Source organism: Gloeothece verrucosa PCC 7822, assembly GCF_000147335.1.
GTDB lineage: Bacteria > Cyanobacteriota > Cyanobacteriia > Cyanobacteriales > Microcystaceae > Gloeothece > Gloeothece verrucosa.
In genome coordinates this window covers 807,402-922,206 of the sequence record NC_014501.1, presented here as the reverse complement: position 1 = coordinate 922,206, position 114,805 = coordinate 807,402, and the positions used below count along the sequence as shown (strand labels likewise).

111 protein-coding genes, 3 pseudogenes and 1 riboswitch (2 of these 115 only partly in view) are annotated in these 114,805 nt (G+C 40.0%); of the genes and pseudogenes, 46 read left to right on the top strand and 68 right to left on the bottom strand.

The genetic code is table 11. The features are described from left to right. The 5 genes in view from CYAN7822_RS04145 to CYAN7822_RS04125 are tightly spaced (at most 5 nt apart) and all read left to right on the top strand, a layout consistent with a single transcriptional unit that may run on beyond the window. Nucleotides 1-739: the 3' portion of a hypothetical protein gene (locus CYAN7822_RS04145; RefSeq protein WP_013320989.1), read on the top strand. It extends 23 nt beyond the left edge of the window; 739 of the gene's 762 nt are visible here — the last part of the coding sequence; the start codon falls outside the window, past its left edge; the stop codon is at nt 737-739. Nucleotides 740-744: 5 nt separating this feature from the next. Next, on the top strand, nt 745-966 hold the full coding sequence (locus CYAN7822_RS04140; RefSeq protein ID WP_013320988.1) for a hypothetical protein: 222 nt from the start codon (nt 745-747) through the stop codon (nt 964-966). Then, on the top strand, nt 948-3,566 hold the full coding sequence (locus CYAN7822_RS04135) for a virulence-associated E family protein (RefSeq protein WP_013320987.1): 2,619 nt from the start codon (nt 948-950) through the stop codon (nt 3,564-3,566). Before CYAN7822_RS04140 ends, CYAN7822_RS04135 begins: the two co-directional genes overlap by 19 nt. Beyond that, nucleotides 3,566-3,814: a hypothetical protein gene (locus CYAN7822_RS04130; RefSeq protein ID WP_013320986.1), complete on the top strand. Its 249-nt coding sequence runs from the start codon at nt 3,566-3,568 to the stop codon at nt 3,812-3,814. The genes CYAN7822_RS04135 and CYAN7822_RS04130 overlap by 1 nt, the downstream gene beginning before the upstream one ends. After that, nucleotides 3,801-4,001, top strand: a complete 201-nt coding sequence (locus tag CYAN7822_RS04125) for a hypothetical protein (protein ID WP_013320985.1) — start codon at nt 3,801-3,803, stop codon at nt 3,999-4,001. The genes CYAN7822_RS04130 and CYAN7822_RS04125 overlap by 14 nt, the downstream gene beginning before the upstream one ends. Before the next feature lie 95 nt (nt 4,002-4,096). Here CYAN7822_RS04125 and CYAN7822_RS04120 read toward each other — a convergent pair whose 3' ends face one another. From CYAN7822_RS04120 to CYAN7822_RS04095, 6 genes are all read right to left on the bottom strand, one after another. Beyond that, nucleotides 4,097-4,711: a glycoside hydrolase family 24 protein gene (locus CYAN7822_RS04120; protein ID WP_013320984.1), complete on the bottom strand. Its 615-nt coding sequence runs from the start codon at nt 4,709-4,711 to the stop codon at nt 4,097-4,099. A gap of 34 nt (nt 4,712-4,745) precedes the next feature. Further along, nucleotides 4,746-5,066 carry a hypothetical protein gene (locus CYAN7822_RS04115; RefSeq protein ID WP_013320983.1) on the bottom strand — a complete coding sequence of 107 codons (321 nt, stop codon included), beginning with the start codon at nt 5,064-5,066 and terminating at the stop codon, nt 4,746-4,748. A gap of 19 nt (nt 5,067-5,085) precedes the next feature. Beyond that, entirely contained in the window at nt 5,086-5,589 is a 504-nt protein-coding gene (locus CYAN7822_RS04110) for a hypothetical protein (RefSeq protein WP_013320982.1), read from the bottom strand. Further along, nucleotides 5,586-5,882 (bottom strand): hypothetical protein, encoded by a 297-nt coding sequence (locus CYAN7822_RS04105; protein WP_013320981.1) that lies wholly within the window; start codon nt 5,880-5,882, stop codon nt 5,586-5,588. The genes CYAN7822_RS04110 and CYAN7822_RS04105 overlap by 4 nt, the downstream gene beginning before the upstream one ends. A gap of 15 nt (nt 5,883-5,897) precedes the next feature. Beyond that, a complete protein-coding gene (locus CYAN7822_RS04100) occupies nt 5,898-6,542 on the bottom strand; it encodes a hypothetical protein (protein ID WP_013320980.1) in 645 nt (214 codons plus the stop codon). A 71-nt stretch (nt 6,543-6,613) separates the two neighbouring features. Beyond that, the gene (locus tag CYAN7822_RS04095) at nt 6,614-7,381 is read right to left on the bottom strand and encodes a hypothetical protein (RefSeq protein WP_013320979.1); all 768 of its coding nucleotides are present in this window, start codon (nt 7,379-7,381) and stop codon (nt 6,614-6,616) included. 214 nt (nt 7,382-7,595) lie between these two features. On the opposite strand from CYAN7822_RS04095, the gene CYAN7822_RS04090 reads away from it, so the two are divergent. Next, complete coding sequence (locus CYAN7822_RS04090; protein ID WP_013320978.1) at nt 7,596-7,817, top strand: hypothetical protein; 222 nt, start codon at nt 7,596-7,598, stop codon at nt 7,815-7,817. Nucleotides 7,818-7,887: 70 nt separating this feature from the next. On the opposite strand, the gene CYAN7822_RS04085 is transcribed toward CYAN7822_RS04090, so the two are convergent. From CYAN7822_RS04085 to CYAN7822_RS04060, 6 genes are all read right to left on the bottom strand, one after another. Then, complete coding sequence (locus CYAN7822_RS04085; RefSeq protein ID WP_245602680.1) at nt 7,888-9,432, bottom strand: hypothetical protein; 1,545 nt, start codon at nt 9,430-9,432, stop codon at nt 7,888-7,890. A gap of 65 nt (nt 9,433-9,497) precedes the next feature. Beyond that, complete coding sequence (locus tag CYAN7822_RS04080) at nt 9,498-12,044, bottom strand: hypothetical protein (protein WP_013320976.1); 2,547 nt, start codon at nt 12,042-12,044, stop codon at nt 9,498-9,500. 3 nt (nt 12,045-12,047) lie between these two features. Next, nucleotides 12,048-12,470 carry a hypothetical protein gene (locus tag CYAN7822_RS04075; RefSeq protein ID WP_013320975.1) on the bottom strand — a complete coding sequence of 141 codons (423 nt, stop codon included), beginning with the start codon at nt 12,468-12,470 and terminating at the stop codon, nt 12,048-12,050. A 9-nt stretch (nt 12,471-12,479) separates the two neighbouring features. After that, nucleotides 12,480-13,319: a hypothetical protein gene (locus CYAN7822_RS04070; protein ID WP_013320974.1), complete on the bottom strand. Its 840-nt coding sequence runs from the start codon at nt 13,317-13,319 to the stop codon at nt 12,480-12,482. Beyond that, nucleotides 13,312-13,548 (bottom strand): hypothetical protein, encoded by a 237-nt coding sequence (locus CYAN7822_RS04065; RefSeq protein ID WP_013320973.1) that lies wholly within the window; start codon nt 13,546-13,548, stop codon nt 13,312-13,314. The genes CYAN7822_RS04070 and CYAN7822_RS04065 overlap by 8 nt, the downstream gene beginning before the upstream one ends. After that, complete coding sequence (locus CYAN7822_RS04060) at nt 13,548-13,889, bottom strand: hypothetical protein (RefSeq protein WP_013320972.1); 342 nt, start codon at nt 13,887-13,889, stop codon at nt 13,548-13,550. The genes CYAN7822_RS04065 and CYAN7822_RS04060 overlap by 1 nt, the downstream gene beginning before the upstream one ends. Nucleotides 13,890-13,966: 77 nt before the next feature. Here CYAN7822_RS04060 and CYAN7822_RS04055 point away from each other — a divergent pair, with 77 nt between their 5' ends. Further along, on the top strand, nt 13,967-14,326 hold the full coding sequence (locus CYAN7822_RS04055; RefSeq protein ID WP_013320971.1) for a hypothetical protein: 360 nt from the start codon (nt 13,967-13,969) through the stop codon (nt 14,324-14,326). 222 nt (nt 14,327-14,548) lie between these two features. Here CYAN7822_RS04055 and CYAN7822_RS40130 read toward each other — a convergent pair. From CYAN7822_RS40130 to CYAN7822_RS04030, 5 genes and pseudogenes are all read right to left on the bottom strand, one after another. Then, a pseudogene (locus CYAN7822_RS40130) lies at nt 14,549-15,241 on the bottom strand (HsdM family class I SAM-dependent methyltransferase); the annotation flags it as partial. Nucleotides 15,242-15,420: 179 nt separating this feature from the next. Next, on the bottom strand, nt 15,421-18,714 hold the full coding sequence (locus tag CYAN7822_RS04045) for an efflux RND transporter permease subunit (RefSeq protein ID WP_013320970.1): 3,294 nt from the start codon (nt 18,712-18,714) through the stop codon (nt 15,421-15,423). A 134-nt stretch (nt 18,715-18,848) separates the two neighbouring features. Then, complete coding sequence (locus tag CYAN7822_RS04040) at nt 18,849-20,060, bottom strand: hypothetical protein (RefSeq protein WP_013320969.1); 1,212 nt, start codon at nt 20,058-20,060, stop codon at nt 18,849-18,851. A 33-nt stretch (nt 20,061-20,093) separates the two neighbouring features. Beyond that, nucleotides 20,094-21,518, bottom strand: coding sequence for an efflux RND transporter periplasmic adaptor subunit (locus CYAN7822_RS04035; RefSeq protein WP_013320968.1), 1,425 nt, complete (start codon nt 21,516-21,518; stop codon nt 20,094-20,096). A 143-nt stretch (nt 21,519-21,661) separates the two neighbouring features. Beyond that, complete coding sequence (locus CYAN7822_RS04030) at nt 21,662-22,312, bottom strand: GUN4 domain-containing protein (protein ID WP_013320967.1); 651 nt, start codon at nt 22,310-22,312, stop codon at nt 21,662-21,664. A gap of 110 nt (nt 22,313-22,422) precedes the next feature. Here CYAN7822_RS04030 and CYAN7822_RS04025 point away from each other — a divergent pair, with 110 nt between their 5' ends. After that, nucleotides 22,423-23,412, top strand: a complete 990-nt coding sequence (locus CYAN7822_RS04025) for an aspartate carbamoyltransferase catalytic subunit (protein ID WP_013320966.1) — start codon at nt 22,423-22,425, stop codon at nt 23,410-23,412. On the opposite strand, the gene CYAN7822_RS04020 is transcribed toward CYAN7822_RS04025, so the two are convergent. Beyond that, entirely contained in the window at nt 23,413-24,240 is an 828-nt protein-coding gene (locus CYAN7822_RS04020) for a DUF4344 domain-containing metallopeptidase (protein WP_245602678.1), read from the bottom strand. 292 nt (nt 24,241-24,532) lie between these two features. Here CYAN7822_RS04020 and CYAN7822_RS04015 point away from each other — a divergent pair, with 292 nt between their 5' ends. The 9 genes and pseudogenes from CYAN7822_RS04015 to CYAN7822_RS03970 all read left to right on the top strand — a co-directional run bounded on the left by CYAN7822_RS04015 (nt 24,533) and on the right by CYAN7822_RS03970 (nt 31,033). Beyond that, complete coding sequence (locus CYAN7822_RS04015; RefSeq protein ID WP_013320964.1) at nt 24,533-25,033, top strand: molybdenum cofactor biosynthesis protein MoaE; 501 nt, start codon at nt 24,533-24,535, stop codon at nt 25,031-25,033. 6 nt (nt 25,034-25,039) lie between these two features. After that, nucleotides 25,040-25,339, top strand: a complete 300-nt coding sequence (locus CYAN7822_RS04010) for a (2Fe-2S) ferredoxin domain-containing protein (RefSeq protein ID WP_013320963.1) — start codon at nt 25,040-25,042, stop codon at nt 25,337-25,339. Nucleotides 25,340-25,510: 171 nt separating this feature from the next. Further along, nucleotides 25,511-25,840 (top strand): DUF6883 domain-containing protein, encoded by a 330-nt coding sequence (locus tag CYAN7822_RS04005; protein ID WP_013320962.1) that lies wholly within the window; start codon nt 25,511-25,513, stop codon nt 25,838-25,840. A gap of 5 nt (nt 25,841-25,845) precedes the next feature. Next, nucleotides 25,846-26,106: a DUF4926 domain-containing protein gene (locus CYAN7822_RS04000; protein WP_013320961.1), complete on the top strand. Its 261-nt coding sequence runs from the start codon at nt 25,846-25,848 to the stop codon at nt 26,104-26,106. Between the two features lie 495 nt (nt 26,107-26,601). Further along, a pseudogene (locus CYAN7822_RS03990) lies at nt 26,602-27,018 on the top strand (putative toxin-antitoxin system toxin component, PIN family). Between the two features lie 387 nt (nt 27,019-27,405). After that, on the top strand, nt 27,406-27,870 hold the full coding sequence (locus CYAN7822_RS37455; RefSeq protein ID WP_013320960.1) for a hypothetical protein: 465 nt from the start codon (nt 27,406-27,408) through the stop codon (nt 27,868-27,870). Nucleotides 27,871-27,993: 123 nt separating this feature from the next. After that, nucleotides 27,994-28,860 (top strand): hypothetical protein, encoded by an 867-nt coding sequence (locus tag CYAN7822_RS03980; protein WP_013320959.1) that lies wholly within the window; start codon nt 27,994-27,996, stop codon nt 28,858-28,860. Between the two features lie 397 nt (nt 28,861-29,257). Then, complete coding sequence (locus CYAN7822_RS38890; RefSeq protein WP_216701563.1) at nt 29,258-29,611, top strand: hypothetical protein; 354 nt, start codon at nt 29,258-29,260, stop codon at nt 29,609-29,611. Between the two features lie 33 nt (nt 29,612-29,644). Next, nucleotides 29,645-31,033 carry an alpha/beta fold hydrolase gene (locus CYAN7822_RS03970; RefSeq protein ID WP_013320957.1) on the top strand — a complete coding sequence of 463 codons (1,389 nt, stop codon included), beginning with the start codon at nt 29,645-29,647 and terminating at the stop codon, nt 31,031-31,033. Between the two features lie 196 nt (nt 31,034-31,229). Here the strand turns inward: CYAN7822_RS03970 and glmS are convergent. The 5 genes and pseudogenes from glmS to CYAN7822_RS03945 all read right to left on the bottom strand — a co-directional run bounded on the left by glmS (nt 31,230) and on the right by CYAN7822_RS03945 (nt 35,926). Beyond that, nucleotides 31,230-33,126 (bottom strand): annotated as a pseudogene (glmS, locus tag CYAN7822_RS03965) (glutamine--fructose-6-phosphate transaminase (isomerizing)). 229 nt (nt 33,127-33,355) lie between these two features. Then, nucleotides 33,356-33,910 (bottom strand): DUF3172 domain-containing protein, encoded by a 555-nt coding sequence (locus tag CYAN7822_RS03960; RefSeq protein WP_013320955.1) that lies wholly within the window; start codon nt 33,908-33,910, stop codon nt 33,356-33,358. A gap of 118 nt (nt 33,911-34,028) precedes the next feature. Then, the gene (locus CYAN7822_RS03955) at nt 34,029-34,700 is read right to left on the bottom strand and encodes a PEP-CTERM sorting domain-containing protein (protein WP_013320954.1); all 672 of its coding nucleotides are present in this window, start codon (nt 34,698-34,700) and stop codon (nt 34,029-34,031) included. Between the two features lie 150 nt (nt 34,701-34,850). Beyond that, nucleotides 34,851-35,546: a heterocyst differentiation pentapeptide repeat protein HetL gene (gene hetL / locus CYAN7822_RS03950; protein WP_013320953.1), complete on the bottom strand. Its 696-nt coding sequence runs from the start codon at nt 35,544-35,546 to the stop codon at nt 34,851-34,853. 152 nt (nt 35,547-35,698) lie between these two features. Next, entirely contained in the window at nt 35,699-35,926 is a 228-nt protein-coding gene (locus tag CYAN7822_RS03945) for a KGG domain-containing protein (RefSeq protein ID WP_013320952.1), read from the bottom strand. 756 nt (nt 35,927-36,682) lie between these two features. Between CYAN7822_RS03945 and CYAN7822_RS03940 the strand changes: the two genes are divergently transcribed. Continuing rightward, nucleotides 36,683-38,287, top strand: coding sequence for a Ppx/GppA phosphatase family protein (locus CYAN7822_RS03940; protein WP_041933124.1), 1,605 nt, complete (start codon nt 36,683-36,685; stop codon nt 38,285-38,287). Between the two features lie 175 nt (nt 38,288-38,462). Here CYAN7822_RS03940 and CYAN7822_RS03935 read toward each other — a convergent pair whose 3' ends face one another. The 3 genes from CYAN7822_RS03935 to CYAN7822_RS03925 form a co-directional block, all read right to left on the bottom strand. Continuing rightward, on the bottom strand, nt 38,463-39,527 hold the full coding sequence (locus CYAN7822_RS03935) for an MAE_28990/MAE_18760 family HEPN-like nuclease (protein WP_013320950.1): 1,065 nt from the start codon (nt 39,525-39,527) through the stop codon (nt 38,463-38,465). Then, entirely contained in the window at nt 39,527-40,696 is a 1,170-nt protein-coding gene (locus tag CYAN7822_RS03930; protein ID WP_013320949.1) for a DUF262 domain-containing protein, read from the bottom strand. Before CYAN7822_RS03930 ends, CYAN7822_RS03935 begins: the two co-directional genes overlap by 1 nt. Nucleotides 40,697-40,757: 61 nt before the next feature. Continuing rightward, entirely contained in the window at nt 40,758-41,273 is a 516-nt protein-coding gene (locus CYAN7822_RS03925) for a DUF29 family protein (protein WP_013320948.1), read from the bottom strand. Nucleotides 41,274-41,376: 103 nt separating this feature from the next. Here CYAN7822_RS03925 and CYAN7822_RS03920 point away from each other — a divergent pair, with 103 nt between their 5' ends. The 3 genes from CYAN7822_RS03920 (at nt 41,377) to CYAN7822_RS03910 (ending at nt 43,426) form a co-directional block, all read left to right on the top strand. After that, entirely contained in the window at nt 41,377-41,607 is a 231-nt protein-coding gene (locus CYAN7822_RS03920; protein WP_013320947.1) for a DUF2281 domain-containing protein, read from the top strand. Continuing rightward, nucleotides 41,601-41,960, top strand: coding sequence for a type II toxin-antitoxin system PemK/MazF family toxin (locus CYAN7822_RS03915; RefSeq protein WP_013320946.1), 360 nt, complete (start codon nt 41,601-41,603; stop codon nt 41,958-41,960). The genes CYAN7822_RS03920 and CYAN7822_RS03915 overlap by 7 nt, the downstream gene beginning before the upstream one ends. A 125-nt stretch (nt 41,961-42,085) precedes the next feature. Further along, nucleotides 42,086-43,426: a TldD/PmbA family protein gene (locus CYAN7822_RS03910; protein WP_013320945.1), complete on the top strand. Its 1,341-nt coding sequence runs from the start codon at nt 42,086-42,088 to the stop codon at nt 43,424-43,426. A 76-nt stretch (nt 43,427-43,502) separates the two neighbouring features. Here CYAN7822_RS03910 and CYAN7822_RS03905 read toward each other — a convergent pair whose 3' ends face one another. The 5 genes from CYAN7822_RS03905 to CYAN7822_RS03885 form a co-directional block, all read right to left on the bottom strand. Beyond that, a complete protein-coding gene (locus CYAN7822_RS03905) occupies nt 43,503-45,344 on the bottom strand; it encodes an alpha/beta hydrolase (protein WP_013320944.1) in 1,842 nt (613 codons plus the stop codon). A 153-nt stretch (nt 45,345-45,497) separates the two neighbouring features. After that, nucleotides 45,498-46,013 (bottom strand): hypothetical protein, encoded by a 516-nt coding sequence (locus CYAN7822_RS03900; RefSeq protein WP_013320943.1) that lies wholly within the window; start codon nt 46,011-46,013, stop codon nt 45,498-45,500. Between the two features lie 94 nt (nt 46,014-46,107). Next, complete coding sequence (locus CYAN7822_RS03895; protein WP_013320942.1) at nt 46,108-48,834, bottom strand: valine--tRNA ligase; 2,727 nt, start codon at nt 48,832-48,834, stop codon at nt 46,108-46,110. A gap of 137 nt (nt 48,835-48,971) precedes the next feature. Continuing rightward, nucleotides 48,972-51,017, bottom strand: a complete 2,046-nt coding sequence (locus CYAN7822_RS03890) for a potassium channel family protein (protein ID WP_013320941.1) — start codon at nt 51,015-51,017, stop codon at nt 48,972-48,974. Nucleotides 51,018-51,147: 130 nt separating this feature from the next. Next, nucleotides 51,148-54,912, bottom strand: coding sequence for a HEAT repeat domain-containing protein (locus tag CYAN7822_RS03885; protein WP_013320940.1), 3,765 nt, complete (start codon nt 54,910-54,912; stop codon nt 51,148-51,150). A gap of 467 nt (nt 54,913-55,379) precedes the next feature. On the opposite strand from CYAN7822_RS03885, the gene CYAN7822_RS03880 reads away from it, so the two are divergent. After that, a complete protein-coding gene (locus CYAN7822_RS03880; protein WP_013320939.1) occupies nt 55,380-55,580 on the top strand; it encodes a hypothetical protein in 201 nt (66 codons plus the stop codon). Here the strand turns inward: CYAN7822_RS03880 and CYAN7822_RS03875 are convergent. The 3 genes from CYAN7822_RS03875 to CYAN7822_RS03865 form a co-directional block, all read right to left on the bottom strand. Then, complete coding sequence (locus CYAN7822_RS03875) at nt 55,577-56,464, bottom strand: alpha/beta hydrolase (protein ID WP_013320938.1); 888 nt, start codon at nt 56,462-56,464, stop codon at nt 55,577-55,579. The two genes, CYAN7822_RS03880 and CYAN7822_RS03875, sit on opposite strands and share 4 nt — an antisense overlap. 72 nt (nt 56,465-56,536) lie before the next feature. Beyond that, the gene (gatA, locus tag CYAN7822_RS03870) at nt 56,537-57,985 is read right to left on the bottom strand and encodes an Asp-tRNA(Asn)/Glu-tRNA(Gln) amidotransferase subunit GatA (RefSeq protein ID WP_013320937.1); all 1,449 of its coding nucleotides are present in this window, start codon (nt 57,983-57,985) and stop codon (nt 56,537-56,539) included. 128 nt (nt 57,986-58,113) lie between these two features. Continuing rightward, the gene (locus tag CYAN7822_RS03865; protein ID WP_013320936.1) at nt 58,114-59,580 is read right to left on the bottom strand and encodes a helix-turn-helix domain-containing protein; all 1,467 of its coding nucleotides are present in this window, start codon (nt 59,578-59,580) and stop codon (nt 58,114-58,116) included. A gap of 396 nt (nt 59,581-59,976) precedes the next feature. Between CYAN7822_RS03865 and CYAN7822_RS03860 the strand changes: the two genes are divergently transcribed. Continuing rightward, the gene (locus tag CYAN7822_RS03860; RefSeq protein WP_013320935.1) at nt 59,977-60,939 is read left to right on the top strand and encodes a ribonuclease HI family protein; all 963 of its coding nucleotides are present in this window, start codon (nt 59,977-59,979) and stop codon (nt 60,937-60,939) included. Nucleotides 60,940-61,000: 61 nt separating this feature from the next. Here the strand turns inward: CYAN7822_RS03860 and CYAN7822_RS03855 are convergent, their stop codons facing one another. After that, entirely contained in the window at nt 61,001-61,579 is a 579-nt protein-coding gene (locus CYAN7822_RS03855; RefSeq protein WP_013320934.1) for a Uma2 family endonuclease, read from the bottom strand. A gap of 34 nt (nt 61,580-61,613) precedes the next feature. Here CYAN7822_RS03855 and CYAN7822_RS03850 point away from each other — a divergent pair, with 34 nt between their 5' ends. Further along, complete coding sequence (locus CYAN7822_RS03850) at nt 61,614-61,880, top strand: glutaredoxin family protein (RefSeq protein ID WP_013320933.1); 267 nt, start codon at nt 61,614-61,616, stop codon at nt 61,878-61,880. Between the two features lie 136 nt (nt 61,881-62,016). Further along, a complete protein-coding gene (locus tag CYAN7822_RS03845) occupies nt 62,017-63,510 on the top strand; it encodes a UDP-N-acetylmuramoyl-L-alanyl-D-glutamate--2,6-diaminopimelate ligase (RefSeq protein ID WP_041933122.1) in 1,494 nt (497 codons plus the stop codon). A gap of 171 nt (nt 63,511-63,681) precedes the next feature. On the opposite strand, the gene CYAN7822_RS03840 is transcribed toward CYAN7822_RS03845, so the two are convergent. From CYAN7822_RS03840 to CYAN7822_RS03820, 4 genes are all read right to left on the bottom strand, one after another. Then, the gene (locus CYAN7822_RS03840) at nt 63,682-64,953 is read right to left on the bottom strand and encodes a glycosyltransferase (RefSeq protein WP_013320931.1); all 1,272 of its coding nucleotides are present in this window, start codon (nt 64,951-64,953) and stop codon (nt 63,682-63,684) included. Between the two features lie 391 nt (nt 64,954-65,344). Further along, a complete protein-coding gene (locus CYAN7822_RS03835; protein ID WP_013320930.1) occupies nt 65,345-65,593 on the bottom strand; it encodes a hypothetical protein in 249 nt (82 codons plus the stop codon). A 547-nt stretch (nt 65,594-66,140) separates the two neighbouring features. Further along, a riboswitch (cyclic di-AMP (ydaO/yuaA leader) is annotated at nt 66,141-66,295 on the bottom strand. 140 nt (nt 66,296-66,435) lie between these two features. Further along, nucleotides 66,436-69,066: a COR domain-containing protein gene (locus CYAN7822_RS03825; protein WP_013320928.1), complete on the bottom strand. Its 2,631-nt coding sequence runs from the start codon at nt 69,064-69,066 to the stop codon at nt 66,436-66,438. Nucleotides 69,067-69,214: 148 nt separating this feature from the next. Continuing rightward, nucleotides 69,215-69,817, bottom strand: coding sequence for a Uma2 family endonuclease (locus CYAN7822_RS03820; protein WP_013320927.1), 603 nt, complete (start codon nt 69,815-69,817; stop codon nt 69,215-69,217). A gap of 224 nt (nt 69,818-70,041) precedes the next feature. Here CYAN7822_RS03820 and CYAN7822_RS03815 point away from each other — a divergent pair, with 224 nt between their 5' ends. Next, entirely contained in the window at nt 70,042-71,196 is a 1,155-nt protein-coding gene (locus tag CYAN7822_RS03815) for a tellurite resistance TerB family protein (RefSeq protein ID WP_013320926.1), read from the top strand. Nucleotides 71,197-71,198: 2 nt separating this feature from the next. Next, nucleotides 71,199-72,635 carry a hypothetical protein gene (locus CYAN7822_RS03810; RefSeq protein ID WP_013320925.1) on the top strand — a complete coding sequence of 479 codons (1,437 nt, stop codon included), beginning with the start codon at nt 71,199-71,201 and terminating at the stop codon, nt 72,633-72,635. A gap of 72 nt (nt 72,636-72,707) precedes the next feature. Here CYAN7822_RS03810 and CYAN7822_RS03805 read toward each other — a convergent pair whose 3' ends face one another. From CYAN7822_RS03805 to metH, 3 genes are all read right to left on the bottom strand, one after another. Further along, nucleotides 72,708-72,902 carry a hypothetical protein gene (locus CYAN7822_RS03805; RefSeq protein ID WP_013320924.1) on the bottom strand — a complete coding sequence of 65 codons (195 nt, stop codon included), beginning with the start codon at nt 72,900-72,902 and terminating at the stop codon, nt 72,708-72,710. Between the two features lie 198 nt (nt 72,903-73,100). Then, complete coding sequence (locus tag CYAN7822_RS40125) at nt 73,101-73,223, bottom strand: hypothetical protein (protein WP_013320923.1); 123 nt, start codon at nt 73,221-73,223, stop codon at nt 73,101-73,103. Nucleotides 73,224-73,334: 111 nt separating this feature from the next. Then, nucleotides 73,335-76,895 (bottom strand): methionine synthase, encoded by a 3,561-nt coding sequence (metH, locus tag CYAN7822_RS03800; protein WP_013320922.1) that lies wholly within the window; start codon nt 76,893-76,895, stop codon nt 73,335-73,337. A 295-nt stretch (nt 76,896-77,190) separates the two neighbouring features. Here metH and CYAN7822_RS03795 point away from each other — a divergent pair, with 295 nt between their 5' ends. Both CYAN7822_RS03795 and CYAN7822_RS03790 read left to right on the top strand, forming a co-directional pair. Further along, on the top strand, nt 77,191-79,911 hold the full coding sequence (locus CYAN7822_RS03795) for an MGH1-like glycoside hydrolase domain-containing protein (protein ID WP_013320921.1): 2,721 nt from the start codon (nt 77,191-77,193) through the stop codon (nt 79,909-79,911). Between the two features lie 377 nt (nt 79,912-80,288). Next, complete coding sequence (locus CYAN7822_RS03790; protein ID WP_013320920.1) at nt 80,289-80,480, top strand: DUF2949 domain-containing protein; 192 nt, start codon at nt 80,289-80,291, stop codon at nt 80,478-80,480. 270 nt (nt 80,481-80,750) lie between these two features. Here CYAN7822_RS03790 and CYAN7822_RS03785 read toward each other — a convergent pair whose 3' ends face one another. From CYAN7822_RS03785 to CYAN7822_RS03775, 3 genes are all read right to left on the bottom strand, one after another. Then, entirely contained in the window at nt 80,751-81,848 is a 1,098-nt protein-coding gene (locus CYAN7822_RS03785; protein WP_013320919.1) for an RRXRR domain-containing protein, read from the bottom strand. 197 nt (nt 81,849-82,045) lie between these two features. Then, the gene (gene tgt / locus CYAN7822_RS03780; RefSeq protein ID WP_013320918.1) at nt 82,046-83,164 is read right to left on the bottom strand and encodes a tRNA guanosine(34) transglycosylase Tgt; all 1,119 of its coding nucleotides are present in this window, start codon (nt 83,162-83,164) and stop codon (nt 82,046-82,048) included. 80 nt (nt 83,165-83,244) lie between these two features. Continuing rightward, the gene (locus CYAN7822_RS03775) at nt 83,245-83,700 is read right to left on the bottom strand and encodes a hypothetical protein (RefSeq protein ID WP_013320917.1); all 456 of its coding nucleotides are present in this window, start codon (nt 83,698-83,700) and stop codon (nt 83,245-83,247) included. Between the two features lie 149 nt (nt 83,701-83,849). Here CYAN7822_RS03775 and cobS point away from each other — a divergent pair, with 149 nt between their 5' ends. Next, on the top strand, nt 83,850-84,644 hold the full coding sequence (cobS, locus tag CYAN7822_RS03770; RefSeq protein WP_013320916.1) for an adenosylcobinamide-GDP ribazoletransferase: 795 nt from the start codon (nt 83,850-83,852) through the stop codon (nt 84,642-84,644). Here the strand turns inward: cobS and CYAN7822_RS03765 are convergent. Further along, complete coding sequence (locus tag CYAN7822_RS03765; protein WP_013320915.1) at nt 84,637-85,089, bottom strand: PPC domain-containing protein; 453 nt, start codon at nt 85,087-85,089, stop codon at nt 84,637-84,639. The two genes, cobS and CYAN7822_RS03765, sit on opposite strands and share 8 nt — an antisense overlap. Nucleotides 85,090-85,300: 211 nt before the next feature. Next, a complete protein-coding gene (locus CYAN7822_RS03760; protein ID WP_013320914.1) occupies nt 85,301-86,122 on the bottom strand; it encodes a Cof-type HAD-IIB family hydrolase in 822 nt (273 codons plus the stop codon). 159 nt (nt 86,123-86,281) lie between these two features. Here CYAN7822_RS03760 and CYAN7822_RS03755 point away from each other — a divergent pair, with 159 nt between their 5' ends. Continuing rightward, entirely contained in the window at nt 86,282-87,100 is an 819-nt protein-coding gene (locus CYAN7822_RS03755) for an alpha/beta fold hydrolase (protein WP_013320913.1), read from the top strand. Nucleotides 87,101-87,135: 35 nt separating this feature from the next. Here the strand turns inward: CYAN7822_RS03755 and CYAN7822_RS03750 are convergent, their stop codons facing one another. From CYAN7822_RS03750 to carA, 5 genes are all read right to left on the bottom strand, one after another. Further along, entirely contained in the window at nt 87,136-87,420 is a 285-nt protein-coding gene (locus CYAN7822_RS03750; protein WP_013320912.1) for a DUF1816 domain-containing protein, read from the bottom strand. Nucleotides 87,421-87,514: 94 nt separating this feature from the next. Further along, nucleotides 87,515-88,456, bottom strand: a complete 942-nt coding sequence (gene rlmB, locus CYAN7822_RS03745) for a 23S rRNA (guanosine(2251)-2'-O)-methyltransferase RlmB (protein ID WP_013320911.1) — start codon at nt 88,454-88,456, stop codon at nt 87,515-87,517. 16 nt (nt 88,457-88,472) lie between these two features. Then, a complete protein-coding gene (locus CYAN7822_RS03740; protein WP_013320910.1) occupies nt 88,473-88,868 on the bottom strand; it encodes a Mini-ribonuclease 3 in 396 nt (131 codons plus the stop codon). 210 nt (nt 88,869-89,078) lie between these two features. Further along, entirely contained in the window at nt 89,079-89,435 is a 357-nt protein-coding gene (locus CYAN7822_RS03735) for an STAS domain-containing protein (RefSeq protein WP_216701587.1), read from the bottom strand. A gap of 228 nt (nt 89,436-89,663) precedes the next feature. After that, nucleotides 89,664-90,806: a glutamine-hydrolyzing carbamoyl-phosphate synthase small subunit gene (gene carA / locus CYAN7822_RS03730; RefSeq protein WP_013320908.1), complete on the bottom strand. Its 1,143-nt coding sequence runs from the start codon at nt 90,804-90,806 to the stop codon at nt 89,664-89,666. A gap of 193 nt (nt 90,807-90,999) precedes the next feature. On the opposite strand from carA, the gene CYAN7822_RS03725 reads away from it, so the two are divergent. The 4 genes from CYAN7822_RS03725 (at nt 91,000) to cynS (ending at nt 94,108) form a co-directional block, all read left to right on the top strand. After that, entirely contained in the window at nt 91,000-91,962 is a 963-nt protein-coding gene (locus CYAN7822_RS03725; RefSeq protein WP_013320907.1) for a helix-turn-helix domain-containing protein, read from the top strand. 456 nt (nt 91,963-92,418) lie between these two features. Further along, the gene (locus CYAN7822_RS03720; protein ID WP_013320906.1) at nt 92,419-93,294 is read left to right on the top strand and encodes a pentapeptide repeat-containing protein; all 876 of its coding nucleotides are present in this window, start codon (nt 92,419-92,421) and stop codon (nt 93,292-93,294) included. A 9-nt stretch (nt 93,295-93,303) separates the two neighbouring features. Beyond that, nucleotides 93,304-93,642, top strand: a complete 339-nt coding sequence (cutA, locus tag CYAN7822_RS03715; RefSeq protein ID WP_013320905.1) for a divalent-cation tolerance protein CutA — start codon at nt 93,304-93,306, stop codon at nt 93,640-93,642. 16 nt (nt 93,643-93,658) lie between these two features. Continuing rightward, a complete protein-coding gene (cynS, locus tag CYAN7822_RS03710) occupies nt 93,659-94,108 on the top strand; it encodes a cyanase (RefSeq protein WP_013320904.1) in 450 nt (149 codons plus the stop codon). 239 nt (nt 94,109-94,347) lie between these two features. Here cynS and CYAN7822_RS03705 read toward each other — a convergent pair whose 3' ends face one another. Then, nucleotides 94,348-95,367 (bottom strand): hypothetical protein, encoded by a 1,020-nt coding sequence (locus tag CYAN7822_RS03705; RefSeq protein WP_013320902.1) that lies wholly within the window; start codon nt 95,365-95,367, stop codon nt 94,348-94,350. Nucleotides 95,368-95,726: 359 nt separating this feature from the next. Between CYAN7822_RS03705 and CYAN7822_RS03700 the strand changes: the two genes are divergently transcribed. Continuing rightward, nucleotides 95,727-96,998, top strand: a complete 1,272-nt coding sequence (locus tag CYAN7822_RS03700; RefSeq protein WP_013320901.1) for a hypothetical protein — start codon at nt 95,727-95,729, stop codon at nt 96,996-96,998. Nucleotides 96,999-97,181: 183 nt separating this feature from the next. On the opposite strand, the gene acs is transcribed toward CYAN7822_RS03700, so the two are convergent. Next, nucleotides 97,182-99,149: an acetate--CoA ligase gene (gene acs, locus CYAN7822_RS03695; RefSeq protein WP_013320900.1), complete on the bottom strand. Its 1,968-nt coding sequence runs from the start codon at nt 99,147-99,149 to the stop codon at nt 97,182-97,184. Nucleotides 99,150-99,570: 421 nt separating this feature from the next. Between acs and CYAN7822_RS34385 the strand changes: the two genes are divergently transcribed. The 3 genes from CYAN7822_RS34385 to CYAN7822_RS03675 all read left to right on the top strand — a co-directional run bounded on the left by CYAN7822_RS34385 (nt 99,571) and on the right by CYAN7822_RS03675 (nt 100,375). Then, the gene (locus tag CYAN7822_RS34385; RefSeq protein WP_013320898.1) at nt 99,571-99,789 is read left to right on the top strand and encodes a hypothetical protein; all 219 of its coding nucleotides are present in this window, start codon (nt 99,571-99,573) and stop codon (nt 99,787-99,789) included. Nucleotides 99,790-99,800: 11 nt separating this feature from the next. Continuing rightward, nucleotides 99,801-100,031, top strand: a complete 231-nt coding sequence (locus tag CYAN7822_RS03680; RefSeq protein WP_013320897.1) for a hypothetical protein — start codon at nt 99,801-99,803, stop codon at nt 100,029-100,031. 134 nt (nt 100,032-100,165) lie between these two features. Continuing rightward, nucleotides 100,166-100,375, top strand: coding sequence for a CopG family antitoxin (locus tag CYAN7822_RS03675; RefSeq protein ID WP_013320896.1), 210 nt, complete (start codon nt 100,166-100,168; stop codon nt 100,373-100,375). 67 nt (nt 100,376-100,442) lie between these two features. Here the strand turns inward: CYAN7822_RS03675 and CYAN7822_RS03670 are convergent, their stop codons facing one another. From CYAN7822_RS03670 to acnB, 7 genes are all read right to left on the bottom strand, one after another. Then, complete coding sequence (locus CYAN7822_RS03670; protein WP_013320895.1) at nt 100,443-100,685, bottom strand: YgiT-type zinc finger protein; 243 nt, start codon at nt 100,683-100,685, stop codon at nt 100,443-100,445. Nucleotides 100,686-100,753: 68 nt separating this feature from the next. Beyond that, nucleotides 100,754-101,107, bottom strand: coding sequence for a XisI protein (locus CYAN7822_RS03665; RefSeq protein ID WP_013320894.1), 354 nt, complete (start codon nt 101,105-101,107; stop codon nt 100,754-100,756). Next, nucleotides 101,095-101,511 carry a XisH family protein gene (locus tag CYAN7822_RS03660; RefSeq protein ID WP_013320893.1) on the bottom strand — a complete coding sequence of 139 codons (417 nt, stop codon included), beginning with the start codon at nt 101,509-101,511 and terminating at the stop codon, nt 101,095-101,097. Before CYAN7822_RS03660 ends, CYAN7822_RS03665 begins: the two co-directional genes overlap by 13 nt. 66 nt (nt 101,512-101,577) lie before the next feature. Then, nucleotides 101,578-101,718: a hypothetical protein gene (locus tag CYAN7822_RS38520; RefSeq protein ID WP_013320892.1), complete on the bottom strand. Its 141-nt coding sequence runs from the start codon at nt 101,716-101,718 to the stop codon at nt 101,578-101,580. A 12-nt stretch (nt 101,719-101,730) separates the two neighbouring features. After that, entirely contained in the window at nt 101,731-101,931 is a 201-nt protein-coding gene (locus tag CYAN7822_RS03655; RefSeq protein ID WP_013320891.1) for a hypothetical protein, read from the bottom strand. A 17-nt stretch (nt 101,932-101,948) separates the two neighbouring features. Then, complete coding sequence (locus CYAN7822_RS03650) at nt 101,949-102,197, bottom strand: type II toxin-antitoxin system RelE family toxin (protein ID WP_013320890.1); 249 nt, start codon at nt 102,195-102,197, stop codon at nt 101,949-101,951. A gap of 117 nt (nt 102,198-102,314) precedes the next feature. Further along, the gene (acnB, locus tag CYAN7822_RS03645; protein WP_013320889.1) at nt 102,315-104,921 is read right to left on the bottom strand and encodes a bifunctional aconitate hydratase 2/2-methylisocitrate dehydratase; all 2,607 of its coding nucleotides are present in this window, start codon (nt 104,919-104,921) and stop codon (nt 102,315-102,317) included. A gap of 316 nt (nt 104,922-105,237) precedes the next feature. Here acnB and CYAN7822_RS38885 point away from each other — a divergent pair, with 316 nt between their 5' ends. The 3 genes from CYAN7822_RS38885 (at nt 105,238) to CYAN7822_RS03630 (ending at nt 107,198) form a co-directional block, all read left to right on the top strand. Further along, nucleotides 105,238-105,576, top strand: a complete 339-nt coding sequence (locus CYAN7822_RS38885; RefSeq protein WP_049802495.1) for a hypothetical protein — start codon at nt 105,238-105,240, stop codon at nt 105,574-105,576. A gap of 283 nt (nt 105,577-105,859) precedes the next feature. Further along, complete coding sequence (locus tag CYAN7822_RS03635; RefSeq protein ID WP_013320888.1) at nt 105,860-106,897, top strand: DUF262 domain-containing protein; 1,038 nt, start codon at nt 105,860-105,862, stop codon at nt 106,895-106,897. A 22-nt stretch (nt 106,898-106,919) separates the two neighbouring features. Beyond that, nucleotides 106,920-107,198 carry a type II toxin-antitoxin system HicB family antitoxin gene (locus CYAN7822_RS03630; protein WP_013320887.1) on the top strand — a complete coding sequence of 93 codons (279 nt, stop codon included), beginning with the start codon at nt 106,920-106,922 and terminating at the stop codon, nt 107,196-107,198. Here CYAN7822_RS03630 and CYAN7822_RS03625 read toward each other — a convergent pair. Next, on the bottom strand, nt 107,170-107,397 hold the full coding sequence (locus tag CYAN7822_RS03625) for a YgiT-type zinc finger protein (RefSeq protein WP_013320886.1): 228 nt from the start codon (nt 107,395-107,397) through the stop codon (nt 107,170-107,172). The genes CYAN7822_RS03630 and CYAN7822_RS03625 overlap by 29 nt on opposite strands. Before the next feature lie 52 nt (nt 107,398-107,449). Here CYAN7822_RS03625 and CYAN7822_RS03620 point away from each other — a divergent pair, with 52 nt between their 5' ends. Together CYAN7822_RS03620 and CYAN7822_RS40120 are read left to right on the top strand one after the other, a co-directional pair. Continuing rightward, on the top strand, nt 107,450-107,650 hold the full coding sequence (locus CYAN7822_RS03620) for a DUF6888 family protein (RefSeq protein ID WP_245602676.1): 201 nt from the start codon (nt 107,450-107,452) through the stop codon (nt 107,648-107,650). 30 nt (nt 107,651-107,680) lie between these two features. Continuing rightward, nucleotides 107,681-107,857 (top strand): DUF6887 family protein, encoded by a 177-nt coding sequence (locus CYAN7822_RS40120; RefSeq protein WP_425365333.1) that lies wholly within the window; start codon nt 107,681-107,683, stop codon nt 107,855-107,857. Between the two features lie 24 nt (nt 107,858-107,881). On the opposite strand, the gene CYAN7822_RS03610 is transcribed toward CYAN7822_RS40120, so the two are convergent. Then, entirely contained in the window at nt 107,882-108,382 is a 501-nt protein-coding gene (locus tag CYAN7822_RS03610; protein WP_013320884.1) for a HEAT repeat domain-containing protein, read from the bottom strand. Between the two features lie 27 nt (nt 108,383-108,409). Then, the gene (locus tag CYAN7822_RS03605; RefSeq protein ID WP_041933121.1) at nt 108,410-108,664 is read right to left on the bottom strand and encodes a polymorphic toxin type 30 domain-containing protein; all 255 of its coding nucleotides are present in this window, start codon (nt 108,662-108,664) and stop codon (nt 108,410-108,412) included. Nucleotides 108,665-108,884: 220 nt separating this feature from the next. On the opposite strand from CYAN7822_RS03605, the gene argZ reads away from it, so the two are divergent. Further along, entirely contained in the window at nt 108,885-111,002 is a 2,118-nt protein-coding gene (gene argZ / locus CYAN7822_RS03600) for a bifunctional arginine dihydrolase/ornithine cyclodeaminase (protein WP_013320883.1), read from the top strand. Nucleotides 111,003-111,222: 220 nt separating this feature from the next. Here the strand turns inward: argZ and CYAN7822_RS03595 are convergent, their stop codons facing one another. From CYAN7822_RS03595 to CYAN7822_RS03580, 4 genes are all read right to left on the bottom strand, one after another. After that, nucleotides 111,223-111,816, bottom strand: coding sequence for a COP23 domain-containing protein (locus CYAN7822_RS03595; RefSeq protein ID WP_013320882.1), 594 nt, complete (start codon nt 111,814-111,816; stop codon nt 111,223-111,225). Between the two features lie 630 nt (nt 111,817-112,446). Next, on the bottom strand, nt 112,447-113,406 hold the full coding sequence (locus CYAN7822_RS03590) for an isoaspartyl peptidase/L-asparaginase (protein ID WP_013320880.1): 960 nt from the start codon (nt 113,404-113,406) through the stop codon (nt 112,447-112,449). A gap of 100 nt (nt 113,407-113,506) precedes the next feature. Next, the gene (locus CYAN7822_RS03585) at nt 113,507-114,076 is read right to left on the bottom strand and encodes a Uma2 family endonuclease (RefSeq protein ID WP_013320879.1); all 570 of its coding nucleotides are present in this window, start codon (nt 114,074-114,076) and stop codon (nt 113,507-113,509) included. 75 nt (nt 114,077-114,151) lie between these two features. Further along, entirely contained in the window at nt 114,152-114,313 is a 162-nt protein-coding gene (locus tag CYAN7822_RS03580; RefSeq protein ID WP_013320878.1) for a DUF2256 domain-containing protein, read from the bottom strand. Between the two features lie 172 nt (nt 114,314-114,485). On the opposite strand from CYAN7822_RS03580, the gene CYAN7822_RS03575 reads away from it, so the two are divergent. Further along, nucleotides 114,486-114,805: the start of a hypothetical protein gene (locus CYAN7822_RS03575; RefSeq protein ID WP_013320877.1), read on the top strand. 448 nt of this gene lie beyond the right edge of the window; only the first 320 of its 768 coding nucleotides appear in the window; the start codon lies at nt 114,486-114,488; the stop codon falls past the right edge of the window.

Sequence of the window (114,805 nt, the reverse complement as noted above, 5' to 3'; positions counted from 1 at the left end):
GGCTCAATATTTGTATGAAATTGCACAATTAGGTAAAGATGGTCGTGAATATGTCGAGTTTCACGAGTTAGCTAACGAGTCCCAGCAAATATGGAAGGAAAGAGCCTTGGCCCTTATTAAAAAAATTTGGGGTGGTGATGCTCGTATTGGCTATGGCTGCTTTAATCCTCAAACAGGTCAGGGGATATACAAACTGTTTTGTCCCTCTGAGGAGGCGCTTCCACAAGCTGAATTAATTGCTTTTAATACTGAGTGGGAAGAATTTTCACTTCTCATGTCAGAGCTAGAAGCCTCGTTAAAAGTTCATAAAGCTAACCCTTATATAAACTCTCATCACTCGAAGTTTTACAACCAACGGCAAGTTATCAAAGCCGCTAAAAGAATGGTTGATGAATACTACAGAGAGTTGTATTGCTTGGGGCAAATGATGATCGAGTATCTACGTTCTGTTTGTCTAGTTCTACAGACTCAGTACACTGATGCTGTGACCCACAGACACAAGATGATGATACTAGACAAGGTAGTCTTTCCCTTAATTGAAGGAGGCATCAAAAAAATTAAAAGCATTCAAGAGAAAGGAATTAAGGCGTATGCCTGGGAAGAAAGTCCTAAAGACATCTGGAAAGCTCCTTATCCTATTGAGTATTTGAGACAACAAATCAAAGACTTAAAGGAACAACTAGGGAGACAATCCTTGGAACTAAAGGATGATGAACTTGACAATTATGTCCCCTTCTAGGAAATATGTTTTATAGAAAAATATCTGCTATTGCTATCTTACTTATTTTGTTTGCCGGTGGTTCTGAAGTCGTGGCGGCTTTCAATCATGAACCATCGGCTATTGTTACGGCTGCTTTGGCTGTTCTAACACTCGGATTTGTAACTTTTATTAATATGTTTTCAAGTTCAAAAAGAGAAAACCCCCTGGGAGAGGAGGCTTATAGGTTATGCAAAAAGAACATTTAACAGAGTTGGAAAAATCTTGTATTGACAAAGATATTATAGCATTAAATTTTCGTAGTTTGCAAGGGGGATCTCCTTGGGAGCATCTACTTTATGGATTGGGGAAAGAAGAGAGAAGAAATGATGGTAGGCTTCGTGATAAATGGCTTCAAAAATATCGTCATTTAGATGATGGGGGCTGGTGGTGTTCTGGGGTTGATATTAATTCTTTTGTGCCTCATTCACTGGTTAATAAATGTTATGGGCTAGATTCCGAATGGGGCTGCTTTAAACCGAATACTCCCAGAGTATCAGAAGGGAAAATCATTAAATATGAAAATCCTCCACAGCAGCCCACAGAAATTTTTGCTCTTAAAGTCTCTGAGGAGAACTGGAAAAAAATCGCTCAAAGATTATGGTTAGAAGTTCCTAAAGAGCCGGGTTTATTGGGGTTTAAATGTGCTGAGATTGATTTCTGGCAGTGGATTTTAGATGATCCTGATATTCCTTTGATTATTACAGAAGGAGCTAAGAAAACAGCTTTGTTATTGAGCTTGGGGTATCCTTCGATCGCGCTACCTGGAGTTAATAGTGGCTACCGTAATGAGGACGGGATTAAAAAGTTAATTTCTCAAATAGAATTATTGACTAATGAGCGTGACGAGATAATATTTTGTTTTGACCAAGACAGCAAGTTTAAAACCCGTCAACGGGTTAGGGACGCTATCAAGACTTACCATAAACTCTTAAAGAATAAAAAGTCTCGAGTTAGCATCATTTCTTGGAATCCAGAAGACGGGAAAGGAGTAGATGATTTTGTAGCGGCTAATGGAGAACAGGCTTTTCATTCTGCTTATAAAGATAGACAAAGTTTTGAGGATTGGTGGGCAAAGAATACTCAGAAAGCCTTACGATTAAGCTATGATCAACTGTTTAACTTTGTTGAGACAGAAATGTCTGAGGAGTTGAGGTTTGACGAGTTAAGAAGTCAGATATTATATCAAGACCAAAAATTTCAATGGGAAGATAATGTGAAGGAGTGGTTCTTTGACCAGACGGGTCTTATCGCTTCAAAGGAAGATGTCAAGGCGATCATTAGTTATTTTTCTAAAAAGTCTGGGTTTAACCCGTTAAAGCTTTATCTAGAAAAATCTCATAAAGAGGCTGAAAGGGTTTCCATTGATAACCTCGCTACTCGGTATTTTGGAACTACTGATCCTCTCTATGATTTGATGGTTAAGATGTGGTTAATTAGTGGCGTAGCTAGGGCTGTCAAGCCAGGGGAACAAGTTGACCACGTGCTAATGCTGCAAGGGACCCAAGGACTATACAAATCTCGCTTTTTCCGTACCTTGGGGGACGAATTTTATGACTCGTCTATCGACGAGAGCAAACTAAACGATAAAGACACTAAGCTGATTGTGCATTCTTCATGGATTATCGAATTGGCTGAGTATGATCGGATGAACCGCCGCAGCCAGAGCGAAATTAGGCAATGGCTAACTGTACTGAGAGATAATTTTAGAAAACCCTATGCGGCAGAAACAAAGGTACATCATCGCCCCTGTATTTTTGGCGCGACGGTTAACGAGTATGAATTCCTGAGTGATCGGACGGGTGATAGACGATTTTGGGTAATTCCTATTAACGCGGAAAACCTTCCTAATGGGACAATCGATTATGAGATGTTGGAAAAAGAGAGAGATGGGATATGGGCTTCCGCAGTTGATGCCTATTTAAACAGGGAACCTTGGTGGCCAGCTGACCCTCAGCTTAAGAAACAAATTAATGATCTTAACGAGCAATTCCGCACCTATGACGAGTGGCAAACTAAAATCATCCAATGGCTTAACAATAATTATGTTGACTGGATAACGTCAGGAGAGATTTTAGAGAGGGTGTTCAATCTTTCTCCCGATAAGCATGACCGAGCATCTCAGCAACGAGTAACGGAAGTTTTAACCCGGTTAAAATGGAAACCATCACGACGCGGAAAAGATAGAATAAGAGGATGGTCATGTCCTACGATCGAAAATACCGAAAATACCCCTCAAGAGGTTGGTCGCCCCGAAAGCCTATCTACAGAAGCAATACAAGAAATTGACCAAAATAAAGCGACCAACCCCCCTCAAGAGGTTGGTCTATCTGAAACCCTCTCTACAAGCCAATGTGACCAACGTGACCAACGTGACCAACCCCTTTTGAAAAATGAAGAACAAGATGATTCTGAGGTTTTAAATATGAAGGTCATCCTTGCAGATATCGATGAGGCGATGACCCGACTAAACTGGTCTAGGGAAGATGGGATTAATTATCTCAAACTGGTTTATGGGAAAAAGAGTCGCCACGCTTTGTCGGATGACCAAATCTTAGAGTTTCGGTCTTATCTGCAAAATCTTGATCTTGTTAAAGACGATCATTTGCTGCCAGGGGATCTAATTCTGCACAAGGTTGGGGGATTTGGTATTATTCAAAAAACAAATCCTCGCGGGCTTTTCACTGCTAAGTGGCTTAATCCAGGCGTTAAAAAGCAAGACAGGTATTTAGACTCGCTTTACGTTGATAAGTCTTGGCGGGGAAAGGATGTTCTCACAAATTTATTTAATAAAGCTATGGAGGATTAATGAAATTAAGTAAAGCGCAAAGAGATTTTTTGATACGTGCTGGTGCGTTTACTCGTGGTGCAAAAAACGGGAAAGTTTATTTTTATGGCGGCAAAGGAACCCTTACTCACCGAACAGCAAAAATTTTAGAACAAAACAACATTTTATTTGAATCAGACTTTCAAACATATCAGCTTACAAATAATGGAAAAGAATTAGCCGAAAAACTTTATCAAGAATATTTACAGGAAAAAAATGGCTCAAACTAACTGGGTAAAAACTTCTGAGGCGGCTAATAAACTAGGGGTGACCCCCGTTTTGTTAAGGCGAATGCTCGGAAAGGGTTTGTTTAAAAAAGGCAAGCATTATAGAAATATATCCATTAATCAAGCCCGTCCTACTTATCGCTGGAATATTGACAAGTTAGAGAAGTTTTTTGATGAGGTGGTTTTATAAAATAAATGGTCGCCAGCAACAGCGACCATCCTTGATTAAATTAACTCTGAAAACTATTTCCTGTCACAAAAACCTAGCCTCAATTTTTGGATAAGCTATTTTGGAGTCGGAACCTTTTCCCATTTTTCCAGGCTTTTAGTATAAATGTCCTTGCAAATATCAAAGGGATGAAACCCTTGCCCGTATCTTCCGGGGGGCAAGGATGCCCACTCATAAGATAACCTGTTTAATGCTTCTTCTAGTCCTTTTAATCCTAAATCTACATATTTTAAAGCCTCTCGTTTAGCATCAATGAGCAATAAGCACATCTGATCTTGGTATTCGGGCTGATAAGAAGGAAGCAAAGGAAAATTATTTTTTTGCAAGTAATCCCTTATCCAGGCATCGGTAAAATCCATGATTTGATATCGACCAAAAGCCGTTGATGTAGTATTTCCGAAAGGAACATGAATCTTAGGATGTTTACTTAGGTCAGCAACTTCTCTAAATCCAAAAGTAACGTCATAGCCCGTCTCGGTGTCTTGTATTCGTTCTAAGGTTTTGTAATTTCTAGATGAGTATAAGGTATATCCGAGATTAGCATTCTGTTCAATTTTTTTGTCAGTACCTTCAGACCAGGCGATTAAATCCAGCCAAGCCCACCTCTCAGGGCTAAACTCATAATAAATGCCTTTTTGGGGGTTGGGTTTAGTTAAGTTTACATCGTGCATTTATCTATCTCCTGATAATTAATTAACAAAAAGCTTAATCATTGGTATTTTCCTCTAATTGGTCTTTCTTTCTTTTGTTTACATTCAAAAAGTTTTGAATGTGATAAACCCTGGTTTCTAGATTGTCTAATTTTGTGTCTATTCTAGAAATAGCTTCTCTGATACTACTGTCTTCTTGGGATAAAGAATCATTTTTGTCAGCTATTTCTAGAAATTTCCCTGTTACCTCCTTTAAATAAGTATTTAAATTTTTTAAATATCCTAGTGAAAAAGCCTCAATAATTCTTATAAGCCAAAAAGCTAGAACAGTAGGAACCCCCAAGTTAAATAATAATTTGAGTAATTCTATATCCATGAGCTTAAAATTCAAATATTTAACTAGGTGGAGGTGGTAATCTTCTAATTACTTCTTCTGCTATGGCTCTAATGACTTGCTCTTTAAGTGTTTGTTCTTGGGCTTGAGCCATAAGTTCAGGATAAGGGGAAAATTCCTCTAATTTAACCGAAAAAACTTTATCATTAAATCTGCCTCCATAAGTTCTAATGTATTTATGAGCTTTTAAAACTTCAAAACTTCGCTGTGGATTTAGATAATTGAATTCATCTGACGTATTTAAATAAACAATTTTAGGAGATTCTGAAGGGTAAACTTTAACCCATTTTCCCTCATTATCTATAGAGCCACCGCGATAGATCTCTCTTAGATAGATCCAATGCCATCCCCCCCTATACCAATCTCCCGTAAAGGTAACGCGAAAAGTGGTAAACCCTTGCTCGGCCGGCTGAGGGAATCTCAACCAATTGCCGTAAGTTGGTGTTAATGTACCCAAATTTCGCCATTCACCTAAACCGTCAAGAAGTATAGGAGAGTTGGTCATATAAATATCTCCTCCTCTTTTATGATGGGTTCATCTAGCTCTTTTAGAGGATACCAATCAGCAAAAGGATCAAAGTTAGGATCAATCATTGAATTTTCTATCCATGATTGGGTTTCGGCTTCGCGCTCATAATATTCTTCTGGGCAAGAAACATAGTCTAATGCTCCCGTAATGGGATTAGGGGCCACAAAAACAACGCCTTGCTTATCCACTTGTTTTAGCCAATCAATAGGGGGGGCAGAATGATAGTATTCCCAAAATCCCGGCATCCAAGGTAAAAGTAATTCATTCATGATTAACCTCAATGATTAGGTTATTTCAGGAGAATCAGGAGTCCAACCATTAGCCAAGATTGGTGCATCAGGAGAATAATAGCCGCTTATAGTAGAACCGTCTGCTAAGGTCTTTGTAGCATGGGCTGCTCTAGGTCTAGAAGCACCTCGAACAATTAAATTTCTTTCATTGGCAGTATTGATTGTAGCGGGATCTATTAATGCCAATTCTGTTTTATAGTCGGCATAGTCTCCCGCATTCATAGGACTAGCATAAACTGCGCCGTTACTTATTCCGGCTAATGCAGTTACAGTTCTTGCATTATTTTTAATAGAAGTAACTCTTCCGTGACCTGCAAGTTTCCATCCGTTCACTAAGGCGGTATTTAAAGAGGCTCTAGCACAAAAGGTAGATACAGAACCCTGTTGTTTCGCTGTTGGGTTTCTGTTGATATTTTTTTTGACTGTAGGCGGTTTTGGTGAACTGGCCCCTACAATTACTATGCTAGTGTTTGCAACTGTGGTTAAATGTCCTAAATGACTTGTTAAATCACTTTTAGAAACTCCGGCGAGAGTCGCGATATCTTTAGCACTCCAATTGTAATAAATATTGACCGGCGTGTCATATAATAACACAAAAGTTAAAACATCCCTAAGTTTTCCTCGTGTATAGCTTGACATTTTTTACTCCTTTTAATTGTTTAAGTTGCTTGCTTAATAGGACTAAAAACTTTTAATCTTAATTTTTGATTTTAGGTGGTTGTTGAAACTGTAGTCCTATCCGAGGTAATTTTCATTCTTATTGATACAGAAAAATTAATAGACAACAGAACATTAAAAATATTATTAGTGATGGCATCTACCCCGTCAAAAAATGAAACAACATTATTGAGCAAAGATGAAGGCTCTACCCTTACTACAGGACGGGCATAGGGAAGAATTACCGAAGTAATACCGCCGCTTTGAGAAGGGACATTATTATAAATGCCTCTAAGAAAAGCCTCCAAGAAGGCTAGTCCGTCAACGGTTAATGATAAAGAACTTAATCCACTAGCCAATAGAACTGTTTCGCTAATTACAGCACCGGCATAGCTTACCGAATCTCCAACGTTAAGTAATTGAGCTAAGGGAAATACACCATTTAAATCGAACTTGCCTGTAGGAAATGATTCATCTAATGGATCTCCTATATCAGGGGTAACAATTGATTTAGTTAAGGTGTTCAGTACTTTAATAAATTTAATGTTAATTAGACGATCCTCGGTATCAGAATCAACACGTATAGGAATCTCGCTTATAGTGACTCCTAGTTTATTGGTTTCGTTAGGATTTGATAGAAAGTCGGTCGCAGTAATTAACTCAGAAAATTTATCTAAAACACTGAGAATAAATCTTCCATTTTTATAAGCGGCAGTTTGGGTCGTTAAATAATCTTCTGTAAAGGAGTTAGGTAAATTAGGAATACCTATAAATAAACCCTTGGTTGTCGTCACGTTACCGGGCTGAAGAAATTCGAGCATTATTTTCTCTGTTTCAGTTTGTTCTTTTTTACACTAACGTCTAAAAAGAAATTAAACAAGCCTATAAAACGGCTTAAAACCATACTCAAACTTTCTGCCTAGGTAATATAATATTAAGGGTCGTGACTAGGCTTGAAGGTTGTTTGCATTGATTGTAAATTTTTGTAAACTAATTTAAAAATATAGAATTATATTCAAAGAGTTAAGAGAGGACATGGATACACCACTTTATGACAAGGCAAATCGCAATACTCGCAAAGCAATGGCAAGGTATAAGAAAAAATGGGGTCATATTAATTGGTATCGACCCAGACCTCAAATGCTACAAAGATGGATGGAGGAATTAGGGTGGACGGAAGAACAAGTGCTTGAGCAGTTGTCAAAAGAAAGGCGTTATTTGATAAAAGAGCTTTATGGCATTGACGCTCCTTTCTAAAAACAAAGGAGATTATTTTTAAAAATAATCTCAAAAACGTTTTTTAAAATATTTTAAAAAAGGATATTGTTTAAATTGGGTTAGGTAGTGGTATCAACTTGGTTAGTTCCGCCATAGCGGCATCCCAATTAGCCGGCTCTTGCCCTTGCCATAATTCCAGCGTGTAAGGGTAAGAGTGATCGTAATATCCCTGCTTCGTTGATTTAAGGTTACCTGTGGTATCGTTGAAGGATTTACCGTAATCATCATAAACTTTTGTTTTTCGTATCACCTCCACTTTCCAGGGATAAACCCTATAAATGTCTTTAGATAAACCCTCAATTTTTTTTCTTTGATAGTCTTTAATTTCTTCGGTGATGTTTAGGGTTTGAATAGTCGCTTCGCTTAATTCTGCTATTGCTTCTATCCTTGTCTTTACGTTCTCGCTTGTATCACACCATAGCTCTAGTGTAGAGCCGTCACTCATTTGGGCACGGCCAAAGAACCGGCCATACATATAGCCCAAATTACCATCTTTACCACCACCACCTAAAGCCCTAATGACTTTATCAAAATCAGTAAATTTAAGCTTATTTGCTGAATTTAGTTTTATTTGGTGCTGTTTAGCATCCCTGCCATAAGGGGGTTTTTGTTTCGACTTAAGAAAAAGGGTAATGACATACTCGCTGATTTGTTTGTGGGCGCGTTCAATAAGCGGCATTCCTAAATCAATGCCTATATCTTTACCATCAACAATTTGGTAGTTAGCCAAAGCAGCCGTTATAGATTGTTTTAGTTGTTCAGTAGTGCCATGTAAAATAAGTTTTTGGTTTGGGGCCAATCTATTAGGCGTAATAACTACTGTGTTAGGTTGTTGTTTAATTGCTTGAGCTACGCTTTGGTTAGCTAGAAACTCGTCTATTCCACCGGCAACAACATAGCCGGCCTCTATACAAGAATCACCAAAAGAATCAAGTAATTCTTCAAAAAATTCTTGATATTTTTGCTCAATAGGTAAGCTTTCAATGTACTCTTCTATTTTTTGAGACAATACCCAAGGCTTAGATCCCTTATCGCCCCACGATTTAGCAGATTCTTTAAGCTTGGGAAAAGATTGAAATACCTTAGTGGCAATGCCCCCTAATGCTGTATCTGGTTCTAAACCATTAGCCGCATTCTTAATAAGCCACCTAAACCCAATAAACATCTCAGCCATTAACTGGTTACATTTATTTCTAACCCCCATATTTATGAGTAAAGAAAGCTCGCTTATCATTTCTTCGTAAGCTTCCTCGCCTACGCTTAATAAAATCTGACTACCCATTGCCTCATTAAAAGACATAATTAACAAACTAGGAACAATCCCGCAGGCTAACCAGCCTAAACTTGTTCCTATTGCCGATCCTAGTTGACCATACCAGGCAATCTCAGCTTGTTTAAATCTAGCTTCTAAATCCTCATCGGGAATATTCCAATTAAAGTTAAATGCAAAAATTGCACCAGCAACAAGTATTGACCATATTTTTGTCGCACTCCAAGTAAAAGCACCACCTATCAAATCACTAACAATAAAGTTAAATACACTAGCAACAGCATTAAACAATTCACCTGTTGCTATGACTTTTGAGGATTTCATTGAGCGATTAGATGGAGACTTACTTAAAGCTTTCCAATTAGTAAATCTAGGCAAAGAAAGGGTCATTAAACATTACCTCCTTTTTCCTCTTTTGTGTCTTTAAAGCGTTGAATTTTGGGTCTTTCACTTTTATCTCGTCCATAAGGATCTTTAGTATTACCATCATTATCAATATCGCCTATGGTTTGTCCAAAACCATACTCAACTTGTTTGATAAAGTCATCAAATTCTGTTTTATTGGGTTCTTCTTCAGTTGGAGATTTTTTATCATCCCCTAAAATTTCAGCGCCTAAATCTAATGCTTTTTTAAATTTAAGCTTTAAATCTACTTTAGTAGCTGTTTCATCTGCCACAGTAGTGCTTTTATTTGACGCTATTTGTCGCCAATATTTAGCCTTTATTATCATGGCAGCATTAAGAAGTTCTCTAAGCTTAGATTCAAGTGTTTCATTATGGCCTTTGCCAAAAATGTCTCTTTTATAATTTACTTTAGTTGGTTCGAGCAAACCAATCATTTCAAGTGTCTGATCACTTGTATCATTGGGGGTTGGATTAAAGACAAGATCATACTCGTCAGATTTTTCTCGAAAATCACAACCCAAATAAGCTTGCACGGCTTCTAATTTACTATAAGAAGTCATTAAAATTTGCTTCAATGATGCTGTTTCAATAAGTTGTCTAGTTAACATTTCTTTTGCCAACTTATCGTTGGTCATAGAAGCAATCATTAAACCCATTAGCTCAACAACACCATCACTTAATGAAGATATTTCTATATCAATATCTTTCTCAGCATCTTTAACAGCAAGCACATATCTTATTCCCTTATAGAAGCCTTTATCATCACTAAAAGTTTTAAAGAATCCCGGCGGCACTGCGCTAAATTCAGTCCATTCAACAGAGTTGATATCAAAGTCTTGTATCAAAGGATGATCCTTAGCAATACTAAATCGTAAAGGAATTTTACCTAATGTTTCCATAGTTTGGTTATATGACCATTTCCATTTTTCATCATCATCATCTATTTGAAGCGTGGCAAGTTGTTCTTCTTGTTCTTCGGTTAGTTGATTAAAATCAATTTCAGTTTCTTCGGGTAAGTTTAGGGCTTCTCTTAATTCCTGGACACTCATAGTCATATCAGGTATGAGCTTATAATTTTCATCATACTTATAATGACCTGATCTATAGTGTTCGGTCGCTCCTATAGCCCTTAAATAATCGGGCAGATGCTTAATTAATCTATCTCCTTTAATGGCATCCGTTGTAACTGGATAAAACATATTGTCTATGTCTTTTCTCATATCTTTTTCTAGGTTCAGAATTTTTTCTTGAATGGTTCCGTCTGGGTTAGCTGTAAAAATGCTATCGCCACCGAGTAGCCTCCAAATTTTCTCTACATCAGCTTGCTGTCCTGTACTGGATTCACAAGCCGTTTTGTGAATTTCTCTTAGATAAACAAACATAGTTTTAAGATAATCATTTATGTTTGAGATTTGATAATTATTATTTGTGGGATTAAAAACCTTAATTCCCGTAGCCGCATCTAAAGAACAACCTCCCGTGCTTACAGAATCGTCTTTATTCAAAAGAGAATCAACCTTTTTCAGATAATAAAGAACTTCTTTTAGATCAACACTTTGTTGATTATTTGAGTTGATGTTTATATTAAACCAACTCCTAGCTTCATCTTGATTGACATCCATTTGTGCCCCTAAAACTTGTGAGGACTGTTTTAGTCCCTCATTTACGTTAGAGACTGAATCTCCTACTGTAGAAACAGCATCTCCTACAGAAGAAATATTGTTACAGCATTGATGAACATCTAACTGAATCTCGTTTAATTTATCTATCAAGTCGTTTAAGTCCATAGAACCCCCTCCCCCAATGAATTTAGGAAAATTTTTTGTACTCCCAACCAACGAACCATCGCCATAATAAATAGGTATAGGTATGTCACCACGTTTAATATCTGTATTATCTTGGTTGGTTTTTTCTACTTTATCTTTTAGATTATCAATGTCTTCTTGTTGGGCAGATTGAGAGATTTGTAAATCGCCTATCCTCAAGTTATTCAATCCAATTAGATTTTTTAACTCTTCACACTCTTCTTTAGTACAAAAGTCGTCTGAGTTATCTTTTAGGTTAAGAGTAATTTCCTCCTTGTCTGATCCTTTTTTTCCGCAAACAGAGACAGAGGTATAAATCACTAGTGAGGATGATTGTTTGCTTGCTGCTAAACTAACGTCAACGTCAACATCGCAATCAAACTCATGCGCGCCTGATAAGGGTTGGTCGGAGTGAACCTCTATTAAATCTTTAGCCAACAAAGCTATCGCTTTAGCTTCTTCGGCTTTTCGTTCTATTTGGTTACATTCTTCCTCAGAACAAGCATTGTGAGCTTCTGGTGCTTTTGAGTCTATGTGAGTATTTAGAAGTTTTAAAGTATTATCGAGTTTATAATTAATAGCAAGAACTTGCCCCCAAAGTTGAACACAGTCTTCTTTAGAACAAAATGCCGACGATAAACCCTCTAATATATTCCAGATAGCACGTATTTGTTCCTTTAGATCTGCACACTCCGCTTTAGTACAAAAAGATTCACATCCTACCATAGCTTACTCTCCTTTTTTTAAAACAAAAGCAAAATACTCATACTCATCTGTCCCATATTCCTTAGTTATGCGATAACCCAAAATAGGTATATCAAGGGATTCTAATTTCAATCTCTCTTCAAAAAAATTAATAATATTTTCATGCTTAGGGTTTCTTAAATTTAACCCAGAATCCTTTATTAGCTTTCCAAATGTTCCATGACCAAAGGCTTGATTAATTCGATCATTGTAACCAAGATAAATTCCTGTTTCTCCATCTGACATATTCCATTCAGCGACTAAAAAAATTTTCCCTATTTTTGAATGTCTTGATTCATAAGGATTTTCCTCTAATAGCCCATCTTCACGGGTATTAATAGTCTCTCTAGTGTAATATTTACGTCCATTAGGAAGATAGTTGGTTTTTCTTTTATAGAATTCAATCATTATTTTTTTTTAATAAAGTTGGCTTAATGGAAAGCTTTCTACTAAATTACCTTCTTCTGAATAACAGCACACCATATCCCCACAGATAACCTCACAAGACCCTTCAGGACAACGTTTATATGGCTTGCACTCCACCTTGAAAAGAGGAGGATCTGAGCAATCATCGGGAGACTGGGCAGAAGCTAAATTAGGGTAACCTACTAACCCAATAAAGAGGGGTGAAATTAGTTTTAACTCGTTTTTGTTTCTATTGGGGAATTCTTGGCAATAAGCTCCCCTATCGTAATTTTGATAAGTGCTTAAAAAAAGCCAATTATCAGGGTAAATACAGTATTTTGATTCCTTATTGGCTGTAGGGCTTGTTGTTCTAGTTTGATTGTAAACAAGAATAGAACTATCATAAATTTTAAGGTTATATTGAGTAGTTCCTCCTCCCGACCCAGTTGGGGTGACATTAAGAATTGAATAATTTAAAATACTTCCCCCTTGTGATGGATCTGCCCCAATTATAAAAGCCTCCTCAAAATAATCAACAATATAAAGGTTGATCCACCCGTCCTCGTCACGGATTATCATGCTTACTGGATAATAAAAATAACCAGACCTGTTAATTGTGGTAGTTCTTGATCTATTTTTTATTGTGTAAGTATAAGCGACTAAAACCAAGTCTCCATAGCCTATCCCTCCTGATTGTTGAATTAAATAATCCGTCCCATTAATTTCTTGCCATCCTGTGCCATCATTCCAATTGAACTTGATCTTAGACGGAACTAAAACAGGGACTTTGACATAAATATCCCAGTCCCCAATAATACCCAAAGCTTGACAACAAAGATCAGACTCAGACATTCGTTAATTCTATATCGATTAGCTTGGCTGATTTTTTTAAAAACTTTAACTCAATATCAAATTTAAACTCATTTGCTTCCCCTACCAGGCTGTAAGGAGGAAAATAAATTTGATTTTGAAGAAAATCACCTAGCACTAACTGGCTGTGTGTTGGATTAAGTCCGTCTTCTTGGTCGATTATCAAAGCCTCAACAGACATAGTAATTTTAGCTTTTCTGATTTGAGGCATTATAGATTATCTCCATCAATAACCGGCGATACGGTTTGAGTTGACCAGGTTGTTATAATTCTTCTAGAATTTGCACGATTGTCAACACCATTTCTAGAGGCCGGCTGATTAGAACTGCTTTGCCCAATTAATACATTTATAGCCGTATTTGAGGGGTTAGCTAACTGGTAAGCAGCTACTGTGGCAAGTATGCCTTCAATCCAGGGATCTAAGTTGTCTATAGTCGGAGTTGTCCAGGTTATAGAAGCAGCGATAGAACTGTAAGGAATTCTTAAAACCGGATTAGAGGGGGTCGAATTGTCTATTGAGCATCCTGAAATAGATGACAAAGGTTGAGCCATAATAATTTTTGAAATTTTCAAAAACAAGTACATACATATTTTATGATACAAAAGAAAATAGATTTAAGCAAAGAACCATGAAACAAATAATATATGACCCAACTATAATAAAAATTGGCAAAGGAAATTTTTCTACTTTTCAGAGAGGACAAAAAGATAGTTCTGTTTTACTTGATTTTTCCCCCTTTTTAGAAAACTTTGGTTTAACAAAAGGATCTTTGCTGCATTTACGAGCAAAGCCGGCTAATAACCCCGATTTTTGGCAGTGGGGAATTTACAATGTTGAAGCGGATGAATACCGTCTAGAAAAAACCTTGAATTTCAATGGAGAAATTGACTCACTCACACTCACCTTAACCAACAAAGAAACTAAGCCCACTCATGTTTTATGGATAAGAGAGGCGACGACTTTCGATATCGTAAAATGCCGTCGCTAAAAAGCAAATAATACAGAAAGATTATTTGATGCTACATCATAATTCAGTCTAGATTCAGTCTAGGTTTTATTGTAGTTATCTAAACCATTTGATGTATAATACTTGTATAAAGCTTGTCTGGGGACTCATAAGCCCAAGGTCGCAAGTTCAAATCTCGCCTGAGCCATTCGTCAAACCCTTACTGGTATTAACTTCTAGGAAACACCTACCTATTTTAGATTCTCAAAAACTGACATAAACTGACATAAAAACTGACATAAAAATCAGCCCTTCTTCGATGGCTTGCCAGATGGTGTAGAGACTGAAGGGGGCAAATGTGCCATCGGGTTGTTTAGTACCAAAGAGTTCGAGGGTTTTGGCTTTGGGAGTGGCGGTAAAGGCAAAATAGCTGAGGTTGGGCAGGTTTCCTCTAGTTCTGGCGGCTTCTTCTATTCTGTCTTCGGTGTCGTCTTCGATGCTTTCTTCTTCGGCGGCGGCTGTTTCTAAATGGGAGGTACTCAGGACGGCTTTGAGTTGGCGGCTGGTTTCTCCTGTTTGGGATGAGTGGGCTTCATCAATGATGATAGCAAAGCGTTGTCCATTCGTTAATATCCAGACATAAGTCGCAATTCCAGTATTATAAAATAACTGCTCAGGTAAAGCGATAATTGCTTCTAACCAATCATTCTCTAATATCCAGCGTCTAATCTCACTTTCTCCGCTTCCTGCATCTCCAGTAAACAAGGGAGAACCATTCATAACAATAGCCACCCGACTACCCCCATTTTCTAGCGGCTTCATCCGAGAAAGCTTATGCTGTAAAAATAATAATTGTCCATCACTAATGCGAGGAGTACCTGCACTAAAGCGGCTTCCTGTTATGGTAGCTTCTTGTTTTACTGCCGGTTCATCTCGCTTCCAATCTTTACCATAAGGGGGATTAGCTAAGGCGACAGTTTAGAGCCAAAATAGGGGTAAAATTTAGTACAGACGAAGAGAGGCAAGCCTTCAGGGTGCGGGGCACTATTCTCCCCAAAAAATACAGCCCAGATTAAAAAACCTAGACTGTAATTATATAGAGTAGCCAATGAGAGTAAAGAATCTACAAGAATGGCTTACTCATTTTGCGGAGACGCTTTGAAAGTTGGCACACCCCCATCTTGCTCTTTATACTGAGGCTCAGGTCTAGATTCTACATCCTTAGCACTAATGGGTTTCGGGCCTTTAGGCGGTTTCCCACCACCTTTGATGAAGTTCTCTTCTAGGTTTTTAATAACAATATACAAATTGGGGACAAATAGCAAGCTCAACAAGGTAGAAACTAATAAGCCGCCAAAAATAGCCGTTCCCAAAGACCAACGACTAACCGCCCCCGCCCCTTCGGCGATAAGCAAAGGAGCGAAACCCACCAGAGAAGAAATTACCGTCATGATAATCGGGCGAAATCGTTGTTCTGCGGCATGAATCGCCGCTTGAGTAATACTCATCCCTAAATCTCGGGCTTGGTTAGCAAACTCGACAATCAGAATCGCGTTTTTACTGGCTAACCCAATTAACATCACTAAGGCTACCTGAGCATAAATATTATTGTTAAGAGTGGGGTAAATGCCTCCGGATAGCGGCTGAATAAAGGTCGCTCTTAACCAGATTCCTCCTAACGCTCCTAAGATAGCCAAAGGCACAGTAATCATAATAATGGTGGGGTCAACATAACTCTCATACTGAGCCGCTAACACCAAAAACACCATCACAAAACCTAACCCAAATACAATAGGTGCAGCCCCCCCCGACGATTTTTCCTCAAAGGCGGTATTAGTCCACTCAAAACCAAAGCCCGGTTGTAAGGTAGTGGCGGCTATTTCTTCCATCACCTTAATGGCTACCCCTGAACTATAGCCCTGAGCGGGTGAAATAATCAGCTTGATAGCCGGAAAAACGTTATAGTTGGTTAAAATCGGCGGATAGGTAATGGGTTCTTCCTCGAGTAAGTTACTCAGTTGTATCATGGCTCCATTGCGTGAGCGAATGTACAGACGACCGATATCATTCGGGTTAGAACGAAGTGCCCCTTCAGCTTGCACATAAACCCGATAAAGCCGTCCATCTAGAACATATTGATTAACGTAACTTGCGCCTAAATAGGTTTGTAGCGTGTTCAAAATTTCCTGCACATCTACGTTTTGAGCATTCGCTTTATCTCGGTCAATAGAAGCCTCAATCATCGGGCTGTCAAAGGTGTAGGTCGTAAAAGCCGAAGCAATTTCAGGACGCTGGTTAGCCTCCTGCATCACCCGTTTAGCATTATCAATTAAGGCCGCCATTCCTTTTAACTGACGGTCTTGAATAAACATTTCTAAACCGTCAAAATTTCCTAACCCGTCTACAGCAGGCGCATTAACGGCAAAAACTTTAGCACTTTCAATTTTTTGTCTAAAAGTTCTATTTAAGCTTCTAATAACCCCATATACTGATTTTTCCGCCCCTGCGCGTTCATCCCAAGGTTTCAGCTTCGTGAAAATGATCGCTTTATTGCTATTTTGTCCCTCAAAGGAAAAACCATTAAGGGCTAGTGCGTGTTCAATTTCTTCACGCTGCATGATTTGTGTTAAAGCTTTCTTGCTCACATCAGCAGTATAGGTGAGAGAAACGCCGGGCGGTGCTTCCACAATACCAAACAGATAACCTTGGTCTTCAGCAGGAACAAAGGCCTGGGGCATAGTTTGGTACATCCAACCCGTTAGCACGATGCCTGCGATAAAAATCGTAACAATAACCAGTTTGATATGAGTTAACAGTTCAATCAGTCTGCGATATCCTCCCTGAATGCCGGCAAACATTCGATTAAATTCCCTAAACAACCAAGCAAGGGGGCCATGAGGGGGTGTGGGAGGACGTAACATCACCCCGGACATGGTAGGAGAGAAGCTAAGGGCATTAAAGGTAGAAAAAGCAATGCCAAAGGCGATGGTTAGCGCAAACTGTCGATAAACAATCCCTGTGGTTCCTGGGAAAAAAGACACAGGCACAAACACCGCCATCAATACGACTGATGTGGCAATCGTCGCCCCAAACAATTCTTGCATAGAATCGAGAGCCGCTTGCACAGGGCGCATTCCCTGAGATAACTTAGTGGAAATGGCTTCTACAATAACGATCCCATCATCTACCACCAAACCCGTTGCTAACACACAGGCAAACAGGGTTAACTGATTGAGGGTAAATCCTAACGCTTTTAGGCCAATCATCGCCCCAATTAAGGCGACAGGAATAGCCACTGCTGGAATTAAGGTGGTGCGCCAATCTTGTAAGAAAATGAAAATAATTAAGACTACTAGGGCAATGGCTTGTATAAGGGTAATGGATAAATCTTTTAAAGCGGCATTAATAAATAGGGTACTATCAAGGGTAATAGCGTATTTCAAACCTGGGGGAAAAGATTTTTCTAATTCTGCCAGTTTCGCTTTAATGGCATTGGCGGTATCGAGTGCATTTGAGCCGGGCAGTTGATAAATAACCAGGGCAACGGCGGGATTATCCCCATCTAAATAAGCTAGAGTGGAGTAAGATTGTGAACCGAGTTCTGCTCGTCCGATATCTTTAATGCGAATGAGAGTCCCATTATCTCCCACTTTCACCACAATATTTTCTGCTTCTTCTGGCGTGGTAACTCGTCCTTTTACCCGCACTGGGATTTGAAATTGTTGATTAGGGGGTGCAGGTTGTGCCCCAACTGAACCGGCTCCCACCTCAAAGTTTTGTCGTTGGATCGCTTGAACTACATCCGTCGCGGTTAATCCTCTACCCGCCAGTTGGTCCGGATCAACCCAAATCCGCATCGCATAAATATCGCCGCCAAATAAGGCTAAGTCTCCCACCCCTTCTATTCGTCTGAGATCGTTCCAGATATAGCGATCTACATAGTTATTGACAAAAGAAATGGGATAAAGCGGCTTGCCATCGGCTCCCTTGTCTGAATAGAAGGCATAAACTAGCGTAATACTGGGGGATTGTTTGCGAGTATTAACCCCTGTGGCGATAACGGATTGCGGCAAAAATTGATTAGATTGAGCGACTCGGTTTTGTACGAGAACTTGGGCCGTGTTGGAGTCGATTTCTACAGGGAAAGAGACAGAAATGCTTGAGTTACCGTTATTATCAGTATTTGAAGTCATCCACCTCATGTAGTCTACCCCGTTAATTTGTCTTTCTATGGGGGTAGTCACGTTATCTACGGTGGTTTTGGCATCTGCGCCTACATAGTTGGCTGAGACGACTATCTGTTTAGGGGCAATTTGTGGCAATTTATCTAGCGGCAACAATGCCATACAAATTGTTCCTACTAAGACAATAACAATACTACAAACCGTAGTTAAAACAGGGCGTTTAATAAATCCATCAGATAAAGACATATATTTACAGGGGTAGAGAACTAGGCGGGAAAGTTCTTGATTTCATTCTAAGGGATGATCTTGATTTTGCGTTAATATGATAATATATCTGTACAAAAATTGATTTTATTTTTTTGGGTTGACAAAAACCTTCTTTATTGCTGCATTTTTTCTAAAAGAGCCACCGCAGTAGGAGATTTACGGGTAAAGAAATTAAAAATTAGCAATTTAAAGGTAGAATCTAAAATTACCGGAATAGTTGCAATAAAAAGAAAAATAAAGTTGCGGTTTTCGGGTAAGCCAAAATGTTCAAATGCCGTTGCTAAAATTACTTCCCATCCTTCGGCAGAATGAAAACCAACGAACATATCTGTAAGCAAAATAAACAGAAAAACTTTGGTAATATCGCTCAAGCCTAAAAAGTAGCGGCTTATAAAACTTCGCAGAATGGTAAATTGAGGGCGAAAAATATAAATCATTCCCGTGAAAACCGCCAACGAGGTTAGGTCTGATAACATATTTTTCCAGCCATTTAACGTCTCATAAGCTTTTTCTTTGCCGATTTCTATCGCTTTTTCTCTGAGCAATTCTTGCTTTTTTTCTTGAGAAAGTTCAGGAATTATTCCTAATAAAGATTTTATTTCTATTCCCTCTTTGTATCGACTAAATTCCGACAAAAATTTCTCGGTTAATTCCTGACTTATTTCGATTTTTTCCAGGGTGACATTATCGACAAATTTTTCATTAATAAAGGGACTATAAATAAAATTTTTACTGATGACTTGGGCGAGAATTGGCACAACAATTAATAAGACCAGAAAGCGAAGTGCAATTTTTCGCTCCTGACGAAGATTTCGTAACTGTTGAACTACTTGCTGTTCATATTCTGAGCTAAGTTTTTCAGAAATGTTTAACCAAGGAGAAGGGACAGAAGAATCGGTTTTTAAAGTCAGTTTAGAAGGTTTTAGCGATGAGGTTTTTGAGAGCGAAAAATCGGATTGAGAAATCACTCCAGTTTCTGAACTATGGCGATATTTGCCGATGACAGATTCAATAAAATTAAGCCTTTCCAGAATCTTACTTTCTTGAGCAGAATGTTCTCCTAGATGAATAGGATGATAAAAGTTTCCTAGACGAAAGCGGCTTAAATGCCAGCGAATTTGTAAAAGTTCTCGCTCTAATAAACTTTGAAAATAATCATCAAGGGTTTTCCCTTTTTGGGCATCAGGAGCAATTTTGTTTCCCTCAAAATATTGCTCTTCAAACATTTTAATAGTTTTCGCCCCAGAGTAAGCTTTATCTAAGGCATCTAAAGCTCCTTGATTAACCCACTGATTTAATCGATTCAACCAGCTAGGAGACTTCATCTTCTCATCCTTTTATTTTTAATGCTTATCTTACTATTGAACCTTTTGACTTTCGAGGGTTTCTGTTGAGATAGGTGTATTATCCTTTAAATCTAAAATGCGGCTAACGGCAATTTTATCGCCGACGTTGACTCCTCCTAGCACTTGATAAGCTTGTCCTTGAATGGTTCCTACTGTTATCGGTTTTTGCTTGGCGACTAAGGAGGTTTTTCCGTCTTTAGTGTCTGCATTTTCGGCTACAAAAACAAAACTTTGTCCGCCTAATTTAGTCACCGCCGTTGTGGGCACTAATACCCCTGGTTTTTGGTCCCAAATGACTTTAGCTCTGACATATTGATTATTTCGCAAACTGCCATCATTGCGGAAAGTAACTTTCACTAAAATGGCTTGAGCATTTTCATTAGCCAGAGGAGAAATAAAGCTCACTTCTCCCTTTATTCTCGGTGTACCATCTGCATTAATCAACTGTACGGGGAGTCCGATCCGCAGACGATTATAATGTTCGGTAGGAATATTAATATTGAGTAGAAAAACTTTATTATCTGTAATGGTTGTTAATTCCTCTCCGGTTTTAATGTAGTCTCCATTTTTTTTCTGATTAAAATCCCCCACAAACCCATCAATGGGAGCAAAAACGGTATTATAAATTAAATTTTGATTAATCGAGCCTAATTGACCTTGCGCTTCACCGATGTTAGCTTGGGCTTGCTTAACCACTGATTGAGCGGCTTTGACTCGTTCGTTGGCTGCCTGTAGATTGTTGATAGCGGCTTGTAAGGCTCCTTCGGCGGCTTGTACAGAGGCTAAAGCGGCATCGCGAATTTTACGGGCTGATTCTACATTTGCCTTAGCTGTATTCAGGTTGCGGGTATTATTATCTAAATCTTGTTGAGGTTGAACCCCTTCTTTGACGAGAAATTCTGCCCGTCCATAATTAATTTTAGCTAAATCTTCTTCGGCCGTAGCCCGTTGCAGGTCAGCTTCTTTGCTTCTTGCGTTCGCCTCTGCATTGGCTAGATCGGCTTGAAAGCGGGCAATATCTGCTTTAGCACTATCTCGTTGTGCCTGGGTTTGTCGGAAGTCTGCTTGTGCTTGGGTGAGGGCAGCAATGCGGCTTTGTACGGTTGAAGCCGCCGAGTTAACATCTTCTTCTTGTTTAGTGGGTTCTAATTGAGCAATTTTTTGTCCTTTACTGACTTGATCCCCCTCCTTAACAAAAAGCCTGATGATCCGTCCCTCGGTTTTGGGCGCTAGGGCGACACGAGATTGGGATTCTAAATAGCCTACGTATTGTGTGCTATCAATGAGGGTAGCCGATTCTAAAGTTTGCAATTTGACTGGGATGGCTTTGGGTGCTGTGGCGGTTTCTTGTTCTTTGGCACAGGCAGTAGTGAACAAAGAGAGGACAACCATCGTTCCTACTAGCTGTCGAGAAATTAATATATTGTTTTGGTTCATAATGATTGGTTCAATTCAGGAATTTAATCAAGTCTTCAATTTTTCTTTGATAGCGCGAAGGAATAATTATAATTAAGCTAAATTGTAGTTGATGTTATCTACAAAGTGTTGTCTGTTGATAAAGTTTAACAACTACTTCAATTTTATCTAGGCAAGTTTTTGGGTAATTGATTTCCGGGTTTTGGTGAAGTCGGCAGAGAAGGCAAAGAGACGACATTACACTCGACTATTCTTTGAGCGAGCGTGACATAATCAAGTCTTCCCCCACTAATTTGATATTCTTGTCTAGGGGAAGGTAAATGCCCGACGGGAGCGTCAAGCGAGTAATTTAAGTTCTCTTTAAAGCGAATCCAGTCATCATTTTTGCGCCATCCCACCTGATCGCCAAAAGCTTCATAAGGTTCGATCGCGACTAATCGTCCGGGGCGGTTTCCGGTTGATACAAAAACTCTCAATTGGGGAGTAAAACCGAAATGTCCGTTAGAGTAAGTTGTCCAGAGTCGATCGAGGGTTGCTAAGTCCCAACAAGGCAATTTTTTAATGTCTTCGATGGTGATCCATCCTTGTCTTTCCCGGTTAGAGGCTCTCAGCAATAAATTATAAGTCTCATCATTGGCTTCGCGCCATTCTTGTTTTTCCAGTAAGTTTTGTAACCTTGTGTAGTTAACTTTACTTTCAGGAGAGATCAGCGATATTTGAGACCTTGCTGAGGAGTTAGTCTCGAAAGAGGGTTGGGCAGAGACATTGATGAAGGGGACTAGAGAGAGGGCAAAAGCCAATAAAAGCTTTTTCATTGCTAAAACTTTAAAATAAATACGAAAGATGGGTTCAGGAATTTTAGAATAACACAGGGATGCTTGTGTTCCTAGGCTTGATTGTATTGATAAGTTGGTTGCTTACTGCTATGACCTTTATTTGGACCCGTAATCATATTTTAGCTTTGGCGGATTGGATAGCGCCTGAATACGAAATTTTGTTGCAAACCGCCTCGAGTTTCCGTGAAGTTTTGTCACGCCGCACGAAAAAAGTCCCCGCCCTTCAGGGACAAGTGGTGGCTAATCTTTTTTTTGAAGCTTCTACCCGCACTCGCAGTAGTTTTGAATTAGCGGCTAAACGCTTATCTGCTGATATTCTCAATTTTTCTCCGGGCACTTCTTCTTTAACTAAAGGGGAAACCATTTTGGATACGGCGAAAACTTATTTAGCGATGGGTGCAGATATTATGGTCATCCGTCATCAACAGGCGGGGGTTCCTCTGGCCATCGCTCAAGAAATGGACCGTCTTCGTACAGGGGTAAGTATTCTCAATGCTGGAGATGGACAACATGAACATCCTTCTCAAGGGTTGCTAGATTTATTTACGGTCTGCTGTCTGTTAGATAACGATAATCCGAGCATTGAACTGTTAAAAGGCAAAAAGATCGCTATTGTTGGCGATATTCTGCATTCTCGGGTAGCCCGTTCTAATATTTATAGTTTAACCACTGCCGGGGCCGATGTGCATTTAGCTGGGCCGCCAACTCTTGTTCCCCGATGGTTTGAAGGGATGAGTAATGGCAAAAGTCCAGGTAAATTATTGATTCATTGGGAGATAGAACCGGCTTTATCTGATGCTGATTTTGTCATGACGCTACGCTTACAGCGCGAACGCATGACGGCCCATCTTTTGCCCTCGTTACGAGAATATCATCTGCGTTATGGAATTACGCGGGAGCGGCTTAAACTCTGTCAAAAGGAAGTTCGGGTACTTCATCCGGGTCCAGTTAATCGGGGTGTAGAATTAAGTTCGGATTTAATGGATGACCCACGCTTGAGTTTAATTTCTCAACAAGTGACAAGCGGCGTTGCTGTGCGTATGGCTTTACTATATTTGATTGGCAATCTCGAATCTTAACTAAAATCCGGCCCTTAAATGAGGTTGAAGCAAGCGCGTCCAATTGTTATAAGACTTTTGATATTCAATTGGACATTTTTGCGCTCTTTCTTCTGGTAATCGAGCTAACCGGGCTAAATCTGTATATTTTTCGGGATTGCTACCATAGAATAAACAAATTATTTGATAATATCTTTGTATGTCTAAAGAATGTTCATCCCAATAAGCAACATTGGTGGCTTGTGTTTCATTGCTGTTGAGTAAGTATTGAGTAGCAGGAATAATGGCCATAAGTTCGCCAAAATCTCCGGCTTGACTAGCAATAATGACCGCCAATTGGTCTACTGCGTCTTCTTCTTTGCCGAGTACGGGTAAATCTAACACATGAATTAAGGCGTGTCCTAATTCATGAATAAACACATACATGGTTCCCCCGAGAGTGGCGTTAAATAATTCTTCGTCAGTCCTAGCATATTTAGCCGAAAATACCGCAAAATCTTCCACTAATTCATAACACATGATGATGGCTTGATGCTCAGGAGAATAAAAAGCATTAGCTTGTCCACATTCCGACAAAACAATCGTTATATTAGAAGGTAAAACGAAGATTTGATTTAAAGATTGAGCGAGATTTTCAAAAAATTTTGATTGAACAAAAACTTTTTCTAACAGTTTATAATTTTTCTGTTCAACCGGCACATAAGCCACATGAAATTGACCTTTACTTGAGGAGTATTTTTTATTGACTGCTGGTATTTCTTTTGATCTAGTTGGGTTAGCTTTCTCCAAAATCTGATTCAGACGAGATAAAGTCACTTCTTTCGCCTTTACATCAAATCCCCAAGCCATTCCTAAACTAAACAAAAAGGATAAACTTAGGGATAAACCTATCTTGTTATATGAGATTCCCTTAAACATAGAAGTGCGGGTGTGAGGAAAGAGAAAAATAACACCTCAAGCATAACTTAGGGTTTTGAAAAAAGAAACAGAAATTTAAGAAAAAATTAATAAAATAGTTTGATTTCAGTTTTCAACAAAGCTGAGAACCAAAAAAGAATAGGAAACCCTAACTTTGCTCTGATAAAATTTTAAAAAGAATTTAGAATTATTATATAAATAATGATCTAAGCCGCGAAATGATATGAGTGTAAATGTACTAAGAGAAAGCTTAAGCCAAGAAACGGCAGCCAAAGACAGTTTAAAAATCTCGTTTGCACCTTTGTCGGTGGATGAGGTGTATCGTTTAGCGGATGATGCGGCTAATGGTGCCATTGTGATGATGAGTGGAACTGTTCGCAATCAAACCGATGGCAAAGCGGTAATTTACTTAGAATATCAAGCTTATGAACCGATGGCTCGAGAAATTTTTCGCGCTATTGCGGCCCAGATTCGCCAACGTTGGCCAGAGGTTAATCGCGTGGTTATCCATCATCGCATTGGAAAATTAGAGATAGGAGAAATTAGCGTTTTAGTGGCTGTGGGATGTCCTCATCGGGGGGAAGCGTTTGAAGCTTGTCGTTATGCTATTGATACTCTTAAGCATAATGCGCCTATTTGGAAGAAAGAATTTTGGCGAGATGGTGCTAGTCAGTGGGTGAGTATTGGCGCTTGCGAAGTCGATAATGGGAATACTAACGGTTGAAAAAAAATGATTAATGGTGAACATCAACGATGTGTAATGGTTTGTCAGCACCAATCTTGTCAGGTGCAGGGAGCGGCTAAGGTTCTTTTAGCCTTTCACATGGCCGATTTACCTGATGATACTTTAGTGATGCCGACAGGTTGTCAGGGACAATGTAGCACCAGTCCCACTGTGAGAATTATTCCGGAGGAAATTTGGTATTGTCGAGTACAATCTACTGATGTGCCGCTTATTGTGGAACAACATTTAAAGGGAGGAAAACCCGTAAAAGAAAAGTTACATCCCCGTTTTCATCCTAACTGTTAGCTATTCCTAAAATTGCCCTTCTTTGCTCATTTTCTACTTGATAAGAGGGTTGATATACTTGTCTTAATAGTAGTTTTAGGGATGATAAGTGAGGTGGTTTTTTTTAGTTGATTTTTAGGATTTAGTTGAAGGGTGTAAAATCCCACTTTCAATTATCTTGTCGGCGAAAATATGAAATTGCCTAACGGAGAACAAGCGGAAATTGCAATGGAAAAGTTAATTAACTATTGCTTAAATCCTGACCATTCTAGCGGTAAACATAAAGCTAGGCTTTTCAAGTCTCGTTTAGGCATCACTCAAGAAAATGCTGAATTATTATTATCAATGATTCGTCTAGCGGCTATTGAAGGGGAAGTAATTCAGCAAGCACAGACAGATTTTGGTCAACAGTTTAAGGTAGATTGGACAATACCTAATCAAGAAGGAATGCAACTTCGGACAATTTGGGAAGTCACTTCTACGAATGCAAAGCCTCGTCTTATTTCTGCGTTTATTAGGTAGGTATTATGAAAAATATTTTAATGTTAGATACAGTAGCGATTATTAATCCGATTGCTAAGGAAAGATTAACCTTAGTTGAACCCGAATTGATGTCTATTGAAAGCTTACCCAGTGGACAGGTGGGAACGGTAGTAGAAATTTATGAAAAAGAGGGAGAAAAGCAATATTTAGTGGAGTTTGCTGATAGCAAAGGACGGGAATATGCGATGGCTATTTTAAAGGAAGATGAGTTATTGGTTTTACATTATGAACTTGAAGTAGCTTAATCAGTGTTTTTTGACTTTGTCTATTTACTTTACCTTGTAACGTTCGCGCTCACCAAATGCAAATTACGTTCGCATCTCAGGTGACCAGTTTTCACGATCTGGTGCAGCGCGGTTGTTAAGCTTTACATTTCGTGTAGACTCAAACTGAATGCACTACCTAGCACATACCAAATATTTTGCCATCTTACCTTCACAAGATCAGTACCTACATAGGTTGTCTCGTGATTTCCTCTACGAAGCAATTTGCCATTGCCAATATAGCTTATTTCAAACTCTCCCATCCGAAGCTTACTCATCTCACTTGGCAACACTGTAAGTAATGGAGCAACATAAACAGGATCATCAGCTATTACGAAGAAAAAATCGCCTTTTATCTTCAATCTGCCACTGGATCTAGAAAAGAATCTCTAGACAGATTATATAAAACAATGGATACTATTGGACAAAAAGCACAAGAGAGAGGATTAACCCCTGAAATTTTAGAATCTCTCTTAAATGAAGATGAATAGACGATTTGTTCTTGATACAAATATCATTATTAGTTCCGTTTTATCGCCAAACAGTAAACCGAACATGGCTTTAAAAAAAGCCCAACATTTAGGAATCATTATCGTATCTCCTGCAACTTGGCAAGAATTAGAAACCGTCTTATTTCGACCAAAGTTTGACCCCTATATTACCCTTGAAGAACGTCAACAATTTTTATTAGGTTTATCTCAAACCGTTGAATTTATTCTATAAATGAGCTTTCTAACCGATATTTGTCGAGATCCTAAAGATAATAAATATTTGGAATTAGCCGTTAATGGTCAAGCAGAATCTATTATTACAGGTGATCAAGATTTATTAATTTTACACCCTTTTCAATCAATTAATATTGTTACGGTTAATGATTTTTTACTGAGTGATTAAGTCAAAATAATCCCCTCAACCAACCAATGAATCATCCTATCCACCTCCTGCCAAAAATCATACCCCAACAAACATCCTAAAACATACTCCCCTAAATTTTCCATCATCTCGAAGGATAGGCTCACATAATGCCGCGAAGCGATCAATTAACTTTTGTAACAAACTTTGTTAAGTTGTATTGCTAAAATTTTTTAAACCTTTGCTAATTCAGGTTTTTACTTTGTTAAGTAATATGCGATTAACCCATAGAATTTTAAATTATTCTTAAAAGCCTAAACTTCGATGGTTTTAAAAATGGGCAGGAGATAATATAGTTTAGTTGTTTACTACACAAGCGAAAAAAAAAAATCCTCCTTAAGACATAATTCACGAATTAGGAAAATTGCCATGAATTTACTGAACAAATCGCTAATCTGGGCGAATGTATTCGCTATTGCCATATCATTCGTGACGTTCTTCTTCCCCGCGACTGCCATGGCCGATGTCGGCGTACCGAGCGCGAAGGATATATTTAAATCAATTGCCATTCAAAACGGAACGTTCAAGCTGCAAAGAGAAAGGGTACTTGACATGGCCGAACCAGTTCGTAGTGCCATCGTTGCTTTACCAGACGGTGAAACCGGAATGATCGAGTTAATTCAAATTGTTAACGTATCTCCTAATGGTCAGCAAGAGATTGAGTTCGGCTGTTCTAATCTTAAAGTTAAGAATAAAACCGACTTAATTCAATCCTGTGGCGGCCCTGCTATTTTGAAACCGGGACTTACGATTTACCGAGCGAGCGGAAAAGATTTTGGACCGGCTCTCGATGTTACCTTGGGCGTTGATCTCAAGCCCGATTTTCCCTCGTAAATCTACTAAAATCAATTCTCTAATTAGGATTCCATTTACTGTGAAACCGCTACTGATCAAGAAAAAATCGAGCGATAGGAACTAGACTTGGAATCCGCTAAAAATATCCTCGTCTCTAGCACTATGGAAAAATTTCAAAGAAAAACGGACGGAAAGATTTTTAATGCCAATCTGGCTTTTATTGGGTTTTGTTTTGTGATCGGTTTAACCGGATTCGGCTATATTCTCGCTATACTTCCGGGAATTTCTCCTCCTATACCGGGTGCTTCAGCTACTTGTATTACAGGGCCTTGGAAATGGGGATTAATCACTACCCACGTTTTAACGTTCGTTCTGATTCCTCTGGCGATGAGAATTTTTTACCAGAGTTTGAAAAACCTCGGATTGCCATTGAAGGCGATTTTTGGTTCTCAACTCGGTCTAGCTTTTATCATGGTGGCGATCGCTTCGGAAATCGGTTGGCACGTTACCCAATGTTGGTACTACTACAACGATTTTACGATGCTGAACTTTATGTTCTATTTTTTCTTGATCTCTGCCTTCGCTCTCTGGTCGGATAGCTTAGCCAAGAAAGACACGATGCTCACGAAAGCGGTTAATCTTGTTTTTGCGATTAGCTTGTTAGTGGTTTCTCTTCTGTATCCCCTAGGGTACGCGCACAATAATAGTAGTTTCAAGATTCCTATTTACATCGCGCTCACCATTGTTTTTAGCGTACTCACCTACCGTGGTTATAAATTATTAAAGGATTGGAAAGTAATTTTAGTGCCGTTTTTCTCGGTCGGGGTTAATTTAACTTTTATTTTTCTCCTCGATCAATATGGTGGCAATCCCTATAGCGATCCCCAAATAACTTTTAATGCTTTGTTCCACATTTTACACGATTTGTGTGGAACGGAAGCGGGAGTGGCCATTTTTACTTGGTTGGTCTACCGTCAGGGAATTCTCGGTGAATTTCCCACCGCAACTGTACCGCTCGAACAAAGTTAGGATTGCGTTCTTTTGATGGAGAAGCTTTTTGATGAATTCAATACTGTCGTTTGTTTATCCTTTCGGACATTTCAGCCTCGCGCTAATGGAAGGGATATTGCTCGGTTGGGCGATCCGTCTATGGCTGCGAGCGAATAGTCTGGCGATGATCGTTTTACCGATTGTCTTGGTGAGTCTAGGTTATGATAATCTCGTTCTGGCAATGGGAAGGGTGATCGGCGAGGGAGAACTCTTAATTAAGTTGAGCGCGGTACGTTTTTATTTACACGGTATTGTGATCCCTCTGTTTATTGTTATTGGGATCGAACTATCCCACCGGGCTGGAGCGGTTTGGGCGAATCGTGTTACGCGAGTTCTGTCTTGGTTATTCGCGTTAGGACTGGCCGCGATCCCATTTGTGACGAATTCCGCCGGTTTGGATTTAATTCCTGTTACCTTCGCGGGTGTTTTACGCTATAAGCTTGCGACAGTTAAAGGCCCGCCAATTATTACGATTGTGGTCAATCTGTTTGTTTTCGCTATCAGTATCGGTCTCTGGTTCCGGCTCCGATGGCGGTGGTTATTTGCGGGAACGGCGATCGCTTTAATCGGTAACGCTATTCCTTCCGTTTTAGTCGGCACGTTACCGGGGAGCGCGTCGGAATTTGTTTTGGCTCTGTGTTTGTTACTAACCGAGCGAAGAACCCGAACCGAGCGGAGGACTTCCGGCGATCGCTCCGTCGGTGCTGGCTCTCCGCTACCTGGTATATAAAAGCTCCTTTTTGTATTGATCTTGGAGAATTTAATGATGGCAAACCACACGGATCTAGAAATCAATTTCACTGACGAACGACGAGATGGCTATACGGTCTATCAATCCGGTAGCCATATCCGGGGTAATTATATTCAAGTTTTTGTTCCCCATAAGCCCTGTTTTGATACTGAAGGAAAACGAAAGCTAATTGTTTATTTACACGGTTTCGCTTTATGCCTCCCCCAATTCTACGAGGCTCATTTGGAAGAGTTAGCTAAAAAGGGCTATTATGTATTTTTTCCCGATTTTCAAAAAAGTGACTATCCTGACAGTATAGAGCAAAGGGATTTGAAAGCTAGTCAAAAGAAACGTCACTTATATTTTTGGTATCAAATGGCGATCGATACGATCCGACAAAGAAAAACTCCTTCGGACGATAAATTCGCTCAACAAACAAGAAAAGCCCGTGAATTCTGTCGCATTCGCGTTGCTCCTAACGAACCTAGCCCGATCAAATGTCTGGCGATCGCACTCGCTATTATTACAATTATTTTAATCGTCCGGCTAGTGTATATTTTTGCTCCAGAATATCGTAAGAATCTGGTCAAACTGATCTCCACTGTCGGTTTAAGTCTTCTCTACAGTCCTATCGATTGGATGGAAAGCGCAGTTACATTAACTTCCGAGTCTTGGCGAATATTATGCGAAAAAAATCCCGAACTCGATGGCGATTTTGATTTTTATGTTTTCGGTCATTCTTTAGGTGGGTTATTGGCGTTGAGTTGGCCTTATTTTGTCGCGGATTTTAATCGCACGAAATATAATTTCTTAGCCAAACAAATTTTGACCGCCGATCCCGCGCCGAGTAGTCTGTTGGGCCTTCCTCGAATTGCCCTATTTATTTTACGGCTGTTCCGCTCCCCGTTTACTTCAAAACCGATTGAGATTAAAAAAACCGGAGCGAAATTGGATATTCCTGTTGGTATCTTGCACGGGGTAGACGATACAATCGTCAATCCCAAAACTTGGGTGAAAGGAAGTTTAGGAAGTGCAAAACCCAATTTCGACTATATTGCCAGCACTCAGAAAAAAATTTATTTTTCCCTTTCGGAAAAGCAAGATCATCCTCCTCTAATCGCTTTCCACAATCAGGCGGTAACCGATACGACCTATTTCGACGATGCTTTGTTTAAGAATTTCGGTGGTGTTAAAAAGCAACCCAATGCTTACAACTCGGAATATATTTGGCCGGGATTTGAATATGTGATCAAAAACCAATACGACGCGAATGATTTATTAGGTCATTTACCGCTAAAAACGATCAAAATAACCGATAATTTGCCGCCAAAGTCATCGCCTCTCGCCTGGATTATTCCCCTCCTAAGTTTGCTATTGTTAGGGGGATTTAGTTATTGGCTCTGGTATCGTGGACTCGTTTAACACTCCGTCGCACGTAAGTGTATTGGACTTGTCGTAAGGTATGAGCGATCGCCAGAAGGAAAGTCTTGAATCTTAATCCAAGGAACATAGTTTTTTCCTGTCCCTTGGCCACGACCTTCCTTTTGGTAGCGTTCAAAAAGAGCTAACCATAATTATAGAACTTTATTATCCTCCGGTAATTGCCGCCTAACCCAACCTACTCAACCGTAACGCTTTTTCGCCAAATTACGCGGCTGATCCACATCTAAGCCTCTTCTGGCCGCAATATGATAAGCCAACAATTGCAAAGGAATAACCGCCAACATCGGCGATAAAATCTCATCTACCTTTGGCACCGTTAACAAATCATCAAACGTATGAGAAGCATCGAGATCATCAATAACCGTCACCCCAATTAAACGCGCATCTCTGGCTTTGGCTTCCTGAGCATTGGAGATCACTTTTTCATAAACTAGCCCAGGCATAGCAATAGCAACCACAGGCACTTTAGCATCTAATAAAGCAATAGGACCATGTTTCATCTCTCCAGCCGGATAGCCTTCAGCATGAATATAACTGATCTCTTTTAACTTTAAAGCCCCCTCTAAAGCGATAGGAAAATTAATGCCTCGCCCGAGAAAAATAAAATCTTGAGTATCATTAAACTCATGAGCCAATTCTTCAATCAATGACTCTTGTTTTTCTAATACTAACTCCATCTGTCGGGGCAAATGCCGCAACCCTTCTATGATCGTTGCGAACTGTTCTAAAGATAAAGCTTGACGACGGTAAGCTAACTCTAACGCTAATAGATAAAATCCCATTAACTGAGCGGTAAAACTCTTAGTGGCGGCTACCCCCACCTCAATACCCGCTTGAGTATTAATAATCTCATTTACCATGTGAGCTAGGGTACTTTCAGGGCGGTTAGTAATCCCTAATATTCGCGGTTGATATTTAGATTCTAAAGCGATGCGGCGCTGTTTTTCCGTTTCTAAAGCCGCCAAGGTATCGGCGGTTTCTCCCGACTGAGTTACCCCTATACTGAGAGTATTGGCCGTAATCGGAGATGGCGCATAACGAAATTCTGAGGCATATTGTACCATCGTGGGAATACCCGCCAACTGTTCAATCAAGTATTTCCCCACTAAGCTAGAATGCCAACTGGTTCCACAGGCTAAAATTTGAACGTTTTCTACTTTATTTAATAAAGATTCTGATAAGCCTAAATTAATCGGGCTAACTTGCGAATTATTTTGAGGGTGCCAATCGGGATTTAGATAGGCTTCTAAACAACTGCGGATCACGTTAGGTTGCTCATAAATTTCTTTGAGCATAAAGTGACGGAATCCCTGTTTTTCCACAGTGGTGAGATTCCAATCTAGGGTTCTAGGGGTCTTCTTAAGACGTTTACCCTCAAAATTGTAAATTTCTACGCCCAAGGGGGTTAAACGGGCAATTTCCCCATTCTCTAGCGATAAAACCGCATGGGTATGAGGCATTAATGCCGTCACATCAGAAGCACAGAAAAATTCCCCTTGTCCAAAACCCAAGATTAAGGGCGCTTGTTGACGGGCGACGATTAATTCATCCGGATGATCTACACATAAAACCCCGATGGCAAATGCTCCCTCTAAACGATTAATCGCCGCTTGTACCGCTTTTAAGAAACTATCGGCATCTTCGGGGTCAGTCTGTTGAGATAAAATATCAGCAATTAAGTTAGGAATTACTTCTGTGTCGGTTTCTGAAAGAAATTGATAGCCTTTGCTTTTCAATTCTTCTCGTAATTCTTGATAATTTTCCACAATGCCATTTTGCACTACGGCTACTCGTCCGTTAGAATCTCTATGGGGGTGGGCATTATGTTCTTCAGGTTTTCCGTGAGTGGCCCAGCGAGTATGACCAATACCGATTTGAGCCGGATTGACTTCTCTTTCCAGTTTTTCTCGTAGATTGTAGAGTTTTCCTTTGGCCCGAGTACAGTGTAACTCCCCTTCTAAGATGGTAGCGACTCCTGCTGAGTCATATCCTCTATACTCTAGTCTTTCTAAACCGCCGAGTAGAATCTCAACTGCGGTTTGAGTTCCAATATATCCAACTATTCCACACATTTAATTTATCTGATTATCTTTAATAAGTTACTTGTTATGCATTTGACAAGCCTCAAGCTTTACTGAGAATTTAATATAAATCCTCATTTTTGAGATTGCCCGTGTTTTTAGGCGGAAAATTTTTGTTAAGTCATGTAACGCTCCTCAATGCTTACTAAAAGCTTAGAATATCATAGCAGGTAAGCTTTGTTTCTACCTAGATTTACGATAATGACTTAGTACGACGAAATTAGAAATCTTGTGTTTCACTTGGGGGAGTAACTGCCCCGGGTTGGTTGAGGAATAAGTTACCCGCCGCATCATTTTGATAAATACAATCAATTTTCGGTTTTCCTTCTAGAGGTCCCGTAAATCCAAAAGTATTCATCCTATTTTTGCACTCTCCCACTTGCTGATTACTAATTAATCGTTTTTGTTCTAGAATAGCCCAATTATTACGCCGCAACACACAACCCGGTTGCATGGTGGGTTGAGTCACATAGACATTGAAGGGATTAAGCGTGATAAATACCCTCAGATCACTGACAATGGCACTGGCCCCGAATTGTATACATAATTCCGCATTAGGGGCACTGCGATCAATCACTTCTCTTGAGGCAACATTTTCAGGGCTAAAACTGGCAGTAGAACTAAAACCGATTCCTACTCCTACTCCTAAAACAAATATGCCGCCAAAAAGGGCTATCTGTCCATAATTCAAGTTAAATCCCCCAACAGAAGAACCCGGAGCCGATCTTTGTGGGTTAGAACGAGGAGGAGGCGAATATTTAGGTCTTCTGGCCATAAATAATAATCTTTGTTTAAGGTCTTGGATGTTGGCTAAATTTCTTCCATCCTAACAAACCTCAGCTACCAAGACGTTATTTTATCGGGCGGGGAGTGCCCACCCAAATCTTAAATTTCTATTTTTTCGCGGGTTTTCTTCGGAAAAATAGGCTAAAACCTATAGCTGTAGCTGATCCTAAAATGGTCATGGGTTCTGGAACCGCCTGAAAAATCACTTGGCCTTGACCGTCAAAATTGTAGGGTTCAAAACCTAAATTGTTTACAGCAATTAGCCGGCCTTTTGCATCTGTTGCAATAATCAATTTATCCACATTACCCGCCACTTGTTCTATTAAATAATCGCCGCTAATTGAAAAATTCCCGCTTCCAAAAAACACCGGAAACTCACCGGCATAATTTTTGGGAAAAGCCGAAGGCAGTTGAACCGCATCTGAAAATCCATTAATGTTTATCCCGACTAAGTTGCCAGAATTAAAATAAAAGGTTGGCTCGGATAAATTAAACTTGGACAAATATCCGTTAGCAATATACACATCACTCCTGAATTTAAAGTTAAATTTTGCCTCGGGCAATTGAGATAAAGTAGCTTGTTCAAAACCCACACCTGTTAAATTAGTTTTTTCTTGATCAAAACTTAGACTCCCTTTAAGATCGCCCGAGATTGAAGAATTTTCTGGATCAATATAGAATTTAAAAGCGGCTGCCTGAGCCGGTCCTAAATAAACTATAGAACTGGCGATAATTGTGCCGACGGTACTAAGTGCTAACTGAGTGGACAATTTGTTCATTTTTTCGGTTCAATTTTTGAAAAAAATTGTCAAAATTATTTAAATTTTTAGCCCATGTAGCCTATTAATATTGTTAGCCCATTTTTTTAGACTAGAAATTAAAAAGAATAATTTAATTTAGTCGATTTTATTTGACAAAAATGGGTTGATTTAAGGCAAAATTGCCCCTGTAAGGTCTACATTGGTTAAAATAGTACCTGTAAGGTCTGCACCTGTCAAGTCAGCATAACACAGAATAGCTCCGCTCAAATCTGCATAACTGAGGTCGGCATTTTGCAAATTCGCTTCACTCAGGTCAGTGGGTAAACAATTCTGCCAAATTCCCTTACTTAAATCTGCCCTACAAAGTTGAGCATTCATCAGTTGAGCTTGATACAAATTAGCCCCATTGAGTTTGGCATAACTTAAGTTAGCTGCACTTAAATTGGCTTGTGTAAGATTGGTTCTTTGTTCGGAGGTAGGACGAAAATCTGCTTCGTAGACAATCGCACCCGGTAATTGAGCTAAACTCAGATTGGCTCCTCCTAAAGTAGCTTTAATCAAATTCACTTGGGTTAGATTAGCTTCAGTGAGAATTGCGCCGCTTAGGTCTACCTCCCGTAATATAGCTTTTTCTAAATTAGCTTTGCTAAAATCTGTTCCCCATAAAATTGCTTCACTGAAATCCGCTCCTAAAAAACAGGCAGCCGAAAAATTTGTTTTCCCCAGTCGAGAGGAACGAAAATCTGAATATGAGAAGTCAGCCCTACTGAGATTAACTTTTATTAATTCTACTTCCTGTAAGTTACTTTTTTGAAACTCTCTTTCCCCTTGTGTGTATCGTTTTAAAAGTTCATTGATATCCATGCTAATTGTTGAGATTAGTTGTGTAAGATCTCTATTATCCAACAAATGCCTTCAAAATTATCCTCTGTTCCCTCTCCCCTAAAGAAAAGCCCCACATTCTAGCAGGGCTTTAAGGCTTAGGGTATCAATGTTCAATTCATCTGATGAGTTATTTAGTCATTTTTGTGGCTTTTTTTGCCACCTTCTCGACCGATTTCGGCCATATGTTCACGATCTTGACTTACAGCTTTTCCTCCTTTGCTACCGGCTTCTCTGGCTTCTTCTGAGGTAAACTCATGGGCTGTTCCTTTTTCATGAGCGGCTTTACCGCCTTTACTGGCGATTTCCCGTTGTTTATCCTCATCCATTGAAGCAAATCCGCGCTTACTGGTATCAGACATCTTTATACTCCTTAAATCTTTGTTCTTATCGGGTTATATGGGGTTTTTCAAGTATTCTCTAAAAACAAGAAATCAACTTTAAGAAGTTAACATTTACTGAATATTGTTGAGCAAATGTCTTGTTTTTTAAGTCCATACTTGAACGATGATTACGATTACAATCGTAAAAAGTAATACATGAGAATTCATCTTTCTAAAGTTCTGTATTAATTTATGACTTCTGAGATAAGTAAATTTTCTCTAATTGTGTTCTTAGTCTCAGCATCTTGAAAAAACAAAATAACATCTATCCTGTTCTGATGATGGGTATTAGTCGAAGCGCGACGCTCCCAAATTGATCGGGCTTTCTTTGGCTGTTGGGCTTGCTGTTTGTTTTATGTCATCCTTGGCCTTGCCAAGGAAATAGCGAAGGCAGATCCAATAATCTATCACCCGACTCTCATTCGTTACAGTGCGTAAGTCCTAAAATGAAAAAAAAGATTTCATAAGCCTAAGCCGCATAAATTTAAGAGAAGATAAGATTAACTTTAAAACCTTTTGTCCTTGAGCATCCTAATATAAAAGGAAACAGGGGAAACCAAATAGTAAAAAAACCCTAAAAATATACAGCACTGGGGTGGCGCGTAATGACATTCAAACTCGGTTATTATTTATCGTTACCCGTCTTCTGTGTTAGAAATCTTTAAAAAGTCTTACCTAGGAAACGCTAGAATAAACTCTGATCATGAAAGTATCCCTAACCCTGAACACACTGCTATGACGACTCAGTCAGATCCCTGTATTTTGGCGGCTATTGATATTGGAACCAACTCGATCCACATGGTAGTGGTTCACATCGATCCCACCATACCCGCTTTTACCATTATCGCCCGAGAAAAAGATACTGTTAGACTCGGGGACCGAGACCCAAAAACCGGGGAACTTACCTCAGCCGCTATGGAAAGATCACTCGCTACCTTAAAACGATGTAAAGACTTTGCCATCAGTTTAAATGCAGATCATATCGTGGCAGTGGCCACCAGTGCCACCCGAGAAGCCCCCAATGGCTATGAATTTTTACAACAGATAGAACAGGAAGTCGGGATCGTTGTTAATCTTATTTCGGGTTATGAAGAAGCCAGACGCATCTATTTAGGGGTTTTATCTGGCATGGATTTTCAAAACCAGCCGCATATTATTATTGATATTGGCGGCGGTTCTACAGAGATCATTTTAGCTGACTCAGATGATGCTCGTTTCTTGAGTAGTACAAAAGTTGGGGCCGTGCGTTTAACTCAAGATTTTGTTCATAGCGATCCCATTAGTGATAAAGAATTTGCTATCCTACGGGCTTATGTGCGGGGAATGATAGAACGTCCCATTGATGAATTGCGGACTTATTTAAAGCCAGAAGAAGAACCGCGTTTAGTGGGAACTTCTGGTACTATTGAAACGTTAGCCACTATCCATGCTTTAGAAAAATTGGGGTCTGTTCCGAGTCCTCTCAATGGCTATCAAATTACTCGTAAAGATATTAAAGAAATGCTCAAGCGTTTCGCTTCTATGAGTTTTGAGCAAAGGCTTATGATTCCGGGTATGTCGGACAAACGCGCCGAGATTATTTTAGCCGGATCGGTGGTTTTATTAGAAGCCATGACTATGTTAAAAATAGAGACTATTACCCTCTGTGAACGCGCTTTGCGTGAGGGAATGATTGTAGACTGGATGCTGACTCATGGATATATTGCGGATCGCTTGCGCTATCAAAGTGAAATTCGTCAGCGCAGTGTGTTTAAAATTGGCCATAAATATGATGTCAATTTAGACCATGCCAAACGAGTAGCCGCTTTTGCACTCAGTTTATTTGACCAAATTCAGGGCACTCTTCATACTTGGGGAAGTGAAGAAAAAGAGTTCCTGTGGGCGGCAGCAATTTTACATAATTGCGGCTTGTATATTAGTCATTCTTCCCACCATAAACATTCCTATTATTTAATTCGTAATGGTGAGTTGTTGGGCTATACTGAGGTGGAACTAGAATTAATTGCCAATATCGCCCGCTATCACCGCAAGAGTAAACCGAGAAAAAAACATATTCCTTATAGTAAGTTGCCGGATATTCAGCGCAAAATGATTAAACAACTCAGTAGTATTTTACGGATTGCTGTTGCTTTAGACCGCCGGCAAATCGGAGGAATTGCGCGATTAGACTGTAAGTATGACCCTGAATACAAAACCCTACATTTACATTTATTCCCGAGTCAACCGGATGATGATTGTGCTTTGGAACTGTGGAATTTAGATTACAAAAAGCTGGTTTTTGAGGAAGAATATAATGTTAAAGTGGTGGCGACTTTAGAAGCGGCTCCGGTTAAGGTTTAAAAGGGTGGGATGCGTTCAGAGCGCATCCTCATAGGCTGGGCTGCGGAACGAGTTCCGCACTAGGTTTAAAAGATAGACAAGGGATAAACAAGCCAAATTAAATTAATAGGAGTTAATTAGCGACTTGCAAAAATTGTCAGAAAATCAGAACGGATGATCTCTCTTGTCGCCTAAATTAATTTTTTAAAACATTTATATAAATGCTCACATCTTTTCTAGCATCTTGATCAAATTGTAATCCTACTTCTGTTTCAATAGTAATCAATACCTCTGGCTGAGAAATATCATCTATTTGAATACTTTTAATTTTGACTATTTGACAGTATGATTTATTTTTATCCACTAAAAAAACAGTATTTCCAACAGATAAATTAGCATCTATAATTTTAGCTACTGCTGCTTTAGACGTTTTATACCACTCGATGATTTTCCCAATATCTTTAACTTTATTTATTGATTTTTGCCGTTCAATAATATGATAGGTTACTAAATCAGCCAATGCTTGACATAAAACCTCCACAAAACCGCACAAGTCTAATAATCTTCTATATCCTAAAACATTATCAATAATAGCACCGTGAGCGGCTTCATTGCGATAATCAATCAGTTCTTTTAGTTCTCCTTCAGGAGTATTTTCATCACCTAAAACTTCTTTTATAAAAGACTTTACGCTTCTATGATTTTCTACCCAATTCCACGCTTTTGATATACCGGCTTCAGCGAATAATTTTTGTAAAGCATCTTTTCGTAAGTTCTGATCGTGAAAAAGGAAGGCATCGGGAATTAGATCATATTGGTTTTGATTAGGAGTATTCCCTAAATATAAACCTCGAATAACGTCCTCAATTGAAAGATGTTCATATCTATTTTTTTTCTTTTTGAGTACAATTAATAAATTAGCTACGCCTATCTGATGCGTTCCTCGTATTTCTTCAGGTAAATCTAAATAACAAGAAAATAAATTTGGTAGCCTTGCTATCCAATCTTTAATCAAACTTTCAATAAAATTTTCATAAATAGCATAAAGTCTTGTTACAACAGCACAATGATCATAAACTCTCCAATCATCAACATTTGGAATAGTATTTTTAATAGAAGTTAAATCTAAATAATCATGCTCAGTCTTTTCAAATGTAAACGCCTTACCAAAAAAAATATCACGTAGTTTTTCATTAGTTTGTACCAGAGAACGAACTGTAGAAATGTTCCCTTTCATGGTTTTGATAAGTTCATCAAACATTATTCTTCAATGATCTGCTCTAACATTTTATTAAATAAATCAATCCTTTTTTCAAGATCAGCTTTAGTTTTTCCTTGACCTGTAAATAGTTTTGCTTCTCTTGTTTTAAAAAGCTCTTTGGTTTTTTCAATCACTGTTGATTTTTTTTGAATTAAAATATCACTACTAGATAGATGATTACTTAAACCAACCATTACAGCATCATAATAGGCTTTGTAAGAGGAAGAGTTCCAAGTATTTGAAGAGGGATCAAAAGGTTTAAATAACTTATCTCCATAAATTTGATGAGCCATTTCAATAGTTTTCAAAAAAATATCTCGCAGAATTTCTATATCTTTGTCGGAAAATTTGAGACTGTTCATCATATATGAGTTTAAAAAATTTTCAAAATTTCCTTTAAAACTAGCAATATGTCTCAAAGCAAAAAAACGCAGAATTAATTCAGTATCTTCCATTTTTTTATAGAAGTTGTTTTTATCCAGTTCTTCTGGCTTATCAAGAGTAATTCCCCAGGCTTTGGCAAAAAAAGTATTTTTTGAAAGTTCAATTAATAGTTGATCAAACTGTCCATAATATAAACAGTGTCTTATTTCCTGACGACTTAAAGCTACTCCTCCTGTGTTTAAACGCTCAAATGCAAGTTGTTTTAAAAAAAATGCTTCTTCGGGATCTGCTGTTGACTCTGTAATCAAAACTATAGATGATATAGAACGACGGTCAATACCTGCTTTTATTTTTGCCGGTAGTTTTTTATAAGTTTTTCCATTAAGTTCAGGCCAAATTTCTAGTCCTGTAAGCTTTAATTTATCATCATAAAAATCTTGAATAGCAGTAATTCTTTGCTGACCATCCATGACTTCATAGGAATTATAATCTTTTTCATATAAAATTATAGGAGGAACAGGAATATTAATTAAAAAAGATTCGATGAGTCTTGATTGCCTTTTTTTATCCCAACGAGGTCTTCTTTGATAAAAAGGACGAATTTCTATATAATTTGGATTTTTTAAAGAAGCCGCAAAAGTAGGTAACTTTTCTCGATTCATTTCCGTTAATATTCTTTTTTCTCCTTTATCATATTTTTCATTAATATCATCATCAGACATTTTTGGCGGCTTACCTGAACGAGTAACATCCCACATTGTTTCTTCAGATGGTGCTAGTATCATTGATAGCTCCTTTCGTATATAAATTAAAAAATGAACAGGGCGAGTATTGCCTACTAATATTCTACTCTTCGTCAAGCCATTCCTGACCCCCCGGTAAATGGCTTAAAAACCGATCAACTTGCTCAGGTAACGCTTTACTTTCATAATTATAAGTCAAAGCGAGTAACTCTTGAGCGAGTTGTATCACTTGAACTTGATCAACTCGAGATAAAATTTGTTTAGGTTTTAAATTGCCGCCTAATATTTCAACACTCGCTAACCGAATAGCATCCTCAAAAGCATCCTCTAAAAACTCTTGCCATTCATCAGCATTAATATAATAAGAGCGTTTATTATCTTTTAAATTCAGTTTTTTAATCTGTCGAATAGAATCCACAATAGAAGCCGCCCAAGAATTGGTTAAACGCTCCTCAACCTGATTTTTCAGAAGATGGACAAGTAAACGCACTAAAAAAAAATCAATACTTCTAATAATAGCTTGTTTACTCATTTCCTCTAGATCATCAACAATGGCTAAAGCATCCTCATAGCGGCTTTCTAAAATACTCATTCTCAAATCAATTAATTCTTGTCCCATAAACCCGTAAAAGCCAAGGAAATCACCATCTTATCTTAACATTAAAAAAAAATTAGTTTAAAATTTATGATATACTTAACCTAAAATCAATAAAATACCATAAATGACCATCCGTGACCTAGCAATTGAAAAACTGCGAACGCTTCCCGAACCTCTTTTACAAGAGGTCAATGATTTTATAGATTTTTTGATTCATAAAAATAATCAAGTACCATCTCAATTAGAGGAACAGCTTCAAGAAGATATTGAAATTTTTGAAGCAGATTTTTCTGACTATCTATCTAATTTAGAAGATTATGAAAATCGTCTAGCGAGGAATGAAATTCAATGGTAGAGGTTAAGCGAGGCGATGTTGTCTTATGCGATCTTAACCCTGTCATTGGTACAGAACAAAAAGGAATAAGACCTGTTGTAGTTTTACAAATAGATAGGGCTAATGCGGTTAGTCCTCATACAATTATTGCTCCGTTTACCACAAAAATTCGCCGTGTTATTTTACCATCTCATGTCTTGATTACAGCAGGAATAGGTGGCTTAAATCAAGAGTCTGTAATTCTTTGTGAACAAATTCGAGTTATTGACAATTCTAGAATTATTAGATTATTGGGCCATCTTGATGAAATTTATATAGAACAGATAGCTAAAGCATTAGCTGCTATCTTGGGTTTGCAAGAAACACAGGAATAGTTTTTATTGGCAAGAGTTATTTCCCAATTATGACATGACAGTTCTCCCGATTAATCTTTATACTATTAATGGTAACTGTGTTACCCAATAAACCCATCTTGCACCCTCAATAAATACCTAAAACCATGCCCAAAGTCGAAGAAATTGCCAACTACGCCCAAACCAGCGCCCAAAAAATAGGAATAGAAAAATTTGATATCTATGGTTCCTTAATAGATGAAACCAGTGCAGAAGTTTTTGGCGGCAAACCAAAACAAGTAGAAGCCGCTAACCGTTCTACAGTGATTGTACGGGTTTGGAATAAAGATAACTTAGTCGGAGTCACCACCACTACAGATGTTGACGCATTGGGCCTAGATTTAGCCCTAAAAACCGCTTATGAAGCTAGTCAGTTTGGCGTAAAAGAAAATATACCTGACTTTAGCCCCGAAGCCAAAGCCCCAACCGCAGACATCAAAATCGAAAGATTACCTCAAGCGCCTGCTGCAACCTTAATTGAAAAATTAATTGCCGCCGAAAAAACCTTAATGGATGCACACCCGGCCATTGTTGCAGTCCCTTATAATGGCATCGGACAACAAGATGTGGAGCGCTTCTATCTTAACAGCGAAGGAGCCTTGCGGCAGGAATCTCGTTCTTATGCCTCGATTTATCTATATACCAAAACCGAACAAGAAGGTAAAAAACCCCGCAGTGCTGGCGCTATTAAAATCAGCCGCAGCTTAAATAATTTAGATATTGATGGATGTCTCAAAGAAGCCGCCAAAAAAACCATCAGTCACTTAGATTATAAACCGATTAAAACTGCTCAATATCGGGTGGTTTTCTCTCCTAAAGCCTTTTTAAGCTTACTGGGGGCTTTTTCTAATCTGTACAATGCTCAAAGTATTCTCGATAAACAAAGTCTTTCTACCCCTGACTCTTTAGGAAAACAAATCGCCTCTTCTTGGTTATCGGTGTATGATGATGCACTGTACCCAGACAATATCTCAGTAGAAACCTTTGACGGCGAAGGAACTCCTACTCGTCGAGTTCCCCTGATCGAAAAAGGTATTCTCACCGGTTTTCTCCATAGTGTAGGAACAGCCAAACGGATGAACGCTCAACCCACTGGTAATGCTGACTTAGGAGCAAAAGTGAGCATTAGTCCAAATTATTATCATGTCTTGGCCGGAGAAACCAATGGCGAAAGTTTGAGTTTAGATAAAGCCGAAAATGTGGTTCTCATTGATAGTGTTCAAGCGCTTCATGCCGGAGTGAATGCTTTACAGGGATCATTTTCTTTGCCGTTTGATGGTTGGTTGGTTAATAATGGGGAATTAACCAGTATCGACTCCGCTACCGTAGCCGGTGATTTTCTCAAACTCTTAGAGTCGATCATTTTTGTCGAACCCGAAGCAGAAGTTACCCCTAGAGGCGTTTGTCCGCGAGTTTGGGTGGATAAACTTTCTATTACCGGTGAATAATACAAAAATACTATATCGCTCCCTCTCCTCGTCGGGGAACGGTTGAGGGAGAGGTTAAACCCATTAGTTTAATAAACTACCTTTCTTTCGTTCTGAACGCGGCGAACGCTTTTTCTAACTCAGGTTGAGAAACCGAAGTGATAAAAAAGAGTTTAAACTTTTCTGCTTGAGAGAGATAAGCCGCATAAGCTGAACTAAAATAAGAGCGATATTGAGGATCATTGAGCAGATAAGCCCCAAAGTAAGCCGTGAGCATACCATTACGATAGCTATGAAGTAAATCCGGACTCGGTAAAGTCAACTTTTCCACAGACTCCACCACTTCGGTAATACCCGCATCAAGTTGAGAAAAATCAACGTGCGCCTGTCCTTCTGCCAACGCTAAAAACTTATTCGGTGTCGTCAACCAAACAAAAGAACGCACTTGTTCAAAAACTGCCGGAGTGGCCGGATCGTAATTTCCCGAAGCCAAAAGGATCGGAATTTCAATTTTAGCCAGTCCTTTTTGACCAAAAATACTACTGTTAACCGGATTACTGGCCACCACCATTTTTATGCGAGGGTCACGGAAATTATAAACTTGACGCGGTAACGCTAAAGCGCGACACTGAAGCAATAAAGACGTATTCAGTCCGCCAAAGGGACGCTCACATTCTTCTTGCAAAAAATCAAAATCAATTTCTGCCCCGGCTACCGCTAAAGCCGTATATCCCCCAAAAGAATGCCCCCCTATCCCCACATTATTGGTATCCAAGCGCCCGCCAAATTCTCTAGCGTTGCGGCGTTCGAGTTCATCAATTACATAACTAATATCTTTAGGTCGGTTAATAAATTCATCCCGGTCAAAAACTTCTCTAGAAGTCCCTTCTATTAACGCTTTTGCCTGTTTCAAATCACTCCCAGGATGCTGAGGCATTGCAACCACATAGCCATAAGTGGCCAAATGTTGAGCCAAACTTTCAAAGTCTTCAGGCCTCGAAGCCAGTCCGTGAGAGAAGAGAATTAGGGGTGTTTTCCCCTCGCGCCATCGTTGAGGTTTATAGACAATCACATAAAACTGACGATTTCGCGCCGTATCGTTCAGGTTCATGACGATTTTTTCTGCACCATAAGCACCAGGTTGGCGAAGGTCTGGCAATTTAGAAAAATCAATAGGTGGCTGTTGTTTTTGGGCCTCCTCATTGGACAAGCGAGCCATAACATCCGTAAATAGCACAGTGGCTCGAACGACCTTGTCAATAGTTCTGGCCAAGCCTAAAATCTGTTCTCCTTGCAATTGAACATCTGTCGGTAATTTACGTAAAATATTGAGTAAAGTTAGTCCTTGTTGGGGATCTAAAGCCGCGCTGATAATCGCCGCACGCAGGGCAAATTTTCCATTGCGACCGCCAGGAAGGGTAACATATCTCCCAAACCGGTTTAAGATCGCTTCTCCAATTTCCGTATTGAAAAAGCGAGACAGTACCACCGGATCAAGCTCAATACGCTTAGTTAAAGCTTGGCGGAATTCTTCTTCTTGTTGCCGGTTTGTCCTCCTAAAATAAAAAGCCAGATTGTTATTAACGATGTTGTCCTTGGCAAACAGTTCTAACGACTCCACCCTCAGCGATAACTTAGCCGGACCATAAGTAAACAATATTGTCTGTGCGGCTTTCACTGGCAGCGTATAAATTAACGCACAAAAAACAGCCAAGACTATCCCTTTTTGCTGAAGAAACGACGGCAAAACCAACCGACGAGGAGTGATCAGGTACTTGTTTGCTTCCTCAGTCTGAGTCACACTCAAGAGATGTTTATTCCTGTGCGGGGACTTCTGTAATCTGGCTATTATCGGTAACCGTCTCAGGGAGAAGTTAAAAGACTGAGCCGATTTTTTTTTCGCTAAGGATCTGTCTTCATTGAGGATTTTTTTACTCATTGTTATTATTGAATTTTAACTCGAGTTCCCATAGAGCAATCCTAGAGGATCTGAACAAAATCTTTTTTTAATGACAATTTTTATTCACCTCTGACGGACTGCTATCCTAATATATATTAATTTGAGCAAGCTCTTAAATAATTTTTTTATTACTTATTCCTTATTCGGTTGAGAACATTTTTTTAAATCTTCTTTTTCTTTTTGAATCTCTTCTTGTAATTTTTGCAACTGTTGCCAACGAATTTCTAATTTTTCTTTTTCTTGTTTCAGAGATATTTCTAATTCTTGAAGTTGATCTCTACGGGTTTCTACTTCTAAATGACGACGAGTTAAATCTAAACTTTGTCCGGTAATTTCTTGTCTCCATTGTTCAATCCTTTCTTGTTCTTTTTCCACAAATTCTGGCGTAATTTTATTGTCTTTTAAATGTTTTTCAATCATCTTTAAAATCCAGTCTTTAGCCGGTTTTATTTTTTGAATTTGTTCCGGCTCAGACATCTCCACTAACACTAACAACCCTTCAGCTAGATCACAGTAATGATGAAAAGGAAAACTGAGCGAATTTGAGTGGCTCACTTCCCAAATCTCTTCTGATTTTTCGTGAGCTAATAATTGAAGTTCCATCTCACCGGAAATAGTATTTTTATTGACTTGAGCCAGATATAACATAGCTGCTTAATTGTTAATTGTTAGTTGTTAGCTGTTAGCTGTTAGTTACTGTTATTTAATAAAAATAACCAACAACCAACAACCAATAACAAGATTATTCGAGACGTAGAATGCGTTCTCGTAAAATTTCAGCTTGTTTTTGTGCTTCGGCTAGTGTGGCTCTAGCCTCTTCGACCACTTCTATAGGAGCTTTATTAACGAAGCCAGGGTTATTTAAGCGATTTGTCAGAGAATTTATATCTCCTTCTACTTTACTTAATTTTTTCTGGAGTTTGGCTCTTAATGCCTCAATGTCCACAAGTCCGCTTAAAGGAATTAACGCCTGAACCGTACCCACCACACTAGCAATGACTTTTCCTGTATCTTCTCCTAACTCAGGGGTAATCGTCAATGGCTCAACTTTGGCTAAGTCTTGGATATACACTTGCCCCATTGTTAAAATTTGACGTTCTTGAGGGTTATCACTCTGAAGTATAAGCGGCACCGTCACGCCAGGTTTAATATCAGCTTCAGCGCGTAAATTCCTGACGGTACGGATACAACCAAATAGCAAGACAAAAGATTGCTCTAAATTTGCATCAATTAAAGCCTCATTCACTTGAGGATAAACCTGTAAGGCTAGGGACTGATCAGCGTTTTGAGTCAAAATATGCCAAATCTCCTCGGTAATATGCGGCATAAAGGGATGCAATAATTTTAAGATGCCTTCGAGGACAAAAGCTAGTGTTTTTTGGGCCACTAAGCGAGAAGGAGATGACTTATCAAATAATCTAGACTTGACTAATTCAATATACCAATCACAAAAATCTCCCCAAATAAACTCATAGAGTCCTTTGGCCGCTTCTCCTAACCCATAATTATCGATATAATTGCGGGTTTGTTGCACCGTTAAGGCAAAACGAGAGAGAATCCAGCGATCGCTCGCTTCTAAAGCTTCAGAAGTCGGTTCTCCCAAGGCTTGAGGGGTTTTGCCGTCCAAATTCATCATCACAAAGCGAGCCGCATTCCAAAGTTTATTGGCAAAATTGCGAGACGCTTCCACAGATTCAGATTCATCAGTTTGGCGGTTGTACTGTAAGCTAATATCCTGTCCGGCACCGGCTACTTCCCGAATTAATGTATAACGTAAAGCATCTGAGCCATATTTTCTGATGAGTAGCAGAGGATCTATGCCATTATTCGCAGATTTCGACATTTTTTTGCCGTTTTCATCCCGCACCAACCCATGAATATACACATCTTTAAAGGGCATTTGATCGGTAAAATAACCGGCCATCATGGTCATGCGGGCGACCCAGAAAAAGATAATATCAAAGCCAGTAACTAGGGTACTGGTAGGATAATAGGTCGCTAAGTCTAGGGTTTGTTCGGGCCATCCCATCGTAGAAAAAGGCCACAACCCAGAAGAAAACCAAGTATCTAAGACATCCGGGTCTTGTTCTAATTGAATCTTATCTCCATACTGTTGTTGAGCTTTCTCTAGGGCTTCTTCGGGGCTGTATGCCACAATAAAAGGCGTATGATCAGTAATTTGTCCGCCAGTTTCACTCACCACATACCAAGCCGGAATTTGATGACCCCACCACAATTGACGAGAAATACACCAATCTTTTAACTTAACTAACCAATCTCGATAGACTTTTGTCCAGCGTTCAGGAATAAATCTGGGAGAATTATCTTCATCCAAACAAGTCAACGCTTTTTTAGCCAGAGGATCAATTTTAACAAACCACTGAGTTGAGAGCAGAGGTTCCACCGGCACCTTGCCGCGATCACTATAAGGCACCGTATGGCGATAGTCTTCTATTTTTACCAAAAAACCGTCTTGTTCTAAACGCTTGACCACATTTTTACGGGCGACAAACCGATCCTCACCCACAAATGACCCTGAATTCTCGTTAAGCGTTCCATCTTTATTCATGATATTGATAAAGGGTAGATTATGCCGCTTACCCATTTCAAAATCATTCGGGTCATGAGCGGGCGTAACCTTAACGCAGCCGGTGCCAAAAGTCGGATCGACTAATTCATCGGCAATAATAGGAATTTGCCGTTCCATAATCGGTAAAGTAACCGTTTTTCCGATTAAATCTTGATAACGTTGATCATGAGGATTTACCGCCACGCCTGTATCCCCTAACATCGTTTCTGGTCGAGTGGTGGCCACTTCGAGATAACCACTCCCATCGCTCAAGGGATAACGAAAATGCCACAGGTGTCCATCCACTTCTTTATTTTCCACTTCTAAATCTGACACCGCCGACTGAGACTCAGGACACCAATTAACTAAATAATTACCTCGATAGATCAAACCCGCTTCATATAATTGAACAAAAGCTCGCCGCACTGCCTTTGATAAGCTTTCATCTAGAGTAAACCGTTGTCTTGACCAGTCGGCTGAGAGTCCAAGGCGTTTTAACTGATTAACAATGGTTCCGCCGGATTGTTGTTTCCATTCCCAAGCTTTTTCGAGAAATTTTTCGCGTCCGATATCGTAGCGGGTTTTTCCTTCAGCTTTCAATTGTTTTTCAAGAATCGTTTGAACCGCGATACTCGCATGATCAATTCCCGGTAGACAGAGAGTATTAAAGCCGCACATCCTTTTATAACGCACCAGGGTATCCATTAAAGCGGTATCAAAGGCGTGTCCGAGGTGTAAACTACCCGTCACATTAGGCGGGGGGATAACCAGACTATAAGCCGGTCCTCCTTGGGAAGGGTTAGCTTGAAAAATTTTTTGTTCTTCCCAGAATTTTTGCCATTTCTCTTCGGTAGTTTTAGGGTCGTATAATTTTTCTAAGGCCGGTAAAGTAGTGGTCATGGACAAAGAAGTCAGGCGTGTGTCTTGCTGTACTCTTCAAATTTTGCCACATCCAGTAAAAGGTTAGCTAACTTTCCTTCCCCTGTTGACGTTATCCCACCCTTTTTGTCTCCTTTGTGCTATGCCTCGAAACCCCGTTAATCTTGTTTATTGGTAGAAACCAAACTCGCTATCACTTGAATTTTCTGTAAATTTCGTACCAAGCGCATAGCTTGAGGTTTATACAAAGGAGTAGATAAAATACTTGGTAAATTATTCATCAATTCGCGAGCCATATTTAAAGAACAGCCCGAAATTCTCGTAATAACATTAGCTCCTTCAAAAACCGCATCTGAGGTTAACGCCTTTTCGATCTTTACTCGCCAGCATTTAGGACTAATCCGCAGTTTTCCTTGTTCAATTCGTTTTAAGCCTTCAATGGTCGCTAAAACCACCATACGGTCCCCAACTGACAAACGAATATCATCTGAGGGCATAAATTTAGAAACATCCGGGGGTTTTTGATGAAGGAGCGGCACAACGCCATAACCATAAGCCACTTCAGACAGTAATAAACCATGTAAAGTATCAATATCTTCAATTTGATATTCTGTCACTAAGATGGTTTGACGATTGAGACGAAACACGGTAATAATATTTTCTCCAAAGGCGGCACCGGCAAAGGCTTCGGCTGCCAAAGCATAAGCCCCTAAAATTTGGGCTTTGGGTAATAATTGGGTTAAAGATTTACTTAAACGTTCTCCTAAAGTTCGAACCACTAAATGAGAATTCGGGTTGATTTTTTGCGCCATTAATGCCACTTCCAGATTGAGGATCTCGTCATTAGTCAAGACAACGATGCTTTTAGCGGTGGCTAAATTGGCTTTGGCTAAAGCTTCTTTTTGATTGCCGACAATTAAAGGCATTTCGGGTAAAATACTCCGATCAAAATCCAAATCAAAGCTAATGCCCACGATGGATTGTTTAAACTCTTGCAATAAAGTGGCTACCCCTTGCCCGACTCTGCCTAATCCGATAATAACAATATGGTCTTGTTGAGGAACCGGCGGACGATTTTTCAGGAATTGGAATTTGGCCGAGAGTAACCCCTCTGTCACTAAAGCATAAAGCACTCCCACAAAGGCTGTGCCTGCCAGGGTTAAGCCTAAACTATATAACTGCAACCAAGCGGGGATCTCATCCATTTGTTCAAACCCGCCAAATAAGTCTGAATATCCGCCTAATAATAAAATAGCAATGGCAGAAAAAGCGGATAATAAAGTGGTTCTCGGATCAAATTCTTTCAGGATAACTGTGCCGCTAATCAATAAAAATAAAACAATTAAACTACAGATTAGAGCAACTTTTCTGGTGGGTTGTTGTCTGGTTGAATACCAAAATTGATGGTATTTTTCTTGTAAATATTTGCTGATATTTTTGGCGTGAGTGGGTTTTGGCTGATGGGTTAGGGTTGCCCGTTCTCGGTTAGATAAACTGAGAAAATTTTCGGCGGTTTCGATATAAACTAGGGTATCTCCTGGAAGGATCGCTGCATCACCATCCCATTGATGAAAGCTTTGAGCTAAGGGGCTTAAATGATCACTGTGTGCTAAAATTCGACGGGTACGGGTGTTGAGTTCGTAAACACTACGGGTATGACACCAACGGTCCTCTTTTTCAATTTTATGCTGGATCACCCGCACTTTTTCCCCGTCAAGGTTAAACAGACTGAGAATTTCGCTGCCTAAAGCGGCTAAGGCAAAAGCATCTATGGGAAGTTGGGTAGGTTCATAGGCGATAAAGTTTCCTAGTTGTTCTCTTAATAATTCGTTAAGATTTTCTTTAGCTGAACGTACCACTAGGCGGGTATCAGGGTTCAGTTGACGAATGGTGAGGGCTGTTTCTGCGTTAATTTGTTCATTAGTGGTGACAATCATCGCCGCGCGACATCGCTCGATTTTTGCGGCTTTTAAGATGTCTACATGACGACAGTCTCCAAAAATGAGATCATCTAAGAGATCGGGTAATTCTGGGAGTTCCCAACTTTGGGGTTTAACTTGTTCAATGGCGATCACATTAACGCCGAATTCTTTTAAAGCGAACACACAATATTGTCCTAAGCTTCCCAATCCACAGACGAGGAATTGATCTAATGACGCTTGAGGGTTGTTAGCGGCTGGTGTTGGGGTATGATTCGGCTGCATTTTCCCCCTGACAGTAAAAAATATATGTGTCTTTATGCCTAGAGTATAATTCATTTAGATTAAGATCATGAGAAGTCTAATTAAAATCTCAAATCCTAGTCCATCAAAGAATCAAATGAATTATACTCTCTTATTTTTGCGTTTCTATCCAGGTAATTATATTTTCAATTAACTGAGGATCGGTGGGAGAGAATTGTTGTAAGTTTGAACTCAATTTTTCGGTCACCAAACAAATAGCCCCACCAAATTTACTGAGCATTTTTAAAAACTCAGGAGAAAATCCTTGGCTGTCTGAAGGGGTAACATGGTCGTAAAAAATCAACACAAAATTAGCATTATTTTCATCTCTTTGAATGCTATTCCAATACAATCTCAGTTTAGCCATTGTATCGGGAATGCCATGTTCAAAGGGCGGACAGTTTTGCGCCAACATTAAATCATAAATATCTACCAGAGGATTGATGGGATCAAATAAATTATTGCTATCAATAAAAATCGGACGAATGCTTTGACTTAATTGAGAATGTTCATCGATTTTTGCCTGAAGCAATTGAGAAAGGCTTTGACAAGTCAGCTTGAAATGGTTGTCTTCGGGAGACTCTTCATTGAGATTTAATTCAGCTTTAGTAACTTTTTGAGTTCCATAAAGCGGGCGATTATGCCAAGCTTGATAAAACTCAGGATAAGATAATTTTTGGGCACAATGCCAAATGATTTTTTGACAAGCGAGGTCTTTTCTTTTGTGAGGATCGGATAAATTTTCTTTGAGATTAGCAATCACCTCAGACATTTGTTCAACTTTGAGAAGATTGATGACACTTTCAGCCGCTTGTAAACGACAAGTCTCATCCTGACAAGATTTAACCAGCATCACTAAAGTGGAAATCACTTCTCGATTTTTTAAGCCAATTTTGCCTAAACTCAAGGCGGCGCGATCAAGAATTTTAGGTTCGTTAGTGGTTTTCAGCACTCGAACTAAAAGAGCGATTACTGCCGGGTTTTTTTGCCCAATATCGCCTAAACTTTCGGCGGCTATACTGCGAACATTGGCATCTATACTTCCTTGCACTAAGTCGATTAAAGTTTTTAAGGCTTCTAAATTACCGGGTTCAATTTTGGCTAAACTTTCGGCGGCTTGGTGGCGGGTAAATTCATCGGATGAAGTTCTTAATAGTTTTAATAAAGCCTCCTTTGCACTGAAATTAGGAGAGGGTATTTTGCCCAAATTTTCGGCGGCTTCTCGTCGGATCGATTCATCTTGTTCCGAGTCTATCAATCTGACTAAAGCGGTTATCACTTCTTCATTATGGGGATCAATTTTGCTTAAACTTTCAATCGCATCCTTTCGTAATAGTCGCTCATCTGATTTAATTAAATTGACTAATGCACTAATTGCTTCAGAGTTTCCATTGCCAATTTTTCCGAGACTACTGATGGCCATCCAACGCAGAAAAACATCATAATTGGGCGATAACATTTTCCCCAGAACGCTGATAGCTTGGGGGTTGCCGGGGCTAATTTCTCCGAGACTATAAACGGCTTGTTTTTGGATTTCTTCATTGTTGGCACCCTTAACCAATTGTACTAACACCGTAATGGCTGTAGGATTACCGGGATCAATTTTTTCTAAACTTTCTGCCGAGGAACAGCGAATTCCTTGATCTGAGTTGGTGCGAATCAATTGAACTAAGGCCGCAATGGCGGTTGCATTCTGGTAACCAATGGTTTCAAGGGTTTCAAAGGCTCGTCGTCTACTGATGGCTGAATGAGTGGTAGTAATAACTTGTTTTAGGGTGGTAATGGCTTTAAAATTGCCTTTACCTATTTTTTCTAAACTCTTAAAGGCTATCTGTCTGCTTTCTTCATGGTTCGCCGTTTCTAATATATTGACAATAGTAGCGATGGCCTCACTATTGCCGGGGTCGATTTTTCCTAGGGTTTCGGCTACTTGCCACCGCATCGGGAAGGCTGAATTTGAGGCGAGCATTTCTTTTAAGGCGGCTATACATTCAGCATTTCCCTGTCCGATTTTTTCTAGGGTTTTAAAAATTTCTCGTTTAATGCTTTCGTTTTTTATGGTGGTTAATAATTGAATTAAAGCAGGGATGGCTAATTTCCGATGGGTTTCTCTTAAGGCGGCTTTGGCAGCTTGGGCAATTAAGGGAGATATTTGAGCATCAAAAAAGCACCACTGTAACAACTGCAATAAAATGGCGTTGGTTTGCTCACCATCTGGGAATTCAGCTAAAGCTGAAGCGGCTAAAAAATAAGCGCGTTTTCCATAATAATTATCGGTTTCACAGCCATCGGCAAATTGCACTAATCCTTGTAAAAATGCTTCTTTATCTTCTGGCTTAATTTCTTCTCTTCCTATCCACAGTTTAATGACTGGCTTCCATTGTGGGGCAAAAATTCGATAAGAACTACCGCAGGGGGTTGAGGGTAGAGAACTAATGCTTCCTAGGGGATGATTGAGGAAAAATTGCCAATCCTCGATGAGGGTAGCGGCCAGATACGCTTGCAATTTGTGATCGCTAAAGCTATATACTTTTTCTTTAGTTGCATTAGCGGTTATGCCGATGGGTCTTAGCCATCCCAAACGCAAGGCTAATTGTAATAAAAGTTCTTCGTCTCCTAGGGTTTCAGTGATCTGATGATGATAGAGCCAATGGGGATGGTGAGGGTTGTCTAAAGCGCAGAGGGCTAATTTTCCCAAGGCTTGATTAAGTTCTTGTTGTTGTTGAGCGTTGAGGGGTACGGTTTCCGCTTGCCATTGATAATATTGATGGACGATTTTGTCAAAAATCTGGGCGGTTGTTGCCGGCAATTTGGCTCTATTTTGCAGGGTTTCTCGGCATAATAAGGATAATCTTAATGGCGTTTGGAGCAGGTCTTGAATTCTATAGTATCCAAATTCTTCTAGGGACAAGACCAGTTGCTCGGCTAACTTGGCTAAATTTTGAGAGCGATGTTTTTTGGCTGATGAGGGGGTTTTGCTGACAGTATTTTGAGCAAACCATTGATTAATAAATGGCTTTACTTGTTCGGGATAGGTTAATTCTAGAGGACGAAAAACCTGGTAATGGGAGAGCGTATTTTTATTAATTAAAACATCATCTCGACTGGTCAAGATGACTCGTGTTTCATCTGCCCATCCCTCAAGTTGTTGTAGGGTTTCCGATAAGGGGTCATGAATTAATCCCCGGGTTTGAGAATTGACGGTTACGGGAAGTTTTTCGAGTTGTTCGAGCGGCATTTGTTCTACGCCATCGAGAAGCAGCCAGACTCGACCACTTTTGAGCAATTCATCTAGAGAGTTTTGCCATTGTCGGGTTAGTTCATCTTGGGTTTTAGCGACTCGTTTGAGCCACTTTTGTTGTAAATATTCATATAGGGGAGTTTCTCCCAGTTCTGCCATAGAAATCCAGATGGGCAGGTCTTGTGTATTGTCTAAAATCCAAGCGGTAATTTGATGGAGAAGTACGGTTTTTCCGCTACTAGATTCTCCTATAATGGCGATTCTTTGCCCTGCCTTGGCGCTTTTTTGTTGGCACAGAATTTGCTGACAAAATTCTTTTTCGTTATATATCTGTACGATCTCCGACTGTTCAGGATTCTCGCGCTGCTGGTGGGTTTCTCCTAAGCTGTATCCCTGTCCATAGTTCGGCCCATCTAGGAGATTTCCCCCATTGAATTTGTTTTTTTTGTGTTTAATTAACCCCAATGACAGATGTATTTTTTCCCATTGCGCTTCTGTCTCCTTCGGTTGTGTTGTCAGGGGATTGATGGGTACAGAATTTTTCCAGATCGCTTGGCACACTTGCTGCCAATCAATGTTAAGCTTCTGGGGGGATACCAGCGTTGCTTGTTGTTCCGATCCCTGTTGTGTCATCATTTACGGGGTTCTCTACAAAGTTCTAGAAGCAGATATAGAGGTAATCCCATCAATTGTGATGAGATTTATACCGAGTTGCTGTCATTGACTGATCTCGTTCTGTTTAGAAGCCGTGAGGTGCTATGGTGACTTTCTCGCTACCTATAATCAGATAGCTTGAAAACCCATCTGTTGTTCATATCAACCTCCACAAAATCTCTCTATCAGATGCAACTCGAGTCAATGCGCGCGTATCTCAGCTAGTGAGATTCTTAATTTTTATTTTATCTTAAATCTGCCTATTGGTCTGTAGAACATATACTTAGGCTTGCGGCTTTTATGTTTTGTTGCCACGTAAGTATTTACTCGCTAAACTTTAAGAAAGTTAATTTTTATTGTTAATCGGATAAAAGTTGAACAAAGCTCTCCAATGTGTTAAGTTTTATGATGAGATTTTCATGTTTTCAATAAATGAGTAGGAGAAAATAATGGAAATTACAGTAGATTGTGCCAGAGACTGTATAAATGGATGTATTTTAAAAGAGAAATGTCCTCATCGAGAACATCTGGCCCAAACAGAAAAGTTTATTCAAGAAACCTCTTTAGATAAAATGTTAGAAATGGCAGAGGCAGCCCGTCTGAAAAAGTTGACAGAACCGCCTAAATGGGTTATTCCTGATGATTTTTAACGTTCGGCTAACTGGCGTTGATGAGTGAGTGCTAATTGACGGAAATTTTCCAACCCCTGAATATAGTCTTCGCCACCCACCCGCGACACATCATTATGGCCGGCCAGAGGAATAAATAACAATTGTTTGGGAACCGGTGCCAGATCATAAAGTACCTGACTCATGCTCGGAGGAACCGTGCAGTCTTGGGTTCCATGAATGAGCATCAAGGGCACACGCAGTAATTTTAACTTACTAAGATTATCAAAACGCTGATTTAAGACCAATTTAGCCGGAATAAAACGGTAAAGCGGTAGATGATCAATCATGTCTACCATTGAGGTAAAAGCACTTTCTAGAATCACCCCGGCGGCATTGGGTTTGCGTACTGCTAAATCAATAGCGACTGCTCCCCCTAAAGAATGACCAAAGATAAAGATTGCCTCGGGTGCGATTTTTTGTTTTAGCACTAAGTAGTCCCAGGCGGCTTGTGCATCTCGATAGACTTCTGACTCACTGGGAAATTTACCTTCACTGCGTCCGTAACCCCGATAATCAATCATCAAGACATTGAATCCCATTTGATGGAATTTTTCGATTGGGCCTAAATTAGCCCCCATATTGACTCCATTCCCATGCAGATAGAGCAAAACTTCTGAAGAGGAAGACTCGGAGGGAATCCACCAGGCGTGCATCTTTTCTAGTTTCCCTTCCCAGGTTAAGACCGGAATCCACACCTGTGAGTAAGCTAACCCCAAGTCTGAGGGAGTGGATTTGATCCTCGAGGAGGGAGAGAAGATTAGCCGCTTTTGCCATATCCACAAAGCGATGCAGATGAGCAAGTAGGCAATTACTCCTAAGCCTAAGCCTTTAAGGAGTAACTTAATCCAGAAGTTAATGACCATCTTCGGTTGTTCCTTTTTGTTAAAATCTCAGGATTTGAGAGGTTAAATTTTTGCGTTTATCATAAATGCCTCTTATTTTATAGGAGGTTTTTTCTTATGCCAATCCGTAGAATTTTCATAAGCGAAGGCCACTTGAAAGAGTAAATCTTCGCGCAACACATTGCTAATTAACTGCATTCCGATAGGCAATCCTAAACTATCAAAGCCACAGGGAATACTCATGCCTGGCAACCCGCCTAAATTGACGGGAATGGTCATCAAATCTGACAAATACATACTGAGGGGATCATCGGTTTTTTCGCCGGCTTTAAAGGCGGTGGTGGGGGCCGTAGGGCAAACTAAGACATCCACTTCTTCAAAAGCCTGATCAAAATCTTGTTTAATCAGAGTCCTAACTTTTTGGGCTTTGAGATAATAAGCATCATAGTACCCTGCCGAGAGGGCATAAGTGCCTAACATAATGCGCCGCTTGACTTCTGTCCCAAAACCACTGGCTCTAGTGCCGGTATACATCGACATTAAAGTATCAGCATCTTTGCGAATGCCGTATTTAACCGCATCATAGCGAGCTAAATTAGCAGAGGCTTCTGAAGGAGCGATGATATAGTAAGCCGGTAAACCGTAGCGGAAACGAGGACAAGAAATTTCTTTAATTTTAGCGCCTAATTTTTTCAGTTGTTCTACTGCTTGATGGACGGCTTCGCCTACAACCGGATCTAATCCTTCTCCAAAAGTTTCTTTAATAATGCCTATTTTCAGTTTAGATAATTTCGGTTTGAGGAATTTGGTATAGTCGGGAATTTCAATGTTTAAAGAGGTGGAGTCTTTAGGGTCATAACCGGCGATCGCTCCTAAGAAAATGGCGGCATCTTCTACTGTTCTCGCAAAAGGTCCGATTTGATCCAAAGATGAGGCGTAAGCCACTAAGCCAAAACGAGACACTAACCCATAGGTGGGTTTTAATCCTACTACACCGCAATAAGAAGCGGGTTGACGAATTGATCCGCCTGTATCTGATCCTAGGGCCACGACGGCTTCTTCGGCGGCGACGGCAGCGGCTGAACCACCGGATGATCCTCCCGGCACTCGCGACAAATCCCAAGGGTTAGCGGTCACTTGATAACCCGAGGTTTCTGTGGAACTTCCCATTGCAAATTCATCTAAATTCGTTTTTCCGAGGGCAATGGTTCCTAATTCTTTGAGTTTCTGGGTAACCGTCGACTCATAAGGAGGAACAAAATTTTCCAGAATTTTTGAGCCGCAAGTGGTGGGAATTCCCTGAGTACACATATTATCTTTGATAGCGATGGGAATACCTTCTAGGAGTCCGATTTCTTGTTTGGCCGCAATTTTCGCATCGACTTTCTTGGCCGTTTCTAAAGCTTGATCTGCTGTGATATACAAGAAGCTATGTAGTGAGGGTTCTAGGGCTTCTATACGTTCTAGAGCTTCTGTGGTAATTTCAACAGCAGAACGCTCTTTTTTAACCAATTGTTGATGGAGTTCGCGGATCGATGCCATGAGTTTTCCTTGGAAAATGAATTTATTTTTAGCCAATAAAATCTATCTGCATCTGACACTTTAGCAAAAAACTTAGGTGCTTTGAGCAGTTTTAGAGATTTTGACGAATCAATGTCAACAAAAAGTGATTACGGTGTCGGGGTCGGTTTCAGGTTATCAACCGGAGTCAATTTGATTTCTTTAACTTCTCCAGCTTCTCCTAAACGTTGGGCTGGCTTGGAATTGACTGAATAGGTTACAGCACCAGCATTACCGGCTATGATGGTTACTTTTTCCTGTGCTGTCCAATTTTGTTTGACTCCTGCTTCCAAGGTTCCTTCATATTGGGTTTTTCCATCGACTAAGACTTTTAACCAAGATGTTCCATCTAAAGCTAATGCCACTGATAAGGGCGCGTTGCTGGGTTTCTTGGCTGAGGAGGCAGGCGATGCTACCGGAGAGGGTGAGGTTGCACTCTTTTGCGGCGAGGGGGAAGCCGCTACCGGAGAGGGTGGGGTTGCACTCTTTTGCGGCGAGGGGGAAGCCGCTACCGGAGAGGGTGGGGTGCTACTCTTTTGCGGTGAGGGTGAAACCGCTACCGGAGAGGGTGGGGTGCTACTCTTTTGCGGCGAGGGGGAAGCCGCTACCGGAGAGGGTGGGGTGCTACTCTTTTGCGGCGAGGGGGAAACGGCTAACGGACTCGATTGAATCATTGTTTTTTCAGGGTAGGTTTTGACAGGGGGCGGTGAAGTGGTCACTACTCGACTGGGGTCGGGAACTCGTTCCCGACTAGCTGGTGTAGGTTTAGTGACAGTTGAGGAGGCAGGAGGAGTGGTATGGTGGGGTTGAGTAGAAGGGTTTGGAGAGACGGATTTTCCTACCGTATAGGGTTCACGAGAGCGAGATAGGCCATACAATAACGCTATACTTGTCCCTATACAAGCAATAATGGCAATTAAAACCCCATAACGCTGTAAAGTTGGTTTTATAGACGGTTCTAATTGAAGTAGCGGGCTTTGGGGTTCTCGTTCTGCTTGAGGTTGCGTTTTCAGCACCGGTTCTGCTTGAGGTTGCGCTTTCAGCACCGGTTCTGCTTGAGGTTGCGCTTTCAGCACCGGTTCTGCTTGAGGTTGCGCTTTCAGCACCGGTTCTGCTTGAGGTTGCGCTTTAATCACTCTTTGAGCTTGAGTTTTAACAACTCTTTGAGCTTGGGGAGGCGCTTTAATGACAGGTTCCGGTTGAGGAGGCGCTTTAACCACAGGTTTTGGTTGAGGGGGCGCTTTAACCACAGGTTCCGGTTGAGGAGGTGCTTTAACGGCGGAGGGTGCAGAAGGGGTTTCAAAAGCTACGGCATTATCCGTTTGGGTTAAGCGTTTAGCTAGACTATTGCCGTCAATGCGTAGCACTTCGCCATATCGACGAATAAAACCTTGTATATAGATTAGTTCAGGCAGTTGCTCAATTTGTGCCGCTTCAAGAGCTTCTAGAATATGTAAGCGGATAAAGGTGCGGGAGGCAATTTGCTCTAGGGATAAAGACTGTTCTATCCGTTTTTGTTTTAGATAGGCTGCGACTTCCCTAAGTTGTTTGGCTTGTGAGGAATTCAGCTTATTCATCGGTATTTAATTTAAAACTATCTATGACATTTTGTTTAGTATATTAGTCTGTTTCTGTGACTTTGTAGTTTCTGCATAGAGTTTTTTCTTATTACATCAACCCTGAGTCTAGTACATTTGCTCGAAAATCCAAGGGAGGTAATACAATTTGCTAAAAGCTTGCTATCCATCGTAAGCAATGGGTAAAAGAGAAAGGAGAAAGCTTAAAGAAACGGTCTAATCAAGGCTTTTCCCTTTCCCCTTGACTTTTAGAGCGATTTGTGGCTTTAATTTTTCTGTTTTTATCTAGAGACAGATGCCTTACTCAAAAAATTAAAACTTTAGATAGATGAAAAATTTTTCAAATGAGATGGGTATTTTCTGTTACACTAAAGGATTAAGTATTGTTGATTTCTTATGCTGAAAAACTACAATATTAAAACAGAAAACTCTCTGCCTATTCTCTATTTTGATGGAGGTTCTAGGGGGAATCCGGGGGAAGCGGCTGGTGCGGCTGTTTTGGTTATGCCTGATGGACAAAAATATACTGTTAGTGAATATATTTCAGTAGCCACTAATAATGAAGCTGAGTATACAGGGTTAATTGTTGGCTTACAGAAGGCTAAAGAGTTAGGAATTGAAGCGTTAACGGTTAAGGGAGATAGTCAATTAGTCATCAATCAAGTGAACCGTAAATGGAAAGTTAATAGTGCCAGAATGCAAAAATTTTATCAAGAGGTACAGGGCTTAATCAAGAGTTTTGAAAAAGTGACATTAGATTGGGTTCCGCGTCATGAAAATCATTTAGCGGATGCGGCGGTTAATCAATGTATTGATCAAGGTGAGACAAGAAAGACTTCTGTTCCAACCCAAGATCAAGAGCCAAAAGTGGCTGAAAAATTGTCGCCAGTAGCTCAATTAATTAAACTGGGAAAAAAGGCTAATTTAAAAGACTACACTCGTCTAAAATCGGGACGAGATGAGTTTACGTCTCTAGGCTTATTGGAACTCAAAAAAAGAGTCCCTGAAGAGATACAAAAACAGATCGATAAGGAATGGGATGGCAATGATAAATATTTAGCCAAAGTTTATCGATGGTATTTAAGAGGGTTACCGCCTGAGATGGCGATTCATAAGGTGAGAATAGATGCCGATGTAGAAGCTAAAGTCACGGGGAAACATCCTTGGTTAGAGGATGAAAAGACTATCTCGAACTCTCAAGGAGATGTAAAAAAGTTTGAGAGTAGTTTTCCTTATGCTAAAGGAGATGTGATTGTCATTAGTGAACCTAATAACGCTTTAAAACATCAAGGAGTAATTGTTAGTGAGCCTAAATTTTCTGAAGAGGGCAGTTGGATGATTACCATTAGGGTAGACTAGACTAAATTTGTTCACAAATAAACATAAATGTATGAGGATGAATTTTAGGGGGTGATGAGAGTTAGTTCCAGATGAAGTTTAAGTCTAAGGTAAAACCGGGCAGTATTTCTTCTCCTGAAAGGGTAGGGGGAGCATTGAAAATTTCTATGGCTTGTCCTTGGCGATAGATTTCTACTTGTCGTTGTTTTCGGTTAATTAACCATCCGAGTCTAACTCCGTTATCTAGATATTCTTGCATTTTCTTCTGTAGGTCTTTTAAGCTATCACTAGGGGACATTAATTCTAAGACAAAATCTGGAGCAATAGGGGGGAATTGTTCTTTTTGTTGGGGAGTAAGCCGCTCCCATCTTTCTTGCTTGATCCAAGCCACATCAGGAGAACGATCAGCGCCGCTAGGGAGTTTAAAACAAGTGGAAGAATCGAACAGTACACCCAGTTTAACTTGACGATTCCAAATAACAAACTCAGTAGCAATCTCTATATTGTAGCGTCCTGTTTCTCCTCCAGTAGGGGACATAATTACAATTTCTCCTTGGGCATTGCGTTCAAATTTTGTCTGTGGGTTATGACGACAAAGGAGATAAAACTGTTCGTCAGTCAATTTACCGATCGGGTCAAAATTAATAGTATAAATAGTCATAGCTAATTCTTTGTCTAAAACATTAATCAATGTCATGTACTTAATACTATACAGTAAGCCCGGTTGTCATCTCTGTGAAGGACTTTTAGAAAAATTACAACAGATCCAAACTCTGAAGCTAGAAATAGAAATAAGAGACATTACCACCCAAGAAGACTGGTTTAATGCTTATCAATATGAGGTTCCTGTCTTATATCAAAAATTAGGCAACACAGAAAAAATCATCCCTCGTCCTTCTCCTCGCATGAGGATTTTACAATTGGAGCGTATGTTACAGAAATATGTAACCCAATCACCCTAAAAATACAAGGAACATCAGATAGCCCATAATAATCTATCAAAGCAAAAACCGTCCCCGATCCACACAGACAACCGATCCGGATTCATCTGTATTTATCTGTGTGCATCTGCGGACAAATATCTAAAATAAAAATACGATGATGAAACTAAGAGAATTATTAACCCTCATTCCCACGATCACACAAATTCCCGAACATCCTGCCTTAGAAAAAGAAGTTAAAGGAATTTCTACCAACTCCCACGCCTGTCAACTCGGAGACGTATTTATCGGTATGCCAGGCACTAGAGTAGATGGGGGAGAATTTTGGTCCAGTGCGATCGAAGCCGGTGCGATCGCTGCAATCATTTCTCCTGCTGCCGCCCTTCAATATCCCCCAACGGGTGATGCTTACGTGATCCAAGTGGAAGATGTCGTCAGTGTTTGTGCAGAAATAGCGGCGGCTTTTTATGGTTATCCAGCGCGACAGATGAAAATGATCGGGGTAACCGGCACCAATGGAAAAACCACCACTACCCATTTAATTGAATTTTTCTTGTCTCAATGTCAATATCCCACTGCCCTTTTAGGCACTTTATATACCCGTTGGGCGGGATATGAACAAACGGCTGTACATACTACCCCTTTTGCCGCACAATTACAAGAACAACTCGCGCAAGCGCTAAAAGCCGGCAGTCAGTATGGGGTGATGGAAGTGTCTTCTCATGCTTTGGCGCAAAGACGGGTACAAGAATGCCCTTTTGAGGTGGCAGTATTTACTAACTTGACTCAAGATCATCTAGACTTTCATCAGGATATGGAGGATTATTTTGCCGCTAAAGCTAAGTTATTTAGTGCAGAATATCTCAAGGGTAAAGCCATTATTAACTTAGATGATCCTTATGGAAAGCGTTTGATCGACTCCCTCAGTCGGGAAAAAGTTTGGAGTTATAGTGTTAGTGATAGTTCGGCGAATTTTTATACTCGAGATTTATGCTATGAAGCCAATGGTGTGAGTGGAATCTTACATACTCCCATCGGTGAGGTAGCTTTTTATTCTCCTTTAGTGGGGCAGTACAATATTGCTAACCTCTTAGCGGCGGTTGGGGCAGTGGTGTCTTTAGGATTAGATTTAAAGGCGATTGTGCAATATTTACCTTTATTTGTGGCGGTGCCGGGACGCATGGAGAGGGTACATTTGAGTGATAAACAGGATATTAGTGTTATTGTGGATTATGCTCACACGCCTGATAGTTTGGAGAATTTATTAAAGGCAGCCCGGCCTTTTATTGAAGGTCGGATGATCTGTGTGTTTGGATGCGGCGGAGATAGGGACCGCACTAAACGCCCTAAGATGGGGAAAATAGCGGCTGAACTTGCCGATGTGGCGGTGGTGACTTCGGATAATCCTCGCACCGAAGATCCGCAGCAGATTTTAAAGGATATTTTGGCGGGAATTCCTGAGTCGGTTAAGCCGCAAGTCATTGCTGATCGCGCTTTAGCTATCCTCAAGGCGATCACCGAAGCTAAACCCGGGGATGGGGTTTTAATTGCTGGAAAAGGTCATGAGGATTATCAAATTTTGGGCACAGAGAAGATCCATTTTGATGATCGAGAACAAGCGAGGGAAGCTTTAACGGTTAGATTAGGTTGATAGAGATCATCCCCCTTTTGGGGGACTTAAACTTGGATCTTTTTCTGGCTTAATCTGGGAATTGACTATTAGACCTCTTGCACAAATCATCATTTTTAAAGAAAACGAATAAAGGATCAAGCCTTTCCCCTTTCCCCTTTCCCCTTTTCCCGAATAAAAGCAAGAAGTCTATTAAGCCGCTACAGGAGATAACTGCCTGTATTTTGTTCTCGGTTGTGTGAGTAAATGACTGTACAACTTACTGAGTCTGGAAGCTACGCCATCCCAACTAAACGCCATTTCTGTACGGAGGCGCCCGGCTTGGCCGAGTTGATCTCGCCATTGGGGATGACTTAAAATGCGATCAATGGCTTTAGTAAAACCGAGAGGATCAAGCGGCTTAACCAGCAGTCCTGTTACTTCGGGAATAACACTGAACTGTAACGCCCCCTCAAAAGAAGCCACTACAGGGGTACGACTTGCCATTGCTTCGAGTGCTACTAAGCCAAAGGGTTCATCCTGAGTAGGGATGACGCACAGATCAGCCGCCGCATAGTATAAGGGGAGTGTTTGATCTAAACGGCCTGGAAATTCAGTACAATCGCTTAACCCCGATTTTTTTAGCAAGTTTTCGAGTTTATCTCGTTCAATTCCCTGGTTTTTAGCGGTATTTGAGCCACTGATGATGATCAGTTTTATTTCCTCTTCACGGAAGCGAGAATGAGCGATGGCTTCAACTAATATATCAACTCCTTTGCGAGGATCAAAAGGTCCTACATAGATTATAACTTTAGCATCTGGCACGATGCCTAGCTGATGTCGAGCAGAGGTTCGAGAAACGGCACCAAAGCGATTGAGATCAGTGCCACAAGGAATCAAGTCTATTTTGCCAAAAGAAGACACCAGCCGGCGTAAATGTTCTTCTTGTTGTGGATTAGTGGACACAAGGCGATCAACAGTTTCTAAAGCAGCTTTTTCAATGGCTAGGCGAGTCGGCCAAGTTTCAGGAATATTGGTCACTGAGCGATTTTTGAGGGTTTCTAAACAATGATATGTATGCACTTGAATCAAGGGTTGCCGCTTCTTTAATTCCATTCCCACCCAGGACGACAACCAGTCATTAGTATGCACTAGAGAATATTGAAAACCTTGCTCTCTCTCAAATGCCTGAAACTCCGTCACCAATTCTGGCATCAGATTAAACAGAGAATCGAAGTGAGTTAAGCCAAGGGTTTCTGTTTCTAAGCGAATAGTACGGCAATTGGGGCTATGTTCTGTGATTGCCGCTTGAGAGGGGCTAGTGCCACAGGTAAATATATCTACCTGCCAGCCTATTTTAGCTAGGGCAAGGCCGACTTGATGAACATAGACATTTTGCCCCCGGACTTGTTCGTGTCCCATTAATGATGCTGGATCGCTGTCAAGGGAAATTAAGGCAATGGGATTAGTGGGTATCCAAAACATATTTTATTATTGCGTGTCATAGTGGTAAAAATTGCCCTATCTTCCTGTGGAAAAAAAGACAGGTTTGGTAGGTGAATAATTACGCAACAAAGAAACTGAGCCTATCAAAACATGATGAATTCTATGCTGATGCTTCAGTCTCCTTTCAATGGCAACGAAGTTAGCTGACGGACTAGGTTCAGGGGTAATCCCTCTGTGGTTGCCCTGTTTATAAGCATTAATGCAGTCAGATAATGACTGCTCCCACAGAGAATGAAACAACCTGATTGAGGTTTGCCCCCAAATAATGTTCCTCGGTTCCACTGATTCATCGGCTGTTGAGAGCCAAAACCCTGAATCGAGTTTGAACTAGGCTGACTTATTTAATGATGCTAGTAGGATAGCTGAGTGATTAAACCATCGCTAACTGACTAATATTGACAGCATGATCTGAGCATTTCATCAATTCGTAAAGATCGCAGGCGACTAACTCTTCGGATGTGGGATCATCAGTGGTGCTAATGGCCACAATTGGCTCACCGTAACCTTTGGTTTTTCCGATCAATAAAAGTTTTTGCTGTGCATATTCTCCGATTAACTGAAACTGCTCTGTGGCTAAGAAATCTACGTGGTTAAATAAACTCTGATTTTTGATGGCCATGTTTTTGCTCCTAGACTCTTGCTCCATGTGTACAAATGCTTCCCATTGGGTTATGACTGGGAACTATTTTGAATTTGTTGTCGTCTGATATAGATCAACGTTGATTGGTCGTTGAGAGATTGCTTCGAGTAGATTATCTCATCAATTGAAAAAACAAACAATTAAGTTTAATTACTTGGAGTGCTTTGCTCTCATTTGCACTCCAAGGCTAATCTATTTGAAAGGCATCCACTTGGAACGTAAATCTTCCATTACCAAATGAGTCTTCCCAACTTGAGACGGTTCTTGGTTCACAAGCACTTTAAGAGTTGGTAAATAAGAGTTATCTATCAGTGTGGACCCATATCCTATAACTCTACCAGACTTTCCTGAACTTGTATGAAACGCATAATCGTTAACTATTAACATCTCTTTTCCTCCTGGCAAGTTATCTATTTTTCGACGCTGAAAATTATACCTTTGCAGGCTTTAAGATTCCGCGCCGAGTGATGGGGCTTGACAAGCCAAGGGCACTGACGAGAGCAAATTTTGGAGAAATGCTGACTCTTCAATCTTCCCTCAATGCCTACGAAGTTAGCTGACGGGCTAGGACTGAGAGATGTCCCTTGCTGCTGTTGTAACTAATTATACAGCAGAAATGCGCCCCAATGTTTGGTTCCTCCGCTCTAATAGTCTTTTGATCACATTTGGCTTAGTGACTATTGGATTAGGCTGACTTATTCAAGTTAATTATCGACATCCTAGCATAGTCGTTTTTAGTTGTCTACCTATCTAAAGACAGATTTGTGTCTCACCTTTCATTTTTGGGTTCGACAAGGGATTAACGCTGATTCGGGCAGGGATTATTTACTGGTTTTATTGTTGGAAAATAAGAGTTTGACGGTTTTGGTAAAAATATTTTTTTCAAAAACTGAAGGTTTAGAGGAGGCTTGTGCTGTTTCAGCATGATTTAAACCTCGCCCGTCAACCGAGGGAGCGGCATGATCAAAATAATCGATGATTTCTTTAACGTTCACTCTTTCTTCTAAATCTTGGGGAATAAAAGTTTGTTCTCCTAATCGATTTAAATTTAATAGGTATTGATAATCAATAACAATGGCTGGCTCACGATGAGGTAAAACAATTTTTTCACTGAATTGAATCCCGGAAATAGTTTGATGAATTGATTCAAAAGCCGAACGAATCATCTGACGAAACTCGGCGCGGCTTTCCTCGGGGCCTTTAATCCAAATAAAAATTTTTTTATCTTCTCTATCAGCTTTGACTAAAGCTTTATTTTTATGGGAACAAAGCACCACCCCCGTGCGCCAATAAGTTTGTTGATAAATTAGATGATTTAATTTGACCATAAACCGAGAAATAATATTACTGGGAAGCACTTGATAATGATATTGAAAGGCTAACGCATTGTCCCATTCTCCGGTATATTGTTCAGCTTTGGGTAATAGATCGGGGATTAAATATTCATCTTCTCCATGTCCTTCTAGCTTAAAACAGAGTTCAAATTTACACATTATATTAATAATAAATTGATGTTTGTCTCTAGGATATCGAATGGGGTTATCGAGAATACGATCTAACATTCCCACTAAAAGAATGCCTTTATAATGGGTCATTAAAGTATTATCATTGAGGATTCTATAAACGCCTTTTGTCACCCATGAAGGATTAAGAATGGTTGTATCTTCTAAGCAAACATCTTCTTGAAAATTTAAAACCACTCCTAAATCATGAAGAAAGCGAATGAGAATACGCTGACTTTGGTCGTCAGTAATTTTTTGAGACTGGCACATCATTTGATATTCAGTATAGGGAATATAATCCCAATTTCGCCCCTTGAGATTTTCCAATTGTTTTTTAATGGACAACCATTCGACTCGTAATTCTTCAAATACTTCTTTTAATTGACTAATTTCTTCAATAACTTTCTGTCTCAATTCTTGAATGCCGTCACCGGTTTTACAGGAAGTTTGAATAAAAGCTTTGATATTTTTATATTTTTCTTGTAAGCGCGGCTGATTCACATCTATTAGATGTTCATCTCGTCGATTGCCAACAATAATAATCGGCGAGTCGCCTCCAAAAGTTTGAATCAGTTTTAACCAATACTCAATTCTGTTTTGTTCTTCACTCTGGCGATTATTAATCACTAAAATATATAAACTGCGTTTGGTCAGAAAAAATTGATGAGTCGCGTGATAAATTTCTTGCCCTCCAAAATCCCAAACATTGAGTTTAATATTATTGCCATTGACATCGAGATTCCAAGGAACAATATTAATTCCATCAGTTTTGGCTTGATTGGCTGTAAAACTATCATAAAGTAATCGTCTCATCAACGAAGTTTTTCCGACGCTTCCTTCCCCTACCAGTAAAACTTTAGCTTCATTTAAGGACTGTTTTTTTTCAACTAGCTGATGCAAATAAAAATTGACGATTAAGTCGGGTTCATCTTTACGCCAAATAATTTCTGGAGGAATAGAAAGTAAATTCTCTTGTAAGTCAAGCTGAGTCAACTTAAAAAATTGCACCAGTTGGATCAGTTCAAAAGGCAGAGTAAGGAGTTGATTATTTTTCAAAACTAAGCTAGTCAGTTGAGTAAGATGTCCGATCTCAGCCGGCAATTCTTGTAATTGATTATGGCTCAATCTTAGCTGAATTAGTTTAGTCAGTTGTCCGATTTCTGGGGGGAGACTTGATAGTTTATTATAACTGAGATTAAGGGAAATGAGGTTACTTAAATAGCCGATTTCTGGGGGGAGTATTGTCAGTTGATTGTTACTGATGGTAAGGGAATCAAGGTTAAGGAGTTGTCCAATTTCTGGGGGAAGTGAGGTGAGTTTATTGTAACTAACATCGATGGAGATAAGATTGAGAAGTTGCCCAATTTCTGGGGGAAGGGTTGTCAGTTGATTGTAGCCGACATCTAGCTGATTTAAACTGTTTAGTTGTCCAATTTCAGGCGGTAGGGTTGTGAGTTGATTATTGTTGAGATCTAACCAACTTAGCCGCATCAATCCTTTAATAGCACTGGGTAAGGTGGTGAGTTGATTGTAGCTTAGACTCAGGCGGCTGATATGAACTAGATTTTCGATGGTAAAGGGTAGGGTTTCTAAATGATTATGGCTTAAATACAGTTCACAAAGAATGGTTAGTTGTCCGATTTCAGGCGGCAAACTGGTTAGCTTATTGTAGCTCAGATGTAGTCGGCTAAGATTACTCAGTTTACCAATTTCTGGGGGTAAAGCCGTTAATTGATTATCGGTTAGGTTGAGAGAAGTTAAGTTAATGAGTTTGCCAATTTCTGAGGGGAGAGTTGTCAGTTTATTGTTGCGTAAGTCTAGATAACGTAAAGCGGTTAATTTTCCTATTTCTGGGGGTAAAGTTTCTAATTTTTTAAAGCTAAGATCGAGGGTTTCTGCTTTCTCTTCAATAGCTTGTTGAATTACCTGTTGTAGTTCTTCATCAGTCATATTGAATCCCTCAGTGCAGTTGAATTTTATTCATGAACGATAAAAATCATCGCTTTGGCTTTCCTTATTTTACCTTTTTTTTTCTTTTTAGCACAGAGATTTCTGAATAATGACCGGATGTGTGGATGAGGGAAAATTTATGGAGACTTTACTCAGTTTCCTGTATTTCTATTGGTGCGGCTTCAAATGTGACTTTATTGTAAATATCGATTAAAGAAATTTTAAAGTTAACTGAATTGAGGGAGATCGCTTCATCTTCTTGATCGTACTCAGAAAGTGACCAGCGTTTTTTGGCGGTTTTGTAAAATTGTTCTGCATAAATACGAGTTTGATCAATAAGTAGATATTCTTGAAAGGTGGGGATTGTACGGTAGCTTTCAAATTTTCCCTGTCTGTCATGATTTTGAGTAGACTGGGAAAGAACTTCTATAATCAGGCAGGGATTTAAGATCATATCGGTGCGGTTGGGGTAGTATTCGGGTTCACCAGCTACCACCATCACATCCGGATAGGTAAAAATTCGCCTTTCGGGTATCCACAGACGAACATCGCTCATATAGACTCGGTAATCTAGTTTTTTAAAGGCAAAATTGAGTTCAGAGTAAAAATTACCTGCGATTTGGTTATGATTTGTGGTTCCACCGGCCATAGGTATGATTTGTCCGTCAATGTATTCGCTTTTATAATCAGCAGATTCCTCTACCTGTAAGTAGTCTTCTATAGAGTAGTATTGCTGTTGTGCGGCTGTCATGGGTGTTAGTTAAGTAAGTTTTTTCTGTTATATCCGTTATATCGAGAAATTTAGCAGAATACATCTATTGTAAATTAGATCATTGCTCGGATAAGAAAAGGTGATGCTGTCGCTTGCTTCTCGTTACCCGATTAAATTTCTTAGACTTTGCTAGGTGAGAATGATAAATTTTGGCTAAGAATAGGGAATTTTAAGAATAAGCTTACTTTTAAAGGAAATATTTTATGATCTGGGATTCAATTAGTCAAAAAGCCTCAGAGCTAGGACAAGCAATTAATACTACCGCAAAGAATGCTACTCAAACTGTAACTGACAAAGCTTTTTGGGAATCTGTGACTCAAAAAGCCACAGAACTTGGTAATACAACTACACAAGTAACACAAATCGTAGCTCAACACGCGACTCAAGCAGGGAATGAAATTGGTAATGTTGTTGCAAAAGCTACTCAAGCTACTCAAGCTATCTCAGGTTCCAATAATGAACAAGATAAATTAAATCAACCCTTAGATCTTGCTCAAGTTCCTGAAAATGAGCGTCTTGCTTTTTATGGGGCTTTATTTGCTATTGCCACAGCCGACGGCTCTTTTGATAAGGAAGAGATGAGCATGGTTTTTGACATTATCAATTTAGAAGGAATGTCTGAAAATGCTAAACGTCAAGTACAATCCTATATTCTTGAAGCACCGTCTTTATTAGATTGTTTAAAAGCTTTATCTTCAGCAGACGAAAGACTTCGTTTTGGTTTAATGATCAATCTCATTGATACAGCATGGTCTAATGATGAATTAGATCCCAAAGAAGAAGAAGCCATTAAACTTGCACAGCAAGAATTAGCTATTAGTGATGAACAGATAAAAGCCATTGAAGTCTTTAACCAAAAAATGCGAGAAATACGCAAGGGAAATTTAGATGACAACCAAGCCGCAGACGCAGCTAAAACAGCCGCAGCCGGACTTTCTGCCGTTGGTATTCCTTTGGCTGCTGTTTATTTTTCGGGTTCAGTGATAGGGCTAAGTGCAGCAGGGATAACATCTGGATTAGCTGCTCTTGGTGCTTTAATTGGTATAGGTGGGATGGTTCCAGGTATTGGAGTCGCTGTTTTATTGGGTGCTGGTATCTTTACTGGAGTCAATTGGTTTTTAGATACAGGAGATAAACGCAAAAAAGACGAAATTAAAGCAGAACAAGAACGTAAAGCTCAATTGGTTATTGAGAATCTTCAAACAGCACTTAGTCAAGTCACTGAACGAATTGAGGCACTACAAAAAGCTGCGGCTGATAGCGAAACTAACCGAGAAGCTATTAAAATACTTACTCAAAAATTGAAAACACTTCAACAGTTAATTAATAATAGAAAACAAGATAAGCAGGAGATCTAAATATGATTTCAGATCATCTGGTTATCGAACTGAGAGCAGTTTTACAAGTACAAAATCAGATCTTACGTCAGTTTGATCAAGCAGTATCAGAAACAGAAGAAAAGTTATCTGATGTCTCTCAACAAGCTCAACAGATAGCAGAACTTGAGAAACTTATGGCTGAAATCGAGTCATCAATAGATTGGCTTGAAGAAGAAGACTTAAATGATTTCGAAGCGTACGAAATTCTTCAACTCTATGAACGCCGCCAAGCTTCTGTGTCCCAAGAGCTAGTTAAAATTGGCTTTAAAGATTGGAATAGTTTTGTCCGTCAGTGTCAGAATTATTGTCTTCAAGAGGGTTTAGAGCCATTAGCTCCTTATGAAGCAATGCTGACAGAAAAAGATCTGCAAAAACTTAAGGATGAATCTTATAATGCTCAATTTAAGTGGGATAAATGGGATTATATTTTTGTTGGGGCTAGTGGAGTTTTAGCGGCTTTAACTGATTTTCTTGTGGTGAGAATTCCTGCCTCTATCAATAGTGGTCAATATGCTGGACAGCTAGGAAGCCCTTTAACAGCATGGCTCAAACAATATAATATGAACAACGCTAATGACTGGTTTGCTCAATGGGCAAAAGAGCTTGAGAAAACTTGCAAAACGCCTTATGATAATCAGTCTCTTCTTGGTGGAATGTCTCCAAACTCGCATCGATTTCAGTCATTAGGACATGATCCGGTTTTGGGCTTTGTTTTTGGCGTTCTAGATATTATGAAAGGAACAATTACAGGTTTTTCTTACGATAAACTAACGGGTAATCACTTGTTTGTAAATGCTGTTGTTCGACCTGACTATGAACCTGTTGGATTGATAGAAGCATTTTTAAAACATCTTGGACATTTAGTTTCTGATGTAGCAACTCCTCAAGGGCTTCCAGTTCCTTTTATGAGTTTATTTCAAGGACTTAATATTAATAGTTTTTGGAAAGAAGATCGGACAATTGCTGAAACAGCCCGAAGGATGTATCTTGACGGCTATGATTTTCGGCATTTTCTTGTATCTGGAATTACACCAGGAGTGATCGAAATGATTCTCAGAGCTTATATGATGCTGAGACATTATTCTGAGGGAAAAGAAACTAACTTATCTATCAATTCTCATCCTAAATATCGGTCTATGCTTTTAGCCGCTCATACTATAGCCGCTTTGGGTAATGCTGGCAAAATAGCCCTGATGCAAAATAATCCCTTAGCAATTAATCCGGCTCAATGGTTAGCCTTATTGAGGTATCTTATTCCTAGTGTTAAATATTGGCTATTTGATCAACATCGATTTCGCCTTGAACACCAAAATAAAATCAATGAGGAGGGATGGAATAATTTATTAAATAATAGTGATGCTTTGTTAGAAGTAGTTTGTAAAAGTGAATCTTCATTGATTCAACTTGGTACAATTTAATGCTACTTAATTATTAATGTTGAATTTTGATCCCCCCTAACCCCCCTCCCGGGGGGAATTTTTGAACCAGAATCATTCATCTTTCCGATTCTTTTTTGCTCTTTCAAATATCTCCTCTATTGTCTGTCCTTCATAAAGTCGCTGTGAAACTTCAACATAATCAGTAGAACTTTGGTTAAAAAGAGTTAGAAATCTTAAGGTGGCAGCAAAACCAAGAGATTTATTTAAAGCTTCTATTCCTTTGATTAAAATTTCATGATCATCCATAATATTAAGATATAAGTTTCAATTATTCGCTTTGTTACCCCCGTTTTGATCCCCCCTAGCCCCCCTTAATAAGGGGGGAAAAGCTAAGTTTCAATCAGGATTTTCTTCGGTAAATTTATCAATTGCTTTTAGTAACCCTTCTGAATAAGGAGAAAGAACCGTCGCACAAACATGAAGATCGGCTAACGCTTGAGCAAATTAATCTGAGTTATAAGAAGTATTTTCTAGGGTTTCAATTGCGGTTTTAGCTTTTTCTATTTGAGAGTAATAATCAGTCAAATAACGTTTTAATGTGCTTAAAGATTTTTCTTGAGTATTCATCAGTAGGATAAGGTGGGCAATGCCCACCCTACAATTGAGATATTTTAGCCCGCGTAGGCGGGCTTCGTTCGTGTAGCCCCCACCCTTCAGGGTGTCAGTATAGAAAACAGATTAGGTACTAAAATATTTAGCCGCCGCATGATAAGCAACTATCGCCGTTGTAGACTGTTCGGGATAAATCTGTTCACTCTCATCCATATACATATTAATCCGATCGCATCCCAACAACTCCAACTGCTTATACTGGTCTTGAATATTCGGACAAGCCGGGTAACCAAAACTATAACGAGAACCCTGATAACGCTGTTGCAGGATATCCCGAATATTACTGGGTTCCTTATCCCCAAACCCTAACTCTTGGCGAATCCTTGCATGAGTCCATTCTGCCAGCGCCTCAGCCGCTTGTACCGCCATCCCGTGATAATAGAGATAATCGGTATATTGATTAGACTCAAACAACGTCTTAGCGAATTGAGTCGCCACCTCTCCCACCGTAACCGCTTGCATGGGGAACACATCTACTATACCCGACCCTTTAGCCGCAAAGAAATCGGCAATACAGAGACGGCGGCCAGACTTTTGGCGAGGAAAATCTATAATCCAAATAGGGTCTAAATTTTCTGGTATTTTACCCCCAGACTGCCCAATAATTTCCGGGTCATAAACCAGCAAAGAATTCCCCTCAGACTGACAAGGAAAATAACCATAAATCACCGTAGGATGCAACAAATTCTCATCTTTAACACGCCGCTTCCAACTCTCTAAAATCGGATGTACCGTATCTGCCAAAAACTCGTCATACTCTTCCCGTGACTGTTCCCTTGGTTTACGGAATTGCCACTGTCCCACAAACAGCGCTTGTAAATCCAAATAGCCGAAAATCTCATCTAAAAAGATATCATCAGGGGTCAAAATCTTCGTACCCCAGAAAGGCGGAACCGGACGTTCAATATCTGCCTCTACCGCCTCAGAACGACGAGTATCGATAACTGCCGGTTCACGGGTTTTCCCATCATCCTCATCTGTTACCCCCACAGATACCTGTGTTAATTCCGGTTCTTGTGCGGCTTCAAACTCATCCAAAAACCCCTTAATATCATCCCAATTTCCTGCCGCTTTTGCCGGCATTAATTTATCCATGAAATGCAAATCCGAGAAAGCATCCTTACCATAAACCACCTGACCTTTATAAGTATTTTGACAATCTTGATGCACAAACTTAGGTGTTAAAGCCGCGCCGCCCAAAATCACCGGTACCGTAATTCCCCGTTCATTAAACACCGCTAAATTCTCTTTCATAAAAGCCGTCGACTTCACCAACAAACCACTCATGGCGATACAATCAGCCTTATGTTCTTCGTAAGCTTGAATAATATTCTCAACCGGTTGCTTAATGCCCAGATTAATTACCTTGTAACCATTATTAGACAAGATAATATCCACCAAATTTTTTCCAATATCATGAACATCGCCCTTAACGGTAGCAATAATAAACTTTCCTTTGGCATTACCGTTACCTTCTTCTTTCTCCATAAAGGGTTCTAAATAAGCCACAGCCGCCTTCATAGTTTGGGCAGATTGTAACACAAAGGGAAGCTGCATCTGTCCCGACCCAAATAACTCCCCGACTACTTTCATCCCATCCAGTAGAAACACATTAATAATGTCTAATGGTGGGTATTGTTTTAAGGCTTCGGCCAAAGCTTCTTCTAAGCCGATTCTTTCCCCATCAATAATATGCTGTTTCAGCCGTTCTTCGATGGGTAAATTGGCTTTATCAGCCCCCGTCTTTTTAGTGGTTTTACCCGCAAACACTTCGGTTAACTTCGTGAGGGGGTCATAAACACACACATCTCCTTCAAATCGACGACGGTCATAAATCAAATCTCGGCTAATCTCTTGATATTCTGGTTCAATTTTCGCCAAGGGTAAAATCTTATTCGCGCTAACAATTGCCCCATCTAACCCTACCGCCATTGTTTCGTGCAAAAATACCGAGTTTAACACCTGTCTGGCGGCTGGATTTAACCCGAAAGAAATATTAGAAACCCCTAGCATAATATGGCAGCCGGGTAATTCTTCTCGGATGCGTTTAATGGCTTCTACTGTGGCTTTTCCGTTATTTCTATCTTCTTCTATCCCTGTTGAAATGGGCAATGCCAACGGATCAAAAAAGATTTCTTCAGGCGGAATCCCATAATTAATAGCGGCTTCATAAGCCCGTTTAGCAATCTGAAATTTTTTCTCGGCGGTGCGTGCCATTCCCTCTTCATCAATGGTTCCCACCACCACACCGGCTCCATATTTTTTGGCTAATTCTAAAACCTTATAAAAACGCGGCTCTCCGTCTTCAAAGTTAGTAGAATTGAGAATACATTTACCGCCAGCAACCTTTAATCCGGCCTCCATTTTTTCCCATTCTGTGGAGTCCAGCATCAAAGGAAGGGTCACATTATTGACCAGACGAGAGGCTAACTCTTTCATATCTTTTACCCCATCTCGTCCCACATAATCCACGTTGACATCGAGAATATGTGCCCCTTCTTTTACCTGGGCTTTTGCCATAGAGACTAAGCCATCCCAGTCTTCTTTATTTAATAATTCTCGGCATTTTTTCGAGCCACTGGCGTTTAATTTCTCGCCGACAATGAGGAAAGAATTATCTTGAATATAAGGCTGGGTGCTATAAATAGAAGCGGCAGAATATTCATAATGGAAATGACGTTCTTTTGGTTTGAGGTCTTTGGTAATTTCTGCTAACGCTTTAATATGATCCGCCCTAGTGCCGCAACATCCCCCAATAATTTGCACTCCTAAATCTTCCACAAAGTGCATTAACGCCATTCTTAATTCTAGGGGAGTTAAGCGGTAATGTGCCTGTCCGCCCACGTTTTCCGGTAATCCTGCATTAGGAATACAAGAAATAATAAAGGGAGAATTTTCTGAAAGGTATTTAATATGTTCTTTCATTTGTTCGGGGCCAGTAGCACAATTTAACCCCAAAATATCAATATTATAAGGTTCTAAAATGGCTAAAGCCGCTCCGATTTCTGTTCCAATTAACATAGTGCCCATCACTTCCATCGTAATAGACACCATAATGGGAATTCGATTATCTTTCTTTTCTAAAACTTCTTCTATAGCATTTAAAGCCGCTTTAATTTGTAGAACATCCTGACAGGTTTCCACAATAAATAAATCAGCCCCCCCATCATAAAGCCCTTCAGCTTGTTCTACATAAGCATTTTTAAGGGTATCAAAATCAATATGTCCTAAAGTGGGTAGTTTCGTCCCTGGTCCCATCGAACCGGCCACAAAACGCGGCTTTTCTGGGGTAGAATATTGTTGGGCAACCTGTTTAGCTAATTGGGCGGCTGTTTTATTAAGATAATAAGCTTGATCCGCTAAATCATATTCAGCTAAAACAATCGAAGTGCCTCCGAATGTATCTGTTTCAATGACATCGGCCCCGGCTTCAAGATATCCTTGGTGAACTTTTGCTACCGCTTCCGGTTTGGTATGTACCAAATACTCGTTACATCCTTCATATTCGGGGCCGCCAAAATCTTCGGCCGTTAAATTTTGCGACTGAAGAGAGGTTCCCATCGCCCCATCGAAAACGAGGACGGGACGTTCAAGACTATGGAGACGGTTAAGAAATGGGCTATTCATGGGCAGTGAAGAAGATTAGTGAAATCTGGGTTAAGGTTAAGTTGACTATATATTGTATCAAAACAAAATTCAAGATAGCAGTTCGATTAGAGTAAAGAATAGGAAATAGGCAACAGGCAACCGTATTTTTACCAATGATTTAAAATTCAATATTTAGTATTTAATATTGAAAATTCAATCCTTAAAATTTTTCCTGATAACTTCATAATGTTTATGATTAACAGTAATTATTTTCAAATTAATTAAAAATAAAATATATTGCCATAAAGATACAGATTTAGGAGCGATCGCCCCAATGGAAGCTATCCAATTCAGCAGCGAAAAGCTGAGATTACAAGAAGCGAGAGAAGCAAACCTTCCTTGGAAAAAGTGGGGACCTTATTTAAGCGAACGACAATGGGGAACAGTACGAGAAGATTACAGCCACACAGGGAATGCATGGGATTATTTTACCCATGATCAAGCCCGTTCTCGTGCTTATCGTTGGGGAGAAGATGGATTAGCGGGTATATCTGACGATAAACAACAACTGTGTTTTGCCCTAGCTTTGTGGAATGGCGTTGATCCAATTCTCAAAGAACGCTTGTTTGGATTGACCAATAGTGAAGGAAATCATGGAGAAGATGTCAAAGAATATTATTTTTATCTCGACAGCACTCCGACCCATTCTTATATGAAATATCTATATAAATATCCTCAAGCCGCCTACCCCTATAATGACTTAATTCAGACCAATCGACAAAGAAACCGTCTTCAACCCGAATATGAATTAATTGATACTGGGGTATTTGATGAAGACCGTTATTTTGATGTTTTTGTCGAGTATGCCAAACAATCCCCAGAAGAAATTCTCATAAAAATTAGCGTTTGGAATCGAGGCCCGCAAACCGCCACCCTACATCTTTTACCGACTCTCTGGTTCCGCAATACTTGGTCTTGGTTTCCCAAAGCTTCAATCAAACCTACCCTTAAACAACTGGATGCTTGTACTGTTGCGGCTGTTCATCCTATTCTCGGAGAGCGCTATTTATATTGTGAGGGATCAGTCCCGCTACTATTTACGGAAAATGAAACCAATACCGAACGGATCTTTAAAATTCCTAATCTTTCTCCCTACGTTAAAGATGGCATTAACCACTATGTAATAGAAGGAAAACACGATCGCGTCAATCCCGAAAAAATAGGCACAAAAATGGCGGCTCATTATGTCCTAGAGGTGCCTGCTGGCGGCGTGGAAGTCGTGCGTTTACGGTTGAGTGATCGCCGGCTATACCCTGAAGAAAACCCTTTTGATTCGCAGTTTGAAGAGGTGATCTCTACTCGCCTAGAGGAAGCTGATGAATTTTACAATACGATCCTATCACCAAGCCTCCCCAATGATGACCGCAACATCGTGCGACAAGCGTTTGCCGGGATGTTATGGACCAAGCAGTTTTATTACTATCCGGTTAAAGATTGGCTCAGTGATGAAATTCTACCCCCAGATTGCACACAACGCTATCTTCTTCGCAATAAAGAATGGTTTCATCTAGAAAGTTCGGACCTTCTCTCGATGCCGGACAAATGGGAGTATCCTTGGTTTGCGGCTTGGGATTTGGCTTTTCACTGTGTGGTGTTGGGTTTGATCGATATGGATTTTGCTAAGGCGCAACTCAAACTGATGACCAATCAAGTTTATCTACATCCTAATGGACAAATCCCCGCCTATGAGTGGAACTTTAGTGATGTCAATCCGCCTGTGCATTGTATGGCAACTTGGCAAATTTATTTAATGGATAAGGCCGAACGCGGGGGTAAAGGGGACCGCCATTTTTTAGAAAGTATGTTTCATAAATTGTTGATGAACTTTACTTGGTGGGTGAACCGTAAAGATGAACTCGGTAATAATGTTTTTGAAGGCGGCTTTTTAGGGTTAGATAATATTGGCGTTTTTGATCGCAGTGCGCCGTTACCTTCTGGCGGTATGCTGGAACAGGCAGATGGAACCAGTTGGATGGCCATGTTTTGCTTAGATATGTTATCCATTGCCCTAGAATTATCGCTAGAAAATTCGGTTTATGAAGAACTCGCTTGCAAATTTTATGAACATTTTATCCATATTGCGGCGGCTATGGATCAAATTGGCATCAATCACGATGAATTATGGGATGAAGAAGACGGCTTTTTCTATGATGTCCTCAGATTTCCTCATGGGGATGCACAACGCTTGAAAGTGCGTTCAATGGTGGGATTAATTCCTTTATTTGCTTGTGCTGTTTTTTCCACTGAGGTTTTAGAAAAATTGCCCAACTTGGCAAAACGGATGCAGTATTTTAATCAACAGAATGAGAAACTGATGGTTAATATTAGTGATCCTCGAAAACCGGGCGTAGGTGATAAACGCTTATTATCTCCGATCAATGAAGATAAGTTACGACGCATTTTACAAAAAATGTTGGATGAATCCGAGTTTTTAAGTGATTATGGCATTCGCGCTTTATCTCGTTATCATCACGACCATCCTTATATTTTTAACATGGAGGGCAATATTTACCGAGTTGATTATGAACCGGCAGAATCTTCAACCGGACTTTTTGGCGGCAATTCTAACTGGCGTGGGCCGATTTGGATGCCGGTTAATGCGCTACTGATTCAATCCTTAAGAAAAATGTATTCTTATTATGGAGATGAATTTAAAATAGAATGTCCCACCGGTTCAGGTCAATGGATGACGTTATGGGAAGTTGCTGATGAAATCAGTCATCGTTTATGTAAAATCTTTGAAAAAAATGAGCAGGGTCGTCGCCCGGTTTATGGAGATAGCGAAAAATTCCAGAGTGATCCTCACTGGCAGGATTTAATTCTCTTTTATGAATATTTTCATGGGGATAATGGGGCCGGACTGGGGGCCAATCACCAGACGGGATGGACTGGTTTAGTGGCTAAGTGGTTTCTCGCTGATGGGGATTTGAATCGTCAAAAAGCTTTAGATGAGGAGTGTTCGTCGGTGATGTGTTCCCTTTTTGTGCAAACCTAGTCAGTGCGGCACAGGAGCGTTGCACCCCAGTGCGGAACTCGTTCCGCACCCCAGTTAGGATCGCTGATACAAAGTAGAGATGTTGTCTGTAACGTCTCTACTGCTTGGGGATGTTTTGCTCGATCAACTTTTGAATTAGCAATAATTTAGATTAGCTACAAATCAATTAATATCATTTATAAGCTCGGGGATATCAAAGTTCACAATAGCTGTAAAATAAGTTTCTTGCATGGCTGATTGGACTTTATCTCTTTGGACTTACCTCTTTTAGATTAGAAGAGAAATCACCCAAGTGGGTGAGTCATTTGGGGGAGGATAGATTAATCAGAGCAAGAGTAAATTATTATTCAAACCACTATTTTAGTTAAAGGGATGAAATGATTATGGAAACCAATAGATTGTTAAATCGTTTTTTACAAGAGGATTTAGGGATTCCCCAAGAGTCGGTAGAAATGGCCACCCGCTACGCTTCCTCACAAGCTGGTTCTCTCCCTATGGTTTTGTGGCAATATGGTTTAATCGATTTAAATCAGCTAGACCGAGTGTTTGATTGGATGGAGGCTATATAAATTCTTTGTTGTCCAATTTATACGAAGTTTTAAAATACCTTAATTTTAATTAAAACAAAGATGAACGGGTAGCGATTAGTGCTATTAGTATTAACTAATAACCCCCTATTTAATAACTAAAATATAAAATTAATTCTATTTTTAACTTTAAAAGACCTCTGAAGCCTCAGAAAGCCCGCCAACCGCGACAGCGAAAATCGAGGGCGTTCATCGAAAATTACGGGTAGAAACCCCGTCCTTTAGCGAAGCGAAGGACGGCTTTATATTACTCTAGTGACTGACAATTAGTCCAGTAGAACGTTGGATCAATATCACTTTACTAGAGGCTATCTGTCCTAATCGTTTCCAATTAGCATCGCTGACAGATATTTGTTTTTTAGTTTGACCGGAGACATAACCAATTCCTTTGGGGGAATTAACTAAATCACCTTTTCTTAAGCCAAAATCAGTTGTCGTACCCCCATATTTTCGTCTTATTCCACCTTTAGAAGGAACCATCAAGTGGAGTTGACGACGGCTAATAGGAGGGCGTTTTACTACAACAAATGGGGAAGGAGTCAAATAAACTTTTCCTATCCAATCGTGTCCTCTACTGTTGTGGGTGTGAAATTCTCGATAATCTAGGAAGTGGAAACAGGCTAGAGCGATGCCATCATTAGCATGACTCTCTGGACTTTGTTTAGCTTTATCCTTCGATTTTTCTAACCCTAAATGCTTTCTTAGATTGCAAGTTTGCCAACCTAATCGAGTATGGACATTTCCAAACTGCTTCAGTTGTTTGAGCATCCATTTCTGTCCAACCATGACCGCCGAAAATCCTTTCCCGGCTCTAGCTTTCTTCCGTCCACTGGTTAAATCTACATCCGCTTTGACATACTCAAAATATATGTCGGTGATGGGATAGATCTTAGATAATTCGGAGATGATCCTAAGTTCTAATTGACGGTTAGCTTTAATACTTGGGGCTAATTTTCCCTGTCTTCTGTTAGAGAATCTTTTCTGACGATGTGCGCGTGATTCAAAAGAGATTTTCCGATTGATTCTTCTTCCCCTCCTACTCCGTCGCATCAAGCCTCTATTGTCTATCCGTTCCCTTACCCGTTGAAAGGGTAGCTCTAGATGAGCTTTCCATAAGGTAAAGAGAGAAGATTGAACGCCTATCCCAGAAAAAAATTTACCAGGGTCAATACCAATAGCGATAGGTTGAGTTTTATTGTCAGATGGTTGTTCTATTAACTGAAGATAAAATTGTCCTAAATCGTTAAATCTACCTAGGGCTTTTCCTTCTTTTATCCAACGTCTTGCTCTAGAGCATTTTGTTGGCATTAACGGGGTTTTATTAGGTGCTATTACGGGGACTCTTAACATGGAGATAATCCTCAAGAGTAAAGTTTAAAGTCTCTTCGCCCACCTAGTCCAAGATGTCTTGTCTGACAACGTTCTCCCAAAAGAACTTAAAGGAAATCCGAACTAGAGAAGCATTCGGAAGTTTGTACCAGAACTAGGCTCACTGGGCTATTCACCTCTTAACGTCAAGAACTTTGGGGTTCTCAATCCCCGTCGCTTTAGCGCGGGGTTGGTGAAGTATTTAACCACTCGGCAAATTCACTGGTAAAGCGATCGCTTAAAATCGCTTCCCTCATGCGCTGTGTAAACCGAACTAACTCAGCAATGTTATGAAGAGATAACAAAATATACCCTAACATTTCCCTTGACTTAATCAGATGATTGAGGTAAGCGCGAGTAAAATTCTCACAAGTGTAACAAGGACAAGTCTCATCTAAGGGGGTAAAATCTTCTTTAAACTGAGCATTTTTTAAATTCCATCTTTCGCCCTTCACCATTGCCGCACCGTGTCTTCCAAAGCGAGTGGGAATCACACAGTCAAAGAGATCAATACCGGCGGCTACTGCTTTCACCATTTCTCGATAGGTTCCCACTCCCATCAAATAACGCGGCTTATGGGGCGGTAACAACGGGGCAGTTAAATTGACAATGTGGTGAATTAATTCGAGTTTTTCTCCCACACTCACGCCGCCGATGGCATATCCGGGTAAATCTAATTCTACTAAAGACCTAGCGGCTTCACTGCGTAAATCCGGATAGATCCCGCCTTGTACAATGCCAAATAAAGCTTGCTCCTGGGGGCGTTCATGAGCTTGTATACAGCGTTCTAACCAGCGATAGGTTCTCTGGGTTGCCCTTTCTACCTCAACTCGTGTAGCATTAGCTGGCGGACATTCATCAAAAGCCATGATCACATCTGCCCCCAAGCTATTTTGAATTTTAATCGAACGTTCTGGCGTGATTTCGATCATACGTCCATCTCTAGGGGAACGAAAGGTCACTCCAGACTCTTTAATTTCTCTGAGTTCACTTAAGCTAAAGACTTGAAATCCGCCCGAGTCAGTTAAAATCGGGCCCTTCCAAGCCATAAATTGATGAAGTCCCCCGGCTTTTTGCACGATCCCCTCTCCAGGTTGTAGGTGGAGATGATAAGTATTGGCTAAGATCATTTGCGCCCCGGTGGTTTGGACTTGTGCGGGAGTCAGTCCTTTAACCGTTGCTAATGTTCCCACTGGCATAAAACGGGGGGTTTCCACGATTCCATGAGGCGTATTCCAGACTCCGGCCCTAGCTTTAGTCTGGCTACAAGTTGCTTGACAATTAAAAGAAAATCTCACTATTAAGTCAAAATTAAGAAATTAGCAGTCTCGACTGATTTTACAGTATAATTACTATCTGTTATCCCCTAAGCGTAAACTTAGAAAGGACAATCATCATCATCATCGAGTTGTACATCCCATCTAGCCGATAGCACCTGAGTGACCATAGCTTCTAAGGCATCTGCATCTAGTTTTTGACTGGCATCAAAATCTAGTAAAGAATTGGTCAAAGGAATTAGGCGCAGTTGCCGACTATCTTGAATGAGATTAAAGTAACTCTCATTATCTGTAGATTGTTCAATCTTCAAGTAGTCAAAACTTAAAACATTAATGTAGAGCTTGTGATTAGCTACTATGGTGGCTTGATTAGGATCAGCAAACACTTCGACGATCCAACCTTCTCCCTGACTCAGTAATTTTCCGTCAACGGTATGAACATAACGAACTCGACCAAGATCATTCAACAAACGTCGGATATCATCTTTATTGATTATTGTACCGAAGTCAATAATACAGGGAGCCGGTAATTGATGTGAGGATTTTTCGTAACTCATAGGAGATCGCTGTTAATTATTAGTATCATGACAGCCCTTTGGGAGATCATCTATACACATCTTGCGTTTAAATATCGTAGGCTACGCCACAATCTTAACTTAAGATGCCAGAGTTGTCTCTTAAAGTTTGTGCTGAATTTCGATAACTCATGAAATCATCAATTTTGCAAAGCTTAACTAGAAAAACGAAGCAGTTAATTAGCTCGTTTTTAGCTGCTGTTACTTTTTATACCATAATTGGTATTCCCTCAAAATGGCAATTAAATTTTCAGCGTATTACTCGCTGGTGTCCTTTAATTGGCCTGTTAATTGGTGGTATCTTAGGAGTCTTTGATTTTATTTTATCTCATCTACAAATGCCCGGGTTAACTCGGAGTGCGCTAATTGTTGCGATTTGGGTAGGATTAACTGGGGGACTACATTTAGATGGCGTGATCGATACAGCAGATGGGTTAGCGGTTTTAGATCCGAAACGTCGTTTAACGGTGATGCAAGATAGTGTAACAGGAGCCTTTGGGGTAATGGCCGCGGCCATTGTATTATTGTTGAAAACGGCGGCAGTAAGCGATTTATCCTCTTATCGATGGTTCGGGTTAATGGTGGCAGCCGGTTGGGGACGTTGGGGACAAGTGGCGGCGATCGCTTTTTATCCTTACCTAAAACCCACCGGCAAAGGAGCATTTCATAAACAATCAATTTGTCTGCCTCAAGACCTTATTTTGGGAATGGTCATCTTGCTCTTATGGGGAGGAGTGTTTGTTCTACTCGAACCGCGTCGCTGGTGGATCGCTGTGGTTATGGTGATCGGTGGAGGAGTGATCGCCCTATTGACGGGGTATTGGTTTTATCGTCAGCTAGGGGGACATACAGGGGATACTTACGGGGCTGTAGTAGAATGGACAGAAGCTTTTTTACTTTGCCTTTTGCCTTGTTTGTTTAATTAGCAGGGCGTAAGCGCGTAACTTTGAGAGTAAATCTACCACTGCCGGTTTCTCCAAACGCCCGTACTCGAATAATATATTTACCCGTTTCGCTAATGCGGGCAAATAGTAAGGCATTGGTTGAACCATCAGGACCATCATCATTTTCGGCAATGGTGGAACCATCCGCGGCCATTAAAATTACGATCGCGTCAAAGTCCTCAGAAATTAAATCAATAGCTACCTGATCCCCTTCTCGTAACTGTACATAATAATCTCGGGCAAATCCCCCTTCACCAGTGGGAATATCTTCATCGGTAAGGTTATCATTGACTTCATTATTTGAAGGTAAGGGAAGAGGCGTGTAGAGTTTTTCGGCCTTTACGGGTAAAGGCTCATACCAGATAGTTAGTAAAATTGTTGCTAAAAAGACAACAGAATGCCAAGGCTTGGCGAGAGATGATTTCATAGAGGGCGTTATTGTGCAAGCTAAATCCAATTTATTATAAGTTATTAGTCATTAGTCGTTAGTCATTAGTCAATAGGCATTGGTTATGCTTCATTGGTTGTCTACACACGAGATTATTGCCTTAGCTAATGAACAATCCCTGATAAAGGCTATTACACTGGTTTTAGTACCAATAATTAATGAGTAATGACTAATGACTAATGACTAATAACTAACTGAGTAAAAATTTTTCAATAGCCGCAGCAACTCCATGATTTTCTATATCAGGGGCTACCCAATGGGCGATTTGTTGTACGGCTGTGGGAGCATTTCCCATGGCCACACTGACCCCTACATATTTAAGCATTTCAAGATCATTATGATTATCGCCGATGGCCATCACTTGAGCCGCGCTTAACCCTAATATTTCTTCGGCTAAATAACGAACTGCTGTTCCTTTAGTCGCTTCGGGGTTGGTAGCTTCAAAATGGGTAGGACTCGATTGAGTTATGTATAGTTCATCAGATTTATATAAAACTTGTACACTGGTGAGGAGTTGTTGAGCAATATCACCATCTTGACAAAGAGCCAGGACTTTTGTGGTAGGGGTTTCGGCAATCACATTTCGTAAATCTCCGACGGCAATAGCTTCAACTCCTGAACGTTGAGCATATCTATCGGTATAATCGTTAAATTGCCGCACATAGAGTTGATCGTTAATATAGCAAAAAGCATCAAGGGAGGTTCGCCATTCGGGTTGCTCAAAATAGTTTAATAGGGTAAGGGCTACTGGTGGGGATACCGGGATGTGTCGATGGCGGGTGCCGGTTTTCGGGTCTTGTATCCATGCGCCATTGTAGGCAATTAGGGGTAAATCTGAGCCTATTGCAGCATGAAACCGCAAGGCAGAATGATACATTCTGCCGGTAGCAATAGCCACTTGAATTCCTTGAGATTTAGCGGCTTGAACGGCTTGTTTTACCGTTTCGCTGACTTGGTTAGAAACGCCTGCGATCGTACCATCAATATCGAGAACTAAAAGTCGAATATCCACGCTTAATGGGGGTAAGGTACGTCAATAATATAACCTTAGTTAACCTTTTTTGAATTCTAATATTAAGGGGGGTTAGGGGCGATCTATACACCTTATTAAGTTTAGGATAGATGTATTAACAATGTCTAAAAATACTTGTTGAAGAATTAACTAGAAAAGATGAATTTAAATACCGAGATCAAAGGCCTTGGCTATCCGATTCTCTGTCTACACGGTCATCCGGGATCGGGCCGTAGTCTTTCTGTTTTTACGAACCATCTCTCCCAACATTATCAAACCATCGCTCCAGACCTTCGCGGTTATGGCAAAAGCCGCTCAAAGGGAGACTTTCAAATGGAAGATCACCTCACCGACTTAGAAAGCCTTCTAGATCGTCTAAAAGTTGAGCGTTGTCTCCTGTTAGGATGGTCATTAGGGGGTATTCTGGCCCTAGAATTAGCCTTGCGAAACCCCCAACGCTATGATGGTTTAATTTTAATCGCTGCTGCCGCTCGTCCTCGCGGTAACCATCCCCCCATCTCTTGGCAAGATTTAGTTTTTAGTGGAGTCGCCGGCATCATTAATGGGATCAAACCGGGTTGGCAATGGAATATAGAAACTTTTGGTGTGCGGTCCCTATTTCGTTATTTAATCTCTCAACAAACGCCTCTAGCTTACCAATACATCGCTTCTGACGGTGTTTTAGCCTATCTCCAAACCTCGAAAGCGGCTGAAAGAGCCTTGTATCGAGCCTTAAGGAGCGGCTATAATCGCCTAGATGCTCTCCATCAGTTAACGCTCCCTTGTCTGGTGCTTGCGGGTGCTAATGATGTACACATTACTGCCGCTTCTAGTGAAGAAACCGCCCAAGCGATCAAGCAGTGTCAATGGCGTTGCTACCCTAACACTGCTCATCTATTTCCTTGGGAGGTTCCTGATCAAGTTCTCAAGGATATTGATACTTGGCTAAAAACCCTTGGCAATAATTATTCGCATTAAGCTTGTGGTTTTAAATTCGATTATTGAGATTCTTTTTAAGAAATTTGGCTGCTCAAAGAGGGAATGACGCGGATTTGTTTAAATTCTTCTTTTTCATCGAAAATCGTTAATTTACTGGGTTTACAGCGTTTAGATACCACAGATATTCCTTTAGCTCCTTCATGCTCTAAATCTTCTAAATAGCCCATTTTAGCCTCGTCGGCTTCCTTTTTAGTGAAAAAAGGCCCAAAGTAATAAATACATCTAGGATAATCGGTCTGAATTTCCACCCAGTAAGCTAATCCTAAGAATGTGAAAATTTTTGTCAATAACTCTTTCATGCTTTTCCCCTGTAGGCTGTTTTTTATCTCGTATTGTAGCGCGTAAACTTTTGTTACATTATGTGACCTGTATTTTACTTTTTTTATTTATACTTCATCCTGCGGGTTTTTGAGAAGTGCTGGATGATACAGAGTTTAAAAAAAGTTTCTCAGACTGACGTTGACGATAGACTTCATAAAGGGCAATGGCGGCGGCCACAGAAGCATTAAGGCTGGGAGTTTTCCCGGCTAAAGGAATCGAAATCAAAGCATCACAGCAGCGTTGGGTCAACAAACTTAAGCCCTCTCCCTCGGAGCCTACCACTAATCCTACCGCGCCGCTAAAATCTATGGTGTGTAATGCTTTACTTCCTTGGCTCATAGTGCCATAGATCCAAAAGCCGGCTTCTTTTAACTCTTCTAGAGCGCGGCTTAAATTCACCACTCTGGCTACAGGTAAATGTTCTAAAGCGCCGGCCGCCACTTTCATCACGGATGATGTGATCCCGACGGCTCGACGTTGAGGGATGACTAAACCTTGCGCTCCGATGGCTTCAGTGGTGCGAATAATGGCTCCAAGGTTATGAGGATCAGTGATCCCATCAGCAATTAAAATAACTGGTGCTGGTGTACTAGCTCGGGCTTGTTCGATCAAATCCCCCAACTCAACATAAGTATAGGGAGACACCTGAGCGACAATTCCCTGATGATTTGCTCCATCAGTAAGTTGAGTAAGACGATGGGGACTCACTTCATCAATGACGGTGCCATTGGCCTTAGCCTGAGTCAATAGAGAATGAAAGCGGCTATCATAACGGAGTTTAGAAATCACCCAAATGCGGTTAATTTGGCGAGTCCCTTCTAAGGCCGTCAACACTGGATGACGACCATAAATTAAGTCGGCCTCTTCTTGAGAGGGTTGTTCTGGCGGCTCGCTGGCAAGGGGTGCCACAACGGTTACGGGTTTAGGGTTACGACGTTCTAAAGGGGGTTTGACTTTAGATAGACGACGTTGCGGACGTGCAGGACGGGAACCGGGACGCTTTTTCTCAATCATATGGGTTACTACTGGTTTAGAATTCTAAAATTTCTAATAATTCATTTAATCGTTGAGGATTTTGGAGATACAGATATCCAATTAAGGTTTCTAAGCTAGAGGCTTGCTGATAAAGTTCAGGAGATAGTCGTCGTGGTCGTCCGTTAGCCGCATTTCGTCCTTGTCGCACGATTTCGCGTTCAGATTCAGTCAGGTGAGGTTCTAACACTTGTAAATAGGCTGCCTGTTGTTCGGCACGCACTTTAGCGACCACTTGATTATGGTAGTCACAGAGACGGCGAGGGGGTAAAAGATAACGAGTGCGGACGTATAATTCATAAACGGCATCGCCGATATAAGCCAGAGAAGCCGGTGAGATTTGACCGATTTTTAACAGAGGAGCCGTTAAACTACAAATTGCCTTGAGTTCCATTGACTCTGTGGAAGTAATGGATGACAAGGAGGGGTTTTGGGCTTCGGGATTAATTTTCGCTGAATTCACACGGTTTTCGTCTCTTTTTACCCTTGTAATTGAGAAATTTAGCCAAGTTTTTGGTCAATCTTTCCCCGCGCTGAATGCAAGCTTCGCCTAAGCTAGGCTACGGCGAGGAGCTTGCCGCACGGTTAGCTAAGGCGGGGGGAGTTATTTTTCTTTTTTTTCGAGGTTAGAAATGGCAGCATCAACATCAGGCTGAAGGGAAAGAAAGTTTTCTAGGCGAACGAGTTTAACCGTTTGAGTTACCCGGGCATTGGTAACAATTTGCAAACTTCCTCCCCCTGTTTTCGCCTGCTTAACTAACTGAACTAATGCTCCTAATCCCGAACTGTCGATGAAATCAATTTGAGACAGAACTAAAATTACATTTTTCGGTCCTTCATTAATATAAGAGCTGATCTCTTTGCGAAAAGTGGGTTCTGAGAAAGCATCAAGTAGTCCGGTCAGGCGAAAGATTTGGTAGTTTTTCCTGACTTCGCGGGTTCCGCGTAAACTCACAGTCAGTTTTAGTGGTTCTGGAATGGCTCCCTCCTTGATGATCAAGTTAACGGCACAAAATTATAATATAACAGTTATTTTGTCAATAGTCAGTGATTACTAATTGCTGATGAATTAGGGAACCCAGGGAAGCCGAAAAAATCATCTCTGATGCTCCCGGAAACCACTGACTGTACAGAAGCTAAAAAAGAAGTGACCTTCTTCTCCAAAAGAAAAAGAAGGTTGAGTTTTTGACTACTTTTTATGTTCCTGCATCAACTTGACAAACCTTTCAAATAGATAATCTGCGTCATGGGGGCCTGGACTGGCTTCCGGGTGATATTGAACCGAGAAAAAGGGTAAAGTTTTATGTTTCAAGCCGGCCACTGTGCGGTCATTGAGATTGAGGTGAGTAATTTCTACCTCTGGGTTAAGCGACTCTTCTGTAACGGCGAACCCATGATTTTGACTGGTAATTTCTACTTGTTGAGTTAATCCGGCCGGTTGATTCAAGCCGCGATGACCGAACTTCAGTTTAAAGGTTTCGGCCCCTAGGGACAAGCCGAGAATTTGATGTCCCATACAAATGCCAAAGGTGGGTTTTTTGGCTTCTAGTAGTGCCTTAGTGGTAGCAATTCCTTCTTTAACGGCAGAGGGATCGCCGGGTCCATTGGAGAGAAAAATCCCATCAGGATTATGTTTAAGGATTTCTTCTGGGGGAGTATTAGCCGGCACAACGATCACGCGGCAGCCATAACTAGCTAAACGTCGCAAAATATTGCGTTTAATGCCAAAATCGATGGCCACTACGGTCAAGGCTTGTCCATTAGTCTTTTCGATGGTGGGATTAAATTCCCAGTGAGGATCGGTAGTATCTGACCATTCATAGACTTCTCGAGTGGTGACATCTTTAACCAAATTCAACCCGGCCATCGAGGGAGCAGATTGAATCAAACGGAGTAAATCTTGGGGATCAAGAATGTCGCTAGAAAAGGCCCCATTCATGGAGCCAACCGAGCGCAATTTACGGGTTAAAGCGCGGGTATCAATGCCATAAATGCCGGGAATATTATGTTCAATGAGGTAATCAGGGAGGGATTGAGTAGAACGCCAGTTACTCGGACGGTAGGTGATGTTGCGACAGATCACTCCCTTAATTTGAGGACGTTCTGATTCTTCGTCTTCACGATTAACCCCGGTGTTTCCCAATTCCGGATAAGTAAAAGTAACAATTTGACCGCAGTAGCTCGGATCGGTAAGGACTTCCTGATAGCCGGTCATACCGGTATTAAATACGACTTCGCCGAGGGCCGTCACTTTCGCTCCAAACGACCAACCGCGAAAGACAGTCCCGTCTGCAAGAACTAAGAGGGCATTTCGCCCTTGTGGAATTGACATAATCGTTAAGTTTTTCGTATCAAGCAGCAAACAAGTTTATCTCTGAGCGATAGACTAGATTAAGTAGCCTTTTAAATTCATCCGTCCGAGAGATTGTCATCCCTAAAAAATTCTGGATCATACAGAATAATAATACCAGACCTTTTTGCTCGGATGAGTGGCTCAGATGTGCCCAGAAGATAGCTAAACTGCGATGAGTCCCAGAAAACTGACTAACGACAACAAAAAAGAAATTCTTAAGCTTTATCGAGAAACCGGGGAAACAACTTCTACCCTGGCAGAACGCTATGGGGTAAGTAGCTCTACCATTAGCCGTTTCCTCAAAACTCATCTAACTGAGTCAGAGTATGAGGACTTAATTCAACAAAAACGTCTAGCCCGTACTCCCAAAGGCGCTCTCCAATTAGAATTGGAGAAAATGTACAAATCTGATCCCGGTTCGGGTATGCTTCCTCTACCCGATCATGAGCAAGAACAATTAGAGCTAGAACTCGAACCCGACGAGGAGGAATTTGAAGAGGCAGACGACCTTGTCTCTGAAGAGACAACGAACTCTTCAGTAGGCCAAGCAGTTAGTTTACCGCCAGTTGAACCCGAAAAAGTCTATGAAAAAACGCCAGTAGTTAACGAAGTGGTCCTGCCGGCGGCGGAACCGAAAAAACGGCTAGAAGAAGAGGAAGAAGAGGAAGAAGACCTCCGTCCGGTTGATGTAGCCGCTTATGCCCTATTAGATGAGGATGATTTATTATATTTTGATGAAGATGACGACGAATTAGAAGATTTAGAGGAAGAAGAATGGGAAGATGAGATAGAAATCAAGTACCCAAAAACTTTCCCGAAAACGGCTCAACTGCAAATTTTACCGCTCTCATCGGCTGCCTTGCCCAAAACTTGTTATTTAGTGATTGATCGGGCGGCTGAACTGATTACTCGACCCTTAAAAGAGTTTGCCGAGCTTGGTAAAATTCCGGCTGAAGAAGTGCAACAGAAAACTTTACCCGTTTTTGATAATCATCGCGTAGCTCGACGTTTTTCTAAACGACGCGAAAGGGTGATTAAAATTCCTGATGGGCGTATGATTCAAAAAACTCGCTCCTATTTAGAAGCGAAAGGAATTACGCGGCTATTACTTGATGGACAAATTTATTCTCTTTAAAGATTATTGTGGCTATTAAAGACTAGGATTTAGCTCAAAAAATAAGAGAATAAATTCAAAATTTCAGCCCCATCAAGCCATGATTCAGGTCTAGAAAGAGACAGACAGAGGCAGTAAATTGAATGAAAAAAACTCTCTCAATTTTTAACATTTAAAACCGTGATCTTGCTTACAGGATTACTACTGCCTTCTTTTTACCCGTATTTTTACGGAAGTGAAGGCTGATTTTTACGAATAAATATGAGGGTTTTTGAAAAATCGATAAGATTTTTGAACAAAACTTGCTTAAAAATATCATCGAGGAAATATTTAGACTAAAATTTGATATATACATATTGATAATTTCAATAGAGAGATAGATTATCCTCTCCAAAAAATTACTTAACCTAAACAGACCGGACTAGAAAAATTTAGTCAATCTACTGCCTAATTTTTAATTAAAAGAGTTTTGAGTCTATGAAAATTGGTCATTTATTAAGATTATATGAACAAGGAAATAATAATTTTACCGATATAGCCCTGAATGGAGCCGATTTGTCGCGAGTAACCTTGATTTCAGTGAATTTGATGGGGTCTAGTTTGATGGGAAGCAACCTCTGTCGTGGTTTTTTTACGAAATCTAATTTTAGTAAAGCCAAACTGAATTGGGCTAATCTGACTTTTGCGAAAATGAATCAAGCGGAATTGGTAGAAGCCGATTTGACAAAAGCTAATCTTAGTGGTGCTTTTATGGTTCAGTCTGTGTTAGTCAGAGCGAAAATGAGTGGTGCTGATTTATCTCATGCTAATTTAAGAAGTTCGGATTTACGAGGGGCTAATTTATGTGGCGCAAATCTTCAGCGAGTGAATTTAAGAGAAGCGAATTTACAGGGTGTTAATTTTAATTGGGCGAATTTACAAGAAGCTCGTTTGTCTTCAGCAATTTTAACCGATATTTCTTGTTATCATGCCAATTTTAGCGGGTCTTTTTTAAAAGAAGTAGACCTCAGTGGGGCTGATTTAGAAGGGATAGACCTCAGTTACACTAAATTAGGTGATAGTAAATTGGTTGGAACTAATTTGTGTGAGGCAAATCTTGAAGGCGCTCGCTTACAAAATGCCGATTTACGAGGAGCAAATTTAAAGGGAGCTAATTTAGCTCAAGCGAATTTACAGGGAGCAGATTTAACCGGAGCTATTTTAAAAGACGCAAATTTGCGGGATACTGATTTAACAGAGGTCAAAGGATTAAAAGAAAAAATTCAGCATAACCCAGTGATGAGGGAGGAATCGACAAATGTTAGCTTTTATACAGCAGATTTAAACATTTTTCAGCCGAGTTTTGCCAGTTAAGGGAGAAGTATGAGTGATAGCGTTACGGATTATGGCATTGTTTTAGTGACGACAAGTTCACCCGAAGAAGCTAAAGTGATCGCATCAGCTTTAGTAGAATCTCAGTTAGCCGCTTGTGTTACGGTAATCCCAGTACAGTCGATTTATAGATGGCAGGGTGAAATTAATGAGGATCAAGAGTGGCAGTTAATCATTAAAACTCGCTTAGAACTGTTTCGAGCGTTATCTGATAAGGTGATAGAACTTCATTCTTACGAAGTTCCAGAGATTATTGCTTTACCCATTGTGGCGGGTTCTCAAGCTTATTTAAATTGGATCGGCGAAAATGTAAGATTGAACAAGTGTTGAATTGAAAAAATTAATTATGCCTCTTCCTGAAATTCCACCTGTTACAGAAAAGCTGTTAGCGGCTAAAAAAGCTAAAGGGTTAAGTTTTGCTGACTTAGAAAAAATTCTCGGACGTGATGAAGTCTGGATCGCGGCGGTTTTTTACCGTCAGTCAAGCGCGTCTGTTGAGGAAGCTAAAAAAATTGTAGCGGCTTTAGAGTTGGATGATTCTGTGATTGAAGAACTGACCGCTTATCCAGTTAAAGGACTTGGTCCGGTTGTGCCTACTGATCCTCTTATTTATCGTTTTTATGAAATTATGCAGGTTTATGGATTACCCATTAAAGAGGTTATTCATGAAAAGTTTGGGGATGGAATTATGAGCGCTATTGATTTTACTTTGGATGTTGAGAAAGAGGAAGACCCAAAAGGTGACCGGATTAAAGTGATTATGAATGGAAAGTTTTTACCTTATAAGAAGTGGTAAGTAGATAATCTATTAACGGTAGTTATCTACACCCAACAAGGGTGCGTACCAACCGAACAAAGCCTGCCTAGGCAGGCTACCTTATTAAACTCAGATCTTGCACCTCATGTTGAAACCCCGATTTTTAGTCAAACAATAACGAAGTTAATAGGGTTTCAGGGATATAAAAATCGGGGTTTTTGGCTTTTTGATACTGGTGCAAGATCTGAGTTAAAGGTGCGGCTAATCTAGATTGAGCATTATAATTGAAAATTAGCAACATTTTCTAATGATTGTTGTAGAGTTTCTAATTTTTGTCGCTGTGTATTAATCCATGCTTGTTTTTCTTGTTGTTCTTCTACGCTTTGTTGCTTATAAAAAGCCTGTTTTTGAAGAAAATCATTGTAAGCTTTAATGATTATTTCAAAAAAAATAGTAATTAATTTTGCCTTATTATGAAAAATATTATTAATTATTATTTCTAGTTTATTGGCATATTCTGATTGAACTTTTATAGCTGTTTCCCAAGGAATATCGCCCCATTTACTATTTATAATAGGCTCTAAAATACGATTCATTTCTAATTTAAATAATTCTTCTATTCCATTGTTATCTAGCAGGCAAAATGATTCTTGTATTTTTGTCCAAATAATATCAATTTTTTTTTGATATTTTTCTTTAAAATCGTGGTCAATTATTTTGACATAGTAATTAATATTTTTAAAATCAACTCCTGCATCTATTTCATAAAATATCAAATTAAAGTGTTTTTGAATCAGTTCTTTAAACTGTTCATTCTGATTTTTATATATAATTTTTATTTCTTTTACAAAACTATCTTTTTCATTCCAACCAATTCCTTTTTTGATTTTTCCTTCTTTGTCAATAAACCATTGTTGTGTCTGGCTTTCAAAGTCTTGTTCCCAAAATTGTTTTAATTCAATAAAGACTTGTTGCCTAGACTCTTCAAGTAATCTAAGTATTTTTGAACTCTGTCCGCTTAATTTTCCTATCTCTTCAAGAGGGACAGAAGGAGATACTTCTTTTGATGATTTAAGATAGTTCTGCCAAATATCTTCAGCATATTTTAATTCCTTTAAGCAAACTTCAACTAAATTTTTAATTCTAGTTGCTGATTGAAAAACTTCATCTATACAAGGCTGGATTGAATTTGATAAATGATTAGCGACTTGTTTAGCTTCTATAGAATTTTGAGGATTTTGTAAAACTTCTTCAAGAGATTGATTAATACTTTGTAAAAGATTTAAATATTCATCCATATTCTGTAATATTAACCTCTGGCAGAGTCTCATAACTCAATATTAAGCCGCCTGACCAATAGATTAAAAGCGAAATACTACTTAAATCAAACTAACTCCCTATGTAAAGACGTTGCATTTAATCACTCCTGTAGTGGCGCGGATCGATCCCCCCCAACCCCCCGCAGATTCGGGGAGAGTAATTGCATCATCAAGGCAAAAGGGTATTAAGAGTTCAAATGTTCGTCTAGCTATTGTTAAAAAATACCAACCTTGCTAGTTAAATACTAATTAACTTTAGTTAATTATGATATTTTTGAGAAAAAATTTGGGAATACTTAATAAATAGTTTAGAGATTAAGTAATAAAGTCAATTAAATATGGTAAGTTTCATTTTTACCCCAAACATTCAAGAAGGTATTATCTCTGGCGCTTACGAAATCGTTCGCAATAATGCCACAGGTGAACTTATTGGGTTAGCTAGAGATAAAATGACCGGTCAATTTGTGGGTCATGCTGTGCAAATGGTCAATAATGGATTTTCTCTTAATCCTTTATTATCTCCTGTACAGCCTATTTTAAGCGGTTTGGAAATGTACCAAAATCATAGGGGGTTTTCTGCTACTCTAAGCGGAATTAATGCTATACAGTCTAATTTAGCGGTACTACAAGGGACTACCGCCTTTATTGGGGTGGGAACTTGTGCAATTGGTGTTTTAGCCGCCGTCAATTTATGGCAAACCTTGCAACTGAGACAAGATATTAAACAACTGAAATTACAAGTCAGAGATGGTTTTATTGACCTCAAGCAAGCTTTGCACAATCAAGGCGATAAAATTATTCAACATATTGATCAAGTGGCACAAGATATCAAGTTTGAACAGCATCGCCTAGAATTAATCAAAGCCTATGGACGCTTTTTAGAAGCGAGTAAATTAATTAAAATTGCTCTTTCTTGTAATGATATAACTATTAGAAATGCTGATTTAGCGAATGCTAGACAAACTTTAAGTGAAGCCTTAGCGATTTATAATAATCCTCATCTATTATCAGAAACCAGTGCGGCTGGACAATTGCGGCGTTTAGAATGTGCTTGGACAATTGATCATACCATTACTTTAACTTACCAATTGCAGAACCAAACTAATGCAGTGATTGATCGCCTTTCTCATCTTCAAGAAACCATTCGTCATGATTGTCTCAAGGTTATTGATAATTGCATTCCCAAGCAAGAAATAGATTTTATTTTTCCAGAAATTAGTCATATTTATTCCCATGATTTAGTGGCTTTAGAAACTTGGAAAAATCATGTGGTTTGGTTGGGATCGCTTTCTGAATCTGTAGTTGAAAGTTTAACGAATGTAGAAATAAATAACACTGGAGAGGAGTCAACGGAGGCATTAACCCCTTCTTTATCCTTGACCGAATATGAGACACTGCAACAACAGTCTCATCCAGTTTCCCTGAGAGATCAACTTAAATATTTATTCTTACCCCATCTTCGTTTTGAATACGAAAGCTATATTCATCAACAGGCAGAAAAACGAGGTTATACGGCATTAATTCCCTCTAGTTTAAAACAAGCTTCTGAACTTACGATCGCTAATCTTTATTGGTATTTTAAAGATTTACAGCGAATGGAAAGCCAGTAAAAATCTAATGTTTTCATCATATAGCCCGCGCAGGCGGGCTTTGTTCGTATAGCCAGCGCCTTCAGGCTGTGGGATCAAAGCGAATAGCCTGAAAATTTCATTTTTATTGATGATTGGTAGAGTTGATCCCCCCCCAACCCCCCTTATTAAGGGGGGAGTATTCTGTCACAACTGTTAATTAAATTAGCCGCCGCGTAACTTTTCCAATACCCCTTTATCTTCTAAAGTCGAGGTATCACCGGCCACTTCCTGACCGGAGGCTAAATTACGTAACAAGCGGCGCATAATTTTACCTGAACGGGTTTTCGGGAGTACATCAGTAAAGTGAATTGTCCCAGGCCGGGCGATCGCGCCAATTTCTTTAACGACGTGATCCTTTAACTCTTTCATCAACTGATCGCTGGCGCTATATTGATTTTCTAGGGTCACGAAGGCATAGATATCTTCTCCTTTTACCTCGTCGGGACGACCTACCACAGCCGCTTCAGCGACTGCCGGATGAGAGACTAAGGCCGACTCAATTTCCATCGTTCCTAGACGGTGGCCGGCAGTATTGATCACATCATCCACACGTCCCATCACCCAGTAGTAACCCTCTTCATCTCGACGGGCCCCATCACCGGCAAAATAGAAATATTGCCCATCTTTAGGATAAATATGTTCCCAGTAGCTATTACGGAAGCGTTCAGGGTTTTTGTAAACGGTCCGCATCATGCCGGGCCAAGGATGTTTAACCACTAGATAGCCGCCTTCTTCAGGTTTAACCGGGTTTCCATCCAAGTCAACTACATCGGCGATAATACCGGGGAAAGGACGGGTACAAGAACCCGGTTTAGCCGGAATGGCCCCCGGTAAAGGCGTGATCATAATGCCGCCGGTTTCGGTTTGCCACCAGGTATCCACAATGGGGCATTTTTCGCCGCCGATGACTCGGTAATACCACATCCAAGCTTCGGGGTTAATGGGTTCGCCGACGGTTCCCAAGAGTCGCAAAGAGGACATATTGCGAGCGTTGGGGATGTCTTCGCCGGCTTTCATAAAGGCGCGGATGGCGGTTGGGGCAGTATAAAAGATATTTACGCCATATTTTTCGATCACGTCCCAAAAACAGCCCGGGTTAGAAGGACGGGGAACGCCTTCATACATGACTGTGGTTGCGCCATTGGAAAGGGGACCATAGACAATATAGCTATGACCGGTGATCCAGCCCACATCAGCAGTACACCAGTATACATCGTCATCTTTGAGATCAAAGATCCATTTGGTGGTTATGTGGGTGTAGAGGTTGTAGCCGCCTGTGGTGTGAACGACTCCTTTGGGTTTGCCGGTGGTGCCACTGGTATAGAGGATAAATAGCATATCTTCGCTATCCATCGGTTCGGCGGGACACTCAGCAGAGACTTTTTGTTGTAAGTCATGCCACCAATAGTCTCTCCCTTCTACCATTGTGACGGGTTCTTTGGTGCGTTGAACCACTAACACTTTTTCTACACTGGGAACGCCCTGATCTGCGATCGCTAGATCCACTTGTTCTTTGAGGGCGATGGTTTTATCTTTGCGGAAACCGCCATCCGCCGTAATAACTACTTTAGCTTCTGCATCATTAAGACGGTCTTTGAGGGCTTCTGAACTAAAGCCGCCAAAAACGACGGTATGGGGTGCGCCTATTCTGGCACAGGCTAACATAGCAATAGCGGCTTCTGGGATCATGGGCATATAGATGCCGACGCGATCGCCTTTATGAACGCCTAATTCTTTGAGGGCGTTAGCAAATTGACAGACTTCTCGATGCAGTTGGGCGTAGGTGAGGGTGCGCGAGTCGCCGGGTTCTCCTTCCCAGATGAGGGCGGCTTTATTTTTGCGCCAGGTGGTTAAGTGTCTGTCAAGACAGTTGTAAGAAATATTAATCTTGCCGCCGACAAACCATTTAGCAAAGGGGGGTTGCCAGTCGAGGACTTTTTCCCATTTCTCAAACCAGTGTAATTCTTTTTCAGCTAAGTCTGCCCAGAATGATTGGGGATCAGTCTTAGCTTTCTCGTAGATTTGTTGATACTCTTCAAAGCTTTTAATATAGGCAGTTTGAGAAAATTGAGAGGGTGGGGGGAATAAACGGTTTTCCTGAAGAATTGATTCTATGGTGTTAGTTGTCATAATCAGTTTAATCTACGAGGCTGTTATCGTTGCTTCCTCTTATTTTGACAAGAGATTGCCGCAAAAAGTTTTGAGTTTCGTTAAGTTAAGTTAATTGTTTGTTATTTTTAAACCCTGCCGTTAACGGCGGGGTCTTATTAAATTGCCTTGTTGAGTTTTATTGTTATTGGGGGGGCGGCTTTGAGCAATTTTCTTGAGAAAGATTCTAGATTAAAAATCGTTGAGCTAAAAAGGCAAATTTTTATGATTTGATCAGGTGTATTTCCTTGACCTACTAATCCATTTTCTAAACATAAGGCAACCCAATAGTCTGCACTTTTTCTGAGTATAACGGTGTAAAATTTCATAAAGCTGTACCTGTTGAATTGAGTTAATGAAGTAGGGTAGCGGCTATTTCCTGTACTATTGTAGTAGGTTGACCATGTTGCGCTTGCTCTTTTCAAGCACGACTCTTGGTAATTTAGGCTATAATTTTAGTCAATTTTACAATTTTATGCTATTGGAAAATTTATTATTAGAAGGATTAGAATCCGGAGAAGCAACGGAAATGACACAAGATGATTGGCAAGAAATTCGTCATGCTGTTGGGCAAAATTTTACGACTATAGGCAATTTACGTTATAATTTTAGTAAATTTTAATAGAGCGTTTTATGAACCGAGTCAAAATTCGTCAGCAAATTGAAGAATATCTTGAGCAACTCTCGCCAGAAAGGTTATTAGTGGCGGCGGATTTTCTGGCTTATTTAGCGGCAAGAGAAGAGAATGATGCAACTGAGGAGTTATTAAATATTCCGGGTTTTCAAGAAGTATTTGAAAAGGCTAAAAAAAATGTTGAAGAAGGTAAGGTAATTTCGGTTGACAAACTCAAACGGAAATATTAATTAGACTGGGTTACTTATATTAATAATCAAAATTTTAACTATTCAATGTTATCGAGAACAAGAATCAGTGATTAGAATTATTTCAGCCCGAAAAGCCACTAACAACCAAAGTAAACAATACCAAGGATAAAGCTATGAAACCAGAATATGATCTTTCTAAAATGAAAAGCCGCCCGAATCCCTTTGCTAAACAGTTGAAACAACAAGTTACTTTACCCTTGGGACTTGATGTAATTGAATATTTTGAGGCTAAAGCACAAGAAAAGGGGATTTCCTATCAAGAGTTAATCAATTTATATCTTCAAGATTGTGTGAGCAGTCAAAGGGAATTATCTTTTGAGTAAGTGCAGTATTGATCTATCTAAACACCTAACACCTCAATTGTAGTTAACCAATCTATAAAATAACAACTTAAGAAATCTCGAAAGCTTGACCAACAAGTTTAAAATCCTCAGTTTTTTGAGTTTCTAATTTAGCTTTAATTTCTTCAAATTGCCTTACCACATCTGCATGATAATAGCGCTCACCACAAGATTGACAAACTAATGCTTTAACGTTTAAAGTAGCAGTATTTCCACCTCCGCGCACAATTTCAGTAACTTGTTTTTCTACTAAATCACCAGAACAAAAAAAACATTTATTCATTGGTAGCATTTTAATTTTCTCCTATTTGTAATATTTAGTAGTTGGACTGGAAAAGATTTAGAATAAAGCTTAGTTCTTTATCCAGTCAACTCAATAGCAAACTCTGTAAACTTACGCTTTTCCGGAGAATGAAAGGCTAAAACAATATCACTTTTAGGCACTCCTTCACTTAATAATTTAGTAGCAATTCCTTCCTCTGTCCAATCTTCTTCAATCCAGATTTTGTCATTTTTAATCCGCACATAAACGGTTATTCCTTTAACCCTTTTCTCTTCATACCAACCGATTTGAAACCAAAGATATTGATCCCTTTTCTCATCAAAAGCTAATACAGTATCAACTCCAGAAGGATTAGGAGTTTTTGACGCTAACTGTTCATATTCCGTCAGGATTTTCTTAATCAGGTTGCGATAATGATTTAACTTATCCATTGAACAATCTCCTCTTTAGTTAAATTAACAACAATTAAAAAAACATGATTTTCTTGTAGTACGAGTTGAATTGCTTTTTGGAGAAAAAAGGATTGATAAATATCTTGACCAATTGCTAAATAAATTTTGCTTTGTGGAAGAACAACTTTTAAGAACGTGCGATAGACGATATACTGACCTAATGCTAATTGAAAATCACGCATTGGTGAGGGACTGATAAAACTTTTCACTTCAACAATAATTTGCTCTCCCTCTCGTTGCGCTTCTACAGTTTTATCCGCCAGCAAATCTGCAAATAATTGTACTTCTTCATACTTGATAGTATAAGAATCAGCCATGATTGTCCAGCCATCCTTAATTAAGGCGTTTTTAACTGCATCATGGTAAATATCCTTTGCTGACACTGTTCTCCTTTTATTTAATAATAAGGTAAGTATTGGTCACTCTACAATTATACTACTTACTCTACCTTAATTCCTTCCCTTTAACTTTTCTTCCCACTCTTGACGAAACTCAACTCCCATTTCATACAGTTGTTTAGCTTTCTCTTCAGCTTCTTTAGCCGCTTGTAGTAATTCCAATAAAGTTTGGGTATCAGGTAACTCTTTCATCACTCTAATGTATTAAGGTAACTTCAACATCTGCTTAACTTCATCTAGAGACAGAGTAGGACTATCTTGTTCTTCCTGCTTTGCTTCTCTCAAGTCTTGTAAATCTTCTAAATCTTCTAACAGTTCTTGAATTTTCACAAACTCCTCATAAGGCAAAACAGCAAACTCTATTTGACCATTTTTCGTTAAAAATTCAGGATGTAATTCAATCATAATTTTTTCCCTAGATTTTATTGATAAGCATTTTTACGATGTTTGATTCGATAAATAATTAAAGTTTGTTCTTCAATTTCAAACAACACTCGATAATCTCCAACTCGTAAGCGATACTCAGGGGTAAAATTAGTTAAGCGCTTAATATTTCCTTGTAGGTTATCTCGCATTGCCTCAATTTTTTTCAAAACTAAGCTTTGAATATCAGGAGGGAGTGACTGTAAATCTTTAATAGCTTTTGGCTTAAATTGAACTTCATAGGTCACATTGTCTCACTTCCTTGAAAAATAAGTTAACAAATAAGGTGAGCAATGCCCACCCTACAATTATATGTTATGTCTTACTCCCCCTTCCCTTGTAGGGAAGGGGGCAGGGGGGTTAGGTCATTTCGCCGCTACCGGCATCCCCAAAATATCTTCAATTCGGGGCATTTCTTCGAGAGGAATAACGCGACCTTCATCTTCAAAATTAGCAATTTGATCGAAATTCAAATAGCGATATAACTCACCTTCAAAAGGCTTAATTTTATTCGCCACAATTTCCAAATATTCCTCAACAGAAGGAATACGACCTAACAAAGCACAAACCGCCGCTAACTCCGCAGAACCCAAATACACCCGTGCATCTTTCCCCATGCGGTTATTAAAATTGCGGGTAGAAGTCGAAAACACCGTCGTACCATCAGCAACCCTGGCCTGGTTCCCCATACACAGAGAACATCCCGGCATCTCAGTCCTTGCACCGGCAGCCGCAAATACCCCATAAACTCCCTCTTCTCGCAACTGTTTCTCATCCATGCGAGTTGGAGGACAGATCCACAAACGCACCTTAGCTTGTCCTGCGCCTTCTAAAATCTTCGCGGCGGCGCGATAATGACCGATATTGGTCATACAAGACCCAATAAACACCTCATCGATCCGATCCCCGACACATTCAGACATTAACTTAATATTATCCGGGTCATTCGGCGCGGCAACAATAGGTTCTTTGATCTCATTCAAATTCACCTCAATAATATCTGCATATTCCGCGTCTGCATCCCCTTCCATCAAGACGGGGTTATCTAACCATTGCTGCATTTTGGCGGCGCGGCGTAACAGAGTACGGGCATCAGTATAGCCGCGTGCTACCATATTTTTAATTAAGGCAATATTCGACCGCAAATATTCGGCAACGGTTTCTTTACTCAATTTAATGGTACTTCCCGCGCAAGACCTTTCAGCAGTAGCATCGGTTAACTCAAATGCTTGTTCTACCTTTAAGTCGGGTAAACCTTCCATTTCCATGATGCGTCCGTTAAAGACGTTGATCTTATTCTGTTTAGCGACGTTTAGTTTACCTTGTTGCATCGCTACCCAAGGAATAGCATTAACAATATCGCGTAACGTTACCCCTGGTTGCAACTCGCCAGTAAAGCGCACTAATACTGATTCTGGCATATCTAGGGGCATCACACCCAACGCCGCCGCAAACGCCACTAACCCCGAACCTGCCGGGAAAGATATCCCCAAGGGGAAACGAGTATGAGAGTCTCCTCCAGTTCCTACGGTATCCGGCATTAACATCCGGTTTAACCAAGAGTGAATGATACCATCTCCAGGCCGTAAGGCAACCCCTCCTCTTGTGGAGAAGAAGTCGGGTAACTGGTGATGAGTTTTGATATCAACCGGTTTGGGATAAGCGGCGGTATGACAGAAGCTTTGCAACACGAAGTCAGCATTAAACCCAAGACAAGCAAGTTCTTTTAACTCATCTCTTGTCATGGGACCTGTGGTATCTTGAGAACCGACTGTCGTCATAATAGGTTCACAGGAAGTCCCCGGACGAACCCCTGGTAAACCGCAAGCTTTACCGACCATTTTTTGGGCGAGGGTGTATCCTTTACCCGTATCTTCGGGCATAATGGGACGAGTAAACAGGGTACTGGTTTCCAGTCCTAAAGCGTGACGGGTTTTATCGGTTAACCCCCGTCCTATTAATAGGGGAATACGTCCACCAGCGCGAACTTCATCGAGGATAGTAACAGGTTTAAGGGTAAAGGTAGCAATAACGTTTCCTGCTTCGTTGGTTATTTCTCCTTTATAAGTATGAATAGTGATCACATCGCCGGTATTCATTTGGGTGACATCACATTCAATAGGAAATGCACCGGAGTCTTCGGCGGTATTGAAGAAAATAGGTGCTATCTTACCCCCTAGAATATACCCCCCTGCGCGTTTATTGGGGACAAAGGGAATATCGTCTCCGATATGCCATAAAACCGAGTTAATAGCTGACTTGCGGGATGAACCGGTTCCCACTACATCCCCAACATAAGCCACAGGATAGCCTTTTTGCTTCAATTCAGCAATAGTTTTTAAACCTTCTGGCATTCTTGACTCTAACATCGCCAAGGCGTGTAGGGGAATATCCGGGCGAGTAGTGGCGTGGGTTGCTGGAGATAAGTCATCGGTGTTGGTTTCTCCAGGGACTTTAAATACAGTTACGGTTATGGTTTCAGGCACTTTCGGTTTATTGATAAACCATTCCCCATCGGCCCAAGAGTCGACTACTTGTTTAGCTGATGGGTTAGTTTCGGATAATTCTATAACCTCATTAAAGACATCAAATACTAATAAGGTTTTGCTTAAAGCGGCTGCCGCTTCTCCGGCAAGTCCGGGATCACGGGACTTTAACAAGTCTACCAATGATTGCACATTGTAACCCCCCATCATGGTGCCTAACAAGTTAACCGCGCCTTGAGGAGAGATGAGAGGACACTTTATTTCACCCTTTGCAATAGCAGTTAAGAAACCGGCTTTAACATAAGCGGCTTCATCTACTCCAGGGGGTATGCGATCCCGCAATAACATCATTAATTCTTCTTTCAAGTCCTCTGGAGGGTTTTTCAGCATTTCGCACAGTTCGGACGTTTGTGCGGCATTTAAGGGTAAGGGAGGGATACCTAATTTGGCTCTTTCTGCTGCGGCTTTACGATATTCTTCTAACATAGCTTTTTGTTCGTAGTATGTGCAGGTGATGGTTGCCTTGTTGTTGATCTACCTGGGGACAGGCTTTTTTATTGTAGCTTCAGTATTTAGTTTACAAGCTTTTGGGGTTCGGCGCTTCGTGCAGTTGGGGGAGGTGGTGTTAGGGAGACTTGACAAAAAAGAGTGATGAGAATACTTGAGGTAAGAGGTTTATGTCTAATTACATTGATGATGGCTTAGAAGATAAGAGATAATAGACTATGACTTGACAAATGTTTTCGGAGGAATGACTATGGCTATAGAGCCTATTTTTTGAGGAATTCTCTTTAAATAACCCGTGAATGAAAGAAAGACCAGTGATGATGACCCTATAGAACTTAGAATAGCGGCTTTTAAACAGTCCTTAGATGATTCGTCACAAACCGAACAATTGATCGTTCAAAAATTTATTACTCATGGTACACCTTATATTTTTAGAGACAATGAAGATTCATATTTTGACCTTAAATATGAAATTGCTCAACATTTTTCCTTAGAAAGTCCTGAAATGGTTCGTATGGTTGGATCAGCAAAACTTGGTTTTAGTATAGCACCTAAAAAACTGTGGCGAAAGTTCTCAGAAGAGTCAGATATTGATATGGTTATCATTTCTCGATCTGTCTTTGAAGAATATTGATCTGAGCTATATGATTTTAATATTGATTTAACCGATAGGAGCAGTCAAGAACAAAAAAACTACAGAAAATTTTTAGCATATTTCTTTAAAGGGTGGTTACGTCCCGACTTGTTTCCTTTCACCTATTCTAAAAAAAATGAATGGTTTGATTTTTTTAATTCTATTTCCTATAAAAAATATGGCAGCTACTATAAAATAAATGGTGCAATTTATTATAATTTTCGTTTTTTTGAAGGTTATCATATTCAAAATATAAAAAAGTTAAGACTGGGAGGTAACATCAATGGCTGAAATTGGTATAGGAACTAATAAAAAACTTTTAGATTTATTTAATCAAATGAAAAATGGAAGTTTAATTTTAGCTCCATCTTTTCAAAGAAAATTAGTTTGGAATAATAAACACAAAGAGAGTTTTATAGAAACAATTTTAAAAGGATTCCCATTTCCAGAAATTTATTTAGCTGATGGCGATATTGATCTTGAAACTCAAACATCACAAACCCTTGTAGTTGACGGACAGCAAAGATTAGATACAATTTATAGATATGTCACATCATCTGAACATTTTCCGGTTAAAAATATTAAAAAATTTAAGGAATTAACCAAAGAAGAACAAACAAGATTTTTTGATTATGTAATTGTAGTTCGAGATTTAGGAAGAATAAGCAAGAAAGAAATACAAGAAATTTTTGAGAGAATTAATTCTGTAGGGTATGCTTTAAATGCAATCGAAATACAAAACTCACTCTATGAAGGGGAGTTTATCACAACCGCAAAAGAGATTTTAAATCAAAATCAAGAAATTTTCGCCAAAATTGATTTATTCACTGATAGTGAATCCGCGCGAATGCAAGATTTAGAATATATTCTTCTAATGATGGCAACTTTAGAAGAAGGAGGATATTTTAGAGGAGATAAGGAAATTGAAACCTATGTCAAACGATATGATGATGAATATCCTAATAAAGAAGAAATTACTAAACTTCTAAAAGACATATTTGACTTAATTAATGCCTGTAAATTTGAACCCGATAGTTTATGGAATAGAAAATCAAGCTTTTTTAGCTTAACAATTGAATTAGCTAAATTTGAGCAAAAAAATCAGGCTTTACCTGAAGTTTACCAAATAAGTAACCGTCTGAAACAATTAGAAGAAGAAATCCAAAAGAATAAAACCAAAGATAGAGAAACTGATGAATATGCCCAATATTATCACTATAACTATGCGGGGACTACCAGTAAAAAAGCTCGTGATATTAGAGGGGCATTTTTAAGAAAAGTTTTAGAAGAAATACCGGTAAATCAAAAACTAGCTGGTTAAAACCTGGTGAGGAGGCAAAACAATGAATTTTCCTTTTACAATTGTGATTCAATGGTCAGATGAAGATAACTGTTATTTAGTGCATTTACCTGAGTTTCCTACTCAACAGTTTCATACGCATGGGGAAACTTATGAAGAAGCCTTAAAAAATACTCAAGAAGTTTTAGAACTGTTAACGGAAGAGTATCAACAAGCGGGTAAACCTTTGCCGCAACCCAAACCTTACTCCACATTTATTATGCTCACAATTAATATTATGCTCACAATTAAACCTAATAAGCAAAAACATCAACTTGAATAGACTTACTCGGTTGTTGTCCTCCATGAACCATTAAACGCACTTTTTCCGCCGCTTCACTACTAAATATAACTTTGCCGCATTGAGAGCATACTTTTGCCGGAATATTTTCAACTAACACATACTTACCATTAATCTCAAAAACCTCATTTACCAATTTTTCGGCAAAATAAGTTGAACCACAGACATAACACTTACTCACTGGCTTCTCCTGGTATCATAATTTATCCATAGATAGTACAATATAGATTAAGTTGAACTGCGGCGGCTTAATTATTCCTACAGAGGCAGAAGTCTGGCAATGCTATACTCTTTGTTGTTGGACAACTAAATTATATAAACCTGTTAACCTAGTTCGCTTGGATGAACGTACCGGTAATATCTGCTTTTTAGCCGCAGAAGAAATAATTATAGAAATATATCCTGATGGAGACTGGAGATACATCAATGAATAAACCCAACTTTCAAACTATGAGTTATAAAGAATTACGCGCTTATGTCTGTCTCATCGAGAAGACGATGAAGCTTTCTATGCTTTTATGGATAAAATACACGCCGAGAAAACATGGGTAACTCATCCTCCCCTCAAATCTATGGAAGATATGGAAAATTATCCTGAGTTTCTAGAAAAATTAGGCAACTATCCAGGCAGACAAGTCTAAAATTAACTATTAGTCTAATTATCTTTAACCAGGTTGATGAAAAGATTCAATCTCTGATAAAGCCATAGCGGCTGTTTCTCTAACCTCTAAATTAGAATGTTTAAGAAACCGTCTGATAACTTCAACATAAGATAAATTTCTGGATAAACCAATAATATCAAGAGCATGAAGTAAACAATCTCCTTTTAATTGATCTATCTGTTTAATTAAAAAACTTAAATCTATTTTTTTAATACAATCACTTTGAGACATAGCATTAGCTACTGAATTTAGCAATACTTCTTTGATTTCATAATCATTTTGTTGGCTAGATTGCTCAATTATAGCTTGCAAAATTTCACAATAAATATTTTCCTCTAACTCAAAAACTAAAAACTCTAGATCATCACTAATTTTTTCAGCTTCCTCTAATTGTTTATTTCGCTTAATTTGTGGAGATAAGCTTTGGTAATTTTCCCCATGTAAACTAAACGCTTTGACCTTTTCAAGTAATGTATTAGATGAAGTTTTGATAGAAGTTTCCATTATTATAAATCTCCCCCAAAATTTAGATTAAAGTTGACCTGTAGGCTCTTGGATCGGGATATGAGTATCATTGGCTATATTGGGATTATAATAGGGACTGTTAGAATTATGACTATTTCTATGGGTAAAATTCCCCTTATAGTCTAAAAACTTATTCCCCCATTGAATACGAACAACCCAACCCTGCCTTGCATTACTGCCCTCTGGGGCTGTTAAATCAATTCCCACCTCCCAACCGCCAAAAATATCCTTATACCTTAAGCGATCAAGAAATGGCAGCAATATTGATCAATAAGTTAGAATCAAGACAGCAGAATTAAAAAGAATTACATTCCCAACCCTCCCGACGCGAAAGTTCGCCAAGGTTTGGTATAATGGAGAGTTGGTTTATCAGGATGCTGAAATCGAAGACGGGAGAGAAAGTAACCCCCCAAAACAAAACGCGTCGACTCTGTTAAATCCCGAATAAGTTCAAACAACGTTGATTTTATCTTAAACAATTATGGCTGACACGATTCGCTTTTTAATGTGTGCCCCTGATCATTACGACGTAGATTATGTGATAAATCCTTGGATGGAGGGGAATATACACAAATCGTCACGCGATCGCGCTGTAGAACAGTGGCAAAAACTGTATCATGCTATTAAAGATAGAGCTATAGTAGATTTAGTTCCCCCCGAAAAAGGTTGGCCCGATATGGTCTTTACCGCCAACGCCGGTTTAGTCTTAGGGGATAATGTGGTTCTTAGCCGCTTCATGCACAAAGAACGTCAGGGAGAAGAACCTTATTTTAAAGCATGGTTTGAGAAAAACGGGTTTAATGTATTTGAATTACCCAAAGACCTCCCCTTTGAAGGCGCAGGCGATGCCCTACTAGACCGAGAAGGACGCTGGTTATGGGCCGGATACGGTTTTCGGTCAGAACTAGACTCTCATCCTTACCTAGCCAAATGGTTAGATATCGAAGTGCTTTCTCTTCGCCTGATCGATCCACGATTCTATCATCTAGATACCTGTTTCTGTCCCCTCAGTGGCGGCTATTTACTCTACTATCCCCCTGCCTTTGATACCTATTCTAACCACCTTATCGAACGCCGGGTTCCTGCTGAAAAACGGATAGTTGTACAAGAACCCGATGCGGTGAATTTTGCTTGCAATGCGGTCAATGTTAACCAGACCATCATTATGAATAAAATTAGTGATGACCTGAAAGACCGTATTAACGCAGCCGGGTTTGAAGTGGTACAAACCCCCTTAACTGAATTCCTTAAAGCAGGCGGCGCGGCGAAATGTCTCACCCTGCGCGTCACTGAACCGGTTCTCGAAGATGTCCATGCTAACGAACCGGTAGAAAGCCGCATTATCCAATTGCAAGGGCACCTACTCGATGCCGGTATCATGAATAAAGCCCTCGACTTAGTGATCGAAAATGGCGGCAGTTTCCGAGTTCTCAACTTCAATTTAGGCATCGAAAAACAAAGTACCTCCTCGGCAGAAGTGCGGGTTAGCGCCCCCTCCCACGAAGTCATGGAAGATATCATGACTCAATTAATTGACGTTGGGGCAGTTCCTCGTCCACAGGAAGCTTGTGACGTTAATACCGAAGTGGTCGCCCTTGATGGAGTCGCCCCCGATGATTTTTATGTCTCCACTATCTATCCCACCGAAGTGCGCGTTAACTGTGAGTGGGTAAGGGTGCAAAACCAACGCATGGATGCAGCAATCGTGGTGGATGGTACTGCCCAACCTCCCTCAGCAGAATGTAAGTTACTGCGGGACCTCAAAGTTGGGGATCACGTAATGGTGGGAGTAGAAGGAATTCGCACCATCCGCAATGTCGAGTCCAGAGACCAACGCAAAGAGTCTAAAGAATTCACCTTTATGGGCGCTGGTGTATCCAGTGAACGCCGCGTAGAATTAGTGGTAGAACAAATCGCTTGGGAATTGCGACAAATTCGCGATCAAGGCGGTAAAGTGGTGGTCACGGCTGGACCGGTGGTCATTCATACCGGTGGGGCCCAACATCTATCCTGGTTAATTCGAGAAGGCTATGTTCATGCCCTATTAGGCGGCAATGCGATCGCGGTTCATGATATGGAACAAGCTTTGATGGGCACTTCCCTGGGTGTGGATATGCTAAAAGGTGTACCCGTAAGAGGTGGTCACCGTCACCACTTAAAGGTCATTAATAGCATTCGCCGCTATGGCAGTATTGCTAAAGCTGTAGAAGCCGGAGTCTTGACAAAAGGGGTCATGTATGAATGTGTGAAGAATAACATCCCCTTCTGCCTAGCCGGTTCCATTCGAGATGATGGACCTTTACCCGATACCGAAATGGACCTCGTCAAAGCCCAAGCCGAATACTCCCGCTTACTGCAAGGTACAGACATGATCTTAATGCTGTCATCGATGCTGCATTCCATCGGCGTAGGAAATATGACCCCGGCCGGTGTGAAGATGGTTTGTGTGGATATTAACCCGGCCGTAGTAACCAAACTCAGTGATCGCGGTTCTGTTGAGTCGGTTGGGGTTGTTACCGATGTAGGATTATTCCTCAGCTTATTAGTACAGCAACTAGAACGCTTAACCCGTCCCATACACTTAACTCAAACCGTCTAATCTTGCTCAGGTGGGCATTGCCCACCCAACTTACACTTAATTATCTGTCTCAAAAACAAAGGCACAGCAGAGAAAACATTCATGAAGGTAACTGACACTTCCCCATTCAGGCTTTGGGTGGCGTGAGTTGATCCTTGACTGAACAATCTGCTGTGCTACTATATACAAGTCGGAAAAAGAGGGAAATCTAATCTGTGATGTTACCTAATTCGCGTGGGACCTAATCCACGATCGGTAGCTTAACGGGTGGGAGATCAGGCCCTCCCACGCTTCCTGCTACACCGATCTGAAACTGTGCGAGAACATCTTTACCCTCTTTCCGATTTTCAGGCGTTAAGGTAAAAATGACATTTTCTTTGGAAACTTTTGTTTTTTCAGGGTATGAAACAAAAAGGACACCCTGATGATTAGCTGTGCCAAATTTACTTACTTGTCCTAAAAGGGCAATATCTTCCACTGTGTGAAGACCATAGGCAGAGGCCAAATTGGTTAAGCGGGTGCTATTGGCTTGACAGCGACTTTCAGGTGTATATTCTCCTTTGGGATGGTCTGAATCTAATGTGGCCTTCCAACTGACTAAAGGTAATGGATTTTCATAGACAACTTTTGTTTCATAAACTACAGCACTAACCGGATTAACTGTTTCTCGAACAAGTCTTTGGATAGTTACATACTCATTATTTTGAAATTCACAAGAAAAGACTATTTTGTCTCTCTCGATGGGCGCAGGCGAAGCTTGAGCAGATGCTACTAAACTTAACGCGCTAACGGCTAAAACTGTACCTCCTAGGAGAATCTTAGTGTAATTGTTCATTGTTTTTGACCTCATTGCGATAATTTTATTCTGGTTCATTTTTAAAGTTTGTTTTGTCCAATCGTTACAACTTTTTCCGGGTTTTTATGCAATGATTTCTACTCACCCCCCTTTAAATGACTCCTTTAAGATTTCCTTGAAATCGTTCAGACAGTTGAGCTTTAAGCATCCCGCTTTGATTGTATTTAGGCTAAATTTATCTCGGATTTACCGCTAATATTAACTTTTATTAAGATTTGTATCTTTATTTTAATTTAGATAAAAAAACTTAAAATTTACTCAAATAAGTTAATGCTTAAAAAGTTTCTAGGAAAGAAAAAACACTTAAACAAGGACTAAAGGCAGCAAGAAGCGATGAAATTAGATTTGTTTACCTTAGTTGATAGTTTTAAATAAAATCAGTTTAACTCGATGTCTGTATTGAAAATAACTCATGTAACAGCCTTTGAAAAATCTCTAACTCATTCAATAACCGATAGTAACTTTGCTCAAGTAATTATTACTAAGTGGGGAAAAGAGTTAAAGTTAACACCTTAGGATGCGCCTTGACGGCGATCTGTGATCGGATTGGGGTGCGGAACACAGTGAAGCACAGGGTTACTCACCAGCCGCCATAACGCATCCAAAGAATTATTTTAGATACCCAAATAAAGCCTTATCTCTCCATTCCAAAGTATCACCCACCAGTTCACCATTATGATAGGCGGCTAGGATAACCTCACTGGTTTTACCCCAAGCGATCATCCCCGTGTGGTCCAGCGCAATGGCCCCTAAATCTCGCTGATGAGTAGAAGACTCTTGCATAGATTTTTCCATCGCTTGCGGCAGAGACATCCCATCAGTCACCCGGACCACAATGCGGGCGGCTAAACATTCATCAATAATGTCTTCTCCCACCCCAGTGCAACTCACACCAGCCGCACCCGTCGCATAGTTACCTGCCGGCATCGCCGAATCACTCACCCGTCCAATTCTTTCTAGTCCTTTACCCCCTGTAGAAGTTCCGGCGGCAATTCTGCCTTGATCATCGAGGGCTACCACCCCAATCGTACCCCGTCGTGATTCAAAATAAGGGTCTTGAGTAGAATGTTCACTCGGAGCATACAATTGTGCCATTTTTTTCTGAAAGTTAAACTTTCTTTCTTCCATCCACTCATATAAACGAAAGTCGATCAAAGGATCATAAGGCGGAATTTGCAATTCTCGGGATAACTCTAAAGAACCATAATCAGATAACACGCGATCATCGTGCCCTTGCAAATATTGAGCGAGGTGAATCGGATTTTTAACCCGAGAAATATTAATTACGCCGCTAAAACTTTGTTTATTTCCATCCATTAAAGAAGCACTCATGCGGATTTGCCCATCAGATTGAACCACCGAACCTGTACCCGCATTAAAACGAGGTTCATTTTCTAATAACTCACAGCCACGACTCACTGCATCTACCGCGCTTTTGCCCTCTAGCAATAAATCATACACTTGTTGGATCACATCATATAGACACTTACGGACAGATTCTAATCCTCCCTTATCGTCTAAAGAACTTGCTCCTCCGTGAATAATTAATTTAGGTTGTACGTTACTCATTACTCGGTTAGATCCTAATAATAATTTAATCGGTTATTAGATCCAACTTATCAGAAGCTTGTTAGGATGTCACAACTAAAATGATTCTTGAGAAAAATTGTCAAAGACCTGGGACTTTTCGATAAAGTGTAGCTAGATCACTGCGAAAGTCTACACTCGCCAAGTGAACTTCATCTCCTGATTGATAAATATGAGAAGTCCATTGTCCTGAATCAGAACGTCGAAAACATTCTATTTTCATTTCAGTTTGCTTAATTAAGACATATTCTTGTAATAAGGGTGAGGTTTGGTAGTCAGCAAATTTTTCTCCTCGATCAAATTTTTCAGTAGATTTAGATAAAATTTCCACCACTAAAAGCGGATAGAGAATAAATTCATCGGTATTGTTAATATCCCGTTCATCGCAGGTTACAGCAAGATCAGGGTAGTAATAACAATCGGCTTCTTCTAACCTCACTTTGATATCTGAGGTGAGGACTAAACAAGGACTATTCTCTAAATGATTACCCAGTAGCCGGGCTAAATTACTAGCAAGAACAATATGAGGCTTTTTCGCCCCTACCATCGCATAAACTTGTCCCCGTCTATATTCATGTTTGATCGGGCTAACGCTTTCTCCTTCTAAGTAATCTTCAGGAGAAATATAAAAAGGTTGATTGTTGACTATCATAGTTTTGTTAACCACTGTCACGACTTTCGGGGTAAGGGGTAGAAATTCTTACATCTAGTTTACTTCAATACATTTTTATTCATCTGTCTGAGCCTGCGATCTACGCCGGCGGCATCTTTCGGAGCAGTATTTAACGTCATCCCAACAGTTAGCCCATTTTTTGCGCCAAGTAAAAGACAGTCCACAAACTGCACAAATTTTTGTCGGTAAATCAGATTTAGAGCGTTGACGTGCCATAATAAACCAGAAAATTTAAGGGATTTTATCAAACTTATAACTCATAACCGTTAACTGTCAACTGTTAACCCTTCTCTGTTCACTCTTAAAAGCGCCACATACAAAGCCTTAAATTCCCAAAAGATTTTCCATCATAGAAGCATCAAAACATGATCATAGCGGGCAAAATAATATGTTTTATTTGATCGGCTCTAGTCTAGGATTAGGCATATTGATGTTATTGACGTTTGGAATTTTGCAATGGTTGCACATTCCGACGGGAAATTTAATCGACTGGTTAATTGGTATTGCTAGTTTTTGGTGGTTACTGGTTATTGTAACCGTGCCTTGGAATGTCTATTTTGAAGCCAAGGCAGTCATCGCAGAAGCGGCAATTTCCCAAGAAAAAGACCTCCCTGTAGACGAAAAACAACTCAACTACGTTAAAGGGGTGCAAAAGTGGTCTATCGTGGTGGCCATCGCCCTTCATCTTCTCTCAGCTTTAGGTCTTTA

What these genes read in the sequence shown, in the direction of transcription:
- CYAN7822_RS04140 (WP_013320988.1), top strand. Translation starts at nt 745, where the DNA reads ATGTTTTATAGAAAAATATCTGCTATTGCTATCTTACTTATTTTGTTT.
- CYAN7822_RS04135 (WP_013320987.1), top strand. Translation starts at nt 948, where the DNA reads ATGCAAAAAGAACATTTAACAGAGTTGGAAAAATCTTGTATTGACAAA.
- CYAN7822_RS04130 (WP_013320986.1), top strand. Translation starts at nt 3,566, where the DNA reads ATGAAATTAAGTAAAGCGCAAAGAGATTTTTTGATACGTGCTGGTGCG.
- CYAN7822_RS04125 (WP_013320985.1), top strand. Translation starts at nt 3,801, where the DNA reads ATGGCTCAAACTAACTGGGTAAAAACTTCTGAGGCGGCTAATAAACTA.
- CYAN7822_RS04120 (WP_013320984.1), bottom strand. Translation starts at nt 4,711, where the DNA reads ATGCACGATGTAAACTTAACTAAACCCAACCCCCAAAAAGGCATTTAT.
- CYAN7822_RS04115 (WP_013320983.1), bottom strand. Translation starts at nt 5,066, where the DNA reads ATGGATATAGAATTACTCAAATTATTATTTAACTTGGGGGTTCCTACT.
- CYAN7822_RS04110 (WP_013320982.1), bottom strand. Translation starts at nt 5,589, where the DNA reads ATGACCAACTCTCCTATACTTCTTGACGGTTTAGGTGAATGGCGAAAT.
- CYAN7822_RS04105 (WP_013320981.1), bottom strand. Translation starts at nt 5,882, where the DNA reads ATGAATGAATTACTTTTACCTTGGATGCCGGGATTTTGGGAATACTAT.
- CYAN7822_RS04100 (WP_013320980.1), bottom strand. Translation starts at nt 6,542, where the DNA reads ATGTCAAGCTATACACGAGGAAAACTTAGGGATGTTTTAACTTTTGTG.
- CYAN7822_RS04095 (WP_013320979.1), bottom strand. Translation starts at nt 7,381, where the DNA reads ATGCTCGAATTTCTTCAGCCCGGTAACGTGACGACAACCAAGGGTTTA.
- CYAN7822_RS04090 (WP_013320978.1), top strand. Translation starts at nt 7,596, where the DNA reads ATGGATACACCACTTTATGACAAGGCAAATCGCAATACTCGCAAAGCA.
- CYAN7822_RS04085 (WP_245602680.1), bottom strand. Translation starts at nt 9,432, where the DNA reads ATGAAATCCTCAAAAGTCATAGCAACAGGTGAATTGTTTAATGCTGTT.
- CYAN7822_RS04080 (WP_013320976.1), bottom strand. Translation starts at nt 12,044, where the DNA reads ATGGTAGGATGTGAATCTTTTTGTACTAAAGCGGAGTGTGCAGATCTA.
- CYAN7822_RS04075 (WP_013320975.1), bottom strand. Translation starts at nt 12,470, where the DNA reads ATGATTGAATTCTATAAAAGAAAAACCAACTATCTTCCTAATGGACGT.
- CYAN7822_RS04070 (WP_013320974.1), bottom strand. Translation starts at nt 13,319, where the DNA reads ATGTCTGAGTCTGATCTTTGTTGTCAAGCTTTGGGTATTATTGGGGAC.
- CYAN7822_RS04065 (WP_013320973.1), bottom strand. Translation starts at nt 13,548, where the DNA reads ATGCCTCAAATCAGAAAAGCTAAAATTACTATGTCTGTTGAGGCTTTG.
- CYAN7822_RS04060 (WP_013320972.1), bottom strand. Translation starts at nt 13,889, where the DNA reads ATGGCTCAACCTTTGTCATCTATTTCAGGATGCTCAATAGACAATTCG.
- CYAN7822_RS04055 (WP_013320971.1), top strand. Translation starts at nt 13,967, where the DNA reads ATGAAACAAATAATATATGACCCAACTATAATAAAAATTGGCAAAGGA.
- CYAN7822_RS04045 (WP_013320970.1), bottom strand. Translation starts at nt 18,714, where the DNA reads ATGTCTTTATCTGATGGATTTATTAAACGCCCTGTTTTAACTACGGTT.
- CYAN7822_RS04040 (WP_013320969.1), bottom strand. Translation starts at nt 20,060, where the DNA reads ATGAAGTCTCCTAGCTGGTTGAATCGATTAAATCAGTGGGTTAATCAA.
- CYAN7822_RS04035 (WP_013320968.1), bottom strand. Translation starts at nt 21,518, where the DNA reads ATGAACCAAAACAATATATTAATTTCTCGACAGCTAGTAGGAACGATG.
- CYAN7822_RS04030 (WP_013320967.1), bottom strand. Translation starts at nt 22,312, where the DNA reads ATGAAAAAGCTTTTATTGGCTTTTGCCCTCTCTCTAGTCCCCTTCATC.
- CYAN7822_RS04025 (WP_013320966.1), top strand. Translation starts at nt 22,423, where the DNA reads ATGACCTTTATTTGGACCCGTAATCATATTTTAGCTTTGGCGGATTGG.
- CYAN7822_RS04020 (WP_245602678.1), bottom strand. Translation starts at nt 24,240, where the DNA reads ATGGCTTGGGGATTTGATGTAAAGGCGAAAGAAGTGACTTTATCTCGT.
- CYAN7822_RS04015 (WP_013320964.1), top strand. Translation starts at nt 24,533, where the DNA reads ATGAGTGTAAATGTACTAAGAGAAAGCTTAAGCCAAGAAACGGCAGCC.
- CYAN7822_RS04010 (WP_013320963.1), top strand. Translation starts at nt 25,040, where the DNA reads ATGATTAATGGTGAACATCAACGATGTGTAATGGTTTGTCAGCACCAA.
- CYAN7822_RS04005 (WP_013320962.1), top strand. Translation starts at nt 25,511, where the DNA reads ATGAAATTGCCTAACGGAGAACAAGCGGAAATTGCAATGGAAAAGTTA.
- CYAN7822_RS04000 (WP_013320961.1), top strand. Translation starts at nt 25,846, where the DNA reads ATGAAAAATATTTTAATGTTAGATACAGTAGCGATTATTAATCCGATT.
- CYAN7822_RS37455 (WP_013320960.1), top strand. Translation starts at nt 27,406, where the DNA reads ATGAATTTACTGAACAAATCGCTAATCTGGGCGAATGTATTCGCTATT.
- CYAN7822_RS03980 (WP_013320959.1), top strand. Translation starts at nt 27,994, where the DNA reads ATGGAAAAATTTCAAAGAAAAACGGACGGAAAGATTTTTAATGCCAAT.
- CYAN7822_RS03970 (WP_013320957.1), top strand. Translation starts at nt 29,645, where the DNA reads ATGATGGCAAACCACACGGATCTAGAAATCAATTTCACTGACGAACGA.
- CYAN7822_RS03960 (WP_013320955.1), bottom strand. Translation starts at nt 33,910, where the DNA reads ATGGCCAGAAGACCTAAATATTCGCCTCCTCCTCGTTCTAACCCACAA.
- CYAN7822_RS03955 (WP_013320954.1), bottom strand. Translation starts at nt 34,700, where the DNA reads ATGAACAAATTGTCCACTCAGTTAGCACTTAGTACCGTCGGCACAATT.
- hetL (WP_013320953.1), bottom strand. Translation starts at nt 35,546, where the DNA reads ATGGATATCAATGAACTTTTAAAACGATACACACAAGGGGAAAGAGAG.
- CYAN7822_RS03945 (WP_013320952.1), bottom strand. Translation starts at nt 35,926, where the DNA reads ATGTCTGATACCAGTAAGCGCGGATTTGCTTCAATGGATGAGGATAAA.
- CYAN7822_RS03940 (WP_041933124.1), top strand. Translation starts at nt 36,683, where the DNA reads ATGACGACTCAGTCAGATCCCTGTATTTTGGCGGCTATTGATATTGGA.
- CYAN7822_RS03935 (WP_013320950.1), bottom strand. Translation starts at nt 39,527, where the DNA reads ATGTTTGATGAACTTATCAAAACCATGAAAGGGAACATTTCTACAGTT.
- CYAN7822_RS03930 (WP_013320949.1), bottom strand. Translation starts at nt 40,696, where the DNA reads ATGATACTAGCACCATCTGAAGAAACAATGTGGGATGTTACTCGTTCA.
- CYAN7822_RS03925 (WP_013320948.1), bottom strand. Translation starts at nt 41,273, where the DNA reads ATGGGACAAGAATTAATTGATTTGAGAATGAGTATTTTAGAAAGCCGC.
- CYAN7822_RS03920 (WP_013320947.1), top strand. Translation starts at nt 41,377, where the DNA reads ATGACCATCCGTGACCTAGCAATTGAAAAACTGCGAACGCTTCCCGAA.
- CYAN7822_RS03915 (WP_013320946.1), top strand. Translation starts at nt 41,601, where the DNA reads ATGGTAGAGGTTAAGCGAGGCGATGTTGTCTTATGCGATCTTAACCCT.
- CYAN7822_RS03910 (WP_013320945.1), top strand. Translation starts at nt 42,086, where the DNA reads ATGCCCAAAGTCGAAGAAATTGCCAACTACGCCCAAACCAGCGCCCAA.
- CYAN7822_RS03905 (WP_013320944.1), bottom strand. Translation starts at nt 45,344, where the DNA reads ATGAGTAAAAAAATCCTCAATGAAGACAGATCCTTAGCGAAAAAAAAA.
- CYAN7822_RS03900 (WP_013320943.1), bottom strand. Translation starts at nt 46,013, where the DNA reads ATGTTATATCTGGCTCAAGTCAATAAAAATACTATTTCCGGTGAGATG.
- CYAN7822_RS03895 (WP_013320942.1), bottom strand. Translation starts at nt 48,834, where the DNA reads ATGACCACTACTTTACCGGCCTTAGAAAAATTATACGACCCTAAAACT.
- CYAN7822_RS03890 (WP_013320941.1), bottom strand. Translation starts at nt 51,017, where the DNA reads ATGCAGCCGAATCATACCCCAACACCAGCCGCTAACAACCCTCAAGCG.
- CYAN7822_RS03885 (WP_013320940.1), bottom strand. Translation starts at nt 54,912, where the DNA reads ATGATGACACAACAGGGATCGGAACAACAAGCAACGCTGGTATCCCCC.
- CYAN7822_RS03880 (WP_013320939.1), top strand. Translation starts at nt 55,380, where the DNA reads ATGGAAATTACAGTAGATTGTGCCAGAGACTGTATAAATGGATGTATT.
- CYAN7822_RS03875 (WP_013320938.1), bottom strand. Translation starts at nt 56,464, where the DNA reads ATGGTCATTAACTTCTGGATTAAGTTACTCCTTAAAGGCTTAGGCTTA.
- gatA (WP_013320937.1), bottom strand. Translation starts at nt 57,985, where the DNA reads ATGGCATCGATCCGCGAACTCCATCAACAATTGGTTAAAAAAGAGCGT.
- CYAN7822_RS03865 (WP_013320936.1), bottom strand. Translation starts at nt 59,580, where the DNA reads ATGAATAAGCTGAATTCCTCACAAGCCAAACAACTTAGGGAAGTCGCA.
- CYAN7822_RS03860 (WP_013320935.1), top strand. Translation starts at nt 59,977, where the DNA reads ATGCTGAAAAACTACAATATTAAAACAGAAAACTCTCTGCCTATTCTC.
- CYAN7822_RS03855 (WP_013320934.1), bottom strand. Translation starts at nt 61,579, where the DNA reads ATGACTATTTATACTATTAATTTTGACCCGATCGGTAAATTGACTGAC.
- CYAN7822_RS03850 (WP_013320933.1), top strand. Translation starts at nt 61,614, where the DNA reads ATGTACTTAATACTATACAGTAAGCCCGGTTGTCATCTCTGTGAAGGA.
- CYAN7822_RS03845 (WP_041933122.1), top strand. Translation starts at nt 62,017, where the DNA reads ATGATGAAACTAAGAGAATTATTAACCCTCATTCCCACGATCACACAA.
- CYAN7822_RS03840 (WP_013320931.1), bottom strand. Translation starts at nt 64,953, where the DNA reads ATGTTTTGGATACCCACTAATCCCATTGCCTTAATTTCCCTTGACAGC.
- CYAN7822_RS03835 (WP_013320930.1), bottom strand. Translation starts at nt 65,593, where the DNA reads ATGGCCATCAAAAATCAGAGTTTATTTAACCACGTAGATTTCTTAGCC.
- CYAN7822_RS03825 (WP_013320928.1), bottom strand. Translation starts at nt 69,066, where the DNA reads ATGACTGATGAAGAACTACAACAGGTAATTCAACAAGCTATTGAAGAG.
- CYAN7822_RS03820 (WP_013320927.1), bottom strand. Translation starts at nt 69,817, where the DNA reads ATGACAGCCGCACAACAGCAATACTACTCTATAGAAGACTACTTACAG.
- CYAN7822_RS03815 (WP_013320926.1), top strand. Translation starts at nt 70,042, where the DNA reads ATGATCTGGGATTCAATTAGTCAAAAAGCCTCAGAGCTAGGACAAGCA.
- CYAN7822_RS03810 (WP_013320925.1), top strand. Translation starts at nt 71,199, where the DNA reads ATGATTTCAGATCATCTGGTTATCGAACTGAGAGCAGTTTTACAAGTA.
- CYAN7822_RS03805 (WP_013320924.1), bottom strand. Translation starts at nt 72,902, where the DNA reads ATGGATGATCATGAAATTTTAATCAAAGGAATAGAAGCTTTAAATAAA.
- CYAN7822_RS40125 (WP_013320923.1), bottom strand. Translation starts at nt 73,223, where the DNA reads ATGAATACTCAAGAAAAATCTTTAAGCACATTAAAACGTTATTTGACT.
- metH (WP_013320922.1), bottom strand. Translation starts at nt 76,895, where the DNA reads ATGAATAGCCCATTTCTTAACCGTCTCCATAGTCTTGAACGTCCCGTC.
- CYAN7822_RS03795 (WP_013320921.1), top strand. Translation starts at nt 77,191, where the DNA reads ATGGAAGCTATCCAATTCAGCAGCGAAAAGCTGAGATTACAAGAAGCG.
- CYAN7822_RS03790 (WP_013320920.1), top strand. Translation starts at nt 80,289, where the DNA reads ATGATTATGGAAACCAATAGATTGTTAAATCGTTTTTTACAAGAGGAT.
- CYAN7822_RS03785 (WP_013320919.1), bottom strand. Translation starts at nt 81,848, where the DNA reads ATGTTAAGAGTCCCCGTAATAGCACCTAATAAAACCCCGTTAATGCCA.
- CYAN7822_RS03775 (WP_013320917.1), bottom strand. Translation starts at nt 83,700, where the DNA reads ATGAGTTACGAAAAATCCTCACATCAATTACCGGCTCCCTGTATTATT.
- cobS (WP_013320916.1), top strand. Translation starts at nt 83,850, where the DNA reads ATGAAATCATCAATTTTGCAAAGCTTAACTAGAAAAACGAAGCAGTTA.
- CYAN7822_RS03765 (WP_013320915.1), bottom strand. Translation starts at nt 85,089, where the DNA reads ATGAAATCATCTCTCGCCAAGCCTTGGCATTCTGTTGTCTTTTTAGCA.
- CYAN7822_RS03755 (WP_013320913.1), top strand. Translation starts at nt 86,282, where the DNA reads ATGAATTTAAATACCGAGATCAAAGGCCTTGGCTATCCGATTCTCTGT.
- CYAN7822_RS03750 (WP_013320912.1), bottom strand. Translation starts at nt 87,420, where the DNA reads ATGAAAGAGTTATTGACAAAAATTTTCACATTCTTAGGATTAGCTTAC.
- rlmB (WP_013320911.1), bottom strand. Translation starts at nt 88,456, where the DNA reads ATGATTGAGAAAAAGCGTCCCGGTTCCCGTCCTGCACGTCCGCAACGT.
- CYAN7822_RS03740 (WP_013320910.1), bottom strand. Translation starts at nt 88,868, where the DNA reads ATGGAACTCAAGGCAATTTGTAGTTTAACGGCTCCTCTGTTAAAAATC.
- carA (WP_013320908.1), bottom strand. Translation starts at nt 90,806, where the DNA reads ATGTCAATTCCACAAGGGCGAAATGCCCTCTTAGTTCTTGCAGACGGG.
- CYAN7822_RS03725 (WP_013320907.1), top strand. Translation starts at nt 91,000, where the DNA reads ATGAGTCCCAGAAAACTGACTAACGACAACAAAAAAGAAATTCTTAAG.
- CYAN7822_RS03720 (WP_013320906.1), top strand. Translation starts at nt 92,419, where the DNA reads ATGAAAATTGGTCATTTATTAAGATTATATGAACAAGGAAATAATAAT.
- cutA (WP_013320905.1), top strand. Translation starts at nt 93,304, where the DNA reads ATGAGTGATAGCGTTACGGATTATGGCATTGTTTTAGTGACGACAAGT.
- cynS (WP_013320904.1), top strand. Translation starts at nt 93,659, where the DNA reads ATGCCTCTTCCTGAAATTCCACCTGTTACAGAAAAGCTGTTAGCGGCT.
- CYAN7822_RS03705 (WP_013320902.1), bottom strand. Translation starts at nt 95,367, where the DNA reads ATGGATGAATATTTAAATCTTTTACAAAGTATTAATCAATCTCTTGAA.
- CYAN7822_RS03700 (WP_013320901.1), top strand. Translation starts at nt 95,727, where the DNA reads ATGGTAAGTTTCATTTTTACCCCAAACATTCAAGAAGGTATTATCTCT.
- acs (WP_013320900.1), bottom strand. Translation starts at nt 99,149, where the DNA reads ATGACAACTAACACCATAGAATCAATTCTTCAGGAAAACCGTTTATTC.
- CYAN7822_RS34385 (WP_013320898.1), top strand. Translation starts at nt 99,571, where the DNA reads ATGTTGCGCTTGCTCTTTTCAAGCACGACTCTTGGTAATTTAGGCTAT.
- CYAN7822_RS03680 (WP_013320897.1), top strand. Translation starts at nt 99,801, where the DNA reads ATGAACCGAGTCAAAATTCGTCAGCAAATTGAAGAATATCTTGAGCAA.
- CYAN7822_RS03675 (WP_013320896.1), top strand. Translation starts at nt 100,166, where the DNA reads ATGAAACCAGAATATGATCTTTCTAAAATGAAAAGCCGCCCGAATCCC.
- CYAN7822_RS03670 (WP_013320895.1), bottom strand. Translation starts at nt 100,685, where the DNA reads ATGCTACCAATGAATAAATGTTTTTTTTGTTCTGGTGATTTAGTAGAA.
- CYAN7822_RS03665 (WP_013320894.1), bottom strand. Translation starts at nt 101,107, where the DNA reads ATGGATAAGTTAAATCATTATCGCAACCTGATTAAGAAAATCCTGACG.
- CYAN7822_RS38520 (WP_013320892.1), bottom strand. Translation starts at nt 101,718, where the DNA reads ATGAAAGAGTTACCTGATACCCAAACTTTATTGGAATTACTACAAGCG.
- CYAN7822_RS03655 (WP_013320891.1), bottom strand. Translation starts at nt 101,931, where the DNA reads ATGATTGAATTACATCCTGAATTTTTAACGAAAAATGGTCAAATAGAG.
- acnB (WP_013320889.1), bottom strand. Translation starts at nt 104,921, where the DNA reads ATGTTAGAAGAATATCGTAAAGCCGCAGCAGAAAGAGCCAAATTAGGT.
- CYAN7822_RS03635 (WP_013320888.1), top strand. Translation starts at nt 105,860, where the DNA reads ATGGCTGAAATTGGTATAGGAACTAATAAAAAACTTTTAGATTTATTT.
- CYAN7822_RS03630 (WP_013320887.1), top strand. Translation starts at nt 106,920, where the DNA reads ATGAATTTTCCTTTTACAATTGTGATTCAATGGTCAGATGAAGATAAC.
- CYAN7822_RS03610 (WP_013320884.1), bottom strand. Translation starts at nt 108,382, where the DNA reads ATGGAAACTTCTATCAAAACTTCATCTAATACATTACTTGAAAAGGTC.
- argZ (WP_013320883.1), top strand. Translation starts at nt 108,885, where the DNA reads ATGGCTGACACGATTCGCTTTTTAATGTGTGCCCCTGATCATTACGAC.
- CYAN7822_RS03595 (WP_013320882.1), bottom strand. Translation starts at nt 111,816, where the DNA reads ATGAACAATTACACTAAGATTCTCCTAGGAGGTACAGTTTTAGCCGTT.
- CYAN7822_RS03590 (WP_013320880.1), bottom strand. Translation starts at nt 113,406, where the DNA reads ATGAGTAACGTACAACCTAAATTAATTATTCACGGAGGAGCAAGTTCT.
- CYAN7822_RS03585 (WP_013320879.1), bottom strand. Translation starts at nt 114,076, where the DNA reads ATGATAGTCAACAATCAACCTTTTTATATTTCTCCTGAAGATTACTTA.
- CYAN7822_RS03580 (WP_013320878.1), bottom strand. Translation starts at nt 114,313, where the DNA reads ATGGCACGTCAACGCTCTAAATCTGATTTACCGACAAAAATTTGTGCA.